Below are 105,114 nucleotides of genomic sequence, written 5' to 3' on the forward strand. Positions count from 1 at the left end.
GGGGGTGCGGGCCCCCCGCGACCCCCGCCGGGGGGGGCCCGGGGCCAGGCCCGGGGGGGGCCCTCCGGCGTTTCCCGCGCAGGTGTCGACGGCCGTTTCCCGCGCGGGTGTCGAAAGCCACAGAAAACCGCCGGGGCAGCCGGAACCGTGAAGTTCCGGCCACCCCGGCGGCACGTTTCTGCTGAGGCGCCCGGGACTCAGCTCTCCTCGTGGGCCGCGACGGCCCGCCGCGCGTCCGCGTCCAGCACGCCCCAGCTGATCAGCTGCTCGGTCAGGACCGACGGGGACTGGTCGTAGATGACGGCGAGTGTGCGCAGGTCGTCCTGGCGGATCGACAGCACCTTGCCGTTGTAGTCACCGCGCTGCGACTGGATCGTCGCCGCGTACCGCTGCAGGGGGCCCGCCTTCTCGGCCGGCACGGTGGCCAGCCGCTCCAGGTCCAGGACCAGCTTCGGCGGCGGCTCGGCGGCCCCGCCCGGAGTGGTGCCCGGCAGCAGCTCCTGCACGGGAACGCCATAGAAATCCGCCAGCTCGGCGAGGCGCTGCACGGTGACGGCGCGGTCGCCGCGCTCGTACGAACCGACCACGACCGCCTTCCAGCGGCCCTGGCTCTTCTCCTCGACACCGTGGAGGGAAAGGCCCTGCTGGGTGCGGATGGCCCGGAGCTTGGCCCCGAGCTGTTTGGCGTATTCGCTGGACATATGGCTCCCCGGACACTGTGTCGACGCGGCTGCGGTGGGTCCGCGCCGCGCGTCTGGTAACTCACTGTGAGGTTACGCAGCGTGACTCTCGCGCGTCAAGCCGAATGGTCCACCCCGACCCTTCCGTGGCGGCGGTGGCTGAATACGCCAGGGGGGTGATCAGGGATGTCACCTCCGCCTGCTACCGTGGATGGCGCAAATCCGACGTCCTTTAAGATCCGTCCCGTGAGGCGGAGAAGGAGGTCCGTTTCCCATGGACACCCAGGCATCCGATGCGCGGCCCGTTCTCGAGGCTCCCGACATCGCGCGGGTCCTGACCCGCATCGCCCACGAGATCGTCGAGCGCGCCAAGGGCGCCGACGACGTGGTGCTCCTCGGCATCCCGACCCGAGGCGTCTTCCTCGCCCGGCGGCTCGCCGCGAAGCTCGAGGAGATCACCGACCGCAAGATCCCGGTCGGGTCGCTGGACATCACCATGTACCGCGACGACCTGCGCATGCACCCGCCGCGTGCGCTGGCCCGCACCGAGATCCCCGGTGACGGCCTCGACGGCAGGCTGGTCGTCCTCGTCGACGACGTGCTCTTCTCCGGCCGCACCATCCGCGCCGCCCTCGACGCCCTGAACGACATCGGGCGCCCGCGCGCGGTGCAGCTCGCGGTCCTCGTCGACCGCGGCCACCGCGAACTGCCCATCCGCGCCGACTACGTCGGCAAGAACCTCCCCACGTCGTTGCGGGAGACGGTCAAGGTCCAGCTCGCCGAGGAGGACGGTCGCGACACCGTGCTGCTCGGCGCCAAGCGGACCGCTCCGGGCGCGCAGCAGTAGCGCACGCGCGTACGTCACCGCCGTACACGCGCGCAGTCGCGCCCCCGCCTGCCCGAAATCTCCTGAACTGCCTTACGGAGCCTGACAGATGCAGCGTCATCTCATCTCGGCCGCCGACCTCACCCGCGACGACGCCGTCCTGATCCTCGACACCGCCGAGGAGATGGCCCGGGTCGCCGACCGGCCGATCAAGAAACTGCCGACCCTGCGCGGCCGCACGGTCGTCAACCTCTTCTTCGAGGACTCCACCCGGACCCGGATCTCCTTCGAAGCCGCGGAGAAGCGCCTGTCCGCGGACGTCATCAACTTCTCCGCCAAGGGCTCCAGCGTGTCCAAGGGCGAGTCCCTGAAGGACACCGCCCAGACCCTGGAGGCCATGGGCGTCGACGCCGTGGTCATCCGGCACGGCGCCTCCGGAGCGCCCTACCGCCTCGCCAACTCCGGCTGGATCGACGCCGCCGTCATCAACGCCGGCGACGGCACCCACCAGCACCCCACCCAGGCGCTGCTCGACGCGTTCACCATGCGCCGCCGCCTGGTCGGCCGGGACGCCGGACTCGGCCAGGACCTGTCCGGCAAGCGGATCACCATCGTCGGCGACGTCCTGCACAGCCGGGTCGCCCGCTCCAACGTGGACCTGCTGCACACCCTCGGCGCCGAGGTCACCCTGGTCGCCCCGCCCACCCTGGTGCCGGTCGGCGTCGAGCACTGGCCGTGCGAGGTGTCGTACGACCTCGACTCCACGCTTCCCAAGTCCGACGCGGTGATGATGCTGCGCGTCCAGCGCGAGCGCATGAACGCCGCCTTCTTCCCGACCGAGCGCGAGTACTCCCGGCGCTACGGCCTCGACGGCGACCGCATGGCGCGGATGCCCGAGCACGCGATCGTGATGCACCCCGGGCCGATGGTCCGCGGCATGGAGATCACCGCCGAGGTCGCCGACTCCGGCCGCTGCACCGCCGTCGAGCAGGTCGCGAACGGAGTGTCCATCCGGATGGCCGTCCTGTACCTGCTGCTCGGAGGCAACGAGCCCGCCGTCACCCACACCCGTACCGAGGAGAAGTAAGACCCATGAGCAAGATCCTTATCCGTGGTGCGAAGGTGCTCGGCGGCGAGCCGCAGGACGTGCTGATCGACGGCGAGACGATCGCCGAGGTGGGCGTGGGACTGAGCGCGGACGGCGCGGAGGTCGTCGAGGCGGCCGGCAAGGTGCTGCTGCCGGGCCTGGTCGACCTGCACACGCATCTGCGCGAGCCCGGCCGCGAGGACTCCGAGACCGTGCTGACCGGCACGCGCGCCGCCGCGAGCGGCGGCTACACCGCCGTGTTCGCCATGGCCAACACCTTCCCGGTCGCCGACACCGCCGGCGTCGTCGAGCAGGTCTACCGGCTCGGGCGGGAGCACGGCTACTGCGACGTGCAGCCCATCGGCGCGGTCACCGTCGGCCTGGAGGGCAAGAAGCTCGCCGAGCTGGGCGCCATGCACGAGTCGGCCGCCGGCGTCACCGTCTTCTCCGACGACGGCAAGTGCGTCGACGACGCGGTGATCATGCGCCGGGCGCTGGAGTACGTGAAGGCCTTCGGCGGCGTCGTCGCCCAGCACGCGCAGGAGCCGCGGCTGACCGAGGGCGCGCAGATGAACGAGGGCGTCGTCTCCGCCGAACTGGGCCTCGGCGGCTGGCCCGCCGTCGCCGAGGAGTCGATCATCGCGCGGGACGTGCTGCTCGCCGAGCACGTCGGCTCCCGCGTCCACATCTGCCACCTGTCGACCGCGGGCAGCGTCGAGATCGTCCGCTGGGCCAAGTCCCGCGGCATCGACGTCACCGCCGAGGTCACCCCGCACCACCTGCTGCTCACCGACGAGCTGGTGCGCACCTACAACCCGGTCTACAAGGTCAACCCGCCGCTGCGCACCGAGCGCGACGTGCACGCGCTGCGCGAGGCGCTCGCCGACGGCACGATCGACATCGTCGCCACCGACCACGCCCCGCACCCGCACGAGGACAAGGACTGCGAGTGGGCCGCGGCCGCCATGGGCATGGTCGGGCTGGAGACCGCGCTGTCGGTGGTCCAGGAGACCATGGTGGAGACCGGCCTGCTGGACTGGGCGCAGGTCGCCGACCGCATGTCCTTCGCGCCCGCCAGGATCGGGCGGGCCGCCGGTCACGGGCGTCCCGTCTCGGCTGGTGAGCCCGCCAACCTCACCCTCGTCGACACGGCATACCGTGGGGCGGTGGACCCCACGGGCTTCGCCTCGCGCAGCCGCAACACCCCGTACGAGGGGCGTGAGCTGCCGGGCCGTGTGACGCACACGTGGCTGAGGGGCAAGGCCACCCTCGTCGACGGGAAGCTCACGTGACACCTGTAATCCTGCTCGCGGCCGAGAAGAAGTCGGCCGAGGTCACCGACTGGGCCGCCCGTATCGGCTGGCTCGTCGGCCTCGCCCTGTTCGTCGCGCTCGTCTACTGGCTGATGCGCGAGGGCTGGAAGTGGCGCGGCACGCTCCAGGGCGACCTGCCCGAGCTGCCCAGCGCGCCCGACGAGCCCGGCGAGCCGAAACTGACCATGACGGGCCGCTACCACGGCTCCACCACCGCCGGGCAGTGGCTCGACCGGATCGTGGCGCACGGCCTCGGCACCCGCAGCCTGGCCGAGCTCACGCTGACGGACGCGGGACTGGACGTCGTACGCCCCGGCGCGAGCGACTTCTTCGTCCCGGCCGCGCAGCTGCGCGGGGCCCGGCTCGACAAGGGCATCGCCGGCAAGGTCCTGACCGAGGGCGGCCTGCTCGTGGTGACCTGGGCGCACGGCGAGCGGCTGATCGACTCCGGGTTCCGCTCCGACCGGGCGGCCGAGCACACCGAGTGGGTCGACACCCTGAACGAGATGATCAACAAGACGGAAGGCGCACGATGACAACCTCCACCAGGGGAGCTGCCAGGGTTCCCGCCGTACTCGTCCTGGAGGACGGCCGGATGTTCCGCGGCCGTGCCTACGGGGCCGTGGGGGTGACCTTCGGCGAAGCCGTGTTCTCCACCGGCATGACCGGCTACCAGGAGACCCTCACCGACCCGTCGTACCACCGCCAGGTCGTCGTGATGACCGCCCCGCACGTCGGCAACACCGGCGTCAACGACGAGGACCCCGAGTCGAAGCGCATCTGGGTCGCCGGATACGTCGTGCGCGACCCCGCCCGCGTGCCGTCCAACTGGCGCTCCCGCCGCTCCCTCGACGAGGAACTGCGCCACCAGGGCGTCGTCGGCATCAGCGGCATCGACACCCGCGCGCTCACCCGCCACCTGCGCGAGCGCGGCGCCATGCGCGTCGGCATCTTCTCCGGCCAGGCGCTGCCCGACGAGGGCACCATGCTCGCCGAGGTCCGCCAGGTCCCCGAGATGCAGGGCGCGGACCTGTCCGCCGAGGTCGCCACCAAGGAGGCGTACGTCGTCCCGGCGATCGGGGAGAAGAGGTTCACCGTCGCCGCCGTCGACCTCGGCATCAAGGGCATGACCCCGCACCGCATGGCCGAGCGCGGCATCGAGGTGCACGTGCTCCCGGCGACCGCGACCGTCGAGGACGTCTACGCCGTGAACCCCGACGGCGTGTTCTTCTCCAACGGCCCCGGCGACCCCGCCACCGCCGACCACCCGGTCTCCGTCATGCGGGCGGTCCTGGAGCGCGGCACGCCGCTGTTCGGCATCTGCTTCGGCAACCAGATCCTGGGCCGCGCCCTCGGCTTCGGCACCTACAAGCTCAAGTACGGCCACCGCGGCATCAACCAGCCGGTGCAGGACCGCACCACCGGCAAGGTCGAGGTCACCGCGCACAACCACGGCTTCGCCGTCGACGCCCCGCTCGACCAGGTCTCCGACACCCCCTACGGCCGCGCCGAGGTCTCCCACGTCTGCCTCAACGACAACGTGGTCGAGGGCCTGCGGCTCCTCGACCGCCCGGCCTTCAGCGTCCAGTACCACCCCGAAGCGGCGGCCGGCCCGCACGACGCCGCCTACCTGTTCGACCGCTTCGTATCCCTGATGGAGGGCCAGCGTGCCTAAGCGCACCGATATCCAGTCCGTCCTGGTCATCGGCTCCGGCCCGATCGTCATCGGCCAGGCCGCCGAGTTCGACTACTCCGGCACCCAGGCGTGCCGCGTGCTCAAGGCCGAGGGCCTGCGCGTCATCCTCGTCAACTCCAACCCGGCGACGATCATGACCGACCCGGAGATCGCCGACGCCACCTACGTCGAGCCGATCACCCCGGAGTTCGTCGAGAAGATCATCGCCAAGGAGCGGCCCGACGCGCTGCTGCCCACCCTGGGCGGCCAGACGGCCCTGAACACCGCGATCTCCCTGCACGAGAACGGCGTCCTGGACAAGTACGGCGTCGAGCTGATCGGCGCCAACGTCGCGGCGATCCACAAGGGCGAGGACCGCGACCAGTTCAAGGAGGTCGTGGAGGAGGTCCGCAAGAAGATCGGGCACGGCGAGTCCGCCCGGTCGGTGATCTGCCACACCATGGACGAGGTCCTCGCCGGCGTGGAGCAGCTCGGCGGCTACCCGGTCGTCGTCCGCCCCTCCTTCACCATGGGCGGCGCCGGATCCGGCTTCGCCCACGACGAGGAGGAGCTGCGCCGCATCGCCGGGCAGGGCCTCACCCTCTCGCCGACCACCGAGGTGCTCCTGGAGGAGTCCATCCTCGGCTGGAAGGAGTACGAGCTGGAGCTGATGCGCGACAAGCACGACAACGTCGTGGTCGTCTGCTCCATCGAGAACTTCGACCCGATGGGCGTGCACACCGGCGACTCGATCACCGTCGCCCCGGCGATGACGCTGACCGACCGCGAGTACCAGATCCTGCGCGACATCGGCATCGCCGTCATCCGCGAGGTCGGCGTCGACACCGGCGGCTGCAACATCCAGTTCGCGGTGAACCCCGAGGACGGCCGGGTCATCGTCATCGAGATGAACCCGCGCGTGTCGCGATCCTCGGCCCTCGCCTCCAAGGCCACCGGCTTCCCGATCGCCAAGATCGCCGCCAAGCTCGCCGTCGGCTACACCCTCGACGAGATCCCGAACGACATCACGCGGGAGACCCCGGCCTCCTTCGAGCCGACCCTCGACTACGTCGTCGTCAAGGCACCGCGGTTCGCCTTCGAGAAGTTCCCGAGCGCCGACTCCACGCTGACCACCACCATGAAGTCGGTCGGCGAGGCCATGGCCATCGGCCGCAACTTCACCGAGGCGTTCCAGAAGGCGCTGCGCTCGCTGGAGAAGAAGGGCAGCCAGTTCACGTTCGTCGGCGAGCCCGGCTCCGCCGGAGACAAGGACGAGCTGCTGCGCGCGGCGGTACGGCCCACCGACGGCCGGATCAACACCGTCATGCAGGCGATCCGCGCGGGCGCCACCCCCGAGGAGGTCTTCGAGTACACGAAGATCGACCCCTGGTTCGTGGACCAGCTGTTCCTCATCAAGGAGATCGCCGACGAGCTGGCCGAGGCCCCGGAGCTCACCCCCGACCTGCTCGCCGAGGCCAAGCGGCACGGCTTCTCCGACCAGCAGATCGGCGAGATCCGCGGCCTGCGCGAGGACGTCGTCCGCGAGGTGCGGCACGCGCTGGGCATCCGCCCGGTGTACAAGACGGTCGACACCTGCGCCGCCGAGTTCGCCGCGAAGACGCCGTACTTCTACTCCTCCTACGACGAGGAGACCGAGGTCGCGCCCCGCGAGAAGCCGGCCGTGATCATCCTCGGCTCCGGGCCGAACCGCATCGGGCAGGGCATCGAGTTCGACTACTCCTGCGTGCACGCGTCCTTCGCGCTGAGTGACGCCGGGTACGAGACGGTCATGGTCAACTGCAACCCGGAGACCGTCTCCACGGACTACGACACCTCCGACCGCCTCTACTTCGAGCCGCTGACGCTGGAGGACGTGCTGGAGATCGTGCACGCCGAGCAGCAGGCCGGCCCGGTCGCGGGCGTGATCGTGCAGCTCGGCGGCCAGACCCCGCTGGGCCTGTCGCAGGCGCTGAAGGACAACGGCGTGCCGATCGTCGGCACCTCCCCGGAGGCCATCCACGCCGCCGAGGACCGCGGCGCCTTCGGCCGGGTGCTCGCCGAGGCGGGCCTGCCGGCCCCCAAGCACGGCACCGCCACCACCTTCGCCGAGGCCAAGGCCATCGCCGACGAGATCGGCTACCCGGTCCTGGTCCGGCCGTCGTACGTGCTGGGCGGCCGCGGCATGGAGATCGTCTACGACGAGTCCCGGCTGTCGTCCTACATCGCCGAGTCGACCGAGATCAGCCCCTCCCGGCCGGTCCTGGTCGACCGGTTCCTGGACGACGCGATCGAGATCGACGTGGACGCGCTCTACGACGGCGAGGAGCTGTACCTCGGCGGCGTCATGGAGCACATCGAGGAGGCCGGCATCCACTCCGGCGACTCGGCGTGCGCGCTGCCGCCGATCACGCTGGGCGGCTTCGACATCAAGCGCCTGCGCGCCTCCACCGAGGCCATCGCGCGCGGCGTCGGGGTGCGCGGCCTGATCAACATCCAGTTCGCGCTGGCCGGCGACATCCTGTACGTCCTCGAGGCCAACCCGCGCGCCTCCCGTACGGTCCCCTTCACCTCGAAGGCGACCGCGGTGCCGCTGGCGAAGGCCGCCGCCCGGATCTCCCTCGGCGCGACCGTCGCCGAGCTGCGTGAAGAGGGCCTGCTGCCGAAGAACGGCGACGGCGGCGAGCTGCCGCTGGACGCGCCGATCTCCGTCAAGGAGGCCGTGATGCCCTGGAGCCGCTTCCGCGACACCTCCGGACGCGGCGTCGACACCGTCCTCGGCCCGGAGATGCGCTCCACCGGCGAGGTCATGGGCATCGACTCCGTCTTCGGCACGGCGTACGCCAAGTCGCAGGCGGGCGCCTACGGGCCGCTGCCGACCAAGGGCCGCGCCTTCATCTCGGTCGCCAACCGCGACAAGCGCTCGATGATCTTCCCGGCGCGCGAGCTGGTCGGGCACGGCTTCGAGCTGCTCGCCACGTCCGGCACGGCCGAGGTGCTCAAGCGCAACGGCATCAACGCCACCGTCGTGCGCAAGCAGTCCGAGGGCACCGGCCCGAACGGCGAGAAGACCATCGTCCAGCTCATCCACGACGGCGAGGTCGACCTCATCGTCAACACCCCGTACGGCACCGGCGGCCGGCTCGACGGCTACGAGATCCGCACGGCGGCCGTGGCGCGGTCGGTCCCGTGCCTGACGACGGTCCAGGCGCTCGCCGCCGCCGTCCAGGGCATCGACGCGCTCAACCACGGCGACGTGGGCGTCCGCTCGCTCCAGGAACACGCCGAGCACCTGACCGCGGCCCGCGACTAGCAGCCGACGAGGGGGACACCGGAAACGGTGTCCCCCTCTTCATGAGGACACCGAGACATGTACAAGCTTTTCTTCCGACTGCTCTTCCGACGGATGGACCCGGAGCAGGCCCACCACCTCGCCTTCCGCTGGATCCGCCTGGCCGCCCGTATCCCGGTGCTGCGCACCTTCGTCGCCGCCGCCCTCGCGCCCCGCCACAAGGAGCTGCGCACCGAGGCGTTCGGCCTGCGGATGCACGGCCCGTTCGGGCTCGCGGCCGGCTTCGACAAGAACGCGGTCGGCATCGACGGCCTGGCGATGCTCGGCTTCGACCACGTCGAGATCGGCACCGTGACCGGAGAGGCCCAGCCCGGCAACCCCAGGAAGCGTCTGTTCCGCCTCGTGCCGGACCGCGCGCTGATCAACCGCATGGGTTTCAACAACGAGGGCTCGCTGGCCGTCGCCGCCCGCCTCGCCTCCCGCGACCCGGTCTTCCGGACCGTCGTGGGCGTCAACATCGGCAAGACCAAGGCGGTGCCGGAGGCCGAGGCGGCCGCCGACTACGTGAAGTCGGCCGAGCGGCTGGCGCCGTACGCCGACTACCTGGTCGTCAACGTGTCGTCCCCGAACACGCCCGGCCTGCGCGACCTCCAGGCGACCGAGGCGCTGCGCCCGCTGCTGACCGCCGTCCGCGAGGCCGCCGACCGCGCGGTGCCCGCCCGGCGCGTGCCGCTCCTGGTGAAGATCGCCCCCGACCTGGCCGACGAGGACATCGACGCGGTGGCCGACCTGGCCGTCGACCTCGGCCTGGACGGCATCATCGCCACGAACACCACCATCGCGCGCGAGGGACTCGGGCTGACGTCCCCGCCCTCGCTGGTGAAGGAGACCGGCGGTCTGTCCGGGGCGCCGCTGAAGGCGCGCTCCCTGGAGGTGCTGCGCCGCCTGTACGCCCGCGTGGGCGACCGCATCACGCTGGTCGGCGTCGGCGGCGTCGAGACGGCCGAGGACGCGTGGCAGCGCATCCTGGCCGGTGCCACGCTGGTACAGGGCTACAGCGCCTTCGTCTACGAGGGCCCCTTCTGGAGCCGCGCCGTCCACAAGGGGCTCGCCGCCCGGCTGCGGACGAGCCCGTACGCCACCCTCGCCGACGCGGTCGGCGCCGATGTGAGGAGGTCCGCATGACCCTGGAACCCTTCGGCGCCCGTCTGCGCCGCGCGATGGACGAGCGGGGCCCGCTGTGCGTCGGCATCGACCCGCACGCCTCCCTGCTCACCGAGTGGGGCCTGAACGACGACGTGGCCGGCCTGGAGCGGTTCAGCCGCACGGTGGTCGAGGCGATGGCCGACCGGATCGCCGTCCTGAAGCCGCAGAGCGCGTTCTTCGAGCGCTTCGGCTCCCGCGGCGTCGCCGTCCTGGAGAAGTCGGTCGAGGAGGCGCGGGCCGCGGGCGCGCTGGTCGTCATGGACGCCAAGCGCGGCGACATCGGCTCCACCATGGCCGCCTACGCCGAGTCCTTCCTGCGCAAGGACTCACCGCTGTTCTCCGACGCGCTGACCGTCTCCCCGTACCTCGGCTACGGCTCGCTCAGCCCGGCCGTCGCGCTGGCGCGGGAGAACGGCACGGGCCTGTTCGTGCTGGCGCTGACCTCGAACCCGGAGGGCGGCGAGGTGCAGCACGCGGTCCGCGCGGACGGGCGGGACGTCGGCGCGACGATGCTGGCCCACCTGGCCGCCGAGAACGTGGGGGAGGAGCCCCTGGGGTCCTTCGGGGCGGTCGTCGGCGCCACGCTGGGCGACCTGTCGCTGTACGACCTCGACATCAACGGTCCGCTGCTGGCGCCCGGCGTCGGCGCCCAGGGGGCCACGCCGGCCGATCTCCCCCGGGTCTTCGGGAGCGCGATCCGCAACGTCGTCCCGAACGTCAGCAGGGGCGTGCTGCGGCACGGTCCCGACGTCGGCTCGCTGCGCTCGGCGGCCGACCGCTTCGCGGAGGAGATCCGCGCCGCGCTGGCCGCCGCGTGAGGCTTCCGTGACGGGCGTCAGAGGCGTTCGAGCCGCTCGTCCGGGCCCTCCGGTCGCCGTCCGCGGGCTCGTTTGAGTCTGAATACATCCTCAAATCCAGGGCATTATGTCCTAAATGTCCGCCCTGGCGGAGGCTGACCAGGACTTTTCCGCTGTTCTCGCTGACTCTGGCGGACTTGCCCGCTAGTCTCCGACGAGTGAGGGCAGCTCCCACGCCCTCCAGTCAGTGGGGGAGAACGGGCAGCGTGTTGCTCGTGGCTCCCCAGGTGTGGGGCGACTAGGTTCCTCACCGGTCCGTATCCGACAGTTCGACATCCGAGGTGACGTAGGCGTGGCTCTTCCGCCCCTTACCCCTGAACAGCGCGCAGCCGCGCTCGAAAAGGCCGCCGCGGCTCGCCGGGAGCGGGCCGAGGTCAAGAATCGACTCAAGCACTCCGGCGCCTCCCTGCACGAGGTCATCAAGCAGGGCCAGGAGAACGACGTCATCGGCAAGATGAAGGTCTCCGCCCTGCTCGAGTCCCTCCCGGGCGTGGGCAAGGTCCGCGCCAAGCAGATCATGGAGCGACTCGGCATCTCCGAGAGCCGCCGCGTGCGGGGTCTCGGGTCCAACCAGATCGCCTCCCTGGAGCGCGAGTTCGGCAGCACCGGCTCCTGAGTCCGGGTGCTGCGTGCCTGGCGTCCCGGGCACCCCGGGAGTGCTGGAATAATCGCTGCATGAGCGAACGTCCGCGGCTGACCGTGCTCTCCGGCCCCTCAGGGGTCGGCAAGAGCACGGTCGTCGCCCATATGCGCAAGGAACACCCCGAGGTCTGGCTCTCGGTGTCGGCGACGACCCGCAAGCCCCGCCCCGGCGAGCAGCACGGCGTCCACTACTTCTTCGTCACCGACGAGGAGATGGACAAGCTGATCGCCAACGGCGAGCTGCTGGAGTGGGCCGAGTTCGCCGGCAACCGTTACGGCACGCCGCGCGCGGCCGTGCTGGAGCACCTGGAGTCCGGGGTTCCGGTCCTGCTGGAGATCGATCTCCAGGGCGCCCGGCAGGTCCGCGAGACCATGCCCGAGGGCCGGCTGGTGTTCCTGGCTCCTCCCTCCTGGGAGGAGCTGGTGCGCAGACTCACCGGGCGGGGCACCGAGCCGCCCGAGGTGATCGAGCGCCGGCTGTCCGCCGCGAAGATCGAGCTGGCGGCCGAGCCGGAGTTCGACACGACCCTGGTCAACACCTCCGTCGAGGACGTGGCGCGCGAGCTGCTAGCCTTGATGGATGTGGTCTGACCGGCACCGGTCACCGCACATTTCTTTCCCACCCATCGGAAGGTAGAGCGTGTCCTCTTCCATCTCCGCGCCCGAGGGCATCATCAACCCGCCGATCGACGAGCTCCTCGAGGCCACCGACTCGAAGTACAGCCTCGTGATCTACGCGGCCAAGCGGGCCCGCCAGATCAATGCGTACTACTCGCAGCTCGGCGAGGGCCTCCTCGAGTACGTCGGTCCGCTCGTCGACACCCACGTGCACGAGAAGCCGCTCTCGATCGCCCTGCGCGAGATCAACGCGGGTCTGCTGACGTCCGAGGCCATCGAGGGCCCGGCGCAGTAGTATCAGCAGCTTCGCGGTTGGCTTTTCCACAGGCCCGGCGGCACGTCCGCCGGGCCTGTGGTCTGCTCGGGGGTGCGGGGTCCGTTCCCGCGGTGATGCAGCATGTAAGGCGTACGTGAGACGTACGTTTCCGAGGCCGGGGAGAGACGGTGGACAAGCCGAAGGTCGTTCTGGGGGTCAGCGGCGGCATCGCCGCGTACAAGGCCTGTGAGCTGCTGCGGAGGCTGACGGAGTCGGGACACGACGTGCGCGTCGTGCCCACCGCCTCCGCGCTGCACTTCGTCGGCGCCGCGACCTGGTCCGCGCTGTCCGGACACCCCGTCGCCACCGAGGTCTGGGACGACGTCCACGAGGTGCCCCACGTGCGCATCGGCCAGCAGGCCGATCTGGTGGTCGTCGCCCCCGCCACCGCCGACACGCTCGCCCGGGCGGCCCACGGCCTCGCCGACGACCTGCTCACCAACACCCTCCTCACGGCCCGCTGCCCGGTCGTCTTCGCCCCGGCGATGCACACCGAGATGTGGGAGCACCCGGCCACCCAGGAGAACGTGGCGACACTGCGCCGCCGCGGCGCCGTCGTCATCGAGCCGGCCGTCGGCCGGCTGACCGGCGCCGACACCGGCAAGGGACGGCTGCCCGACCCGGCCGAGATCTTCGAGGTCTGCCGCCGCGTGCTCGCCAGGGGAGTGCGGGAGCCGGACCTCGCCGGCCGGCACGTGGTGGTCAGCGCGGGCGGCACCCGCGAGCCCCTCGACCCGGTCCGCTTCCTCGGCAACCGCTCCTCCGGCAAGCAGGGCTACGCCCTCGCCCGCACCGCCGCCGCGCGCGGCGCCCGGGTCACGCTCGTCGCGGCCAACACCGGCCTGCCCGACCCGGCGGGCGTGGACGTCGTCCGGGCCGGCACCGCGGTGCAGCTGCGCGAGGCGGTGCTGAAGGCGGCGGCGGACGCCGACGCCGTCGTCATGGCGGCCGCGGTCGCCGACTTCCGCCCGGCTGAGTACGCGGCCGGGAAGATAAAGAAGCAGGACGGCCGGGACCCCGAGCCCGTCGTCCTGGTACGAAATCCGGACATCCTCGCGGAGGTGTCCGCCGACCGGGTGCGGCCCGGACAGGTGATCGTCGGCTTCGCCGCGGAGACCGACGACGTGCTGGCCAACGGCCGCGCCAAGCTGGTCCGCAAGGGCTGCGACCTGCTCGTGGTGAACGAGGTGGGCGAGCGGAAGACCTTCGGTTCCGAGGAGAACGAGGCCGTGGTGCTCGGCGCCGACGGCAGCGAGACGCCCGTGCCGTACGGCCCCAAGGAGGCCCTGGCCGAAATCGTGTGGGACCTGGTGGCGCAGCGCCTGCACTGAGTGCTTGATTCACTTCCCGGCCCGTTCGAACCACGCACTCGGGGGACGCGGCGACCCTGGCCAAGCCCCCGGTGATTGGGCAGAATGCCCGTGCCGCAGGTCACAGCGCTCCCGAGAGGCGAGACAGGGGGGCCGGTGGCCAGGTGTGACCGATAAACTGTTCTCGGACGACGCCGGGCGCAGCCCCCGAGCCCGTCCGCCAATGATCAGCCAGCAGCCGCTGCAACCCCAGGGAGCGTTGTGTCCCGTCGCCTGTTCACCTCGGAGTCCGTGACCGAGGGTCACCCCGACAAGATCGCTGACCAGATCAGCGACACCATTCTCGACGCGCTCCTGCGCGAGGACCCGACCTCCCGGGTCGCCGTCGAGACGCTGATCACCACCGGCCTGGTGCACGTGGCCGGAGAAGTCACGACCAAGACCTACGCGGACATCGCGACCCTCGTCCGCAACAAGATCCTCGAGATCGGTTACGACTCTTCGAAGAAGGGCTTCGACGGAGCCTCCTGCGGCGTCTCGGTGTCCATCGGCGCCCAGTCCCCGGACATCGCGCAGGGCGTCGACACGGCGTACGAGACCCGTGTCGAGGGCGACGACGACGAGCTGGACCGCCAGGGCGCCGGCGACCAGGGCCTGATGTTCGGCTACGCGAGCGACGAGACGCCGACCCTGATGCCGCTGCCGATCTTCCTGGCGCACCGCCTGTCGAAGCGCCTGTCCGACGTCCGCAAGAACGGCACCATCCCCTACCTGCGCCCGGACGGCAAGACGCAGGTCACCATCGAGTACGACGGCGACAAGGCGGTCCGCCTGGACACGGTCGTGGTCTCCTCGCAGCACGCGAGCGACATCGACCTGGACTCCCTGCTGGCGCCCGACATCCGCGAGTTCGTCGTCGAGCCCGAGCTGAAGGCGCTGCTGGACGACGGCATCAAGCTCGACACCGAGAACTACCGCCTGCTGGTCAACCCGACCGGCCGCTTCGAGATCGGCGGCCCGATGGGCGACGCCGGCCTCACCGGCCGCAAGATCATCATCGACACGTACGGCGGCATGGCCCGCCACGGCGGCGGCGCCTTCTCGGGCAAGGACCCGTCCAAGGTGGACCGCTCGGCCGCGTACGCGATGCGCTGGGTGGCGAAGAACGTCGTGGCGGCCGGCCTGGCCTCCCGCTGCGAGGTCCAGGTCGCGTACGCGATCGGCAAGGCCGAGCCCGTCGGCCTGTTCGTAGAGACCTTCGGCACCGCCAAGGTCGACCACGAGAAGATCGAGAAGGCCATCGACGAGGTCTTCGACCTCCGTCCCGCCGCGATCATCCGCGACCTCGACCTGCTCCGCCCGATCTACGCCCAGACCGCGGCATACGGTCACTTCGGCCGTGAGCTGCCGGACTTCACCTGGGAGAAGACGGACCGCGTGGACGCGCTGCGGCAGGCCGCCGGCCTGTAAGAAGGGCCCACGCACACCTGGAGTGCCCCCGAGCTCCTGCGGAGCGCGGGGGCGTCTTCATGCCCCGGGGCGGGGTGCGACGCCGGCCCGCGGTGTCCTGGGCGGGCACGGCGCCGGCCCGCGGTGACGGTGTCCTGGGCGGACACGACCCCGGCCCGCGGTGACGGTGGCCGCCGGGCGTCCCGGGCGTCCCGGGCGCGCGGCGGATGTCAGTGCCGTTTGGTAAGAATGCAAGCGTGAGCAGCGAGAACGGGCAGGGCGACGAGGCGCGGTCGGCGCCGCCCGAGCAGCTCGCGCTCATCCGCGAGAGCGTGCGCCGGGCCAGGGAACCGCGGGCCAAGCCGCGGACGTGGCGGGGGGCCGCCCTGGCCGGGGAGCTGCCCGTCGCGCGGGTGCTGGTCGACAAGGGCGTGCTGCATCTCGACCGCTACTTCGACTACGCCGTGCCCGAGGAACTGGACGCCGACGCGCAGCCCGGGGTGCGGGTGCGGGTGCGGTTCGGGGCCGGGCGGCACCGGGTGCGGGAAGGCCGGCGCGAGGGAGGCGGGCTGATCGACGGGTTCCTCGTCGAGCGGCGCGCCGAGTCCGACTACTCCGGGCCGCTCGCCGCGCTGGCCCAGGTCGTCTCGCCGGAGCGGGTGCTCAGCGAGGAACTGCTCGGGCTCGCCCGGGCCGTCGCCGACCGGTACGCCGGGAGCCTCGCCGACGTGCTGCAGCTCGCCGTACCGCCGCGCAGCGCGCGGGCCGAGCAGCGGCCGTCGCCCGAGCCGCTGCCGCCGCCCGGCGCGCCGGAGGCGGGATCGTGGACTCGCTACGAGCGGGGGGCGGGGTTTCTCCGGTCGCTGGCCTCCGGGGGGTCACCGCGCGCCGTGTGGAACGCGTTGCCCGGGCCCGAGTGGAGCGAGGAGCTGGCGAGGGCCGTGGCGGCGACGCTGGCGTCCGGGCGGGGGGCGCTCGTCGTGCTGCCCGACGGGCGGGCGGTCGCACGGGTCGACGCGGCGCTGACCGCGCTGCTGGGTGCGGGGCGGCACGCGGTGCTCACCGCCGACGCCGGGCCCGAGAAGCGCTATCGGGAGTGGCTGGCCGTGCGGCGGGGCTCCGTGCGGGCCGTCGTGGGCACGCGGGCCGCGATGTTCGCGCCGGTGCGGGACCTCGGCCTGGTCGCCGTCTGGGACGACGGCGACGACAGCCACAGTGAGCCGCACGCGCCGCAGCCGCATGCGCGGGAGGTGCTGCTGCTGCGGGCCGCGCACGACAAGTGCGGCTTCCTGCTCGGTAGCCGGAGCTGCACCGTGGAGGCCGCGCAGCTCGTCGAGACGGGCTGGGCCCGGCCGCTGGTCGCCGCGCGCGAGCAGGTGCGGGCCGCCGCGCCGCTGGTGCGGACCGTCGGCGACGGGGACCTCGCCCGGGACGAGGCCGCGCGCGCCGCCCGGCTGCCCACGCTCGCCTGGCAGGCCGTCAGGGAGGGCCTGCGGCACGGGCCGGTGCTGGTGCAGGTGCCGAGGCGGGGATACGTGCCGCGGATGGCGTGCGCCCGATGCCGGGCGCCCGCGCGGTGCCGGCACTGCTCCGGACCGCTGGAGGGGCAGGAGTCGGGGGCGGCGCTGCGGTGCGGGTGGTGCGGGCGGGCGGAGGGCGCCTGGCACTGTCCGGAGTGCGGGTCGTTCCGGCTGCGGGCCCAGGTGGTGGGGGCGCGGCGGACCGCCGAGGAGCTGGGGCGGGCGTTCCCGGCGGTGCCGGTGCGCACCTCGGGCCGCGAGCAGGTGCTCGACACCGTCCCGGACACGCCCGCGCTGGTGGTGAGCACGCCGGGGGCCGAGCCGGTCGCCGAGGGCGGCTATGCGGCGGCGCTGCTGCTGGACGGCTGGGCGATGCTCGGGCGGCCCGATCTGCGGGCCGGCGAGGACGCGCTCCGGCGGTGGATCGGGGCGGCGGCGCTCGTCCGTCCGCACGGCGCCGGGGGGACGGTCGTGGTGGTCGCCGAGCCGACGCTCCGGCCCGTGCAGGCCCTGGTGCGCTGGGACCCGGTCGGGCACGCGGTGCGGGAGCTCGCCGAGCGGGCCGAGCTGGGCTTCCCGCCGGTGTCGCGGATGGCGGCCGTGTCGGGGCTGCCGGAGGCGGTCGCGGACTTCCTGGCCACGGTGCGACTGCCGCCCGAGGCGGAGGTGCTGGGGCCGGTGCCGCTGCCGGTCACGTCTCCCGGGGGTCCCCGCAGGACGGGGGCGCCGCCTCCCGGTGAGCACTGGGAGCGCGCGCTCGTCAGGGTGCCGCCGGGCAGCGGGTCCGCCCTGGCCTCCGCCCTGAAGGCCGCGCAGGCGGCACGGATGGCGCGGGGCGGCGCGGAGGCGCCGGTACGGGTCCGGATCGATCCGCCGGACATCGGGTGACGGTCGGGTCCGGGCGGGGCCCGGTCCGGCACCGGGCGGGGCCGGCCGGGGAGCCGGGGCGGGCAGAGGCGCCGCACGGCGCCGGCCGCCCTCCCGGGGTGCCGGGAGGGCCGGGGGAGAGGAGTGGACGGTGGCTCAGCCGTTGCGCGGGCCGGGGAACGCCGTCGGCCTGGCGTCGTCGCGCAGGCCGGGGCTGCCCGCCGTCGGCTGCGACGGCATGGAACGGGCGGCGGGGACCGTCGGGATGCCGGAGTTGACGCCGACCGTCCGGCTGCCCGACGGCTCGGTGGGCCGCTCGGCCTCGGGGGACGCCTGGGCCCCCGCGCGGCGCGCACCGTAACGGCGGTGCACCGCCTGCTTGGTGACGCCGAGCGCGGAGCCCACCGCGTCCCACGAGAAGCCGAGTGAGCGGTCGAAGTCCACCGCGGCCGTGACCAGCGTCTCGACGCTGTCGCGGAGTTCCTGCGCGAGGCGGACCGTCGGGGCGGGGGCACGCCCGTAGACGACGAAGCCCGTGGCGGGGCCGGAGCGGCGCGGGCGGTAGACGTTGCCCAACTGGGCGGTGAGCGTGCGCAGTGCGTCCACCTGCCGGCGGACCCGCTCGATGTCCCGCACCAGCAATTGCAGGCTGGCCCGAGCCTGGGCGTCGTGAGTTGCGTGGTCGGCCATGAACAAGCCTCTCGAACCGGCGTTGAAAGGGATCGGGCAGCGCGATGTGCGGCCCTTGGGGGTCAACTCTTCCTTGACCAACGCCGATCAGCGCCGCAGGTCACGCATCGGGGGCGTACGGGCATATGCGTACGCCCCCGTGACGGCGCCGTGGCCGGGGGCGGCGCGGCCGGGAGGCGGCTGCGTGCGGGCGGGCCTCCTCGGCGGCGGGTCGCGGTGGCGGGCCATAGACTTGGGGGCCGCCGTCGTCACCGCCCGGAGAGGCCCCAACCCACCCATGAAGCTCGTCTTCGCCGGTACCCCCGAGGTCGCCGTTCCCGCTCTGGACGCCCTGATCAACTCCGGGCGGCACGAGGTGGCCGCCGTCGTCACGCGGCCCGACGCGCCGGCCGGGCGGGGGCGCAGGCTGGTGGCGTCCCCGGTCGCCGAGCGGGCGGCGGAGGCAGGCATCGAGGTGCTGAAGCCGGCCAAGCCGAGGGATCCCGAATTCCTGGAGCGGCTGCGCGAGATCGGGCCGGACTGCTGCCCCGTCGTCGCCTACGGGGCCCTGCTGCCGCGCGTCGCGCTCGACATCCCCGTGCACGGCTGGGTCAACCTGCACTTCTCGCTGCTGCCCGCCTGGCGGGGCGCCGCGCCCGTGCAGCACGCCGTCATGGCCGGCGACGAGATCACCGGGGCCTCCACCTTCCTCATCGAGGAGGGCCTCGACTCCGGGCCCGTCTACGGGACGGTCACCGAGGAGGTCCGGCCCACCGACACCAGCGGCGACCTGCTGACCCGGCTCGCCCTCGCCGGGGCGGGACTGCTCACCGCGACCATGGACGGCATCGAGGACGGCACCCTGAAGGCCGTGCCGCAGCCCGCGGAGGGCGTCACCCTCGCCCCGAAGATCACCGTCGAGGACGCCCGGATCGACTGGGCCGCCCCGGCGCTCAGGGTCGACCGGGTCGTGCGCGGATGCACCCCCGCGCCCGGCGCCTGGACCACGTTCCGCGGCGAGCGGCTGAAGATCGTCCAGGTCACGCCGGTGCCGGAGCGCACCGACCTCGCTCCGGGACAGCCGGCCGTCGGCAAGAACAGCGTCCACGTCGGTACCGGTTCCTACGCCGTCGAGCTGCTGTGGGTGCAGGCCCAGGGCAAGAAGCCGATGCGGGCCGCGGACTGGGCGCGCGGCGTGCGCATCGCCGACGGCGAGACCCTCGGCGGCTAGGGCCTGTCCGGCGGATCATGCCGCAGACGCGGGGCCTGGCACGCCCCCTTCCGCAGGGGGTGCCCCCAGCGGCGTCGTCGTCGGTCCCCGACCCCCCACGCTCGGCTGCGCTCGCGCGGCGGACTCCGATCGGGTCTACTCCCCCCTTCTTCGCCTTGCAGCTGGACGCACCAGACCCCGCTCACCCGGGCTGCACGGCGCGGCCGGTTTCCCCCGACTCGGTCCGCCGGACAGGCCCTGGCACGAAGGCGGGGCGGCGAGGGGACAGGCCAGGGACCAGGGCAGGGAAGGGCCGGGGAAGGCGAGGGCCGGAGCGAGGCATGGAGGGCGGGGCCGACGTACCCTTGGCGGGTATCCCCGCCTGACATCCGGAGCACCTTTTTCGTGAGCGACCAGCCCCGCCGCCCCCGCAAGCCCTACCGCCGGCCCAAGAAGGACCCCGTCCGCATGCTCGCCTTCGAGGCGCTCAGGGCCGTGGACGAGCGGGACGCGTACGCCAACCTCGTCCTGCCGCCCCTGCTGCGCAAGGCGCGGGAGAAGGAGGGGCCCGACCGGTTCGACGGGCGGGACGCGGCGCTCGCGACCGAGCTGGTGTACGGCACGCTGCGCCGGCAGGGGACGTACGACGCGATCATCGCCGCCTGCGTGGACCGGCCGCTCCGGGAGGTCGACCCGCCGGTGCTCGACGTGCTCAGTCTCGGTGTGCACCAGCTGCTCGGGACCCGGATCCCCACCCACGCCGCCGTCTCCGCCTCCGTCGAGCTTGCCCGCGTGGTGCTCGGCGACGGTCGGGCCAAGTTCGTCAACGCCGTGCTGCGCAAGGTCGCCCAGGACGACCTCGCCGGGTGGATCGAGAAGGTCGCCCCGCCCTACGACGAGGACCCCGAGGACCACCTCGCCGTCGTGCACTCGCACCCGCGCTGGATCGTCTCCGCGCTCTGGGACTCGCTCGGCGGCGGCCGGGCCGGCATCGAGGAACTGCTGGAGGCCGACAACGAGCGGCCCGAGGTGACCCTGGTGGCGCGTCCCGGCCGGGCCACGACCGAGGAACTGCTCCGGGAGGAGGCCGCCGTGCCGGGGCGCTGGTCGCCGTACGCCGTGCGGCTGGCCGAGGGCGGCGAGCCCGGCGCGATCGAGGCCGTACGGGAGGGCCGTGCGGGCGTGCAGGACGAGGGCAGCCAGCTCGTCGCGCTCGCCCTGGCCAACGCGCCGCTGGAGGGGCGGGACGAGAAGTGGCTCGACGGGTGCGCCGGGCCCGGCGGCAAGGCCGCGCTGCTCGGAGCGCTCGCCGCCGAGCGCGGGGCCGTGCTGCTCGCCGCCGAGAAGCAGCCGCACCGGGCGGGGCTGGTGGCCAGGGCGCTGCGCGGCAACCCGGGGCCGTACCAGGTCATCGCCGCGGACGGGACCCGGCCGCCGTGGCGTTCCGGCTCCTTCGACCGCGTGCTGATGGACGTGCCCTGCACCGGTCTCGGCGCCCTCAGGCGGCGGCCCGAGGCGCGCTGGCGCCGCCGTCCCGAGGACCTGGACGGGTTCGCGCCGCTGCAGCGCGCCCTGCTGCACACCGCGCTGGACTCCGTGCGCGTCGGCGGGATCGTCGGCTACGCGACCTGCTCCCCGCACCTCGCGGAGACCAGGGCCGTCGTCGACGACGTGGTCAAGCAGCACCCCGACGCCGAACTCGTGGACGCCCGCCCGCTGCTGCCCGGCGTGCCGGACCTCGGCGCCGGTCCCGACGTGCAGCTGTGGCCGCACCGGCACGGGACCGACGCCATGTACCTGGCGCTCATCCGCAGGACCGGCTGACCCGCTCCGCTCCGCCCGCGGCCGGCGCCGGGCCGTCCCGGCGGGCGGCCGGTGCCCGCCAGGCGCCGAGGCGCTGCCGCACCCGGAGAAAGTCCCGGGTCAGCACCGGCGCGAACAAACGTGCCCGGGCATGGCAGGCTTGGGTCATGGCCGTGCAGATCAACCCCAGCATCCTGTCCGCCGACTTCGCCCGCCTCTCGGACGAGGCGAAGGCGGTCGAGGGAGCCGACTGGCTCCACGTCGACGTCATGGACAACCATTTCGTCCCGAACCTCACACTCGGCGTGCCGGTCGTGGAGTCCCTCGCCCGCGCGACGGACACCCCGCTGGACTGCCATCTGATGATCGAGGCCCCTGACCGGTGGGCGCCCCAGTACGTCGAGGCGGGAGCCGGTTCCGTCACCTTCCACGTCGAGGCGGCCACCGCTCCGGTGCGGCTCGCCCGCGAGATCCGGGCCAAGGGCGCCCGCGCCTCCATGGCGCTCAGGCCCGCGACGCCGATCGAGCCCTACGAGGACCTCCTGCCCGAACTCGACATGCTGTTGATCATGACCGTGGAGCCGGGCTTCGGTGGCCAGGCGTTCCTCGACATCATGCTGCCGAAGATCCGCCGCACCCGCGAGTTGATCAGCAAGCACGGTCTGGAGCTGTGGCTCCAGGTCGACGGCGGTGTCTCGGACGGCACCATCGAGCGCTGCGCCGAGGCCGGCGCGGACGTCTTCGTGGCGGGTTCCGCGGTGTACGGGGCGGCCGATCCGGCCGAGGCGGTCCGTGCGCTGCGCGACCGGGCCGAGGCGGTGACCGCGCAGGCGTCGTGGGCGTGCGGCCACTGAACCGACCACAGAACCAAGGGAACGTGAACGCCGTCCATCAGGGCGAATCAACCGCGCCGGATCTGACAGGATGAACGGCGAATCCAGAGTGTGAACAGCAGTGAGGAGATCGCCGTGTCGGGTATGTCGGCGGGCCGGTCAGCAGTGCGGATGGGACCCGCTGAGCTGGTGCAGGCGGCGGCCATGGCCCGCCGCTTCTACCTCGAGGGCAAGTCCAAGATCCAGATCGCGGAGGAGTTCGGCGTCAGCCGCTTCAAGGTGGCCCGGGTGCTGGAGACGGCCCTCGAACGGGATCTCGTACGCATCGAGATCCGCGTCCCGGCCGAGCTGGACGCCGAGCGCTCGGACGCGTTGCGCGCCCGCTACGGCCTCAGGCACGCCGTCGTGGTGGAGTCCCCGGCCGACGCCGAGGAGTCGCCGGACCCGGAGAACCTCGGCGAGGTGGCCGCCGACCTGCTCGGCGAACTGGTGAACGAGGGCGACGTCCTCGGGCTCGCCTGGGGCCGCTCCACCATCCACATGGCCGCGGCCCTGGACCGGCTGCCGCCGTGCACGGTGGTGCAGCTCACGGGGGTGTACGACGCCGGTACCGCCGAGCGCGGCTCGGTGGAGGCCGTGCGCCGTGCCGCCCAGGTCTCCGGCGGCGACGCGCACCCCATCTACGCGCCGATGCTGCTGCCGGACGCGGCGACCGCGGCGGCGCTGCGCCACCAGACGGGGATCGCGCGGGCCTTCGAGTACTTCGACAAGGTCACCGTAGCCTGCGTGTCCATCGGCTCCTGGGAGCCCGGCATCTCCACGGTGCACGACATGCTCAGCGACGAGGAGCGGGCGCACTACGCCTCGCTCGGCGTCGCCGCCGAGATGTCCGCGCACCTCTTCGACGCCGAGGGCCGCCGCATCGGACGCGACCTCGGCGAGCGGTGCATCACGGTCAAGGCGGACCAGCTCCGTCGCATCCCCGAGGTGGTGGCGATAGCGGGCGGGCAGCGCAAGGCGGCCGCGATCGACGCGGTGCTGCGCTCCGGGCTGGTCACCAGCCTGGTGACGGACACCTCGGCGGCGGACTACCTGATGACGGCCGGCTCCCCGCCGAAGCCCGCCCTCAACAGGGCCGACCCCGACGGCCCCTGACGGCCCGTCAGGCCCGAAGGACCGGCACACCTCGTCACGCGCCGGGCCCACGCGACCGCGGGGGCCCGGCGCGTTGTCATGGGGCGGGGCGGCGGGATCTACTACACGGTGATCACGACAACCCCCCACAGGACGGTGCTGAGATGACGGAACACGTCGTCACGCTGGACCTCGACGGCGTCACGGACAAGACGGGCCTGATGGACCGCTGCGCCCGCGCCCTCGACCTGCCCGACTGGTTCGGGCGCAACTGGGACGCCCTCGCCGACAGCCTCTCCGACCCCACCGTCTGGCCCCAGGGCGCACCGGAGCGGGGGCTGCTGGTCGTCGTGCGGAACTGGCGGCCGTACGCCGAGGCACGGCCCGCGGAGTGGCGGACCGCGCGGGAGGTGTTCGCGCAGGCGGTGGACCGCACGCCGGAGCTGTCCGTGGCGCTCGCCCTTGGAGGATCCTCCTGACCCCGCCCCCACCTGCTCGGACGATCCGACCGGGCAGCGCACCACGGCCGCCATGGGACAATGAAGTACGTGCTCTTCCCCCTGGCTGACCTGCCCGGGGGCCACCTCTGATCGACTGGGATGTGCAGCACGTGCGTTTCCTCAACGACGTCCAGCCCGCGTACGACCTGACCTACGACGACGTGTTCATGGTCCCGAGCCGCAGCGCGGTCGGTTCCCGGCAGGGCGTCGACCTCAGCTCCCCGGACGGCACGGGCACCACGATCCCGCTCGTCGTCGCCAACATGACCGCCATCGCCGGCCGCCGCATGGCGGAGACGGTCGCCCGGCGCGGCGGGCTCGTGGTCATCCCGCAGGACATCCCGATCGAGGTCGTCACCGACGTCGTCGGCTGGGTGAAGAGCCGTCACCTCGTACTGGACACCCCGATCGTGCTCACCCCGCACCAGACCGTCGCGGACGCGCTGTCGCTGCTGCCGAAGCGCGCGCACAACGCCGGTGTGGTCGTCGACGAGGGCGGCCGGCCCGTCGGCGTCGTCACCGACCGGGACCTGACCGGCGTCGACCGCTTCACCCAGCTCGAGGTCGTCATGTCCAAGGACCTGCTGCTCCTGGAGGACGGCATCGATCCGCGTGAGGCCTTCAACACCCTCGACGCGGCCAACCGCCGCTACGCCCCCGTGGTCGGTCCGGACGGCCGCCTCGCCGGCATCCTCACCCGCAAGGGCGCCCTGCGCGCCACGCTGTACACGCCGGCCACCGACGCGCGGGGCAAGCTGCGCATCGCGGCCGCGGTCGGCATCAACGGCGACGTGGCGGGCAAGGCCGGGCAACTGCTCGACGCGGGCGTCGACACGCTCGTCATCGACACCGCGCACGGCCACCAGGAGTCGATGATCAGCGCGATCAAGCTGGTGCGCGACCTCGCCCCGCGGGTGCCGGTCGTGGCCGGCAACGTCGTCGCCGCGGAGGGCGTGCGCGACCTGATCGAGGCCGGCGCGGACATCGTCAAGGTCGGCGTCGGCCCCGGCGCCATGTGCACCACCCGCATGATGACCGGCGTCGGCCGGCCGCAGTTCTCGGCGGTGCTGGAGTGCGCGGCCGAGGCGCGCAAGTACGGCAAGCACGTGTGGGCCGACGGCGGCGTCCGCCACCCGCGCGACGTGGCGATGGCGCTCGCGGCCGGGGCGTCCAACGTGATGATCGGCTCCTGGTTCGCGGGTACGTACGAGTCGCCGGGCGACCTCCAGCAGGACGCGGACGGCCGGCTCTACAAGGAGTCCTTCGGCATGGCGTCCTCCCGCGCGGTGCGCAACCGCACCTCCGAGGAGTCGGCGTACGACCGCGCCCGCAAGGCGCTGTTCGAGGAGGGCATCTCCACCTCCCGCATGTACCTCGACCCCGCCCGCCCGGGCGTCGAGGACCTGATCGACTCGATCATCGCGGGTCTCCGCTCCTCCTGCACCTACGCCGGCGCCGGCTCCCTGGAGGAGTTCGCCGAGAAGGCCGTGGTCGGCATCCAGAGCGCGGCCGGCTACGCGGAGGGCAAGCCGCTGCACGCCAGCTGGAACTGAACGGGATGCGGGCGGTCTCCGGGGTCCGACCGCCGTCGGGCTCGTGTTCTACTTCCGGTACGGCCACCGCCGCTCCCGTCCCGCCGCGCCAGAAGTGAAGTGAACCGCCCGCAGTGCTGAACGAACTCGACGAACGCATCGTGCACGCCCTCGCCGAGGACGCCCGCCGCTCCTACGCGGACATCGGGCAGTCGGTCGGCCTGTCCGCGCCCGCCGTGAAGCGGCGCGTGGACAGGCTGCGCGCCACCGGGGCCATCACCGGCTTCACCGTACGGGTGGACCCGTCGGCCCTCGGCTGGGAGACCGAGGGGTTCGTCGAGATCTACTGCCGGCACAACACCTCGCCGGAGACCATCCGGCGGGGCCTGGAGCGCTACCAGGAGGTCGTCGCCGCGTCGACCGTCACCGGCGACGCGGACGCGATCGTGCAGGTCTTCGCCTCCGACATGCGGCACTTCGAACGGGTCCTGGAGCGCATCGCCGGGGAGCCGTTCGTCGAGCGCACCAAGTCCGTGCTGGTGCTGTCGCCGCTGCTGCGCCGCTTCTCGTCGGGTTCGCCGACGTGACCGGCGGACGCGACGATCCGCGGACGAGCGATCCGCGGACGCGCTGTTCGCGGACGCGATGGGCTGCGGAAGGACGATCCGCGGACGCGACAATCGGCGGACGCGCGCGCCGGGTCCGTCTAGCATCGGTGACATGACCTGGCGACATTGATCCCACCGCCGTGCCTCCCGAGGGCCGCCTCGGACGCCGTACCCCCGGCATCCGATCCGTCCCTGCGGGAAGGCCTCATGACACTCACCCCTGTGCGTGCGCCCGCCGTCGGCGTCCGGCGGCTCACGGCCACGCTGTACGGCTACGCGTTCCTCGACGACTTCGTCCTGCTCTACCCGGTGTACGCGCTGCTGTTCAGCGACACCGGACTGTCCGTGTGGCAGATCTCCTCCCTCTTCGCCCTCTGGTCGGCCACCGGCGTGCTGCTGGAGGTGCCCTCCGGCGCCTGGGCCGACGCCGTCTCCCGGCGGCTGCTGCTGTGGCTCGGCCCGCTGCTGACCGCCGCAGGCTTCGCGCTGTGGGTGCTCGTCCCCTCGTACTGGGCCTTCGCGCTCGGCTTCGTCCTGTGGGGCGCCCGGGGAGCGCTCGGCTCCGGGGCGCTGGAGGCGCTGGTGTACGAGGAACTGGAGCGGCTCGGCGCGGCCGGCAGGTACGCCCGGGTCATGGGGCGGGCCCGGGCGGCGGGGCTGCTGGCCGTCATGGCCGCGATGGGCCTCGCCGGGCCCGTGTTCGCCCTCGGCGGCTACCCGGCCGTGGGGGCGGCGAGCGTGCTGTCCTGCCTGGCGGCCGCGGCGGTCGCGTCCCGGTTCCCGGAACACCGGGCCGCGTCGCCGGGCCGGGCCGGGAACTGGGCGGCCACCCTGCGGGCCGGGGTCGGCGAGGTCCGCCGCGACCGGTCCCTGCGCGGGGCGCTGCTCCTGGTGCCCGCCGTCGGCGCGGTGTGGGGGGCGCTCGACGAGTACACCCCGCTGCTGGTGCGGGAGACCGGCGTGCCGGAGGAGGCGGTGCCGTACCTGCTCCTGCTGGTCTGGGCGGGAGCCACGGCCGGCAGCCTGCTGGCGGGCGCCTGCGCACGCCTCGGCCGGGCCGGGTTCGCCGCGCTGCTCGCCGGCGCCGCACTCGCCCTGGCCGCGGGAGCGGCGACGCGGACACCGGCCGGGCTCGGCCTCGTCGCCGTGGCCTTCGCCGGCTTCCAGCTGGCGACCGTACTGGCGGACGTCCGGCTGCAGCAGCGCATCGACGACTCCGGCCGGGCCACCCTGACGTCGGTCGCGGGCCTGGGCACGGAACTCGCCACGATCGTCGTCTTCGCCGGCTACGCGGCCCTCGCCACGCGAACCACCCATGGCACCGCCTTCACGGTGTTCGCCGCGCCGTACCTGATGACGGCCGCCCTGCTGGCCGTCACCCAGTCCTCGCAGCGGGAGAAGGCTGGCCCGTAGCCAATGGTCTGCGCGGTATCCGGTGACGGCCGTCCTGTGGGTCGTCACCTGGTCCCCGCAGCGCGAGGAGGCCAGTCCGTAGCCATGGGTCTGCGCGGGCCGGTGCGGGGGTCTGCAGCGAATCGCCGCGGCACCGGGTACGCGGTGTGCGCCGCGCGGTATCCGGTGACGGCCGTCCTGCGGGTCGCCACCTGATCCCCGCAGCGCGAGAAGGCCCGCCCGTAGCCATGGGTCTGCGCGGCCGGTGCGGGGGGCTGGAACGACTCTCCGCCGGACCGGCTTCGCGGTGTTCGCCGCGCCGTCCCCGGCGACGGCCCTGCTTCTGACCGGTGCCCGCCCGTCGTAGCGCAGGAACGGCGCCCCGACGGGCGGGCCTTCCGCGGCCCGGAGGGAGGGCGTGCAACGAATCGCCGCCGCACCGCCGTTCCGCGCAACGATCAGCGCGGCGGTGCGCAACGGCTGCTTCTTGTCCGGCCGAGGACGCCGACCGTACGGTCTTCCTGGCCCCCCTACCCCCCTTCCGTACCGGTGAGGAACACCCATGCGCACCGCCCTGCTCCAGAGCTCCGGCCGTCCCGGATCGGTCGAGGCGAACCTCGAGGTCCTCGACGAGGCCGCGGGCCGCGCCGCCGCCGCGGGCGCCGGGCTGCTGGCGGCGCCGGAGATGTTCCTGACCGGGTACGCGATCGGCGATGACATCGCCCGCCTCGCCGAACCCGCCGACGGCGCCTCGGCGGCCGCGGTCGCCGGCATCGCCGCGCGGCACGGCGTGGCGGTTGTCTACGGCTACCCCGAGCGGGCCGGCGAGGCGGTCTTCAACTCCGCCCAGTTGGTCTCCGCCGACGGCGACCGCCTCGCCCACTACCGCAAGACCCACCTCTACGGCCCCTTCGAGCGCGCCCACTTCACGCCGGGCGAGCAGCCGGTGGTGCAGGCCGAGCTGAACGGCCTCCGCGTCGGCCTCATGATCTGCTACGACGTGGAGTTCCCGGAGAACGTCCGCGCCCACGCGCTCGCCGGCACCGACCTCCTCGTGGTGCCGACGGCGCAGATGCACCCGTACCAGTTCGTCCCCGAGTCGCTGATCCCGGTGCGCGCCTTCGAGAACCAGATGTACGTCGCGTACGTCAACCGGGTCGGCCGGGAAGGGGAGTTCGACTTCGTCGGCCTCTCCACGCTGGCCGGACCCGACGGAGTCGCCCGCACTCGCGCCGGCCGCGGCGAGGAACTCGTCCTCGCCGACGTCGACCCCGCCTTCCTGGACGCCTCCCGCGAGGCCAACCCGTATCTGACGGACCGCCGTCCAGGCCTGTACGGCGCCCTCGTCTGACGCGCCCCTGTTCCTTTCGTCCCTCCGTTCCTCTTTTCGCGCAAGGAGTCCGCACCCCATGACGTCCACGGTGCCCAACGCCGTCGAGCACGCAGACGAGCAGCAGCCGCCGATCACCATGTTCGGCCCGGACTTCCCGTACGCGTACGACGACTTCCTCGCCCACCCGGCGGGCCTGGGCCAGATACCCGCGACCGAGCACGGCACCGAGGTCGCGGTGATCGGCGGCGGCCTGTCCGGCATCGTGGCCGCGTACGAGCTGATGAAGATGGGCCTGAAGCCGGTCGTCTACGAGGCGGACCGGATCGGCGGGCGGCTGCGCACCGTCGGCTTCGAGGGCTGCGACCCCTCCCTCACCGCCGAGATGGGCGCGATGCGCTTCCCGCCGTCCTCCACGGCGCTGCAGCACTACATCGACCTGGTGGGCCTGGAGACCCGTCCCTTCCCCAACCCCCTCGCCGAGGCGACGCCTTCGACCGTCGTCGACCTCAAGGGCGAGTCGCACTACGCCGAGACGATCGACGACCTTCCCCAGGTGTACCGGGACGTCGCCGCGGCCTGGAACGCGTGCCTCGAAGAGGGCGCCGACTTCTCCGCGATGAACCGCGCCCTGCGCGAGCGTGACGTGCCCCGCATCCGCGAGATCTGGGCGAGGCTCGTGGAGAAGCTCGACAACCAGACCTTCTACGGCTTCCTCTGCGACTCCGCGGCGTTCAAGTCCTTCCGGCACCGCGAGATCTTCGGCCAGGTCGGCTTCGGGACGGGCGGCTGGGACACCGACTTCCCCAACTCCATCCTGGAGATCCTGCGCGTCGTCTACACCGAGGCCGACGACCACCACCGCGGCATCGTCGGCGGCTCCCAGCAGCTGCCGCTGCGCCTGTGGGAGCGCGAGCCGGAGAAGATCGTCCACTGGCCGTACGGCACCTCGCTGAAGTCCCTGCACGTGGACGGCGAGCCGCGGCCGGCCGTGACCCGGCTGCACCGCACCGCCGGCAACCACATCACCGTGACGGACGCGAGCGGCGCCATCCGCACCTACCGGGCGGCCATCTTCACCGCCCAGTCCTGGATGCTGCTGTCGAAGATCGCCTGCGACGACTCGCTGTTCCCGATCGACCACTGGACGGCGATCGAGCGCACCCACTACATGGAGTCCAGCAAGCTGTTCGTCCCGGTCGACCGGCCGTTCTGGCTCGACAAGGCCGTCGACGACAGGGGGAACCCGACCGGCCGGGACGTGATGTCGATGACGCTCACCGACCGCATGACCCGCGGCACCTACCTCCTCGACGACGGCCCGGACCGGCCCGCCGTCATCTGCCTCTCCTACACCTGGTGCGACGACAGCCTGAAGTGGCTGCCGCTGTCCGCGAACGAGCGGATGGAGGTCATGCTGAAGTCGCTCGGCGAGATCTACCCGAACGTCGACATCAGGAAGCACATCATCGGCGACCCGGTGACCGTCTCCTGGGAGAACGAGCCCTACTTCATGGGCGCGTTCAAGGCCAACCTGCCCGGCCACTACCGCTACCAGCGGCGGCTGTTCACCCACTTCATGCAGGACCGGCTGCCCGAGGACAAGCGGGGCATCTTCCTCGCCGGCGACGACATCTCCTGGACGGCCGGCTGGGCCGAGGGCGCGGTCCAGACCGCGCTGAACGCGGTCTGGGGCGTCATGCACCACCTCGGCGGCGCCACCGACGCGTCCAACCCGGGCCCCGGCGACGTCTACGACGAGATCGCCCCGGTGGAACTGCCCGAGGACTGACGGCAGTCCGCCAGCGGTGTCAGGAGGATGCGGCCCGCGAAGCCGACCGCCGCGTCGAGCTGTTCGGTGAACTCCTCGGCCACGTCGGGCACCCGGCGCAGCGCCCACAGGGCACGTGCCGCCGCCCAGGTGGCCTCCCGGGCGCGTTCCAGGCTCCACGAACCGAGCAGATGGGTGAGCGGGTCGGCGATCTGCAACAGGTCGGGGCCCGGCATCAGATCTTCGCGGACGCGCTCCTCCAGCGAGACGAGGAGATCGCCCACGCGGTCGAACTCGTCCTCCAGATCGGCCGGTTCGCAGCCGAGCGTACGGCAGCTGTCCACCACGGCGAGCGCCAGGTCGTGGCCGATGTGCGCGTTGATGCCCGCCAGCGCGAACTGCAGCGGTCGTACGCCGGGGTGCCGGCGGAGCTGGAACAGCGGCCGCCAGCAGGCCGGTGCCCGCCGTCCGTCGGTCACCGCGTCGACGGCGGCGAGGTAGCGCTCGGCGAACCGCACGTCCAGCGTGATCGCCGCCCGCCGGTCCGCGAACCGCCCGGCGTCGATGCTCCGGTCGACGGCCTCGGTGACGGTGAGGTAGACGCGGTTGAAGACCGCGACGCCGTCCCGCTCCGGCAGGGCCGCGTCCAGGGCGCGCATCCGGGAGACGACCGCGTCGACGGGAGTGGTGAACTGTTCGCGTTGCGCCATGCCGGAAGCGTCCCAGGCTCAGGGTGGCCCGAGTGGCGGCGGACCCGGCGCTTCCCCGGAACGGGGGAACGCGCCCGCCGCGGGGGAGGGGGGAGCAGCACCGTGCCAGGCGTACGTGCCCGCCACCGGGCGGCACGCAGGGCCGGACGCCGGCGTGCCGGCCCTGCACGGCGCCATGGCCGCGGCGGCCTCCGTCGTGGTCGCCGTCGGCGCGGCGACCGGGATGATCCCGGCGCTCGACGACGGACGCGTCGGCGGGGAAGCCAGGTCCCGGATCACCGGATCGCCGCGCCCGGAGCAGCTGCCCCTGCCGCCGTCGTCGTCCCCGCCCGCGGCCGGGGCGTCCGAGTCCGCCCCGCCCACCGAGAAGCCCACCGAGAAGCCCACCGAGAAGCCCATCGCCCGCCCGGCCCCCGCACCGCCGCCGACGGCGAAGGAGCGGCAGGCCGCGACCGCCGCCGGCCGGCTCTACCGGCATCCCGACTCCCAGGTTCTCGACTGGGTCCCCGCGCGCGCACCCCGGCGATCCCCGCGCCGCCGTCATGGAGTCCCGGATCGCCGGTCAGCCGGCGGACGTGTGGTTCGCCGACTTCACCCCCGGGACCATCGCCTCCCGGGGCCGCGCGGTCACCGCGGGCGCCGCCGCGCAGGGCAGGGTGCCGGTCGTGGTGCCGTACCCCGTACCGGACCACGACTGCGGCGGCGTGTCCGAGGGCGGGGCGCCCGGTCTCGCCGCCTACGACGACTGGATCGACGCCTTCGCCGAGGGGCCCGGCTCCGGCGAGGTCGTCGTCGTCCTGGAGCCCGATTCGATCGCGCAGTCCGACTGTCTCTCCGACAGCGGACGCGCCGCCCGCTTCGCCTCGCCGGCCCGCGCGGGCCGGGTGCTGAGGACGGCGAACCCGAGGGCCCGGGTCCACTACGACGCCGGGCACTCCGGCCGGCACCCGGCCGCGCGGCAGGCGGCCCTGCTCCGGCAGGCGGGCGCCGCCTCGGCCGCCTCCTCCGACGGCGTCTTCAGCAACGTCTCCGACTTCCGCACCACCGCCGCCGAGACCGCCTACGGCCGGCAGGTCCTCGACGCCCTCGGCGGGCCCGCCGGCCTGGGCGCCGTCATCGACACCAGGCGCAACGGCAACGGCGCGCCGGCCGACGACGAGTGGCGCGACCCGGCGGGCCGCAGGATCGGGCGGACGCCCACGCTCCGGCGGGCCGCAGGATCGGGCGGACGCCCACGCTCCGGCGGGCCGCAGGATCGGGCGGACGCCCACGCTCGGCACCGGCGAGGCCCGGATCGACGCCTGCCTGTGGGTGAAGCTGCCGGGGGAGTCGGACGGCTGCGAGGGGGCGCCGGGCACGTTCAGCCCGTCGTACGCCTACGAGCCGGCCTCGTCGTAGGAGGACGTGCCCTCGTCGAGCAGCGGCTCCTGCGGCTTGAGGTGGGCGGGCGCGAACGCGCGCAGCACGTGGTAGCCGGTGATGACGACCAGCGTGCCGAGCGCGATGCCGCTGAGCGAGAAGGTGTCGGTGAACTTCATGGTGACGTTGCCGACGCCGATGATGATGCCCGCCGCGGCCGGCACCAGGTTCAGCGGATTGCGCAGGTCCACCTTGGCGTTGAGCCAGATCTGCGCGCCGAGCAGGCCGATCATGCCGTACAGGATGACCGTGATGCCGCCGAGCACGCCGCCCGGGATCGCGGCCACCACCGCGCCGAACTTCGGGCACAGGCCGAACAGCAGCGCGAAGCTGGCGGCGGCCCAGTAGGCGGCGGTGGAGTAGACGCGGGTGGCGGCCATCACGCCGATGTTCTCGGAGTACGTGGTGTTGGGCGGGCCGCCGACCGCGGTGGACAGCATGGAGCCGATGCCGTCGGCGGAGATCGCCGTGCCCAGCTTGTCGTCCAGCGACTCGCCGGTCATCTCGCCGACCGCCTTGACGTGCCCGGCGTTCTCGGCGACGAGGGCGATGACGACCGGCAGGGCCACCAGGATCGCCGACCACTGGAAGGACGGGCCGTGGAAGGACGGCAGCCCGAACCAGTCGGCGCGGGAGACGCCGGAGAGGTCCAGGCGCCAGTGGTCGGTGATCTTCCCGCTCGCGTCGGCCGAGTGGATGCGGCCGAAGATCCGGTCGAACGCCCAGGAAGCGGCGTACCCGAAGACCAGGCCGAGGAAGATCGCGATGCGGGACCAGAAACCGCGCAGGCCGACCACCGCCAGACCGGTGAACAGCATCACCAGCAGGGCGGTCCACTGGTCCTGCGGCCAGTAGGTGGAGGCGGTGACGGGCGCGAGGTTGAAGCCGATCAGCATCACGACCGCGCCGGTGACGACCGGCGGCATCGCGATGTGGATGATCCGCGCCCCGAAGCGCTGCACGGCGAGCCCCACCAGGAACAGCGCGACGCCGACGACGAACACCGCGCCGGTGACGGTGGCGCTCGAACCGCCCTGTGCCCGGATGACGGCCGCCACGCCCACGAAGGACAGCGAGCAGCCCAGGTAGCTCGGGACCCGGCCGCGGGTGGCGAGCAGGAAGATCACGGTCGCGACGCCCGACATCATGATCGCGAGATTGGGGTCCAGGCCCATCAGGACCGGGGCCACGAAGGACGCGCCGAACATCGCCACCACGTGCTGGGCGCCGAGTCCGACCGTGCGGGGCCAGGAGAGCCGTTCGTCGGGGCGTACCACCGCTCCGGGCGCGGGCGTACGCCCGTCTCCGTGCAGCTTCCAGCGCACGCCGAGGTCCATGATGAGGTTTCGCTTTCTCTGTACTGTGCAGCTTGTTCCGGACCAATTGTCGGTGGTGCCCGTGGTCCGCCCGCACCCGCCCCGCCCCGACGCCCCTCGCCCGGCTGCCTGACCAGGCCCTTCCCGACGACGAGTGCTGAGCGTCCGCTTAGGATGGAGTGCACCCCGAGGGCGCCGCGGCGCCCCACCCGCAACGCTCAGGAGCCCCGCCCGTGACCGCCGAAGCCCCGACCGCCCCCGCCCTGTCCTACGGCCGGCTGATCCCCGTCACCGTCCACTTCGACGACCTGGACGCGCTCGGCCTGCTCCACAACGCCCGCTACCCGCTGAAGGTCGAGCAGGCGTGGACGGAGCTGTGGCAGGGGCACGGCATCCACTTCGAGGGCGACTGGGCGGCGGCCGGCGACGCCTGCAACGCGGTCAAGGAACTCCGCATCACCTACGAGGCGCCCGTCACCCGCCCCGGCACGTACGCCGTCCACCTCTGGCTGGAGCGGCTGGGCACCACGGGCCTGACCTACGGCTTCCGGTTCTGCTCGCGGGACGGCTCGACGACCTACGCGCGGGGCGCCCGCGTCCTGGTCCGGCTGGACGCGGAGACGCTGCGGCCCGCGCCGTGGAGCGAGACGTTCAGGGCCGCGGGCCGGGAACTGCTTCGCCCCGAGGACTGACCTCCGCCCGGTCGCGCTCGCCGGGGCGCAGCACCCCCGCGAAGGCCACGAGACCGAAGGCCAGCACCGTCACCAGCGCGAACGACACCGTCAGGCTGGTCGCCTCGGCGAGCCCGCCGATCGCGCTCGGCGCGATCAGCCCAGAGGTGTAGGTGATGGTCGCGACGCCCGCGATGGCCTGGCTGGGGTTCGGGCCGCTGCGCCCCGCCGCCGCGAAGCACAGCGGCACGACGACCGCGATACCCAGGCCCACCAGCGCGAACCCGCCGATCGCCACCGCCGGGTGACCGGCGACGACGATGAGCACCCCGCCGAGGACGGCGAGACCGCCGCCGGCCCGGACGGTGCGCTCGGCGCCGCAGCGGTCGACCACCGTGTCGCCCACCAGCCTGGCGAGCGCCATGGTGAGCATGAAGCCGGTCGTGCACGCGGCCGCCAGACCCGCCGAACTCTCCAGCCGGTCGCGCAGGTAGACCGCCGACCAGTCGAGGCTCGCGCCCTCCGCGAACACCGCGCAGAAGCCGACCGCTCCGATCAGCAGCGCCGACCGGGGCGGCAGGGTGAACCTCGGCGGCGGCTCCTCGTCCTCGGCGGGCTGCAGATCGAGCACCCAGCGGCAGACCAGCACGCCCAGCACGGTGAGCACCGCCGCCGCCAGCCCGTGGTGCAGCCGGGCGTCCGAGCCGAGGTGCGCGGCGAGCGTGCCGGCCGCCGAGCCGATCAGCGCGCCCACGCTCCACATGCCGTGCAGACCGGACATGATCGACTTGCCGAGCAGCCGCTCGACCTCGACGCCGAGCGCGTTCATGGCCACGTCGGCCATCCCGGCGGTGGCCCCGTACGTGAACATCGCCAGGCACAGGGTGGGCAGGTTCGGCGAGAGCGACGGCAGGACCAGCGACACCGTCCAGGCGGCGATCAGGGCGCGCAGGGTGTTCCGGCTCCCGAAGCGGTGCGTTACACGGCCGGCCAGCGGCATCGCGCAGGCGGCGCCGAGCGCCGTGAAGGCGAGGGCGAAACCGAGCAGGCCCGCGCTGACCGAGGCGTGGTCCTGGATCCACGGCACCCGGGTCGCGAACGAGCCCGTGACGGCGCCGTGCACCGCGAACACGGCCGCCATCGCGTACCGGGCACGCCTCACCTCGCGCTGGTCGTGGACCACGTCCTTCATTCTCCGGCCCTCCCGCACTCCCGTCCCATGGCTGTCCGCCCCGGCGCCGTAAACTATCAGGAACCCTGCCTGATAGATAGCCCGCAATCAGCCCCGTACGAACGACCGGGCCGCGTGCACCGAAGCACGACGACCGAAGGCGCCGCCCGCGTGCCGCGCGCCCCTGCGCATCTGGAAGGATCCCGGCATGCCCGCGTCCCCGAGCACCGCCCGGGCCATCAACGACCGGCTCGCCCTGCGCCTGCTCCAGCAGGAGGGCCCGTTGACGGCAGGGCAGTTGAAGCAGCTGACCGGCCTGTCCCGGCCCACCGTCGCCGACCTCGTCGAACGGCTCACCGCGTCCGGTCTGGTCACCGTGGTCGGGGAGGCGGGCGAGGCGCGCCGCGGCCCCAACGCGAAGCTGTACGGCATCGTCGCCGACCGTGCGCACCTCGCGGCGCTGGACGTGCGCACGGAGAGCGTCGCGGTGCTGGTGTCCGACCTGGTCGGCCGGGTGCTGGCCGAGGCGTCCGTGCCGATCGGCGGCGACACCGGGACGGGCACCGCCGTGGAACGCGCGGTCACCCTGGTCGAGCACGCGCTGAAGGAGGCCGGCGCCGACCGGCTGCACACCGTCGGGATCGGCGCGCCCGGCCTGATCGACCCCGCCAGCGGCGAACTCCGCGACACCACCGGCCTGCCCGCGTGGCACCGCAGCCTGGTCGCGGCCCTGCAGCAACGGCTGCCCGGGGCCCGCGTCAGCGTCGAGAACGAGACCAACCTCGCCGCGCTGGCGGAACAGCGCGACGGCGCGGCGCGGGACCGCGACACCTTCGTCCTGCTGTGGCTCGGCCACGGCACCGGCGCGGCCGTGGTCCTCGACGGCGTCCTGCGCCGCGGCGCCTCCGGCGGCACGGGGGAGATCGGCTTCCTGCCGGTGCCGGGCACGGCCGGCCTGCCGTCGGCCACGGACTGCGAGGGCGGCTTCCACTCCCTGGCGGGCGCGGCGGCGGTCGCGAGGCTGGCGGCGGAGTACGGTCTGACGGCCGGGGCGACGGGACACGAACCGCGGGCCGCCGGGGCGGTGCGGGAGGCGGCGCGCCTGGTGGCAACGCCGCCCGCCGGACCGGGGCCCGTCGCGCGGGAAGCCGCGGAATTCCTCGACGCCCTCGCCGACCGGCTCGCCGTCGGCGTCGCCTCCGTCGTGTCGATCCTCGACCCCGGTTGCGTGGTGCTGGGCGGCGAGATCGGGCAGGCCGGCGGCGAGGCACTGGCCGGCCGGGTCGCCCGGCGGCTGCACCGGATGTCGCCGCTGCCGACGGAGGTGCGGCCCGGCACCCTGGGCGGCGGTGCGGTGCTGCGCGGGGCGCTGCTGACGGCCCGGGACCGCGCGCAGGACGAACTGTTCCCGCCGGCACGCTGAGCGACCGCGGGCCTGCGCCACGGCGGGCCTGCGTGACTGCCGGCCTGCGCGACTGCCGGGCCTGCGTGACTGCCGGCCTGCGCGACCGCCGGGCCTGCGTGACTGCCGGGCATGCGTGACGGCGGGAATGTCACGTCTCGCGGGGGCCGTGTCACGTTTCGCGGGGCCCGGTCCGTCCCAGTCGGAGGAAGGGCGCTCCGTCCGGGGGCGTCCGACGTCCGAAGGGACTCGACAGCATGACCACGATCCTGGTGACCGGCGGTACCGGAACCCTCGGCCGGCTCGTCACCGAGCGGCTGCGGGCGGACGGCCACGAGGTACGGGTGCTCAGCCGGCACGCCGAGCCGTACGCCGTGGACCTGCGTGAGGGCGGCCCCGGCCTGGACCGGGCCGTCGACGGCGTGGACACGATCGTGCACTGCGCCACCTCCCAGACCGGCGGGGACGAGAAGGCGGCCGGGCACCTGATCGCCGCGGCACGGCGGGCCGGGGTGGGCCATCTGGTCTACATCTCGATCGTCGGCGTCGACCGGGTGCCGTTCGGCTACTACCGGACCAAGCTCGCCGTGGAGCGGCAGATCGAGCAGTCGGGGCTGGGCTGGACCGTGCTGCGCGCGACCCAGTTCCACGACCTGCTCGTGACCGTCCTCGGGTCCGTGGCCAGGCTGCCGGTGATGCTGCTGCCGGCCGGGGTGCGGGACCAGCCGGTGGAGGTGGCCGAGGTCGCGGACCGCCTCGCCGAGCTCGCCCTCGCCGCACCCGCCGGGCGGACCGCGGACATGGGCGGCCCCGAGGTGCGCACCCTGGAGTCGCTGGCCCGCGCGTACCTGCGGGCGACGGGCCGCCGGCGTGCGGTGGTGAACGTCCCCCTGTGGGGCAAGGCCTACCGTGCCTTCCGCTCCGGCGGCCACCTGGCCCCGCAGCAGGCCGTCGGGAAGGGCACCTTCGAGGACTTCCTGGCCCGGCGCTTCGGCGACGGCCGACGGGGCTGACGCGGGGGCTGCCGGGGCTGAAGGGGGCTGCCGGGTCCGGCGCGAGGCTGTGACGGGGCCGGCGCGGGATCCGGAGACCCGGCGGCGGGCAAGGGCCGTCGTCACCGCCGCCGGGCCGGTCCGCGGGCGTGCCTGCGCGAGACCCCGGAGAAAGGTCTAGACCATACCGGGTCTTGCGTCAATAGGTCTGGACCAGTCGGTGGTTCCGGGCCGGCCGACGGGCCGGATCGCCCGACGGTTCCGGGCCGGGCCGCGGGGAATCCGGCGGGCGCTCGTGTGAGCCACCCCACAGCCTTTCACCCATATGGACGCCGATCGGGCATGGCACACTGAGCCTGTACCTTTTAGCAGCAGCGCACTCCGGGGTCGGTGAAAGTCCGAACCGGCGGTTACAGTCCGCGACCCGGTCGCCTCCAGCGGCCGGTTGACCAGGTGAAATTCCTGGACCGACGGTTAAAGTCCGGATGGGAGGCAGTGCGCGGCGGGCGGGCATTCGTGCGCGCCGCCGTACCGGTTCGTCCAGTCGACGAACCCCGTCCGGCGTCGCCCCCGGTATCCCTGCTCGTACATCCTGTCGTCTCGACAGCCCCGGAGTCCGTGCCCGAATGAGGCAGGGAGGACCCGGGAAGTGTTCACCGGAATCGTCGAAGAGCTGGGTGAAGTCACCGCTGTCGAGAACCTCGGCGACGCCTCCCGTTTCCGGCTGCGCGGCCCCGTCGTCACGGAGGGCGCGAAGCACGGCGACTCCATCGCCGTCAACGGCGTGTGTCTCACGGTCGTCGAGCACGAGGGCGACGAGTTCACCGCCGACGTCATGGCCGAGACCCTGAACCGCTCCAGCCTGGGCGCCCTCACCGTCGGCTCCCGCGTCAACCTCGAACGTCCCACGGCCGTCGGCGCGCGCCTCGGCGGGCACATCGTGCAGGGCCACGTCGACGGCACCGGCGAGGTGCTGGAGCGCAAGCCGTCCGACAACTGGGAGATCGTCAAGATCTCGCTGCCCGCGGACCTCGCCCGCTACGTCGTCGAGAAGGGCTCCATCACCGTCGACGGCATCAGCCTCACCGTCGTCCACGCCGGGTCCGACCACTTCACCGTCAGCCTCATCCCCACCACCCTCGCCCTGACCACGCTCGGCCTCAAGCAGCCCGGCGACCCGGTCAACCTCGAGGTGGACGTCGTCGCCAAGTACGTCGAGCGGCTGCTCGCGGCCGGTCAGGGGGTGACCCGGTGAACTGGCTGAACTCCCAGGCCTTCACCCTGTTCGGCCAGCACATCATCTGGTCGGACACCATCGGCAACATCCTCGGCCTGATCACCCTCGCCCTCGGCTGGCGGCGCTCGCTGCTGACCTGGCCGGTGCAGTTCCTCTCCGGCCTGATCCTCTTCATCGCCTTCTACGGCCACCTCGCCGGCAGCGCCGGCAAGCAGGTCGTCGTCATGGTCGTCGCCCTGTACGGCTGGTGGCGGTGGAACCACGACAAGGGCCGGTCCGCGGACGGCCAGATCGTGCCGCGGTTCGCCACCTGGCGCGAGCGCGCCGCGATGGCCGGCGCCGCCGCCCTGGGCACCGTCGCCGTGGCCCTGCTCTTCAAGGCCTACCCGTCCCTGTCCTGGGACCCCTGGCCGGACGCCTACATCTTCGTCGGCACCGTCGTCGCCATGTACGCGCAGGCCCGCGGCATGGTCGAGTTCTGGTTCGCCTGGCTGCTCGTCGACGTGGTCGGCGTGCCGCTCAACTTCGCCAACGGCTACGCCTTCTCCGGCTTCGTCTACGTCATCTACGGCGCACTCGTCCTGTGGGGCATGCGCGACTGGTGGCTGCGCTCCCGCGAGGACGCGCGGCCCGTCCTGGAAGGAGCGCCGGCATGACCACGGCACCGATCCTGTACAGCGCCGACGGCGCCGACGGCACCGACGGCATCGAGGACTGGTCGCTCGACCCCGTCGAGCAGGCCATCGCCGACATCGCGGCCGGCCGCCCGATCGTCGTCGTCGACGACGAGGACCGCGAGAACGAGGGCGACCTCGTCGTCGCCGCCGAGAAGATCACCCCCGAGATCGTCGCCTTCATGATGAGCGAGTGCCGCGGGCTGATCTGCGCGCCCATGGAGGGCGAGGAACTGGACCGGCTGAAGCTGCCGCAGATGGTCGAGGACAACACCGAGTCGATGAAGACCGCCTTCACCGTCTCCGTCGACGCCTCCGCCGCCCACGGCGTGACCACCGGCATCTCCGCCGCCGACCGCGCCACCACACTGCGGCTGCTGGCGAGCGGCGAGGCCGAGCCCGCCGACCTCGTCCGCCCCGGCCACGTCTTCCCGCTGCGCGCCCGGCCCGGCGGCGTGCTCGTCCGCGACGGCCACACCGAGGCCGCCGTCGACCTCGCCCGCCTCGCCGGCCTGCGCCCGGCCGGCGCGATCGTGGAGATCGCCGGGGAGGACGGCCGCATGCTGCGCCTGCCCGAGCTGTTCCCCTTCGCCCGCAAGCACGGCCTGACGATCATCTCCATCGAGGACCTGATCGCCCACCGCCGCGCCACCGAACTGCGCCCGGGCGTTCCCGCGCAGCAGAAGCCCGCCGCCGAGCCCCTCGTCCGCCGCGAGGCCGAGACCAGCCTGCCCACCGTGCACGGCACCTTCACGGCGTACGGCTACCGCTCCACCGCCGACGGCGTCGAGCACGTCGCCCTCGTGCACGGCGACATCGGCGACGGCGAGGACGTCCTGGTGCGCGTCCACTCCGAGTGCCTGACCGGCGACGTCTTCGGCTCCCTGCGCTGCGACTGCGGCCCCCAGCTCGACGCCGCCCTGGACCGCGTCCACACCGAGGGCCGGGGGGTGGTGGTCTACCTGCGCGGCCACGAGGGCCGCGGCATCGGCCTGCTCTCCAAGCTGAGGGCGTACGAACTCCAGGAGCGCGGCCGCGACACCCTCGACGCCAACCTGGAACTCGGCCTGCCCGCCGACGCCCGGGACTACGGCGCCGGCGCCCGGATCCTCCAGGACCTCGGCGTGCGCAGCGTGCGCCTGATGACCAACAACCCCGAGAAGGCCGACGCGCTTCTGCGAGGCGGCCTGCGGGTCACCGGCCGCGAGCCGATGCCGGTGCAGGCCGGCGAGCACAACCTCCGCTACCTGCGCACCAAGCGGGACCGGATGGGCCACGACCTGCCCTGGCTGGAGACGGCCGGCGCGGGCACGGCGACGACCTGCGGCACCCAGTGAGAGCACACCCAGTGAGAGCACACCGAGGAGACACGAGAACGTGAGCGGCAAGGGCGCACCGGAACTGTCCGTACGCAACGTGGGCGACCTGCGGGTCGCCGTCGTCGCGGCCCAGTGGCACGAGAAGGTGATGGACGGTCTGGTGGACGGCGCCCTGCGCGCCCTGCACGACCTGGGGATCGACGAGCCGACCCTGCTGCGGGTCCCCGGCAGCTGGGAGCTCCCGGTGGTCGCCAAGGTCCTCGCCGGCCGCGGCTACGACGCGGTCGTCGCCCTCGGCGTCGTCATCCGCGGCGGCACCCCCCACTTCGACTACGTGTGCCAGGGCGTCACCCAGGGCCTCACCCAGGTCTCCGTCGACACCGGCGTGCCCGTCGGCTTCGGCCTGCTGACCTGTGACACCGAGGAGCAGGCGCTGGACCGGGCCGGCCTTCCCGGCTCCAACGAGGACAAGGGGCACGAAGCGGTGACGGCGGCGGTGGCCACCGCGGCCACCCTCCGCTCAGTATCCGAACCCTGGCGCTGAGACACCCGGGCTTGCGCGTAGGGTAAGGACCACCATGTCCAAGAAGACGTTCGAGGAGCTCTTCACCGAGCTCCAGCACAAGGCCGCCCACGGCGATCCCGCCACCTCCCGCACCGCAGAGCTGGTCGGCAAGGGCGTCCATGCCATCGGCAAGAAGGTCGTCGAAGAGGCCGCCGAGGTCTGGATGGCCGCCGAGTACGAGGGCAAGGAGGCGGCCGCCGAGGAGATCTCGCAGCTGCTGTACCACGTCCAGGTGATGATGGTCGCCCGCGGGATCTCCCTGGACGACGTCTACGCCCACCTGTGAGCCCCCGGGGCCCGTCGGGTCCCCTCAGCTCCGTAAGACACCCTCCACCCACCTCACCCCGTCACGCGAAGGAAGCCGACCTCATGCTGCGCATCGCCGTCCCCAACAAGGGTTCCCTGTCAGGCCCTGCGGCGGAGATGCTGCATGAGGCCGGCTACCAGCAGCGCCGCGAGTCCAAGGAGCTCCGCATCGTCGACCCGGCCAACGAGGTCGAGTTCTTCTACCTGCGCCCCCGCGACATCGCGATCTACGTCTCCTCCGGCCGCCTCGACATCGGCATCACCGGCCGCGACCTGCTGATCGACTCCGGAGCCAAGGCCGAGGAGATCCTCCCGCTGGGCTTCGCCCGCTCCACCTTCCGCTACGCCACCAAGCCCGGCACGGCGAGCGGCGTGCAGGACCTGACCGGCATGACGGTCGCCACCTCCTACGAGGGGATCGTCGAGGGGCACCTGGCCGAAAACGGCATCGACGCCTCCGTCGTCCACCTCGACGGCGCCGTCGAGACCGCCATCGAACTCGGCGTCGCCGAGGTCATCGCGGACGTCGTCGAGACCGGCACCTCCCTGCGCAACGCCGGCCTCGAGGTCATCGGCGAGCCGATCATGCAGTCCGAGGCGGTCGTCATCCGCCGCGTCGGCGCCGACGCCGAGGAGCCCAAGGTGCAGCAGTTCCTGCGCCGCCTGCAGGGCGTCCTGGTGGCCCGCACGTACGTGATGATGGACTACGACTGCCGGGTCGAGCAGCTGGAGAAGGCCGTCGACCTGACCCCCGGCCTGGAGTCCCCGACGATCTCCCCCCTGCACAACGAGGGGTGGGTCGCCGTCCGCGCCATGGTGCCCGCCAAAGACGCCCAGCGCATCATGGACGACCTGTACGCGATCGGCGCCCGGGCCATCCTGACCACGGCGATCCACGCCTGCCGTCTCTGAGAGGCCGCGCAGATGTCCGACCTGCCCGCTCTCCCCGTCACGTTCCGGCCCCGCCACACCCGGGTCGTCCTGCTCAGCGCCGGTGCCGCGATCTTCGCCGTCATCACCACGGTCGCGTTCCTGCTGGAGCCGCTGAGCCCCGGCGAACGCCTCAGCTTCGTCCTCACCGGGGCGATCCTGTTCGCGGTGCTCGCCCTGCTCGCCCGGGTGAAGGTCGTCGCGGACGAGTCCGGGGTGACCGTCGTCAACATCGTCAGCAGGCGGCGCCTGGACTGGGCGGAGATCGTCCAGGTCAACCTCCGCCCCGGCGACCCCTGGGTCTTCCTCAACCTCAGCGACGGCACCAGCCTGCCCGCGCTCGGCATCCAGCCGGGCATCGCCAGGCAGCACGCCATCGCCGACGCGCGGGCCCTGCGCGCGCTGGCCGACGCCCGCTGCGCCAGGGATCCCGAGCCGCCTCGGGGCTGACTCGGGGCTTCACCCGCGTTCACCCTGCCGTCCGGCCCCATGTCTTGATTAATCTGTTGGGGGAGACGTCGTTCGAGACGTCTCCGCCGCGACGGGCCCACCGGCCCGCCGGAGGCTTCCTGCTACCCGAGGAGTGACTCCCTCCAGCGATGGACGGATCGTCCTGTAGTACCCGCGCCGCCACCTCCCGGCCCTTCGAGGCGGCGGCATGACCATCCCCCTGATCCTCCTGTCCGCCGCCTTCCTGCTGATCCTCGCCAACGGCTTCTTCGTGGCCGCCGAGTTCGGCCTGGTCACGGTCGAGCCGACGGACGCCGAGAAGGCCGCCGCCGAGGGCGACCGACGGGCCCGCACCGTCGTCGAGTCGCTGAAGGAACTGTCCTTCCAGCTCTCCGGCACCCAGCTCGGCATCACCATCACCTCCCTCGTCGTCGGCATGCTCGCCGAACCGGCGCTCGCCGAGCTGCTGCACGGCCCGTTCACGGCCGTCGGCCTGCCCGGGGGCGCGGTGTCCGGCATCGCCGTGGTGGTCGGCATGCTGCTGGCCTCCGCCGTGCAGATGGTGATCGGCGAGCTCGTGCCCAAGAACTGGGCGGTGTCCCGGCCGCTGCAGGTCGCGCGCTTCGTCGCGGGTCCGCAGCACGTGTTCGCGCGCCTGTTCCGCCCGGTCATCGCCGTGCTGAACGCGGTCGCCAACCGGCTGGTCCGGGCACTCGGCGTCGAACCCACCGCCGAGCTGGCCTCCGCCCGCACCCCCGGCGAGCTGGTCTCCCTCGCCCGGCACTCCGCGCAGGCCGGCGCCCTGGAGCAGGACACCGCCGACCTCTTCGTACGGACCCTGTCCCTCGGCGAGCTGACCGCGCAGCACGTGATGACGCCGCGCGTGAAGGTCAGCGCGCTGCAGTCGTCGGCGACGGCCGAGGACGTGGTCAACCTCACCCGCGCCACCGGCCTGTCCCGCTTCCCCGTGTACCGGGAGAAGATCGACGAGGTCGTCGGCATGGTCCACCTCAAGGACGCGCTGGCCGTCCCGGCGCCGGACCGGCTGCGCACGCCCGTGGGCGACATCGCGCGCCCGGCGCTGCTCGTCCCCGAGACCCTGCCGGTGCAGCCCCTGCTGGGCCGGCTGCGCAGCGAGCAGCCCATCGCCGTCGTCGTCGACGAGTACGGCGGCACGGCGGGCGTCGTGACCCTGGAGGACATCGTCGAGGAGATCGTCGGCGAGGTCCGCGACGAGCACGACGGGCAGGACGTGCCCGAACTCGCCGCCGCACCGCCGGAGGACGGCCGCCCCACGTGGGACGCCGACGGCAGCTGCCGGGTCGACATCCTCCGGCGCATCGGCCTCGACGTGCCCGAGGGACCGTACGAGACCGTCGCCGGCCTGGTCGCCGACCTGCTGGGCCGGATCCCGGCCGTCGGCGACAGGGCCGAACTGCCGGGCTGGCGGCTGACGGTCCGCCGCGTGGGCCACTACCGCGCCGAGCGGGTCCGGCTGGTCAGGACCGGTCCGGTCATGGAGGTCGTCCGATGAGCGTGCTGCAACTGCTGTTCGCCGGGCTGCTCGTGCTCGCCAACGGCTTCTTCGTCGGCGCCGAGTTCGCGCTGGTCTCGGTGCGCCGCAGCCAGATCGAGCCACTGGGCACGGCCCGGGCCCGCCAGGTGCTGTACGGGCTGGAACGGCTGCCGCAGATGATGGCCGCCGCCCAGTTCGGCATCACGGTCTGCTCGCTGACCCTGGGCGCGGTCGCCGAGCCGACGGTGGCGCACCTGCTGGAACCGGTCTTCGCGTGGGTGCGCCTCCCCGAGGGGATGATCCACCCGCTCGGCTACGTCATCGCGCTCGTCGCCGTCGTCTTCTTCCACCTCGTGGTCGGCGAGATGGTCCCGAAGAACCTGGCGATGGCGGCCCCGGAGAAGGCGGCGCTGTGGCTCAGCCCCGGCCTGGTCGCGTTCGCCCGCCTGTGCAGGCCCATCACCGTCGCCCTCGGCGCCTGCGCCCAGGGCATCCTGCGGCTGTTCCGCGTCGAGCCGAAGGACGAGGTGGAGGCCGTCTTCACCAGTGAGCAGCTCAACCGGCTGGTGGAGGACTCCGGCCAGGCCGGCCTGCTGGACCCGGAGGAGCAGGAGCGCCTGGAGGACGCGCTGGAGCTGGGCTCCCGCCCGGTGACGGACGTGCTGCTGCGGCGGGAGTCGCTGATCACGGTCAGCCCCTCGGTCACGCCGGGGGAGATCGTGCGGCTCACCGCCCGCACCGGGTACTCCCGCTTCCCCGTCGCCGCGGACACCGGCGCCTTCATGGGCTACCTGCACGTCAAGGACGTCCTCGACCTGGAGGACTCGGAGCGGGCGGTGCCGCAGCAGCTGTGGCGTCCGATGACGACGCTCCGCTCGGACCTGCCCCTGGACGACGCCCTGACCGTGATGCGCCGCGCGGCGACCCACCTCGCTCAGGTGGCCGACGCCTCCGGCAGGGTGCTCGGCCTGGTCGCGCTGGAGGACGTGCTGGAGCTGCTGGTCGGCGAGGTCCGGGACCCGGCGCACCGGGACCTGCCCGAGGTGAGGGTGACGGAGCCGCGGGTGAGCGGAACCCCGGAACAGGCGCTGGCCGGCTGACCCGCGGGCGGGGCCGCGGGTGTCACGTCGCCGACGGATCCTGCGGCCCCCGCCCCGACAGCACCTCCCCGTACGCCTGCATCAGGTCCGGCAGCCGCAGCGTCGACAGATCGTCCCGCGACGGCGTGCCCGGGTACGTCGACAGCCGCAGGTCCCGGTAGGCGCAGCTCTTCTCGTACAGCGTGCGCAGGAACCGCCCGTTGCCCAGTTCGTCGATCCAGCCCTGGTCCACGACGTGCCCGGCGATCGAGCGCAGCTCGTCCAGGGCCTCCTCGTCCCACGCGTCGCCGTTCTCCGCCGCCAGCACCTCGCCGATCGCGGTCAGTTCGAGGGGGCGGTAGGACGGGAAGTCGACGCGGCTGGTGAAGCGGGAGGACAGGCCGGGGTTGGCGGCCAGCAGGCGGTCCATGCCCTCGGGGTAGCCGGCCAGGATCACCACCAGGTGGTCGCGGTTGTCCTCGGCCCGCTTCAGCAGCACCTGCAGCGCCTCGTCGCCGTAGGCGTCGCCCTTGCCGTAGCCGGAGTTGGACAGCGAGTACGCCTCGTCGACGAAGAGGACGCCGCCGATCGCGGAGTCGATCAGCTCGTTGGCCTTCACCGCCGTCTGCCCCAGGTACTCGCCGACCAGGTCGGCGCGCTGCGCCTCCACCAGGTGGTCGCCGCCGAGCAGGCCGAGGGCGTAGAAGACACGGCCCAGGATGCGGGCCACCGTGGTCTTGCCGGTGCCGGAAGGACCGGAGAAGACGAAGTGCCGCTTGGGCGGCTGGACCGGCAGGCCCTGCGCGGCCCGCAACCGCGCCATGTTCAACTGCGCGGACAGCGCCTTCACCTGGCGCTTCACCGGTTCGAGGCCCACCATCCGCTCGAGCTCGGCGAGCGCCTCCTCGAGCAGCACCGGATCGGTCGGTCCTGCGGGCAGCGTGGGCGCCGCCGCGTTCTTCTCGCGCACCGCCGGATCGGCCACCGTCGGCAGTGGGCCGGCCGGGGGCAGGTCGGCTTCGGAGAGGCGCAGGTCACGGCCCTCGATGCCGAAGAGGGGGTCGAGGGTGTCCGGTCCCTCCAGGGCGTCCTGGCCGCCGGAGAGCGTGATCGCGGCGAGGTCGGCCGACTCGTCGTAGCCGTCGCCCTCGGCGATCGCCGTGAGCCGGGCCGAGGTGTCCATGAAGGCCGGGTCGACGCGGTGCACGGCCCGGTACAGCGGGAGGGCGGCGGCGCTGCGGCCGGTGCCCTCGTGCGCCCGGGCCAGCCAGTAGCGCAGCTCCTTGCGCTGCGGCTGCTCGCTGCGGCAGCGCATCAGGGCCGCCGCCAGCAGGGGCTCGGCCTGCCCGTACATCTCCAGCCGGACCCGGGCCATGCCGCCGAACAGGCCCGCCTCGATGCCGAGCAGGGAGTCGTCGATCAGCGGATCGGTGTGGCGGACGAGCTGCTCCCAGTCCTTCACGAGGTAGGCGCGGCAGGCGTGCAGGAAGCGGACCTGGGGGTCGGTGTCCACGGGCGGCAGCCCGGCGAGGGCCCGGTCCAGCTCCGGGACGTGGCGGCCGTCGAGCCAGTGGGAGGCGTGCGCGAGCAGCAGGTCGCGTGGGCTCTCCAGCACCGGCTGCACCCACCAGCCCAGCCAGTACCAGGAGTTGAGGGCCCGGCGGTGCCGGGCGCGCTGCTCGCCGAAGCGTTCGCGGTGCCGGAACATCCGCAGCAGGGCGGTCGTCGTGTCGACGCGCAGCGCGTGCAGCCCGAGCCAGCCGTCGGCCATCCCGGGGTCCATCCGCACCGCGGCCCGGAACTCCTCCTCCGCCTGCGGGTAGGCCCCCATGGTGTAGGCGTCCACGCCTCGCAGCCAGGCGAGGTCGGCCGGGGCCTCGGGGCCCCGCGTGCCGAAGTCCATCACGTCCCCCACAAACCGTGCCCCCGTCGGTTCACCGCCGGGCCGTCGCCCGTCGGCCGCCTTGGTCCAACGGCGGTGCCGCGGACCGGAGTTGCAACGGTGCGCAGAGCAGCGTCCGCCGGTCGCACCGAGGGCATCGTACCTGCGGTGGTGTCGCCCGCCGTAGGGTGCCGCACAGGCCGTTCGGCGAGGTGGGAGCACTTGGGGCACATCTCGGACGGTGACGGAGGGTGAGCATATCGCGTCGCACAGCGTCCGGAGCGGGGCCGGAGGCAGAACGAAGCCCCCGGTCACGGGGGAACAACCGGGGGCTTCGTGTCTGCGGGCGGCCTCGGACGGCCGCTCATTGAGAACGTAAGACCTGTATGGCCCGCCGGTCAAGCCGAGTTGAAGCACTCCGGGAAGTTCGCCCGCAAGCCCTTTCACACGTTCACCACACTGCGGATGGTCCGTCACCCTGCGTGACCTGCCGGTCCGGCCCGACGGTGGTGACCGGCCCTGGAAGCACCTCATATCCGTCGGTCGACTGCCGTACCAGGAGGTCGGCGAAGGGTCTGGAGGGATCCTCGGCGAAGTGCCGGCGTTCCGCCCGGACCCACCCGTCCCAGAACTCCCGCTGCTCCTCCCCGTCCCGCGTCCTGCCGCGCGCCCACGACTCCTCCGCCGGCAGATCCATCCACAGCAGGTGCGCCAGCTGCGGCCGCAGCGCGCGGCGGCCGGCGCCGACGCCCTCGACGAGGACGACCGGGGCGGGAGGCAGCGCGCGGGGCGGTGCGAAGCCGCGGGCACGCCAGTCGTAGGGGGCGTAGTGCGCGGTCTCGCCGCGGCGGAGCGGTGCGACCACCTGGGTCAGCAGCCGCCCGGTCCACTCGAACAACTCGTCGTGCGTGGCGAGGTCGTCCAGGTGCAGCACCGGCGCGCCGCCCAGTTCCCGGGCCAACCGCCCGGCGAAGGTGGACTTTCCGGATCCGGCGTGCCCGTCGACGCCGACCAGACGGACCGGTCCGCAGGACGGGGGGAGACGGCGGAGCCGGGAGGCGAGAGGGCGGATGACGCTTCCTTGGGGGAGACGGGACACGGGCTCGGCACATTCTCTCGAGAACCCGCCGGAAAGGCACGGCCCGGCCGGCCACCCCGGACCGGACCGTGTCGACCGGGCGGGCGCAGGTCACGCCAGTGGTCCACACCAATATTGGTGGGCGCGGCATGACCGGAAGCGCTGGCACGACGTGCCGCCTCCGGCCATAGTTGGCGCACAACCGTGCAGCGCCACCGTGCAGCGCAACCGCGCAGCGCCACCGTGCATGGGGCCCGCACCGACTCGATCACCTGGGGGTCATTCCGCCCATGAGCAGAGCCGAACAGCCGTCCCGCAGAACAGTCCTGGCAGCCGCGATGGCGGCGGCGGTGACCGCACCCATGGCCGTCGCCGGCCCCGCGGCGGCCGTGGCCGCGGACACCACCCCGGACCGCGCGGTCGACAACCGGGCCTGGACCACGCACGCCGACTGGCGCGGCGGCACCGCGCAGGGCGTCCGCCCCGTCGCCGGCCCCCGTCCCGGCGTGGCCATCGCCGCACCCGTCGGCACGGCCGACTACACGGACCCGCACACCGGGACGACCGCCGCGTGGGAGTACGCGACCTGGACCTCCCCGGTCCACAGGCTCCGCGTCCCGTCCACGGAGGCGATCGCCTCCTGGAACGCGCACACCCCGGCCGGCACCTGGCTCCAGGTCGAACTGAAGGGGACGTACTCCGACGGCACCGACACCCCCTGGTACGTGATGGGCCGCTGGGCGGCCGGCGACCAGGACATCCGGCGGACCTCGGTGGACGACCAGACGGACGGCAAGAGCAGCATCTGGACCGACACCTTCGCCATCGACGACGCCGCCACCGGTCTGCGCCTGACGTCGTACCGGCTGCGGCTCACCCTCTACCGCAAGCCCGGCACCCGGCTCACCCCGACCGTCTGGCGGCTCGGCGCGATGGGCTCCGACATCCCCGACCGCTTCACCGTCCCGGCCTCCGCTCCCGGCCTCGCCCGGGAACTGGACGTCCCGCGCTACTCGCAGGAGATCCACAAGGGGCAGTACCCCGAGTACGACAACGGCGGCGAGGCCTGGTGCAGCCCCACCTCCTCGCAGATGATCATCGAGTACTGGGGCGGGCGGCTCACCCCGGAGCAACTGGCCTGGGTTGACCCGTCGTACGCCGATCCGCAGATCTGCCACGCGGCCCGGTTCACGTACGACCACCAGTACCAGGGCTGCGGCAACTGGCCGTTCAACGCGGCCTACGCGGGCACCTTCCACGGCATCCAGGGCGTGGTCACGCGGCTCGGCTCGCTCACCGACCTGGAGACGCTGATCGCGGCCGGCGTCCCGGCCATCACCTCCCAGTCCTTCCTCGCGACGGAGCTCACGGGCGCGGGCTACGGCACCTCCGGGCACCTGATGACGGTGATCGGCTTCACCGCCGACGGCGACGTGATCGCCAACGACCCGGCCTCGCCGAGCGACGAGGCGGTGCGCCGGGTGTACCGGCGCAGGGAGTTCGAGAACATCTGGCTGCGCACCAAGAGGTACGACGCGAACGGCCGGGTCAGAAGCGGCACCGGCGGCGTCTGCTACCTCTACTTCCCGGTCAGGCCGACCCCACGACAGCGCCGTGCCCTCGCGGCCGTCGGGGTCGCCTGACGGCCCGTCACGCCCGGAAGGGGTGACGCGACGGGTGACGCCGTCGGGAGGCGGTCCGGCTGCGCGGCCGAGGGCGTGTGACCAAGCTCTCGGCCGCCGAAGGCGGCGAGCGGTGGCAAGGTGGACGAAACGGTGGGGAACCGTCCGGTGCACCCCATCGGCGTGCCGGATCGGCGGGTCCGACCGGTACGTTCGAACGCCCGAGATCGGTGAGAGGTCATGACCGCACACTCAGCCACCGCAGCCCGCGTCCGCGCCCGCACCGGCGGCCCCGGGGGCGACGGGCCGAAGATCCTGGAACACGTCATGGGCTGGACCCTCGCCGTGGTGATCGCGATCCTCGTGGCCCGACTCGGTCTGCTGTGAGCTGATCCGTACCCCGACCTGCCATACTGCGGATGTCCCGCCGCCCCTCGGACATCAGGGTCGAAATTGAATATCAGCCAGCAGAGCGACACCGTACGCCCACCGGCCCGCGGCACCGAGCGGTCGGTCGCGCGCCGGGCCGAACTCATCTCCATCGGGCGGAAGCTGTTCGCGGACGCACCGTACGACGCGCTCTCCATGGACGACATCGCCCGGCAGGCGCGGGTCGCCAAGGGGCTGATCTACTACTACTTCCGGTCCAAGCGCGGTTACTACCTGGCGATCGTCCGGGACTCCGTGGCCGACCTGGTCGCCTTCGCGGCGAGCGGCCGCGAACTGCCGCCCGTGGACCGTGTGCACCGCACCATCGACGGCTACCTCCGCTACGCCGAGCACAACCACGCCGCCTACCGCACGATCGTCGGCGGCGGCGTCGGCTTCGACACCGAGGTGCACGCCATCCGGGACGGCGTGCGCGAGACGATCGTGGCGACCGTGGCCGAAGGGGCGTACGGCCGCGGTGACATCGCCCCGCTGGCGCGCATGGGCCTGCTCGCCTGGGTGTGCAGTGTGGAGGGAGCCACCCTCGACTGGATCGCCCGCCCCGAGCTGAGCCGTGAGGTGATGTGCGAACTGCTCGTCAAGACGCTGGGCGGTGCGATGCGCGCCATCGCGGAACTCGACCCCGCCTACCCGGCCCCGCGGCCCGCCCGCCGCGACGGATGACGAAAACCGGCCATGGACCGGCTCCGCGACGGCCGTGGGCGGATCAGATGTTGTCATGTATACAACAATCGGCGTGAACGTCCGGCCCGCGAGAGGCGCAGGCCATTTGCGAGCGATGGTGCCGCCCGGCCCCCGGCGGTACGATTTTCTTGAAGTAAGCGGTCGTTAACTGGTGACGCGGTGTCGCCGATCGGGCATACTCACAGCGCGCAGCCGCTGGTCAGCAGCTTCCGTGACCCGGAAGCGCGGGCACCGGCCGCGCCCGAAGTACGAGCCGGCGGCGCCGCCCCCACCCAAGGTGCACGTCCGCCCATGCGCCCGACAGGGAGGAGAGCGTCGCCATGCCCGACCGCGCCCCGCAGCCGGTGGACCGGCAACTGCCCACGGACGAGGCCCGGGACCTGGTCTCGCTCGTCCGCGACATCGCGCAGCGTGAGATCGCCCCCGAGGCGGCCGCGGAGGAGGACGCCGGGCGCTTCCCGCGCGAGGTCTTCTCCCTGCTGTCCGAGGCGGGCCTGCTCGGCCTGCCCTACGACTCCGAGTACGGAGGCGGCGACCAGCCGTACGAGGTCTACCTACAGGTCCTCGAGGAACTCGCCGCGGCCCGTCTCACCGTCGGTCTCGGGGTCAGCGTGCACACCCTCGCCTCCTACGCCCTCGCCGCCTACGGCACCAAGCAGCAGCAGGTCGAGCACCTGCCCGCGATGCTCGGCGGCGGGCTGCTCGGCGCCTACTGCCTGTCCGAACCCGCGTCCGGCTCGGACGCGGCGTCCCTGCGCACGAAGGCGGTCCGCGACGGCGACGAGTGGGTGATCACCGGCACCAAGGCGTGGATCACGCACGGTGGCATCGCCGACTTCTACACGGTCATGGCACGCACCGGTGAAGAGGGGCCGCGCGGGATCACCGCCTTCCTGGTCCCCGGCGACGCCGAGGGCCTCAGCGGGGCCGCGCCCGAGAAGAAGATGGGCCTGAAGGGCTCGCCCACCGCGCAGGTCCACTTCGACGGCGTGCGGGTCTCCGACGACCGGCGCATCGGCGAGGAGGGCCAGGGCTTCGCCATCGCGCTGGCCTCCCTCGACTCCGGCCGGCTCGGCATCGCGGCCTGCGCGATCGGCGTCGCCCAGGCCGCGCTCGACGAGGCGGTCGCCTACGCCGCCGGGCGGCGGCAGTTCGGCCGGCCCATCGCCGACTTCCAGGGGCTGCGCTTCATGCTCGCCGACATGGCGACCCAGATCGAGGCGGGCCGCGCGCTGTACCTGGCGGCTGCGCGGCTGCGCGACGCGGGGCTGCCGTTCGCCAAGCAGGCCGCCATGGCGAAACTGCACTGCACCGACACCGCCATGAAGGTGACGACCGACGCCGTGCAGATCCTCGGCGGGTACGGCTACACCGCCGACTTCCCCGCGGAGCGGTACATGCGCGAGGCCAAGGTCCTGCAGATCGTCGAGGGCACCAATCAGATCCAGCGGATGGTCATCGCCCGTCATCTCGCGGGTCCGGAGACGCGCTGAACTGACCCGGTCTGACCTGCGGCGCCGCGAGCCGGACCCACTCCGGGTCGTGGCGCCCCGGCAGAGTGCGGCCGCGGTCGGCCCAGGTACGCATCAGGTCCCGGTAGATGGGCGGGTCATGGGGCGCCGACGGTACAGGCGAAACCGTTCCCGCGGGCGGCGGCACGAACACCCGGCGCAGACGCCCGGTCGCTCGGTAGGTGGCGGTCATACCACACCAACGCGCCGGACGGCGTCGAGGTCACCGTCGGGGAATCGGCCGTTCGTCCACGAGTGCCCGGCGAACCACGTCACGGCCGCCGCTCCGGCGGATCCGGGCACGTCGGACCTGCACCGCGGCGCTCTGCGGGCCATGGTGCAGGACGATGACCGGGACGGCCGGAAAGACGCTGACCGGGACGGCCGGAAAGACCGGGAAAAGCGTGACGGCCCGTCGGGGGCGGACGCTCAGGCGGCGTGACGCCGCATCACGGGGACCCGGATCGGGCGCGAGCCCGGGCCGCCGACGTGCGAGAAGGGCTGCATCCGCCAGTCGAGTCCCTGGGGGAGCGTCAGCAGCAGGGCGGTCTCCTGCTCCTGCGCCTTCACCGACTCGTCCGCGGGGCGGGCGTCGGCGGCGTTGCGGCCCGTGCCGGCGCAGACCGTGAGGCCGAACGGGTTCCACGGCGAGGCGCACAGCGCGTGCTCGGGCAGGACTTCCTCGTCCGCCAGCAGGGCGATGGGCTGCGCGCAGTCCGGGCAGATCACCCGGTACATCTCGAAGGTGTCGTACGCGTCGAACTCGTCGTCGTAGGCGTCGGGTTCGACGCCCTCCGGCTCGGGTTCGACGACCGCCTGAAGACGCTTGGGTGCGGTACGACCAGGACGCTTAAGACTCTGCATGGGATTCTCCCCCTCGGGCTGGGCCGTGAAGGCGCTGCGGCCTCGACCACAGCAAGCATTTCCCCCTCGCCACCGGCGGTAATCACGAGAACATCACGGAGAGCGCCAGGTGGATGTGGTGTTCGTCACATGCCGACCCGAGGGTGCCCGTGGCGGACGTTTCTTGTCCCACAGGCGGCTCACATCCTCCTCCCGGCCACATCACGAACCGGGTATGACCTGGGCTGCTCAGGTATCGGAGGAGATCAAGCGCACTGTAGGTTCTTGCGCCATGGAGGAGCTGGACCGACAGATCGTGCAGCTGCTCGTCAAGGACGGGCGGATGAGCTACACAGACCTGGGCAAGGCCACGGGCCTGTCCACGTCGGCCGTGCACCAGCGGGTGCGCCGGCTGGAGCAGCGTGGCGTCATCCGCGGCTATGCCGCGGTCGTCGACCCCGAGGCCGTGGGGCTGCCCCTGACCGCCTTCATCTCGGTGAAACCGTTCGACCCCAGCGCCCCCGACGACATCGCGGACCGCCTGGCCGGCGTTCCCGAGATCGAGGCGTGCCACAGCGTGGCCGGCGACGAGAACTACATCCTCAAGGTCCGCGTGGCCACCCCGCACGAGCTGGAGGAACTGCTGGCCCGGCTGCGCTCCCTGGCCGGGGTGTCCACCCGGACCACCGTCGTCCTGTCCACCCCGTACGAGGCCCGGCCGCCGCGCATCTAGGTCTGGCCCTCCGGACCCGCCCCAGGTGCGGGCCGGGCGCCGCCGCGCGAGAAACTGTCGGTCATGAGTGAACGCACCGACCAGCCCCAGACCGTCCTGCTCCGCCGCGGCGAGATCCACAGCCCCGCCGACCCCTTCGCCACCGCGATGGTCGTCGAGCGCGGCCAGGTCGCCTGGGTCGGCTCCGAGGGCGCCGCCGACGCCTTCGCGGACGGCGTGGACGAGATCGTCGACCTGGACGGCGCCCTGGTCACCCCCGCGTTCACCGACGCCCACGTGCACACCACCGCCACCGGCCTCGCGCTCACCGGCCTCGACCTGTCCGACGCCCCGACCCTCGAGGCGGCCCTCGCCCGCGTGCGCGACTTCGCCGCCGCCCGCCCGGACGACCGCGTGCTGCTCGGCCACGGCTGGGACGCCGCCCGCTGGCCCGGGGGACGCCCGCCGACGCGCGCGGAACTCGACGAGGCCACCGGCGGACGCCCGCTGTACCTGTCCCGCATCGACGTGCACTCGGCCGTCGTCACGACGGCGCTGCTCGACCTGGTGGGCCGCGGCCTCGGTCCGGTGGACGGCCCGCTCACCGCCGACGCCCACCACGCCGTACGCGCCGCCGCCCTCGCCGCGATCACGCCGCGGCAGCGCACCGAGGCCCAGCGTGCCGCCCTCGCCCGTGCCGCCTCCCTGGGCATCGGGTCGGTCCACGAGTGCGCCGGCCCCGAGATCTCCTCGGAGGACGACCTCACCGGCCTGCTGCGGCTCGCCGCCGAGGAGCCCGCACCGCGGGTCGTCGGCTACTGGGCCCAGCAGGGCGAGGAGGGGGTCGCCAGGGCCCGGGAACTGGGCGCGGCCGGCGCCGCGGGTGACCTCTTCGTCGACGGAGCCCTCGGCTCGCACACCGCCTGCCTGCACCGGCCCTACGCCGACGCCGACCACACCGGCACCGCCTACCTGGACGCGGCCGCCGTGGCGGCCCACGTCACCGCCTGCACCGAGGCCGGTCTCCAGGCGGGCTTCCACGCCATCGGCGACGCGGCCGTGACCACGGTCGTCGAAGGGGTGCGCGCCGCCGCCGACAAGGTCGGCCTCGCCCGCGTCCGCGCCGCCCGCCACCGCGTCGAACACGCCGAGATGCTCACCCCCGAGACGGTCGCGGCCTTCGCCGAACTGGGCCTGACCGCCTCCGTGCAGCCCGCCTTCGACGCGCTGTGGGGCGGCGACGACGGCATGTACGCCCAGCGTCTGGGGGCGGAGCGGGCGCGCGCCCTCAACCCGTTCGCGGCGCTGCTGCGCGTCGGCGTCCCGCTCGCCTTCGGCTCCGACAGCCCGGTCACGCCCCTCGACCCGTGGGGCACGGTCCGCGCCGCCGCCTTCCACCGCACGCCCGAGCACCGCGTCTCCGTGCGGGCGGCGTTCACCGCCCACACGCGGGGCGGCTGGCGGGCGGTCGGACGGGACGACGCGGGCGTCCTGGTGCCCGGCGCGCCCGCGGACTACGCCGTGTGGCGCACCGGCGAACTGGTGGTCCAGGCCCCCGACGACCGGGTCGCCCGCTGGTCCACCGACCCCCGTTCCGGCACCCCCGGCCTGCCCGACCTGACCCCCGGCCGGGACCTCCCCGTATGCCTGCGCACCGTGGTCGCGGGGCGGACGGTGTTCGTACGGCCGGGCGAGTGATCTACGGCCGCGGTGCGGGCGCGGGAGGCCGCCGCCACGCGGTCGCACGACCTGCGCATCCTCCGCCCTGACCAGGGCTTTCTCCGAGAACCCGCAGGTCGAACGGCTGTTGACAGGCGACGGCAGGGGGCCGGTAGGTTCGGCCGGGTCCACCACCGGACGCCCGACCGGGGAACGTCCGCGCAGTCGCCGCGGCGCCGCTGGGTCAGGGACGGTGTGCCGCACCGGGGCACCGTCGCTGGCAGCCAGGCCCAGTGCCCGCGCCGCGACGAGGGACGGTTCCGGCCGGTCGGGAAGGTGTGACCCGGGTGGGGCCCGGGTGCTCAGTAGACAACGGCTTCAGGTCGACCCGCAGCCGGCGGGTCCCAGGTCGGCCCGAAGGGCGCCGGGCCCCCACTCCGCAGCGTGCGGGTCACCGAGGCGCGTTCTTACCCCGCTTTTGCGGAAACGACACCACCGTACGAACCTGTTGTCACGTCATCGCAGGCCGCGGCCACTATGGTGGACCTCTGCGTACGGAGATGAAGGGGCAGCAGTGAACGACGGCGACGGGACCCACGCGGCACGGGCCCAGGAGAGGCGCTTCGGCCCGCTCGGCACGACGTTGGTGATCATTCCGACCTACAACGAGGCGGAGAACATCAAGGCGATCGTCGGCCGGGTACGCAAGGCCGTCCCCGAGGCGCACGTCCTCGTGGCCGACGACAACAGTCCCGACGGCACCGGCAAGCTCGCCGACGAACTGGCCGTCGAGGACGACCACGTCCAGGTGCTGCACCGCAAGGGCAAGGAGGGGCTGGGCGCCGCCTACCTGGCGGGCTTCCGCTGGGGCCTGGAGAACGGGTACGGCGTCCTGGTGGAGATGGACGCCGACGGCTCCCACCAGCCCGAGGAACTGCCCCGCCTGCTGACCGCGCTCAAGACCGCCGACCTCGTCCTCGGCTCCCGCTGGGTGCCCGGCGGGAGGGTGGTGAACTGGCCGCGCAGCCGGGAGTTCATCTCCCGCGGCGGCAGCCTCTACTCGCGGCTCGCTCTCAACCTGCCGCTGCGCGACATCACCGGCGGCTACCGCGCCTTCCGCCGCGAGACCCTGGAAGGCCTCGGTCTCGACGAGGTCGCCTCCCAGGGCTACTGCTTCCAGGTCGACCTCGCCCGCCGCGCGGTCAAGGCCGGCTACCACGTGGTCGAGGTCCCCATCACCTTCGTCGAGCGCGAGCTCGGCGACTCCAAGATGAGCCGCGACATCCTGGTCGAGGCACTCTGGCGGGTCACCGCATGGGGCGCGACCGAACGGGTCGGCAAGGTCCTGGGACGCGACAAGAAGTCCTAGGACCGCCCCAGGGCCCGTGAGGCCGCGGTTTATCCCGTGCTGAGCCGGGCCCAGGCACACTGGAGGCATGACGACTGGCGCTCCGACCCCCACGTACCCCGCCCGGCCCCGGCCCCGGCGCTCCCGGCTGCGGACCTGGCTGCCGCTGGGCATCGCGGCCTGGCTGGTGCTGGAGATCTGGCTGCTGACGGTGGTGGCCGACGCGTCCAGCGGGGTCGTGGTGTTCCTGCTGCTCCTCGCGGGCGTCGTGCTCGGCTCCGCGGTGATCAAGAAGGCCGGCCGACGCGCCTTCCAGAACCTGAACGAGGCGCTGCAACGCGGCGGCAGCCCCTCGCGCGGCGGCGGCAACGGCCTGCTGATGCTGGGCGGCCTGCTCCTGATGGTCCCCGGTCTGATCTCGGACGCGGTGGGCCTGGTCCTGCTGGTCCCGCCGGTCCAGAAGGCCCTCGGCCGCTACACGGAACGCACCCTGGAGCGCAAGCTGCGCACGGCCTCCCCGGGCAGCCTCGGCGACGCCTTCCAGCAGGCCCGCATCCACCGCCCCGACGGCAAGGTCCTGCAGGGCGAGGTGATCCGGGACGACGAGCCGGGGGACGCGCAGCCGGGCCCGCGGCCGCCGTTGACGCGCTGAGCCGCGCTGAGCCCGTCACGCGGCACGCCAGCGGCCTGTCGCGCAGCACACGACCGAGGGACCCACGACCGAGGGACCACCGAGGGACCTACGACGACTGCGGGCGCTCACGTGGAACTCCACGTGAGCGCCCGCAGTCGCGTGCGTGTGCTGTCGTCGTCCGCCAGACCGTGAGGGTCCTACGCCGACTTGCGGCTGTCCCGCGGATGAACGGCGATGTTCATCGCGCCGGAGCGCAGTACCGCCAGACGCTCCTCGAGGACCTCTTCGAGTTCCTCGCGGGTGCGCCGCTCCATCAGCATGTCCCAATGCGTACGCGCAGGCTTGGCCTTCTTCTCTTCCGGGCCGTCGCCGTCGACCAGGAGCGCCTGGGCCCCGCAGACCTTGCACTCCCACTCCGGCGGGATCTCCGCCTCGACCGAGAAGGGCATCTCGAAACGGTGCCCCTTCTCACATGCGTACTCCACGGCCTGGCGCGGGGCCAGGTCGATGCCGCGGTCCGTCTCGTAGCTGGTCACCACGAGGCGCGTGCCGCGAAGAGCTCGCTCACTCATGAATCGTGCCTCCCGGGCTTGTCGCCCACAGGACAGGTGTCGCTGTCGTCGTCATCCGGTCAACGTCCGGTCGGCGGTAAAGATTCCCGTTCCGAGTCCCGTTCCGGGTCATGCGTCGCCGTCGTAGCCGCCCTTGTTCTACCCACCCGCGCCCGGTTTGTCACATCTGATGGCAGATGTGACCCAGTGCTTCGGCATCTTTGACGCGCAGTAACGGTACGCCTGGCAGGCCAAACGCGTACACTACCGCTCTTTCGCCCTGAGTGCTAAATCCTCTCGGGAACCGGATTGCCCGCGTCGCTGATCGCCCGGCGTACCGGAACCCGTGCGAGCAGCGTGAACCCGATCACGAAGAACGCCACCAGCGACAGGATCGCGTCCCGGTAACTCCCGGTGAGCTGGTAAGTGATGCCGAACAGCAGGGGACCCAGCCAGCTCATGCCGCGGTCGCTCAGTTCGTACGCCGAGAAGTACTCGGCCTCCTTGCCCGGCGGGACCAGGTGCGAGAACAGGGACCGGGACAGCGCCTGGCTGCCGCCCAGCACCAGGCCGATCCCGGCGGCGAGGACGAAGAACCACAACGGCGCCCCGGCCGGCAGGAAGAACCCGGCGCCCAGCGTCACCGTCCACGCCACCAGCGATCCGAGGATCGTGCGCTTGGCGCCGTAGGTCCGGGCCAGCCGTCCCATCGCCAGCGCTCCCGCCACCGCCAGCACCTGCACCAGGAGCACGGCCCCGATGAGGGTCGACTGGCCGAGGCCCAGTTCCTCGGATCCGTACACCGAGGCTTGCGAGATCACCGTCTGGATGCCGTCGTTGTAGACGAGGTACGCCAGCAGGAAGGCCAGCGTCAGCGGATGGCGGCGCATGTCGCGCACGGTCGCCGTGAGCTGCCGCAGGCCGGGGGCCGTCGCCTCCTCCGGCCGGGACCGGCGGTCGCGCAGCCGCCGCAGGGGCACGAGCGTGAACGCGCCCCACCACAGGCCCGCGGAGGCCAGGCAGACCCGCACGGCCGCGGACTCCGTCAGGCCGAAGGTGTCGTGCGCGGTGTAGAGGACGAGGTTCGCGACCAGCACCAGCGAGCCCGCCGCGTACCCGAAGGCCCAGCCCCGGGAGGACACGGCGTCGCGCTCCTCGGGCGGGGCGATCTGGGGCAGATAGGAGTTGTACAGCATCATCGCCACGGACTGCGCCGCGTTCGCGACCACCAGCAGCAGCCCGCCGAGCAGATAGCGGTCGCCGTCCAGGAAGAACATGCCCGCCGTCGCCGCGGCCCCCACGTAGGCGGCGGCGCCCAGCAGCGGCTTCTTCCGGCCGGTGCGGTCGGCCGCGGCGCCCACCACGGGCATCACCAGTACCGCCACGATCACCGACAGGGACACCGCGTACGCGAAGAACGACCCGGCGCGCACCGGTATCCCCAGCGGGTGCACGAACCCGTCCGCGTCCGCCGCCGACTCCGCGACCGACGTCAGGTACGGCCCGAGGAACACCGTGAGCACGCTCGTGGAATAGACGGAGCAGGCCCAGTCGTAGAAGTACCAGCCGCGCTGCTCGCGCCGCCGGTCGGTGGGCTCCCCCCGCACGGTGTCGATGGTCACCCGTGCCCTCGCTTCCCCGCTGAGAGTGCCGTGCGCAGGCACGGGACGGCGTTCCGGGTGCTCAGACCCAGACGCCGCGTTCCTCCATGACCTTGCGCAACGTGTCGATGTGATCGGTCATGATGCCATCCACGCCCAGGTCCAGCAGCCGGTGCATGCGCTCGGGCTCGTTGACGGTCCACACGTGCACCTGCAGCCCGCGCGCGTGGGCGGTGCGCACGAAGCGGCGGTCGACGACCTGGATGCCGGACTGCGCCTCGGGCACCTGCGCGGCGACGGCGGAGCGGCGCACCGCGGCCGGCACTCCCCAGGACCGCAGCCGCAGGCCGAGCACGCCCCGCGTCCCGTACGACGTCGCCAGGCGAGGCCCGGCGAGGCGCTGCGCCCGCACGACGCGCGCCTCGGAGAACGAGCCGACGCAGATCCGGTCCCAGGCGTCCATCCGCTCGACGAGGCCGAGGAAGGGGCGCAGCGCGGCTTCCGCCTTGAGGTCGACGTTCCAGCACACCTCGGGGAAGGTCTCCAGGAGTTCCTCGAACAGCGGCACCGGCTCGGCCCCCGCCACGCGCGCGCCCGCCACCTCCCGCCAGGGCAGGTCGGCGATGCGCCCCGCGCCGTCGGTGACCCGGTCGAGCGTCTCGTCGTGGAAGGCGACCAGCCTGCCGTCCGCCGTGACGTGGACGTCGGTCTCGATGTACCGGTAGCCCGTCCGCACCGCGCGCCGGAACTGGAGCACGGTGTTCTCCAGCCCGTCCGCCGCCCCGCCCCGGTGGGCGAAGGCGATCGGGCCGGGGTGGTCGAGATAGGGGTGGCGTATCCGCGTGGTCACGGTCGCAGTATCGCGCCCAGCGGTTGCCCCTCGGCAACGACCGTGCTGCCGCCGGATGCCGACGGGACGTCGAACACCCGCAGGAAGAGCTGGGCGAGCGGGCCGATCGACACCGCGTACAGGACGGTGCCGACGCCGACCGTGCCGCCGAGGGCGAAGCCGGTCGCGACGACGGCCACCTCGAGCGCCGTGCGGATCAGCCGGATCGAGCGTCCGGTGCGCCGGTGCAGCCCGGTCATCAGTCCGTCGCGCGGACCCGGGCCGAGGCGGGCGGCGATGTACAGGCCGGTGGCCACGCCGTTGAGCAGGACGCCGCCGAGCAGCAGGGGCACGCGGACGGCGAGGGAGTGCGCGTCCGGGAGCAGGGCGAGCGTGCCGTCCATCGCGATGCCGACCAGGAACACGTTGGACACCGTGCCGAGGCCGGGGCGCTGGCGCAGCGGAATCCACAGCAGCAGTACCGCGGCGCCGACGACGATCGACACGACCCCGATCGTCAGGCCGGTGAGCTCGGCCAGACCCTGGTGCAGCACGTTCCACGGCTCCAGCCCCAGCCCCGCCTCGACGAGGAGCGCGGAGCTGGCCCCGTACAGGACCAGTCCGGAGTACAGCTGGATCAATCGCCGCCCGAGACGGCTTCTTGCGGACAACGGTGCCCCCCGCGTGGTGGTAGTGGCCTGACGCATGACACCCTGTGGCCCGGGGAGAAACGCCATCCATGGCCAATTCGGGGAAGGTGGACTGATTTCTGTGGCGCAGTGGACTTCGGCGATGGGTGCGGCGCAGCTCGCCCGGCTGCTCAACTCCCAGCAGGAACGCCCGGCGGGCCCCGGTTCGCGACGCCCGCCCGCCTACCGGGCGCTGGCCGACGGCATCCGGCTGCTGGTCCTGGAGGGGCGGGTGCCGGTGGCCGCCCGGCTGCCCGCCGAGCGCGAGCTGGCGCTGGCGCTGTCGGTGAGCCGTACGACGGTGGCGGCCGCCTACGAGGCGCTGCGCACCGAGGGGTTCCTGGAGTCCCGGCGCGGCGCCGGAAGCTGGACGGCCGTACCCGCCGGCAACCCCTTCCCGGCACGCGGTCTGGAACCCCTGCCGCCCGAGGCCCTCGGCTCGATGATCGACCTGGGCTGCGCCGCGCTCCCCGCCCCGGAACCGTGGCTGACCCGCGCCGTCCAGGGCGCCCTCGAGGAACTGCCGCCGTACGCCCACACGCACGGCGACTATCCGGCCGGGCTGCCCGCGCTGCGCTCGATGATCGCCGAGCGCTACACCGCCCGCGGCATCCCCACCATGCCCGAGCAGATCATGGTGACCACGGGCGCCATGGGCGCGATGGACGCGATCTGCCACCTGTTCGCGGGCCGCGGCGAGCGCATCGCCGTCGAATCGCCGTCGTACGCCAACATCCTCCAGCTGATGCGGGAGGCGGGCGCGCGGCTCGTCCCCGTAGCGATGGCCGAGGGGCTGGCCGGCTGGGACATGGACCGCTGGCGGCAGGTGCTGCGCGACGCGGCGCCCCGGATCGCGTACGTGGTCGCCGACTTCCACAATCCCACCGGCGCCCTCGCCGACGAGGACCAGCGGCGGCGGCTCGTCGAGGCGTCCCGGTCGGCGGGGACGGTGCTCATCGCCGACGAGACGATGAGCGAACTGTGGCTGGACGAGGACGTCTCGATGCCCCGTCCGGTGTGCGCCTTCGACCCGGCCGGCTCCACGGTGATCACGGTCGGCTCGGCCAGCAAGGCCTTCTGGGCGGGGATGCGCATCGGATGGGTGCGGGCGGCGCCGGACGTGATCCGCAGCCTGGTCGCCGCGCGGGCGTACGCCGATCTCGGCACGCCGGTGCTGGAGCAGCTGGCCGTGAACTGGCTGTTCGGCACCGGAGGCTGGGAGCAGGCCGTGCAGGTGCGGCGCACCCAGGCCCGGGACAACCGGGACGCCCTGGTCGCCGCGGTGCGGCGGGAACTGCCGGACTGGGAGTTCGAGGTGCCCCGGGGCGGGCTCACACTGTGGGTGCGGACCGGGGGGCTGTCGGGATCGCGGCTCGCGGAGATGGGGGAGCGGGTCGGCGTCCGGGTGCCGTCGGGGCCGCGGTTCGGGGTGGACGGCGCCTTCGAGGGGTATGTGCGGCTGCCGTTCACGGTGGGCGGCGCGGTGGCCGAGGAGGCGGCGGTGCGGCTGGCCGCGGCGGCGCGCGCGGTGGAGACGGGCGCGTCGGGGTCGGGGGAGGCGCCGCGCACGTTCGTGGCTTAGCGGCGACGGCAGCGGGGTCACGGGGTCGGGCGGGCCCTGGGGCCGCGGGGGCCGCGCGGCGCACGAACCCTGGGGCCGCGGGGGCCGCGCGGCGCGCGGGCTGCGGGTCACGTCGGCCCCGGCGAGCGGCCTTGCGGTTCGGATTCCCCGGCTACGACCGCTCGGCCGCCCCGGCCTCCGCGGGTACCGGTGCCGCGTCCATGGGCACCGGCTCCGCCTCGGCTGCCGCCTCCGCCGCCTCCGCCTTCTCCGTCTTCTTCGTCAGCGCCGTCTTGTGCGCCACCTCCGCCTTCTCTCCGTTCTTCCCCTTGTCGGGCTTCTCCCTCTTCTCCAGCGACGGCACGGCAGCCCCGTCGGCCGGCGTCGTGCGCGGCGGCAGCAGCGCCAGTACGGCCTGCCGGTCCGCGTCGCTCGTCGCGTCGTCGTACGGGTCCGGCGTCGCCGGTACCTGGAGACGGTGGACCGGGCCCGTGCCGAGGCGGGCGTAGCCGCGGCCCGGCGGGGTCTGCGCGATCGGGGTGGTGTGCGGCGGGGCGCCGAGGAGCGTCCGCAGCTGCTCCGCCGTGGCGGCGCCCAGCACGACGCGCGCGCGGGTGTGCCGGCACACCACGTCGCTCAGGGCGTCCGCGCCGTCGAACTGCTCGGCCACCACCACGGTCACGTTCGCCGCGCGTCCGTGCCGGAGCGGGACCTGCAGCAGCGCCTGCGGGTCCTTGCGGCCGTCCGCGGCGGCCAGATGGGTGAAGGCGCTCGGGCGGTCCACGATGATCCACAGCGGCCGCCTGGTGTCGTCCGGCGGCGGATGGCCGGCCTGGCGGGCACGGTTGGCCTCGATCAGCCGGCGCTCGGTCTCGGCGGCGGCCCACTCCAGGCTGGCCACGGCCCCGGGCAGTGCGCACTCGACCGCCAGGACGCCGTCGCGGCCGGTCAGGCAGGCGTACTCGCCGGTGGCGCCGCCGTCGACGATCAGGATGTCGCCGTGCTGGAGCGCCTGCAGTGCGAGGGAACGCAGCAGGGTGGAGGTCCCGCTGCCCGGCTGGCCCATGGCCAGCAGATGCGGCTCGGTGGAGCGGATGCCGGTGCGCCAGACGACCGGCGGCATGTCGCGCTGTTCGTCACCGTAGGCGAGGGGGAGGGTGCGCTGGACCTCGGAAGGATCGGTGAAGCCGAGCACCGTCTCGCCGGGCGCCGTCACGAAGCGCTGGGCGGCGACACCGGTGGGCAGCGGGGGCAGCGCGCTGACCGTGAGCTGGTTCGCCTCCTCGTCCCAGGCGAAGCGGTACTCGCGGCTGCGGCCCGACTTGGCGTGCAGCAGGTGCTCGATCCGGGCGCGGGACTCGGCCTCCCCGTCAGGGAAGTAGGCCGGATACCGGACCACGAGGTACGAGACCCGGCCCGACGCGTCGAACTCGTACTCGGGGAACGCCTGTTCCCACTCGCCGCCGTGCGCGTACAGGGGCGTGGGATCCTCGGCGACCGAGAAGCAGGGGACCAGGGCCTCGTAGAGCGACCGCAGCCGTTGCGTCTGCGGCTCGTCGGGTCCCTCCGGGGCCGCCGGGGCGCGGTCGCGGCCGTGCCAGGCCGCCGCCGCCATCAGGGTGACGGCGGCGAGCAGCGGGCCGTACGGCATGAGCGCCACGACCAGGACCACCGACGCCACCAGGAACATCAGCGGTCCGCGTCTGTCCTTGGGGGTGCCGGTCCACTTGCGCCGCCCGGCCGAGGCCAGCCGGCGCAGTCCGCGCATGATCGTCAGCAGCGGATGGAGGACGTCGGTGGCGCTGTCGGCCGCCGTCCGGGCCAGCTCCCGGCTCCGGGCGAGGTGCGCGCTGCCTGTGCTCAGGATGCGGGGGAGGGGGCGCCGGGCCACTGCTGTCTCCTGTGGGTGCGTACGGACGTGAGGGACGGCGTCAGAACTTCATGCCGCCGAGCAGGCTCGCCAGACTCTCGCCGCCGGCCTTGATGCTCGGGGCGATGGCCGTGCTCGACAGGTAGAAGCCGAACAGGACCGAGACCATGGCGTGCGAGCCCTTGAGTCCGTCCTTGCGGAAGAAGAGGAAGACGATGACGCCGAGCAGGAACACGCCTGAGATGGACAGGATCATTTGGGTCTCCTGGTTCGTGGGGACAGTCACCATGAGTACTTCCAGGATCACAGCATGTATCCATACGATAAAAGGTGCAAATGGGTGAAATTCTCGCGATTTCCCCCAGCTGGCCGAGCCGCCGTGCGCCGGACGAGCCGGGCGCGCGCCGCACCGGGGTCCGCGGTGATCCGTACCCCGGCGGGTCCGGCCCCGGGCCGTACGAGCCAGTACCCTGACGATTCACCTGAACGGTTGTGAGGAGAGGCGCGATGACTGAAGCCCCCGACCCCGAGGTCGTGGAGCTGGCGACCAAGATCTTCGATCTGGCCCGGCGAGGGCAGACCGAGGCGCTCGTGGCGTACGTCGACGCGGGCGTTCCGGCCGACCTCACCAACGACCGCGGCGACTCGCTCGTCATGCTCGCCGCCTATCACGGGCACGCGGAGGCGGTGCGCGCGCTGCTCGCCCGGGGAGCCCAGGCCGACCGGGTCAACGACCGGGGCCAGACCCCGCTCGCCGGGGCGGTCTTCAAGGGCGAGACGGAAGTGATCGAGGTTCTGCTGGAAGGCGGCGCCGACCCCGCCGCCGGCACCCCGTCGGCCGTCGACACGGCCCGGATGTTCGGCAAGCGGGAACTGCTCGAGTTGTTCGGCGCGCACTGACCGGCACGGTCTGTCGCACGCTCTGACCAGCGAAGACACGGGAAACGGGGGAGGCGGTGCAGGGTCGCGGAAATTTCGGTCGCGGCAGGTCGGACCGCCGGGTCATCATGACGAAGTGATTCACGGACGCGAGGGCTGGGCAGGTGTTGCCGCACCGCGCGGACCGTGATGCGGTCCGCATGGGCCACCGACGAGAGGCAGAGGAAGATGGTCTACAGCAAGCAGGAAACGGCGGGCGCCCCGACGTGTTGTCACGCGGCCAGGTAGTGCACGTCCCCGGTTGCGTCGACGCTTGATGTGAGGCTGTTTCCCATGTTCGATCCGGTCATAGCGCCCAGCGGTACCCTGCTCGGCCTGCTCCAGCGGGGCCGCGGCGACGGGACGCTGCACGCACTCACCGCCCCCCGCGCGGAAGCGCTGGCGGCCCTGAACCACTGTGTGCTGCGCGACCCCCGCCACGACTGGCAGGTGGAGAACCGCTCCCTGTACTACGCCCGTCTCTTCCTCGACCTCAACGGCGAGCTGGACGAGATCGAGGCACACCTCTTCGACACCGAGGACGTCTTCGACACCGACGAGTCCCGCACCGGCCTCGCGCTGGCCGTGCTCGGTCACCTCGCCTCCTACGGCAGCCGGGACGCCCTCCTGCTGCTGCGCCGATACGCGGCCTCCGGCGCCAACTGGGCCTGGGCCCTGGACGAGCTGGCGCTGCGCGACGACGACGCGGGCCTGCGGGCCCTCGCGGCGCCCGTGCTGGCGCGCTTCGCCACCGACCCGGAGGGCGAGGCCGAACTGGCCGCCGCCGTGCGCGACGCCTTCGAGCCCCGGCCCTGGCGGCTGTGGGCCGAGGATCCCCGGGAATCCATCGCCACGCGCGTGCGTGCCGCCCAGGAGGCCGGCTGTTTCGACCGCTGGCAGCGGCAGCTGCGACCGACCGGGCCCCGACCCGGGTGGAGCGTGCAGGCCGTCCTCGACTGGGCTCAGCAGGGCACCGAACGCGGCGCCGCGCTGCACGTCCCGGCCGCCCGCTGCCTGATGGCCGTGGCGGGTCCCGAGGACCGGCCCGAGATCCTCCGGGCCGCCGTCGGCGGCGCCGACGGAGCCCGCTGCGCCGCCCTGCGCTACCTCGCCGACCGCAACGATCCGGCTGCCCTGGACCTGATCGAGGGCGCGGTGGTCACCGGCTCCGCGGCCGTCGCGGAGGCCGCCGTGGACGCCTTCGAGCGGATGAGCGGTGTCGCCGCCGTCGACCGGGCGCGCGGCTGGGCCCACCGGCCCGACCCGCTGGGCGCCGCCGCCGGCCGGGTGCTCGCCTGCCGGGGCGGGACCCGGGACAAGGACCTCGTCCTCGGGGCGCTGCGCGAGGCCGTACGCGGCGAGGGGCCCGACGCGCCCACCCTGTGGACCCTCGTCGACGGCGCCGGCCGGCTCGGCATCGCCTGCGCCGCCCCCGTGCTCCGCCATGTCTACCGCGAGACCGCCTCCTCCCATCTGCGCGGCCGGGCCGCACGCGCCCTGGCCGCCACCGACCCCTCCTTCCCGGCCGGCTTCGCCGTCGAGTGCCTGTGGGACTGCGAGGAGTCCACCCGCGAGATCGCCGCCCGGCATGCCGAGACCGGAGACGCCCGCGTCGTCGAACGACTCCGCCGGCTCGCCGCCGACCCGGCCGAGGAGGCCGAGGTCCAGACCGCCGTGCGCAGCCGCATCGGACCCGACGGAGCCGGCGTGTGAGCCGGGGCGTCTGCCGAGGCGTCTGCCGAGGCGTCTGCCGAGGCGTGTGCGCGCGGGCTGGTGAGCCGTGCCGGGTGAACCGGTCGCCCGGCCGCCGGCCGGGCGCCGGCGCGGCCCGCGGATGAACGACGGGTGACCCGCGGGTCAGGCGGTCGTGGACACGGCCTGACCCGCGGGGGCGCGGCTCGCAACGCTCATGGGACGTTCCTCGCCCGGAAAGATCCACGTTGACGCGGGCACGTCCGGTCCGGCGAGAACACCCGTATGCGTGTCGTCATCGTGACCGAATCCTTTCCCCCCGACGTGAACGGCGTGGCACACTGCGCGCTCCAGACCGCCCGGCACCTCGTAGATCGCGGTCACACCCCTGTCGTCGTCGCCCCCGCCCCTGCCCCCGCCCCCGGGAACAAGCCCGACGGGACCGAGTTCGACGCCCTCGCGCCGTGCCCCGTCGTCCGTGTCCCCTCCCTCCCGCTGCCCGGCTACCCCCAGGTGCGCGTCGCCCTTCCCAGCAGGCGTCTCGCTGCGGCCCTCGTCGAGCACCGTGCCGACGTCGTCCACCTGGCGAGCCCCTTCGTCCTCGGCGTCCGCGGCATGGCCGCCGCGGCCCGGTTCGGCGTGCCCGCCGTGGCCGTCTACCAGACCGACCTGGCCGGATACGCCCGCACCTACATGGGCGCCGGCGAGGCCGCGGCCTGGCGGCGGATCCGCTCCGTCCACTCCGCGGCCGACCTCACCCTCGCGCCCTCCAGCGCGGCCCTGCACGACCTGGAGGCGCACGGCGTGCCCCGGGTGCGGCTGTGGCCGCGCGGCGTGGACACCGTCCGCTTCCGCCCCGACCTGCGCGACGAGGCGCTGCGCCGCGAACTCGCCCCGGACGGTGAGCTGATCGTCGGCTACGTCGGACGGCTCGCCCCCGAGAAACAGGTCGAACTGCTGGCCGGTGTCTGCGGCCTGCCGGGCGTCCGCGTCGTCGTGACCGGCGACGGGCCGAGCCTGCCCGTCCTGCGGCAGCAACTGCCGGGCGCCGTCTTCCTGGGCCGTCGCACCGGCGACGACCTCGCCCGGATCTTCGCCTCGCTGGACGTCTTCGTCCACACAGGTCCCTTCGAGACCTTCTGCCAGACCGTGCAGGAGGCCATGGCGAGCGGCGTGCCCGTCGTCGCGCCCGCGGCCGGCGGGCCCCTCGACCTGGTCGCCCACGGGAGCACCGGGCTCCTGGTGCCGCCGCGCGACGCGGACGCGGTACGGGACGCCGTACGGGCCCTGGCCGCCGAACCCGGGACACGGGCCGCCTACGGCGCCGCCGCGCGCGCCACCGTCGAGGGGCGCACCTGGGTGGCCGTCGGCGACCAGCTGATCGAGCACTACCGGGCCGTGCTCGCCGCCCGCAGAACGGCGGTGGCGGTATGACCTCGCTGCGGATCGTGCGGCTGGCCAACTTCGTCGCACCCGCGTCCGGCGGGCTGCGTACCGCCCTGCGCGAGCTGGGCAAGGGCTTCCGGGCCGCCGGGCACGACCCCGTCCTCGTCGTGCCGGGCGAACGCGCCGACGACCGGGAGACCGAGCAGGGGCGGGTGATCACCCTGCCCGGGCCGCTGCTGCCGGGCACGGGCGGATACCGCGTGCTCACCGACAGGCGGCGCGTGGCGCGGCTGCTGGAGGAACTGGCGCCCGACCGCCTGGAGGTGTCCGACCGCACGACCCTCCGGTGGACCGGCAGGTGGGCCCGGCGCGCCCGGGTGCCCGCCGTGATGGTGTCCCACGAGACGGCGGACGGCGTGCTGCGCACCTGGGGCGTGCCGGAGGGCGCCGCCCGGCGCGCCGCCGACGCCCTCAACGTCCGCACGGCGCACACGTACGCACGCGTGGTGTGCACGACGGAGTTCGCCGAGCGGGAGTTCGTGCGGATCGGCGCGCGCAACGTCGTACGGGCCCCGCTGGGCGTCGACCTGGTGGAGCGGCACCCCGCGCTGTGGGACGCGGGGCTGCGGGCCCGGTACGCGCACGTGGCCGAGACGCTGCTCGTGACGTGCACCCGGCTGTCGGTCGAGAAGCGCCCCGGCACGGCGCTGGACACCCTGGAGGCGCTGCTGCGGCGGGGCAGGAAGGCGGTGCTCGTGGTGGCCGGGGACGGGCCGCTGCGCCCGCGCCTCGAACTCCGGGCTCGTGAGCGGGGGCTGCCGGTCACCTTCCTCGGTCACGTCGGCGACCGCGGGGCGCTCGGCGCCCTGCAGGCGGTCGCCGACGTGTGCCTGGCACCCGGGCCCGCCGAGACCTTCGGGCTCGCCGCGCTGGAGGCCATGGCGTGCGGGACGCCCGTGGTGGCCAGCGCATCCTCCGCGCTGCCCGAGGTCATCGGGCCCGCGGGAGCCGTCGCGGCCGACCGGGGCGACGCCTTCGCGGACGCCGTCGAGATGCTCCTGGACCTCCCCGAACGGGCACGGCGCGAGGCCGCACGCGCGCGTGCGGAGTGCTTCGGCTGGGACACGGCCGTCGACGCGTTCCTGGCCGCGCACGACGCGACGATGCCGGTGCGTCCTCACGTGCCGGGAGTGTGACATGGCACCCCTGCGTTTCGTCGCCCTCGGCGACTCGCTGACCGAGGGGGTGGGCGATCCCGTCGGCGGCGGGTGGCGCGGCTGGGCCGCGCTGCTGGCCGACGGGCTCGCCGAGGACGGCGTTGCGTTCACCAACCTCGCCGTCAGCGGCGCCCAGACCCGGGAGGTGCTTCAGCGGCAGACGCCGGCGGGCCTGGCCCTGCGGCCCGACGTCGTGTCGGTGGTCGTCGGGGTCAACGACACCCTGCGCCGCACCTTCGACATCCGCGCCGTGGCCGGACGGCTCGACGAGGTGTACGCCGCGTTCACCGGCCAGGGCGCGGTGCTGCTCACGGCCTGCCTGCCCGACCCCGGCGCGATGCTCGGGCTGCCGGGAGCGCTGGCCCGTCCGCTGGCCCGGCGGCAGCGCGCGGTCAACCGGGTCGTCCACGCCCTCTCCGACCGTTACGGCGCCGTGCATCTGCACGCGTGCGAGGGCGCCTGGCTCACCGACCGCGCGATGTGGAGCGTGGACCGGCTGCATCCCGGCGAGCGGGGTCACCGGGCACTGGCCGTGCGCTTTCACGCACTGCTCGCCGAGGCGGGCCTCGCCACGGGGGCCGCGCCCTCGGCCGAGCCGGAATCCCCGGCGCCCACCCGGTCGGCGAACCTGTGGTGGCTGGCCACCTCGGGCACCGGCTGGGTGGCCCGGCGGTGCACCGACCTGCTGCCGCAGCTGCTGCGGCTGGCCGCCGACGAGATGCGCCACCGCGCGCGGGGCACCGGCGCCCGCCTCGACACGCGGGCGTCGGCGGCGGTGTCGGCGGCACTGGCCGCGCTGTCGGCGACGGAGCGGGCGGACGCCGTGTGACCCGGGACGCGGTGTGACAGGGAGCGCGTCGTAGTACGACTCAGGCGCGGAGGCGCGGAGGCGCGGAGGCGCGGCGGTACGGGGACGCGGCGGTACGGCGGTACGGGGACGCGGCGGTACGGGGACGCGGCGGTACGGCGGTACGGGGACGCGGCGGTACGGCGGTACGGGGACGCGGCGGTACGGCGGTACGGGGACGCGGCGGTACGGGGACGCCTCAGCGCCGCCGTACCGCCACGAAACGCACCGGTGTGCCCGGCGCCGCCTGTGCCGTCCGCGGGAGATCGCCGACGCGGACGACCCCGATCACCGGGTAGCCCCCGGTGGTCGGGTGGTCGGCCAGGAAGACCACGGGCCTGCCGTCCGGCGGCACCTGGACCGCCCCCAGCACCATGCCCTCGCTGGGCAGTTCGCCGGGCACGGCACGTTCCAGGGCAGGCCCCTCCGTGCGCAGTCCGATGCGGTTGCTGGCGGCAGACACCCGGAACGTGCGGGAGGTGAAGGCGCGGACCGCCTCCGGCGTGAACCAGTCGTCGCGGGGTCCCGGCGTCACGCGCAGGACGACCTCGGTGGGTGGCGCCGGGCACGGGGCGAAGTCCACGCGCGCGGGCGGGCTCTCCGGCATCCCCAGGGGTAGCACCGCGCCGTCCGTGAGCGGCGCCGGGCCCAGCCCGGACAGCAGGTCCGTGGAGCGGCTGCCGAGCACCGGCTCGACGGCGACGCCGCCGGAGACGGCCACGTAGCCGCGTACGCCCGAAGTGACGGTTCCGACGTCCAGGACCGCGCCGGCGGGCACCCGCACGGGCGCGCCCCAGGACACCGGCCGGCCGTCCACCGTGACCGGGCAGGGTGCGCCCGCGACGGCCACCGTGACCGCCGAACGCGGCCGCAGCGCGCAGCCGGTGACGGTGGTCTCCAGGACGGCCGCCTCGGGCCGGTTGCCGACCAGCCGGTTGACGAGCGCCGCCGCGGGCCCGTCCAGCGCACCGGAGCGGGGCACGCCGAGGTGGGCGTGTCCGGGACGCCCCTGGTCCTGCACGGTGGTCAGCGCGCCGGCCCGGACGACGACGAGTGCGCGGTCCGTCATGGGCACCCCACCGGGACGAAGCGCACCCGGGTGCCCGGCGACAGCAGCGCGGCCGGCACCCGCGTGTGGTCCCACAGCACGGTGTCCGTCCGCCCGATCAGCTGCCAGCCGCCCGGCGACGAGCGCGGGTACACGCCCGTGTACGGGCCCGCCAGCGCCACCGAACCGGCCGGGACGGCCGTGCGCGGGGCGGCCCGGCGCGGGACGTCGTAGCGCGGCGGCAGGCCGGTGAGGTAGCCGAAGCCGGGCGCGAACCCGCAGAAGGCGACGCTGAACTCGGTCTCCGCGTGGATCCGGGCCGCCTCCCGCGCCGAGACGCCCCAGTGCTCGGCGACGTCGGCGAGGTCGGGGCCGTCGTAGCGCACCGGGATCTCGACGGCGGCACGCGTGCGCGGGGGAGCGGGAGGGACGTCGGCCGCGGCGAGTTCCCGGGCCAGCCGCTCCGGTTCGTCGAGTCCGTCGAGGAGCACGGTGCGGGCCGCGGGGACGATCTCGCGGGCCGACAGCGCGCCGTCGGCGCGGCGGCGCGACAGCTCCGCGTGCAGCGCCCGGGCCTCCTCGTCCGAGGACACCTCGACGAGCAGGGCGCTGTCGCCGACGGGCAGCACCCTCATGCGAAGGCCTCCACCCGCACGCCCGACTCCTGCAGACGCTGCCGCACCCGCCGGGCCAGCTCCACGGCGCCGGGCGTGTCCCCGTGCAGGCACAGGGAACGCGCGCGTACGTCGACGCGGGCGCCGGAGTGGGAGGTGACCGTCCCGAACCGGGCCAGCGCCAACGAGCGTTCCACGACGGCCTCCGGGTCGGTGACGACGGCGCCGTCCCGGCCGCGCGGCACGAGCGTGCCCTCCTCGGTGTACGCGCGGTCGGCGAACGCCTCCGTGACGGTCTCCAGCCCCGCCTTCCCGGCCAGCTCCAGCAGGCGCGAGCCGGGCAGGCCGAGCACCGGCAGCGTGGCGTCGGCCAGCAGCACGCCGTCCACGACGGCCTCCGCCTGCTCCTGGTCGTGCACGACGCGGTTGTAGAGCGCGCCGTGCGGCTTGACGTAGGACACGCGCGTGCCCGCCGCCCGCGCGAAGACCTCCAGGGCGCCGATCTGGTACGCCACCTCCGCCGCGAGCTCCTCGGGCGGCACGTCCATGGCGCGCCGCCCGAACCCGGCCAGGTCGCGGTAGGAGACCTGGGCGCCGATCCGGACGCCGCGGTCGGCCGCCAGCTCGCACACCCGCCGCATGGTGGCCGCGTCCCCGGCGTGGAAGCCGCAGGCCACGTTGGCGCTGGTGACGACCGACAGCAGCTGTTCGTCGTCGGTGAGCTGCCAGCGGCCGAAGCCCTCGCCGAGGTCGGCGTTCAGATCGATGGGTGTCATGGATCCTTCGTGTCTCCTTCTCAGGCCACGCGGCTTCTCAGGCCACGCGGTTTCCCGGACCACTCGGTTTTTCAGGCCACGCGGTACTGCTCGTCGCGGGCGTCGGTGAGGAACATCTGTCCCGGCGCGTGGGTGATGGCGAACGGCGGACGCGAGGCCATCACCGCCGCCTGCGGGGTCACACCGCAGGCCCAGAACACCGGTATGTCGTCCGGCTCGGCGTCCACCGGGTCGCCGAAGTCGGGCCGGCCGAGGTCGTCGATGCCGAGCCCGGCGGGATCGCCGCAGTGTACGGGGCTGCCGTGCACTGCCGGCAGCAGGCTGCTCTCCCGGATCGCCGCCGCCAGGTGCTCCGGCGGCACCGGGCGCATGGACACCACCATCGGGCCGTGCAGCCGCCCCGCCGGACGGCACGGACGGCCGGTCACGTACATCGGCACGTTGCGGCCCTGCTCGACATGGCGGATCGGGACGCCCGCCCCGGTCAGCGCCCACTCGAAGGTGAAGCTGCAGCCGATCAGGAACGACACCAGGTCCTCGCGCCAGTGCGCGCGCACGTCCGTGGGCTCCGCCACCAGCTCACCGTCCTGCCACACCCGGTAGCGCGGCAGGTCGGTGCGCAGGTCCGCGCCGTCCGCGAGGACGGTCGTGTACGAGCCGGCGTCCGTCACGTCGAGCACCGGGCAGGGCTTGGGGTTGCGCTGGCAGAACAACAGCATGTCGTACGCCCATTCGGCGGGCACCGAGATCAGGTTCGCCTGGGTGTGACCGGCGGCGACCCCGGCGGTGGGGCCCGTGAGCCCCTGGCGGAAGCGGGCCCGGGCGGTTTTCGGGCTCCACGCGTGCGCGTGCGCGTCGATCAGGGTCAGCGGTCGGTCCTCGGTCTGGTTCACGAGAGCTCCTTCCCGCGCGTCTCCGGCAGCCCGAGCAGCGCCAGCGCGGCGATGCCGTAGCCGGTCGCGCCGAACACCAGCGCGCCGCCCACGCCCCAGCTGTCGGCCAGGAAGCCGACGGTGGTGGGGAAGACCGCGCCCACCGCGCGTCCGGTGTTGTACGTGAAGCCCTGCCCCGTGCCGCGTACCGCCGTCGGGTACAGCTCGCTCAGGTAGGAGCCGAAGCCGCTGAAGATCGCCGACATGCAGAACCCGAGCGGGAAGCCGAGCACCAGCAGCAGGGCGTTCGCCCCGCTCGGGATGTTCGCGTACGCCAGGATGCAGACGGCCGACAACAGGGCGAACAGCCAGATGTTGCGCCGGCGGCCCAGCCGGTCGGTGAGGTAGCCGCCGGTCAGGTAGCCGAGGAAGGCGCCGGAGATCAGGAACGTCAGGTACCCGCCGGTGCCGACGACCGACAGGTCGCGCTCGGTCTTCAGGTACGTCGGCACCCAGGTGGCGAGCGTGTAGTAGCCGCCCTGGACGCCGGTGGACAGCAGGCCCGCGAAGACGGTGGTGCGCAGCAGACCGGGCTTGAAGATCGCCGCGAACGAGCCCTTCCGCGGGCTGTGTGCGCGTACGGCGACCGCCTGCGGGGCGTCGTGCACCCGCCGCCGCATCCAGATCACCAGCAGCGCGGGCAGCGCGCCCGTCCAGAACATGATGCGCCAGGCCAGGTCGTCGCCGGCGAACGAGAAGACCAGCGTGTACACGATCGCGGCCAGCGCCCAGCCGGCGGCCCAGGAACTCTGGACCGCGCCGAGCGTACGGCCGCGGTGCCTGGCGCTCGCGTACTCGGCGACCAGGATCGCGCCGACCGCCCACTCGCCGCCGAAGCCGAGGCCCTGCAGGGCCCGGAAGACCAGCAGTGTCTCGTAGTTCGGCGCGAAACCGCAGGCGACGGTGAAGACGGCGTACGTGATCACCGTGATCATCAGCGCCCTGACCCGGCCGACCCGGTCCGCCACCACGCCCGCGAGGGCGCCGCCGACCGCGGAGACCACGAGCGTGACGGTGGTGAACAGGCCGGTCTGACCGCTGTCCAGACCGAAGTACGCGGCCAGCGCGACCATGCTCAGCGGCAGCGTGAAGTAGTCGTAGGAGTCCAGGGCATAGCCGCCGAACGCGCCGGCGAAGGCGCGGCGGCCGCGCGGGCCGAGCGCGCGCAGCCAGCCCAGCGCGCCGTCGTCGCGGGTGAGTTCGGCGGCTCGCGGGCCGGTGGCCAGGGCCTGCGGTGGAGGGGTCGTGCTCATGGGCACCTCGCAGAGGGAGGACGAAGGGTGCGGAACTGAGCCGTGCCGTGCCGTGCCGTGCTGTGCCGTGCCGTGCGTGTGCGGGAAGCGGTGGCGCCGTACTGAGGAACGGCGCCACGCAGGAGCACCGTAGAGGATTGTTCAACGATCCCTCAATACTCATGTTGTTACGTTCTTGTTCTCTGCGATTGAATTCCGGCATGGCAGAGCAGCTGACCTCCCTGGCCGAGGACCGGGCCCTCCTGGGGCGCACCAGCACCGCGGAGCGGGTCTCGGACATCCTCAGAAGCCGCATCGCCGAGGGGTTCTTCCCGCCCGGGACCCGGCTGTCGGAAGACAGCATCGGCGGCGCGCTCGGGGTCTCCCGCAACACGCTGCGGGAGGCGTTCCGGCTGCTCACGCACGAACGCCTGCTCGTCCACGAGCTCAACCGGGGCGTCTTCGTGCGGGTGCTGACCGTCGAGGACGTGGAGGACATCTACCGCACCCGCGGCCTAGTCGAGTGCGCCGTCGTCCGCGGCCTCGGCGAGCCGCCCTACGCCCTGGACGGGCTCACCGAGGCGGTCGAGGAGGGCGAGCGGGCGGCGCGCGAAGGTGACTGGAAAGGCCTGGGCACCGCCAACATCCACTTCCACCGGGAACTCGTCGCCCTCGCCGGCAGCGCCCGCACCGACGAGCTGATGCGCAGTGTCTTCGCCGAACTGCGCCTCGCCTTCCACCTCGTGGACGAGCCGAGGCGGCTGCACGAGCCCTACCTCGCCCGCAACCGGCAGATCCTCCAGGCGTTGCGGGAGGGCGACCGGTGCGAGGCCGAGAGACTGCTCGCGGTGTACCTCACCGACTCGCTGGAGCGGGTGGTCGATGTGTACCGCCGGAGGGTCGGGGAGGGCGAAGCCCTCCCGTAGGGGCGCGGGGTACCGCGCGACGCTGCGCGGGGTACCGCGCGATGGGGCGCGGGGTACCGCGCGACCGGCCCCCGCCGGTTCGCGCACGACGCACGACCGGTGGCCGCCCGGCCCGCCGCGGGCGGCGATCCGCGCCGTTTGGGTCGTTGTCAGACCGAGGACCTAGTCTGTGCACCGTGACTTCGCCAGCATCGACGGACAGCGTTCCGCCCCAGCTCAGCGCGGGGCCGCGCCCCGCGCCGGGCCCGGCCGCCGACGAGGGGCTGGCGCGGCGGCTGCGCGCGCTCGCCTGCACCGCGCCGCTGCACGACCTCGACGCCCGCAAGGGCAGCCTCGCGGGCGAGTACTCGGTCTACGGCATGGCGGAGGTGGCCCTCGCCGCCATCGACCTGGTCACGCTGAACATGGACTTCGACACCGGCGCCGACCACGAGCAGATCGTCGCCCGCCTCGTCCCCCGCATCGCCGCGCAGGCCCCGCAGCGCCCGGTCGCCGAGCACGAGCGCGTGGCCCGCTGGGTGCTGGAGAACCTGATCAACGTCGGCAGCGTCGACCGCGGCTTCCGGGCCGTGTACGGCACCTTCGCGCCGGACGGCAGCTACGTCCGCCGCGACTACGACTTCAAGCTGGTCGAGGAGGTCCCGGGCCCCGGCGGCACCGTCTACCTGCGCACCACGGACGAGGCGGTCAACGTCCTGGTCGGCGCCCTGGACACCGATGTCACCAGCGCCCAGATCGCCGCCGAGGTCAAGCTCGAGATCCTGATCAGCCGCGGACGCCTCGCCGACGCCCAGCTCGCCGCCGAACAGGCCCGTTACCGCACGGTGCAGTACTCGGAGACCCTGCGCAGAGCCCTGGAGGCCACCCGGCGCAACGTCCGCGCGGTGGACTGGCTCAACTCCGTCCCGGACATGATCGCCGAGGCCCTGGACCACGTGGCCGACCGCTACCGCCACGAGAACGCGATCCTCACCAACATCCGCAAGGCCAGGGACGAGACGGAGGACCCCGGGCACAAGCGGCGCGCCGCCGAACTCGTCGACATCGTCAAGGACTGCATCCGGCGCCACACCCAGCTGCAGTCGCGCCTGCTGGAGGCCGGCCCGCTGTTCCGCGCCGAGCAGGACCGGCAGGCCTTCGCCGCACCCACCACGACGTCCGGGATAGACCTGTACGGCCAACTGGTCGCCCCGGTGCTGCCGTTGCCGCTGGAGCAGGCCGTCCGCGTCACGGACGCCTTCTTCGCGCGGGGGACCGGACTGCGCGCGCCGGCGTCGGTGCGGGTGGGTGACCTCGTCGACCTGCTGCTGACACCCCCGGTGGAGCGCGAGCACCTCGGCGCCGAGATGCCGGAGCCCGACCTCGTCGCCACCCCGGACGACAGCCGCTTCAGCGAGGAACAGCTCGCCGCCGCCATGGAACTGCTGGACCTGCCGGCCGACGCGCCGCGCCGGCTGTCGGGACTGCTGGCGCAGGCCCGGCGTCAGGACCCCGACCTGCCTTACCTGGTGGCGCTGCTGGCCGTCCACGCCGCCAGCCCGCCGGTGGGCACGGCCTACCGGCAGGGCGAGGAGAAGCTGCTGTTCGCCGTCGACGACGGGACCGAACTGGACGACCCGGAGTTCGGCGGAGCCGACCTCATAGTCGGCACGGCCCTGCTGGACGCGGCGGGGATGGCGGCCGACCGGACGGAAGCAGCATGACCGAGCACAAGCGCGACAAGGAGCCCCAGCCGTGACCGAGCACGCCGAGCGGAGCGATGCGGACGCCCCGGCCCCGGCCCCGTCGGCGAACGGCGCCGTCACGCCCGCCGACGCCGCCGACGCGGCGCGGCTCGTCGCCTTCGGCCTGCAGCCCAAACTGCAGCCCGCGCGCGATCAGGAGTACACGGAGCTGCTGCGCCGCTACCGCGACGACCCGCCGTTCGCACGGCTCGCGGACGCCGTGGCCGCCGGACTCGGGCTGGTCGTCCTCGAGGTGTCCCCGCGCGCGGGAATGGCCGTGACCGCCGCCGAGGACTCGGTGTTCGCCGTCCGCATGAGCGACTACGCCCGCCGCACCTCGGCCGACGGCGGGGACCGCTTCCTGCACGGGCTGGCCCATCTCGCCGTCGCCGCCCTGGCCTTCCCGCGCCCCGAGGACCTCGCCGACGACGGGTACATCGGACGCGTGACGGTCAACGGCGTCGACGCCTTCGTACGGCAGGCCTGCCGCCGGCTGGAGGAACGGGCCGAGGAGCAGGGCGAGAACACCGACCCGGCCACCGACACGCCCGGCCTGGAGGCCGCCTGGCGGGTCTGGGCCAGACGCAGCGCGACCGGCGCCACCAAGGACGCGCGCAGACTCGCCGGTTCCACGACCGGCATCGTGGGCAAGGCTGTCGCCTTCCTCACCGACTCCGGCTTCCTGCAGCGCACCGGCGACGACAACGGCGGCACCTACCGCACCACGGCCCGCTACCAGCTCCAGGTGCGGGACATGGCGGGCAGCGCCGCGATGGCCGAGCTGCTGGAGCTGGGCGTGGTCCCGGTGACCGACGGCACGCCGACCCTGCTGCCCGCCGAGCACACCGACGACCTGGAGCTGGTGGCCGACGCCGGGCTGCCGTTCCACTCCTGAAGCACCGCACCTCCCCCCAGACTTACGAGAGTCCGCCATGTACGAGCTGTCCCGGGTCCGCCTCTACTCCATCGGGCCCGCCGGTGCGCGCTACGCCGACACCGTGCTTGACCTGCGGGGCGTGGGCGCCGTCGTGCCCGACCCCGCGCCCACCCAGGCGGAGTTCTTCGAGGACGAGCCCGTCGGCCCGCCGCGCCGTCCCGCACCCGCCGGGGTGCTCTTCCTGGAGAACGGCGGCGGCAAGTCGGTCCTGCTGAAGCTGATCTTCTCGGTGATGCTGCCGGGCCACCGCAACACCCTCGGCGGCGCCAGCTCCGGCGTGCTGCGCAAGTTCCTCCTCGCCGACGACTGCGGGCACGTGGCCCTGGAGTGGCAGCACGTGCAGACCGGCGAGTGCGTCGTCGTCGGCAAGGTCAGCGAGTGGCGCGGACGCCAGGTCTCCAGCGACCCGCGGAAGTTCGCCGAGGCCTGGTACTCCTTCCGGCCCGGCCCCGGGCTGAGCCTCGACAACCTGCCCGTCGCCGAGTCCACCGCCGTACGGCCGCCCGTCGAGGGCAGCTCGGGCGCGCAGGGGCGGCGGCGCACCATGAAGGGTTTCCGGGACGCCCTCACCGAGGCGGGCAAGGCCTATCCGCACCTGGAGGTGCACTGGGAGGAGATCCACGACCGCTGGATCGAGCACCTCGGCGACCTCGGCCTGGACCCCGAACTCTTCCGCTACCAGCGGGAGATGAACGCCGACGAGGGCGAGGCGGCCGGCCTGTTCGCGGTGAAGAAGGACTCGGACTTCACCGACCTGCTGCTGCGCGCGGTGACCGACACCCGGGACACCGACGGGCTCGCCGACCTGGTCAGCGGCTTCGGCAACAAGCTGGGGCGCCGGGCCGAGCTGATCGCCGAACGCGACTTCACCGCCGGGTCGGTCGACCTGCTCGGGCGGATCGTGGAGGCCGCCGACGCCCGCGCCCGCGCGCGTGACGTCCACGCCGCCGCCGAGCGCCGCACGCGCACCCTGGCCCGCCGGCTGTCGGCGCGGGGCGTGCGGGAGCGCGTACGGGCCGCCGACCTCGCCCAGCGCGTCACCGCCGCCGCATACGCGGTCACGCACTCCGACGCCGCCCGCGGGCGCAGCGCCCTGATCGCCGCCGAACTGGCCTACCGCAACGCCTCCCTGGCGCTCGCCGCGGCCGAGAAGTCGGCCACCGCGCAGAAGCGCGAACTCGCCGACGCGCGCACCCTGCACGCCGCCTGGCAGGCCGCCGAGGCCGTGCTGCGGCACCGCGCGGCCGCCGACCGTGTCGCACGCGTGGCCGCCGCCATCCAGGAGGCCGAGCGGGACGCCGCCCCCGCCCTCGCCGCCCGCGCCAAGGCCGCCGTGGACCTCGTACGGGCCCTGCACGCGGCCGCGGAGCGGGCCGAGACCCTCGCCAACGAGGAGGAGGAGCGGTCCGCCGCCCTCCAGGAGGTCAGCGAGTCGGCGTACCGCGACTCGACCGCCGCCGCCACGGACGCGCAGCGGGCCCGCAGCGAGGCCGGGCACCTGCGGCAGCGCCTGTCCGAGGTCGAGCAGGAGACCGCCGAGGCGGTCCGCGCGGGCTGGCTCGACGACAGCGCGCCCGACGCCGACCCGGCCCGCGCCGCCCTCGCGGCCAGCGACGCGGAGAAGACGGCCGTCGCTGCCTGGGACACCGCCCGGGAAGCCGCTCGCAGGGCCACGGACCACGCGCGCGAGGCAGCCGCCGCGGAGTCCCGCGCGGAGCTGACGGCCGCCCGCGCGGCCGACGCCGCCACGGCCACCCAGCGGTCCTACGAGGCCGAGCGCCGCATCGCCGAGGCACTGGCCGCCGAGGAGCGGCTCGCGGAGCTGCTGAGCCTGTCCGGCAGCAGCGGCAGTGGCAGTGGCAGCGGCGCCGCACGGCCCGCGGTCCCGCACCCGCGCGCCGCGGCCGAGGACGACGAGGCGGCCCTCACCCCCGAGGAACTGGACCGCTTCGCCGACGAACTGCGCGAACTCCTCGACGACGCCGTCGCCTCCGCCGAACGGCAGTTGTTCGACCTGCGCACGGCAGCCGCCGACGACGCCCGCATCCTCGGGGCGCTCGGCGACGGCGGACTGCTACCGCCCGGCCCGGACGTGCTGGCCACCGTGGAATTCCTCGGTGAGCACGGCATCCCGGCCCTGCCCGGCTGGCGCTATCTCGCCCAGGCCGTCGACCCCGCCGACCACGCGCGCGTCCTCGCGGCGCGGCCGGAGCTGGTCGACGGCGTGATCATCACCGACCCCGGCACGCACGCGCGTGCCCGCGAGGCGCTCTCCGACGCCGCCCTGCTCCCGCGCTCCGCCGTGGCCGTCGGCACGGCCGCCGCGCTGCTCGCCCCGACGCCGGCGCCCGGCGCCGGTGAGGGGGACGTGTTCCTCGTACCGCCGAACCCGGCCATGCACGACGAGCACGCCGCCGACGAGGAGCGGCAGGCACTGCGCGCCCGGGCCACCGAGCGGGACGGGGAGATCCGCACTCTCGCCGCCCGCCTCGGCAAGGACCGGGAGCTGGCGGCGCGGCTCGCCTCCTGGCGGACGGGCTGCCCGGCCGGACGGCTCGCCGAGTTCGCGCGGGCCGCGCACGACGCGCGCGTGTTCGCCGAGGAGGCCGAGGCCGAGCTGGCGGAGGCGCGTACCGTCCGGGCCGAGGCCGACGAAGCCGCCGCCGAGGCCGCCCAGGTGCGCGACGAGCGGCAGGAGGCCGCACAGAAGGCCCGGCGCGCCGCCGACGCCCTCGCCGGGCTCGCCTTCCGGCTGCGCGAGCGCGCCGGCTGGCAGGCAGGGCTCCGCGAACTCGCCGACGAGGCCGCCGAGTCGGAGGCCCGCGCCCAGGCATGCCTGGAGCGGGCCCGAGCCGCCGACGAGGACCGGCGCGCCGCCCAGCGGGCCGCCGACGACGCCCGCCGCACCGCCCGCGCGCTGCGCGCCGAGCGCGCCGAGATCGCCGGCGCCCCCGACGACGTACCGGACACGGACGCCGACGCCCCCGAAACGTCCCTGCCCGCCCTGCGCGAGGCATACCGGGCCGCGTCGCAGGTGTACGAGAAAGTCGGTGTCGGCGCCGACCTGCGGGCCGAGCAGGCCCGCGCGGAGAGCGACGAGAGCGCGGCCCGGGCCGAGCTGGACCGGCTGAGCAACAAGGTCCGCACGCGTGCGGAGCAGTTGCTGCAGTCGCCCGACGGGTCCGACGGGCCGTCCCGGCAGGCCGCCGCGGCACGTGCCGAGGAACTCGTGCAGTTGCTGGAGACCCGCATGTCCACCGCCAGCGAGCAGCTCGGCCGGCTGCGCGGCGAGGCGGAGCGGCACGCCCCCGAGGACGGCGAGGCGCACACCGAACTGCCCGAGGAACTCGTCCCGCGCGACGCCGAGCACGCCCAGGCGCTGCTGCGCACGGCGACCGCCGAACTCGCCTCCCGCACCGAGGCGTTGACGCAGGCACGGGAGGCGCACGCCGAGCTGCTGGAGGCCCACCGCGCCGCCGAGGACGCGGCGAGCGGGTTCGACGAGACGGCGGCGATGCTCCGTGACCTGATGCGCGAGCACGCGAGCGAGGAGGAACAGGAGCAGCCCGAGCCGTATCCGGGCAGCCTGGAGGAGGCCCGGCAGTCCGCCGCCGAGGTGCGCCGTTCGCTGCGCGGCTGCGCCGCCGATCTGTCGGCCGCCGAGGCCGCGGTGCGCGAGGCGAGCGACGTCCTCGTCCGGCACGCCAACTCCACGCGCTACGAGCAGGTCCGCACCCCCGCCCGGCAGCAGATCCGTGAGCTGCCCGCCTCCGCGCTGCCCGAGCACGCGCAGCGCTGGGCGGACGCCTTCGCGCCCCGACTGCGCGTCCTCACCGACGAGTTGGCGCAGCTGGAGCGCAACCGGGACTCCATCGTGGACCGGCTGAGGGGCCTGGTCGAGTCGGCGCTCGCGACGCTGCGCTCCGCCCAGCGGCTGTCCCGGCTGCCCGAGGGGCTCGGCGAGTGGTCCGGGCAGGAATTCCTGCGCATCCGCTTCGAGGAGCCCGACCAGGCCACGCTCACCGAGCGGCTCGGCGAGGTCGTCGACGAGGCCACGCGGGCGGCCGTGAAGAAGAACTCCGACCTGCGGCGCGACGGCATGTCCCTGCTGCTGCGCGGGGTCGCGGCCGCGCTCCAGCCCAAGGGCGTCGCGGTGGAGATCCTCAAGCCGGACGCCGTGCTGCGGGCCGAGCGCGTCCCCGTCGGGCAAATGGGCGACGTGTTCTCCGGCGGCCAGTTGCTGACCGCTGCCATCGCCCTGTACTGCACGATGGCGGCACTCAGGAGCAACGACCGGGGCCGCGACCGGCACCGGCACGCCGGCACCCTGTTCCTGGACAACCCCATCGGCCGCGCCAACGCCACCTACCTGCTGGAGCTCCAGCGGGCGGTGTCCGACGCGCTGGGCGTCCAGCTCCTTTACACCACCGGTCTGTTCGACACGACCGCGCTCGCCGAGTTCCCGCTGGTCATCCGGCTGCGCAACGACGCCGACCTCAGGGCGGGCCTGAAGTACATCAGGGTGGAGGAACATCTGCGCCCCGGCCTTCCGCAACCGGCCCCGGCCGGAGAAGGGGAAGCGGTGCACAGCGAGATCACGGCGACCCGGATGTTCAAACGGCCGGCGCCCAGCGCCCCGTAGCCACGGGACGGCGCGGTGGGGCGGGCCCGGCGCGGCTGGCCGCCCCTCCCTGTCCTGACGTCCTGGCGGACGCCTCTCCGGGAATTCAGTCGCCTCTCAGGCATTCAGGAAGTCAGGAACGCCGGGCTTCAGGGGTGGGACAGCTGTCCGGTACCGCCCCGCCTGCGTATCCGCGCCTGGGCGCGCTCCGCGGCCCTGGCCTGGCGCCGGGCGCGGCGCCGCTCGCGCCGCAGGGCGCGGGCCGTGCTGCTCGGCGTCGACACCACGCCGTTGCGCTGGTTCCACACCTGACGCGTCACCCAGACGTCGAGCGCGCCCCACGTGGCCGCGACGGTGCTGACCACGCTGCTGATGACCATCGGGAAGGCCAGCCACGAGCCCGCCATGGTGCACAGGAACGCCACCATCGCCTGTATCAGCGTCACGGCGATGAACAGCACCGCCCGCACCGCCGCGGTCCGCACCGGATCGGGCAGCCTGCGCCGCCGGGCCGGCTCCTCGACCCACAACGGCCGGGCCCGCGGCGGCACGGCCGCCGCCATGTCGTACTCCGGTGCTCCGGGGCCCCGCAGCTTCGCCCCCTGCGCCGCCACACCGCCCCGGTGCGCCTGATGCCGCTCCGCCGTGCCCATCAACGTGTCACTCCCCATCCCCAGCAGACCGCCTGCCCCGTGCCCGGATCGCACGGCTCCCCTGTGATTGCCCGGCTTGCACTGTTTCACTCAGCTCGGGTGCGGGATGCGGCTCATGTGGCCGATTCCGCCCCGTCTCCCATGGAACAAGGACGAACGGCACGTCCGGAAGATTCCCAAGGACCGGAAAGTTTCGGCCAACTGGCCTGTGATCCGCTTGGAGTGGTTTCGTCGCCCGGCACAGGGATCGCGGGAGGCAATCTCCCGCAATGGCCGGACAACTCCGCATCTCTTGCCACGCGAGCGGAAGTTCAGCCTCCGGATGGCTCTTCGAGTTCGCTCTGCGTCGGTAGTAGGCTCGCGCCGTTTATTGACGCACGTCCGTGCCCCCGGCCGATGGGGGTCGAGCTGGGGGAGGCCATGCGCTTTCGCGGGAAGTCGATCCGCCGGAAGATCGTGGCGCTGCTCCTCGTGCCGCTGGTGTCCCTGACCGCCATCTGGGGCTTCGCCACGGTCCTGACGGGACGCGAGGCCCAGCGGCTCTTCAACGTGTCCGACGTGGTGGAGAAGATCGGCTACCCCATCGAGGACACCGTCCGCGTCCTGCAGCAGGAGCGCCGGCAGACCCTCGTCTACCTCGCCGACCCCCGCGCCTCCGCCGGGCTCGCCGACCTCCGGCGCAGCCGCGGCGTCACCGACGACGCCGTCTCCGAGATCCGCAAGAACGCCCGCGACTCCGACGTCCGCGACGCCCTGGGGGACGCCACCGGCGAGCGGCTGACGGCCGTACTGGACGCCTTCGACGGCATCGACTCCCTGCGCCGCAGCGTCGAGGACGGCACCGTCGGCCGGGCCCAGGCCCTCGATCTGTACAACCGCCTCGTCGACCCCTGCTACGTCCTGCTCGCCAATCTCCACGTCGTCGACAACGTCGAGTTGGACAAGCAGTACCGCGCGCTCGTCAACCTCGCCCGCGCCCGCGAACTGCTCTCCCGCGAGGACGCCCTCCTCGGCTCGGCCCTGATCGTCGGCAAGCTCTCCCGCGGCGAGATCCGCGACGTCTCCGACCTCGTGGCGCAACGCACCCTGCTCTACGACGTCAGCCTGCCGCTGCTGCCCTCCACGGAACGCGAGCGGTACGAGGGGTTCTGGAAGAACGCCGCCACCGCCCCGCTGCGCGTCGCCGAGGAGGCGGCCGTCTCCTCCGGGCCCGGCGTCCCGCACGACGTGAGCGCCAAGAGCTGGGACACCACCGCCGGAGACGTCCTCGACGAACTCGGCACCCTCAACGACCAGGCCGGCGACCGCTACCAGGACCGCGTCCGTCCGGTCGCCATGGGCGTCATCGCCAAGGCAGCCGTCGCCGGCGTACTCGGACTGGTGGCCCTGCTCCTGTCGCTCTTCCTGTCCGTGCGCGTCGGCCGGGGCCTCATCCGCGACCTGCGGCAACTGCGTCTGGACGCGCACGAGGCGGCAGGCGTCCGGCTGCCCAGCGTCATGCGCCGGCTGTCCGCGGGCGAACAGGTCGACGTGGAGACCGAGGTCCCGCGCCTCGAGTACGACAAGAACGAGATCGGCGAGGTCGGCCAGGCCCTCAACACCCTTCAGCGTGCCGCCGTCGAGGCCGCGGTCAAACAGGCCGAGCTGCGCGCCGGCGTCTCCGAGGTGTTCGTCAACCTCGCGCGCCGCAGCCAGGTCCTGCTGCACAAGCAGCTCACCCTGCTCGACACCATGGAGCGCCGCACCGAGGACACCGAGGAACTCGCCGACCTGTTCCGCCTCGACCACCTGACCACCCGCATGCGCCGGCACGCCGAGGGCCTGGTGATCCTCTCCGGCGCCGCCCCCTCCCGGCAGTGGCGCAAGCCCGTCCAGCTCATGGACGTGGTACGGGCCGCCGTAGCCGAGGTCGAGGACTACGAACGCATCGAGGTCCGGCGTCTGCCACGGGTCGCCGTCACCGGACCGGCCGTCGCCGACCTCACCCACCTCGTCGCCGAACTCCTGGAGAACGCCACGGTGTTCTCCCCGCCGCACACCGCCGTCCAGGTCGTGGGCGAGCGGGTCGCCAACGGATTCACCCTGGAGATCCACGACCGCGGCCTCGGCATGGCGGCCGACGCGCTGCTGGACGCCAACCTCCGGCTCGCCGAGACGCCGGAGTTCGAGCTGTCCGACACCGACCGGCTCGGCCTGTTCGTGGTCAGCCGCCTCGCCCAGCGGCAGAACGTCCGGGTCTCCCTGCAGCCGTCGCCGTACGGCGGCACCACCGCCGTCGTCTTCATTCCCGACGCGCTGCTGACGGACGACGTCCCGGACACCAACGGCATCGGCTTCCGGCTCGACCGCCCGCGCCGCACCAAGGAGACCGAACCGGAGGAGGGCCGCCGAGGCGCGCTCTCCCCGGCACCCGTCCAACTGCCCGGCCTGGCCGCCTCGCTGCTGGACGGTCCCGTCGAGCTGGAGGCCCCCGTCGACCTGGACGCCATCGGGGACTTCCCCGGGGCCCTCGACGACGAGGACGGCGAACGCGGCGGGCTGTTCCGCCCCCGCCGCTCCCTCACCCTCGCGGACCAGCAGCCCGCAGGCCCGCACGGCGACCCGCTGCACGAGGCGGCCGACGCCCGCGGCCCGGGCCAGGACGCCTCCGACGGCGACGTGGGTGCCGGCGCCCCGGTCCAGCTGCCCCGCCGCCGCGCTCCCAAGCTGGTCAGCTCGCACGGACGCCCGGTCGTCGAGCAGTGGGCGCGCCGCGAGGACGCCGACGACCGGCGCACCACCGGCCCGGCCAGATCCCAGGCGCAGGCCGCCGGACCGACCCGCCGACCGGTCGAGGAGCTGCCGGCCGGCGGTGGAACGGTCCGGCCGGAGCAGGACGGCACGCCACCGCTGCCGACCCGGCGGCGCGGCGCCTCGCCGCTGCGCCCGGGCGTGGGCGGAGCCGACCGGCCCGGTGAGCACACCGCACCCGCGGCGCCGTCGGGCCGCGGCCCCCGCGAGACGGGGGACACCCCCGCACTCCCCGGGCGTGGCCGCAGTGCCGCGGCCGCCTCCGGCGACGCCTCCGCGGACGCGCGGGAACCCGGTTCCGGCGCGGGGGCGCTGCCCCGGCGCGTCCGGCAGGCCAGCCTGGCCCCGCAGCTGAAGCAGGGCCCCGCCCGGCGGACGCCGGAGACCACCGAGCTCGCGGACCGGGACGCCGACGAGGTACGCAGCCGTATGGCCGCACTCCAGCGCGGCTGGCAGCGCGGCCGCGAGGAGAACGCCGCGGGCGACGACGCCCACGGCAGCACAGCACAAGGAACGAACAAGGGGGACGGTCGATGACCGCACCGAAGGCGACCGGCCACACCGCGACCGACAGGAACGGGGAGCTCAACTGGCTCCTGGACGAACTCGTGGACCGCGTCGCGAGCATCCGCAAAGCCGTCGTCCTGTCCAGCGACGGCCTGGCGACCGGCGTGTCCAAGGACCTGACCCGGGAGGACAGCGAGCACCTCGCCGCCGTGGCCTCCGGTTTCCACAGCCTGGCCAAGGGCGTGGGCCGCCACTTCGACGCCGGCAGCGTCCGCCAGACGGTCGTCGAACTCGACGACGCCTTCCTGTTCGTCACGGCCGCCGGCGACGGCAGCTGCCTCGCCGTGCTCTCCGACGCCGACTCGGACGTCGGCCAGGTCGCCTACGAGATGACGCTGCTGGTCAAGCGGGTGGGAGTGCATCTGGGCGCGGCTCCGCGCACCGATCTGCCCGCGGGCGGGTAGTGGAATGTCATGAGTGCTGACGGTCAGGGAAGAAGCCACTGGTTCGACGACGAGGCCGGACCGGTCGTCCGTCCGTACGCGATGACGCGCGGCCGCACCTCCAGTCCCGGCCAGCACCGCCTCGACCTGATCGCGGTCGTCGTCACCGAACCCCATGCCGACGACCCGGAAGCGGACCCGACGCTGTCCCCGGAACACGTGGACATCGTCGGGCTGTGCCGCGACGCCCCGCAGTCCGTCGCGGAGCTCGCGGCGGAGCTCGACCTCCCCATCGGCGTGGTACGGGTCCTCATCGGGGACCTCGTGGACGCGGAACTCGTCCACGTGAACCGGCCCGTGCCCCCGGCCGAGCTGGTGGACGAGAGTATTCTGCGCGACGTGATCAACGGCCTGCGGGCGCTGTGAGCGGCGCGGAAGCGGGGTACTGACGTGACCGGCTGGCAGTTCTGGGTCGACCGAGGCGGCACCTTCACCGACATCGTCGCGCGTCGCCCGGACGGCCGCCTGCTGACGCACAAGCTGCTGTCGGAGAACCCCGCCCGGTACTCCGACGCGGCCGTCGCGGGCGTGCGCGAACTCCTCGACGGCTCCGAGGACCCCGTCGAGGCCGTCCGCATGGGGACGACGGTCGCCACCAACGCCCTCCTGGAACGCAAGGGCGAGCGCACCCTCCTGGTCGTCACCCGGGGCTTCCGCGACGCCCTGCGCATCGGCTACCAGAACCGGCCGCACATCTTCGCGCGCCGCATCGAACTGCCCGAGCTGCTGAACGAGCGGGTCGTCGAGGCCGACGAGCGCATCGCCGCCGACGGAACCGTCCTGCGCGCGCTCGACCCGGACTCCCTCGTAGGCCCGCTCCAGCAGGCCTACGACGACGGGATCCGCGCCGTCGCCGTCGTCTGCATGCACAGCCACCTCCACCCCGCCCACGAACAGGCCGTCGGACGGCTCGCCGCCCGTATCGGCTTCCCGCAGATCTCGCTGTCCAGCGAGGTCAGTCCGCTGATGAAGCTCGTCCCCCGCGGGGACACCGCCGTCGTCGACGCCTACCTGTCGCCCGTGCTGCGCCGCTACGTCCAGCACGTCGCCGACCAACTCGCGGGCGTCCGCCTGATGTTCATGCAGTCCAACGGCGGCCTCGCCGAGGCCGGGCAGTTCCGCGGCAAGGACGCCATCCTCTCCGGCCCGGCCGGCGGCATCGTCGGCATGGCCCGCATGTCGCAGCTCGCCGGGTTCGACCGGGTCATCGGCTTCGACATGGGCGGCACCTCCACCGACGTCTCGCACTTCGCCGGCGAGTACGAGCGCGTCTTCACCGCGCGGATCGCCGGGGTCCGGCTGCGCGCCCCCATGCTGGACATCCACACCGTCGCGGCCGGCGGCGGCTCCGTCCTGCACTTCGACGGCTCCCGCTACCGGGTCGGACCGGACTCGGCGGGAGCGGACCCGGGACCCGCCTGCTACCGCGGCGGCGGCCCGCTCGCCGTCACCGACGCAGGCGTCATGCTCGGCCGCATCCAGCCCGCCCACTTCCCCAGGGTCTTCGGGCCCGACGGCGACCAGCCACTCGACGACGCGCTCGTCCGTGAACGCTTCACCGCCCTGGCGCACGAGATCCGCGAGCAGACCGGCGACGACCGCACCCCCGAGCAGGTCGCCGAGGGCTTCCTGCAGATCGCCGTCGCCAACATCGCCAACGCCGTCAAGCGGATCTCCGTCCAGAAGGGCCACGACGTCACCCGCTACGCGCTCACCACCTTCGGCGGCGCGGGCGGCCAGCACGCGTGCATGGTCGCCGACTCGCTCGGCATCCGCACCGTCCTCGTACCGCCCATGGCGGGCGTCCTGTCCGCGCTCGGCATCGGTCTCGCCGACACCACCGCCATGCGTGAGCAGTCCGTCGAGGCGCCGCTGCGGCCCGCCTCGATGCCCGCCGTCCGGAAGACGGCCGACGACCTCGAAGCGGCGGCCCGCGCCGAACTCCTCGCCGAGGACGTACCCGACGACCGTATCCAGGTCACCCGCCGCGCCCAGCTCCGCTACGACGGCACCGACACCACCCTCACCGTCGAGCTGACCGAGCCCGACGCGATGGAGCACGCCTTCGAAGAACGTCATCGCGCCACCTACTCCTTCACCCTCGACCGGCCGATCGTCGTCGAAGCCCTCTCCGTGGAAGCCACCGGCATCACCGAACCCCCCGATCTGTCCGCCCTCGCCCCGTACGAGGGCCGCCCCGCCGCCCCGGACACCGCGCGCCTGCACACCCGCGGCGCCTGGCGCGACGTACCGCTGCACCGCCGCGAGGCCCTGCCCCCCGGCCACACCGTCACCGGGCCCGCGATCATCACCGAGGCCGGTGCGACGACCGTCGTCGACGACGGCTGGCGAGCCGTGACGCGGGACGACGGGCATCTGGTCATGGAACGCGTGGCGGTCACGCAGAGTTCCGATCTCGACACGAAGGCGGACCCGGTCCTGCTCGAGGTCTTCAACAACCTCTTCATGTCGATCGCCGAGCAGATGGGCGCCCGCCTGGAGTCCACCGCCCAGTCCGTCAACATCAAGGAGCGCCTGGACTTCTCCTGCGCCCTCTTCGACCCCGAGGGGAACCTGGTGGCCAACGCCCCGCACATCCCCGTGCACCTGGGGTCGATGGGCACCAGCGTCAAGGAGGTCGTACGGCGCCGGGGCGCCTCGATGCGGCCCGGCGACACCTACGCCGTCAACGACCCGTACCACGGCGGCACGCACCTGCCGGACGTCACCGTCATCACCCCGGTCTTCGACACGCAGGGTGACCGGATCCTGTTCCACGTCGCCTCCCGCGGCCACCACGCGGAGATCGGCGGCATCGCCCCGGGGTCCATGCCCGCCGACAGCCGCGCCATCGAGGAGGAGGGCGTCCTCTTCGACAACTGGCTGCTCGCCGAGAACGGCCGCTTCCGCGAGGAGGAGACGCTGCGCCTGCTCACCGAGGCGCCGTACCCCTCCCGCAACCCCAGGACCAACCTCGCCGACCTGCGCGCCCAGATCGCCGCCAACCAGAAGGGCGTCGACGAGGTCGCCCGCATGATCGACGAATTCGGCCTGGACGTCGTGCAGGCGTACATGAAGCACGTCCAGGACAACGCCGAGGAAGCGGTCCGCCGGGTCGTCGACGCGCTCGACGACGGCGAGTACGCCTACGAGACCGACGCGGGCGCCGTCATCCGCGTACGCGTGCGCGTGGACCGCGGCGACCGGTCCGCCACCATCGACTTCAGCGGCACCTCGCCGCAGCTGGCCGGCAACTTCAACGCCCCCTTCTCGGTCGTCAACGCGGCCGTCCTGTACGTCTTCCGCACCCTGGTCGCCGACGACATCCCCCTCAACGACGGCTGCCTGCGCCCCCTGAACATCGTCGTGCCGCCCGGTTCCATGCTCGCGCCCGACCCCCCGGCCGCCGTCGTCGCGGGCAACGTCGAGACGTCCCAGGCCATCACCGGCGCCCTCTACGCGGCGCTCGGCGTCCAGGCGGAGGGCTCCGGCACCATGAACAACGTCACCTTCGGCAACGAACGCCACCAGTACTACGAGACCGTCGCCTCCGGATCCGGCGCCGGCGACGGCTTCCCCGGCGCGCCGGTCGTCCAGACGCACATGACCAACTCGCGGCTCACCGACCCCGAGGTGCTGGAATGGCGGCTGCCGGTGCTGCTGGAGGAGTTCGCCGTCCGGCGCGGCAGCGGCGGAGCCGGACGGTGGCGCGGCGGTGACGGCGCCGTACGCCGCATCCGCTTCCTGGAGCCGATGACCGTCTCCACGCTGTCCCAGCACCGCCGGGTGCCGCCGTACGGCATGGCGGGCGGCGAGCCGGGCGCGCTGGGCGCCAACCGTGTGGAGCGCGCGGACGGGACCGTCACCGTTCTGGCCGGAAGCGACTCGGCGGACGTCGGCCCCGGCGACGTACTCGTCATCGAGACACCCGGCGGCGGAGGCTACGGGCCGCCGTCGTCCCACCCCCATCGAGCAGGAGAAGAAATCGATGATCTTCGGGCGTTCTGAGCGCGGCAAGCCTCCGGTCGAGCCCGTCACGCTCAAGATCCTGGTGGCGGGCGGCTTCGGCGTGGGCAAGACCACTCTCGTCGGGGCGGTCAGCGAGATCAGGCCGCTGCGCACCGAGGAACTGCTCACCGAGGCCGGACGGCCCTTCGACGACACGAGCGGCGTGGAAGGCAAGCACACCACCACCGTGGCCATGGACTTCGGCCGCATCACGCTGCGCGAGGACCTCGTCCTGTACCTCTTCGGCACCCCCGGCCAGCAGCGCTTCTGGTTCATGTGGGACGAGCTGTCCGAGGGCGCGCTGGGCGCCGTCGTGCTCGCCGACACCCGCCGCCTGGAGGACTGCTTCGCCGCCGTCGACTATTTCGAGCGGCGCTCCATCCCCTTCGTGGTCGGCGTCAACTGCTTCGAGGACGCCGCCCGTTACCCCGCGGAAGAGGTGCGCCAGGCGCTCGACCTGGACGAGGGCGTGCCGCTGCTGCTGTGCGACGCCCGCGACCGCGAGTCGGTCAAGGAGCTCCTCGTCGGGGTCGTCCAGCACGCGATGGCGTACGGCGCCCGACGCCGGCAGGCCGTCACCACCTGAGGCGCCGCGAGCGGCCCGTACCCCCGCCGACCGGGGCACGGGCCGCCGCCGAGACAGCTCGCCTCACCGCACCGCGATCACCGCCGACCCGTGCCCGAACAGCCCCTGGTTCGCCGTGATCCCCACGCGTGCGCCCGCCACCTGCCGGTCACCCGCCTGCCGCCTCAACTGCCAGGTCAGCTCGCAGACCTGGGCGATGGCCTGCGCCGGAACCGCCTCCCCGAACGATGCCAGCCCACCGCTGGCGTTGACGGGTATGCGACCGCCCAGAGCCGTCGCGCCCTCCCGCAGGAGCTTCGCGCCCTCGCCCTCCCCGCACAGCCCCAGATCCTCGTACCACTGCAACTCCAGTGCCGTGGACAGGTCGTAGACCTCGGCGAGGGACAGGTCCTCGGGGCCGACGCCGGCCTCCTCGTACGCCGCCCGCGCGATCGACGCCCGGAACGTGCCGGCCGGGGGCGCCACCGCGGCCGCGGAGTCCGTCGCGATGTCCGGCAGGTCCAGCACGGTGGCGGGATAGCGCGGCGTCACCGTCGACACCGCCCGGATCCGCACCGGTTCGGCCCGTCCGTGCCGACGGGCGAACTCCATGCTGGACAGCACCAGCGCCGCCCCTCCGTCCGACGTCGCGCAGATGTCGAGCAGGCGCAGCGGATCGGCGACCACGGCGGAGGCGGCGACCTCCCGCGCGGTCACCCGCTTGCGGTAGCGCGCGTACGGATTCAGCGCGCCCGCGGCCGCGTTCTTCACCTTGACCTGCGCGAAGTCCTCCGGCGTGTCCCCGTGCACGGCCATCCGGCGGCGCGCCCAGAGCGCGAAGTACACCGGGTTCGTGGCCCCGAGGATCCGGAAGCGCAGCCAGTCCGGATCGTCCGGCCGGTCCCCGCCGGCCGGACGGAAGAACCCCTTGGGCGCCGCGTCGGCCCCCACCACGAGCACCACGTCCGCGAGACCCGACAGGATCTGCGCCCGCGCGGCGTCGACGGCCTGCGCCCCGGACGCGCACGCCGCGTACACGCTCGCCACCCGGGCCCCCTGCCAGCCCAGCGCCCTGGCGAACGTCGCACCCGCCACGTACCCCGGATAGCCCCCGCGCACGGTGTCCGCGCCGACGACCGAGCCCACCTCCCGCCACTGAAGCCCGGCGTCGGCGAGCGCCGCGCGGGCCGCCGCCACCCCGTACTCGACGAAGCCGCGCCCCCACTTGCCCCAGGGGTGCATGCCCGCGCCGAGCACCGCTACCTCGCCCGTCATGCCCTCACCCCCGTCGGCCGCCAGTGCCACGTCGTCCAGACCGTCTCCGCGTCCTCGCTCAGCACGCCGGGGACGACCTCGACCTCCATGCCCACCGTCAGGCCGGCGACGGTGACGCCGGGAGCCGCCTGCCCCAGCACCACGATCCGCTCGGCCTCCAGCTCCACAGCGATCAACGTGTACGGCTCCCACGGAAGTTCCGGATCGGTCACATACGGTGACGGAGGCCGGTACCGGCTGTCCGTGTACGACCAGACGCGCCCGCGCCGCGACAGCGGCACCTCGAGCAGCTCGCCGCCGGCGCAGTCGGGGTTGCGGCAGTGGACGTCCTCGCGCGGGAAGAAGACCGAGGCGCAGACGGCGCAGCGGGTGCCGAGGAGACGGAAGCCGTCGCCGTCACCGGCGAACCAGCCCGCCACCACGGGTGTGTGCGTACGCGTCACGATTCCTCCCGCAGGATCAGATCTGACGGAACGTCAGAAGTGTGTCACGGCAGACCGGAGATGGGCAGGGGCAGAGACATGACACGACTCTCCACCGCCTCGCGCGGCCTGGTCACCGTGCTCGCGGCGCTGTTCTGCCTGACCGCCGCCGGCGCCACCGCCCGCGCGGACACCGAGTCCCGGGCCCCACAGGACTTCGTCGCGCTCAGAACCGTCGACCCGACGATCCTCCAGGAGATGCGCTACTTCACCCCGCACAACTTCGTGGGGGAACGCATCGACGGCTACCGGCAGCCGGTCTGCATCCTCACCCGGCCCGCGGCCGAGGCCCTTCACCGGGCCCAGACCGAGCTCCTGCGCAAGGGCTACACCCTCAAGGTCTACGACTGCTACCGGCCGCAGCGTGCCGTGAACCACTTCGTGCGCTGGGCGGAGGACCTCGACGACCAGGCGATGAAGGGCGAGTTCTACCCGGACGTCGACAAGACCCGCCTGTTCGAGGACGGGTACATCGCGGAGAAATCCGGCCACAGCCGCGGCTCGACCATGGACCTCACGATCGTGCGGCTCCCCGCCCGGCCGACCAGGCCGTACCACCCCTCAGAGCCCCTGGTGCCCTGCTACGCGCCCAAGGACGAGCGCTTCCCCGACAATTCCGTCGACATGGGCACCGGTTTCGACTGCTTCGACACCCTCGCCCACACCCTCGACCCGCGCGTCCAGGGCGCACAGCGGGCCCACCGCATGCTGCTCAGGAACACCCTGGAGGGCCTCGGATTCGTGAACCTCGCCGAGGAATGGTGGCACTACACCTTCAAGCCCGAGCCCTACCCGGACACCTATTTCGACTTCCCGGTCTCCTCGAAGTCGCTCGCCGGCACCCGCTGAGCCGCCCCCCGGAGACTCCCTCCCCGTGATCGGATACAGTCCGCCGCGTGTCCGAAACTCAGCACTCCAACCCCAACTCCGCGCCCGGCTCCCACTGTTCGAGCTGCGGAGCGCCCTACGGAGAGGGCGTCACCGGCTGGCCCCGCACCTGCCCGGCCTGCCACGCCGTGGCCTACCGCAACCCGCTGCCGGTCGCGGTCGCGCTCCAGCCCGTGTACGACACGCAGGGCACCGCCCTCGTCGTCATCACCCGAACCGTCGCCCCCGCGCGCGGAGGCGTCGCGCTGCCCGGCGGCTACATCGACGACCGCGAGGACTGGCGGCAGGCCGTCGTCCGCGAGCTCAAGGAGGAGACCGGCATCGACGCGGCGAGCCGCGACGTACGGCTCATCGACGCCATGAGCTCGCCCGACGGGCACTTGCTGCTGTTCGGTCTCCTCCCCGAACGCCCGGCCGAGGGCCTGCCGCAGCCGGCCGCCACGGACGAGACGGAGGGCTGGCACCTCCTGCGCAGGCCCGAGGAACTCGCCTTCCCCCTGCACACACTGGCCGTACGGGCCTGGTTCGAAGGCCGGTACATCTGACTCAGGTCCCCTGAAGCCCGCGTACACGCACCGGGTAGGGCGGTTCGCTCACGCCGTTCTCGCCCTCCCGCTCCACCACCACCCGTCCGCCCTCCCAGCGGGAGACGTACCGCTCCAGCTCCGGCTCCGCCCATCCGTCGCCCGCGTCGGGCACCACCAGGCAGCCCCCGGCCTGACCCCGGTCCGGCGCCCACACCTCCAGCTCCAGCCCGCCCCCGGCCCCGCGCACGGGTATCACGGCACCCGCCCGCGCGAGCACCGGAATCCGCGACAACGGCGCGTCCACCAGCACCTGCCCCGGCCCCTCGTACGCCCGCTCCGTCACCGTGTCGTACCACCGGCCCCGGGGCAGCCGCACCGCACGGCGCTCCGTGCCCGGCCCGAGGACCGGCGCCACCAACAGGCAGTCGCCCAGCAGGAACGCGTCCTCGCAGTCGCGCAGCGCGCGGTCCTCCGGGGACCCCCACCACAGCGGCCGCACATACGGGGCACCGGTGCGCCGGGCCAGATGCGCCAACGTCATGAAGTACGGCAGCAGCCGCCGGCGCTCCACGAGCGCCGCACGCGCGTGCTCCAGCACCTCGGCACCGAACTCCCAGGGCTCCCGGCGCCCCGCGCGCATGCTCGCGTGGGTGCGGAACAGCGGCATGAAGGCGCCCAGCTGGAACCAGCGCAGATACAGCTCGGGCGACGGATTCCCGTCGAAACCGCCCACGTCCGGCCCCGAGTACGGCACTCCGCACAGCCCCAGCCCCAGGACCAGGGACAGCGACGCCCGCAGCCCCGGCCAGCCGGTCGCCACGTCGCCCGACCAGGCCCCGCCGTAGCGCTGCATGCCCGCCCACCCGGAGCGCGAGAACACGAACGGCCGCTCCTGCGGCAGCAGCTCGCGCAGCCCCTCGTAGGCCGCCCTGGCCATGCACAGGGCGTAGACGTTGTGCGCCTCACGGTGGTCGCCGTCGCGTCCCTCCAGGGAGTGCCCGGCCGACCGCGGGAGCGTCCTCTCGCCGAAGGCGGCGAAGGAGGTGGGCTCGTTCATGTCGTGCCAGAACCCGGCGAACCCCTGCGCCAGCCGCTCCTCGTACAGCCCGCCCCACCACTCACGCACGCGCGCGTGCGTGAAGTCCGGGAACACCGCATCCCCGGGCCACACCACACCGCGCACCACCCGCCCCGAGGCCTCCCGCACGAACGCGTCCACGGCCGCCCCGGCGTCGTACACGGCGTTGCCCGGCGCGGCCTTCACCGCCGGGTCGATCACGGACACCAGCCGTATCCCGTCCCGGCGCAGCTCGTCGGCGAGCACCGGCAGCTTGGGGAAGCGGTCCTCGTCGACCGTGAACACCTGGTGCCCGTCGTAGTGGTCGATGTCCAGATGGACGGCGTCCAGCGGCAGGTCGCGCTCCTGGTAACCCGCGACGATCCGGCGCACCTCCTGCTCGCTGCCGAAGCCCCAGCGCGCGTGGTGATGGCCGAGCGCCCACGCGGGCGGCAGCGCCGGCGCACCCGTCAGCGAGGCCCAGGCGAGCAGCACGCGCGCGGGAGTGCCCACCATCACCCAGCAGCGCAGCGGCCCGCCGTCCATCCGCAGTTCGCACGACCCCGCCCGGTCGTGACCGGAGCCGGCGCCCTCCTCCCCCTCGCGCAGGGTCACCGTCCCGTCCCACGACGTGTCGTGGAACACCAGGTGCGTCGCCGCGTCGGCCACCACCAGCTGCACCGGCATCGTGATGTACAGCGGATCGTCGCCGGGACCGAACGGCCGGCCCGGATCGGTGTTCCACAACCGGTACGCGCCGTCGCGCAGCCGTGGCCCCGACGCCCGCCCGCCGAGCCCGAAGAACCGCGCGTCGGCGGGCACCTCGGTCCGCTGCATCCAGCGCGCGACGCCGCCCCCGGCAGGTTCCCACCAGCGGGGCGGCAGATCACGGCGCACGCTCACGCCACCCGGCGTGAGCACCTCGACCGCGCCGTGCCGTGAGACGGCCACCGTCGCGCGCTCGGCCACGACCCGCCAGCCGCCGTCCTTGTCGGGCTCCAGCACCGCCCGCGGATCCGGCTCCGGGCAGCGGCCGGCGAGCGCGTACGAGGGATCGGGGCCCGCCCCGTCCCAGCCCCAGAAGACCGCCCCGTTCACGGCCACGAGGATCCGCAGCTCGGAGCGGGCGAACCGGATGACACCACCCCCCGGGCCCGGCTCCACCTCCCGCACCGGGCCGGGCACCCGTGCGCGCTCGGCACCCCGCGGCGGCAGCGCACCGGCGTCGGCACGCCGCCTCCGCCACGCGGCCCGCACGGTGCGCAGCCACTGCGCCGCCCCCGCCGAACCGACCGTTTTCACCGAACGCACCAGGTCACGACCGTCCATGCTGCTCAGCCTGCCATTGCCGACGCCACGCGTGCGGCTCGTTCAACTGCCGTTCACCCGTGGCTGGGCCACATCTTCATGACAGCGACTATGTGGGGCGCGCCCTGGTGCGGAAGTCGATCACATGGCATCGTCCGTGTCAGCCGCGTCACGCGCACACCCCAGCCCGTGCGCGGAGGACGCACACGACGCGCACAGCCCGGGAGCCGCCCCATGTCGACCGAGAACCCCCAGCCCCTCTGGCAGCCCGATCCGGAGCGTATCGCGCGTGCACAGGTCACGAAGTTCCAGGCCTGGGCCGCCGAACGTCACGGCGCCCCGTCCGAGGGCGGCTACGCGGCACTCCACCGCTGGTCCGTCGACGAGCTGGAGACCTTCTGGAAAGCCGTCACCGAGTGGTTCGACGTACGGTTCTCCACGCCCTGCGCGCGGGTGCTCGGCGACCGCTCCATGCCGGGCGCCGAATGGTTCCCCGGGGCGACACTGAACTACGCCGAGCACGCCCTGCGCGCGGCCGCCACCCGCCCGGACGAACCGGCCCTCCTGCACGTCGACGAGACCCACGAGCCGACCCCGGTGAGCTGGTCCGAGCTGCGCCGCCAGGTCGGCTCACTGGCCGCCGAACTGCGCGCCCTGGGCGTACGGCCGGGGGACCGCGTCAGCGGCTACCTGCCGAACATCCCGCAGGCCGTGGTCGCCCTGCTCGCCACGGCCGCCGTGGGCGGCGTCTGGACGTCCTGCGCCCCCGACTTCGGCGCGCGCAGCGTCCTCGACCGCTTCCAGCAGGTCGAACCGGTCGTCCTGTTCACCGTCGACGGCTACCGCTACGGCGGCAAGGAGCACGACCGCCGCGACATCGTCGCCGAACTGCGCCGCGAACTGCCCACCCTGCGGGCCGTGGTCCACATCCCCCTCCTCGGCACCCAGGCCCCCGAGGGCGCCCTGGAGTGGTCCGCCCTGACGGGCGCGGACGTCGAGCCCGTCTTCGAGCAGGTCCCCTTCGCCCACCCCCTGTGGGTGCTGTACTCCTCCGGCACGACCGGCCTGCCCAAGGCCATCGTCCAGTCCCAGGGCGGCATCCTGGTCGAGCACCTCAAGCAGCTGGGCCTGCACTGCGACCTCGGCCCCGAGGACCGCTTCTTCTGGTACACGTCCACCGGCTGGATGATGTGGAACTTCCTCGTCTCCGGCCTCCTGACGGGCACCACGATCGTCCTGTACGACGGCAGCCCGGGCTACCCGGACACGGCCGCCCAGTGGCGGATCGCCGAACGCACGCGGGCCACCGTCTACGGCACCTCGGCCGCGTACGTCATGGCGTGCCGCAAGGCCGACGTGCACCCCTGGCGCGACTTCGACCTGTCCGCGGTGCAGTGCGTCGCCACCACCGGTTCACCGCTGCCGCCCGACGGCTTCCGCTGGCTGCACGACGAGTCCGCCGAGAACGGCGCCGGCCTGTGGATCGCGTCCGTCAGCGGCGGCACCGACGTGTGCTCCTGTTTCGCCGGAGCCGTGCCGACGCTCCCGGTCCACATCGGCGAGCTCCAGGCCCCCGGCCTGGGGACCGACCTGCAGTCCTGGGACCCCAGCGGCGAACCCCTGGTCGACGAGGTCGGCGAACTCGTCGTCACCAACCCCATGCCGTCGATGCCGATCTACTTCTGGAACGACCCCGACGGCAGCCGCTACCGGGACAGCTACTTCGAGACCTACCCCGGCGTGTGGCGCCACGGTGACTGGATCACCATCACCTCCCGCGGCTCCGTCGTCATCCACGGCCGCTCCGACTCGACGCTCAACCGCCAGGGCGTCCGCATGGGCTCGGCCGACATCTACGAGGCCGTCGAGCGCCTGCCCGAGATCAGGGAGTCCCTCGTCGTCGGCATCGAACAGCCCGACGGCGGCTACTGGATGCCCCTGTTCGTGCATCTGGCCCCCGGCGCCGTCCTGGACGAGGCCCTGCTGAACCGCATCAAGCAGACGATCCGGGAGCAGCTCTCGCCACGCCACGTCCCCGACGAGATCATCGAGGTGCCGGGCGTCCCGCACACCCTCACCGGCAAGCGCATCGAGGTCCCGGTCAAGCGCCTGCTCCAGGGCACTCCGCTGGAGAAGGCGGTGAACCCGGGCTCGATCGACAACCTCGACCTGCTGCACCACTACGAGCAGCTCGCCCGCAAACGCGACTGAGAACCGCGAGCCGACCGCCGCAGACGCCTCGGCCCCCCGGACAGGGGGATCAGGAGCCTGCGGAAGGTCGTCGCGGTCCGCGACCGTTCCGCCCGGACGCCGTTGTCAGTGCCCCCGGTTACTGTGAGTGAGCATTGATCGACTGCGCACAGGGGGACACATGTCAGCGCACACCGACCACCGGACCATGCGACGCGTCCTGCACCGCGAGATCGCGGGCACGATCGGGCTGCTCACCGACGAGCACGACTTCCGCGCCATGCGGCGCTACCGCAGCTTCGCCTTCCACGACCACACGGCCTACCTCCAGCAGGTGGAGGCGCTGCTCAGGACGCGAGCCTCCCAGGGCAGCCACACCGCGGTCGCCCTCTTCGACCCGCAGGAGTACGCCGACTTCTGCGCCGACACCGGCCTCGACCCGGACAAGGCGTCGAGTCGCACCCGCTTCACGGCCGAACTGGCGGCCGCGGGACCCACCCTGCCCTACGAAGGCCAGCCACTGGCCGACCTCCTCCCCGCCCTCGTCGACGAGGCCGTCCGCCAGGCCACCTGGGAGTACGCCTCCACGCTCCTGACCCGGCTCGGCGCCTGCGCCTCCTGCGGCGAGGACATCGGCCGCGCCGCCTTCACCCGCGCCTCGCATCTCGTCGTCCGCATCCTCGACACGGCGGGGCCGGGAGACCGGCACCTCGTATGCAGCGTCACCGGAACCCCGGAGACTCTGGTCGCCGTCCTCCACGCCGACCAGGACACGAACGGCGACACCCGGCTCGACGAGGCCGAGGCCCTCGAATTCGCCACCGTCCTCGCGCTGGGCATCGCCACCCAGAACCCCGCGGGCCTCGTCATGCGCACCAGCGCGCCGGGCACCGCGGACCGCGTCTACGGCTGGCGCGTCCGCGGAGAGGGCCTCGAGCCCCTGACCGCGGGCGAGGTCTTCGACGCCTACTGCACCGACATCGAATCCGGAGACATCATCTCCCCTGAATCGGACGTCGACTACTGCGTACCGCCCGACCTGGGCGAGGAGGGCCCGGCGCCGGGCCACCACCACTGAAACGACGGCGGGGCGCCCCGGAAGGGGCGCCCCGCCACAAAGCCGGCAGGTCACGCGGGCCGGCGAACCGGCCGGACGGCTACTCGCCGGACAGCACCGCCTGAGCCGCGTTCCGCGCGTCCTCGGCACTGTCCGTGGCCCGCGCCGCCGCGGCCGCACGCTCGCACTGGGCCAGCGTGTACTTGCTCAGCGCCGCCCGGACGTACGGAATCGACGCCGCACCCATGGACAGGGAGGTGACGCCCAGACCGGTCAGCACACATGCGAGCAGCGGGTCGGACGCGGCCTCACCGCACACGCCACAGCTCTTGCCCTCGGCCTTGGCCGCCTCGGCGGCCAGCGCCACCAGGTCGAGCAGTGCGGGCTGCCAGGGATCCTGCAGCCGGGACACGGCGCCCACCTGACGGTCAGCGGCGAACGTGTACTGCGCGAGGTCGTTGGTGCCCAGCGACAGGAACTCGACCTCCCGCAGGATCGAGCGTGCCCGCAGCGCCGCCGACGGGATCTCGACCATCGCACCGAACTTCGCGTGCAGCCCCGCTTCACGGCACGCGTCCGCGAACGCCTTGGCGTCGGCACGGTCCGCCACCATGGGGGCCATGACCTCGAGGTGCACCGGAAGCCCCTCGGCGGCCTTCGCCAGGGCGGTCAGCTGCGTGCGCAGCACCTCGGGGTGGTCGAGCAGGGTCCGCAGACCGCGCACGCCCAGTGCCGGGTTCGGTTCGTCGGCCGGGGTGAGGAAGTCCAGCGGCTTGTCCGCGCCCGCGTCGAGGACCCGGACGACGACCCGCCCCTCGGGAAAGGCCTCCAGCACCTGCCGGTAGGCCTCGACCTGCTTGTCCTGCGACGGCGCCTTCTTGCTGTCGTCGAGGAAGAGGAACTCGGTGCGGAACAGACCGACACCCTCGGCCCCGGCCTCCACGGCGGCCGGCACGTCGGCGGGACCGCCCACGTTGGCCAGCAGCGGCACCTTGTGACCGTCCGAGGTCGCACCCGGCCCGGTGGAGGCGGCCAGCGCGGCCTTGCGCTCGGCGGCCGCGGCCTCCAGCTCGGCCCTCTTCTCGGCGCTCGGGTTCACGAAGATCTCGCCGGTGCTGCCGTCCACGGCGATCACCGTGCCCTCGGCCAGCTCACCGGCGCCCGGCAGCGCGACCACGGCCGGAACGCCGAGCGCCCGCGCGAGGATCGCGCTGTGGCTGGTCGGGCCGCCCTCCTCGGTGACGAAACCGAGCACCAGCGTCGGGTCCAGCAGCGCCGTGTCCGCGGGCGCGAGGTCCCGCGCGATCAGGACGTACGGCTCGTCACTGTCCGGAACCCCGGGCATCGGAACCCCCAGCAGCCGGGCGACTATACGATTCCGCACGTCGTCCAGGTCGGCCACCCGCCCGGCCAGGTACTCACCGGCACCGGCCAGCAGGGTGCGGTAGGCCGCGAAGGCGTCGTACACCGCGCGCTCGGCCGTGCTGCCGACGGCGATACGCCGCTCCACATCCGCCATCAACTCGGGGTCCTGGGCCATCATGGCCTGCGCCTCGAGTACTCCCTGGGCCTCTCCGCCGGCCAGATTGCCGCGCGCGATCAGGTCGGCCGCCACAGCGTCCACGGCCTTGCGGGCGCGCCCCTGCTCGCGCTCCGCCTCCTCCGCCGGGATCTGCTTGGCAGGCGGTTCGAGGACCGCCGTTCCCATGTGCCGAACCTCGCCGACCGCCACACCGTGGCTCACACCGACGCCTCGCAGCGTTGTCTCCATCTCACCCTTCTCCGGTAGTGCGGCGGGTCCCGCCGCCGCGGTGGTTGTCCTGCCCGCCGTCGCACGGCGGCGCCGGCGTCACTCCCATACGAAGAGGCTGTCGCCGGCCTTCACGTCACCGTCTTCGCGGAGTTCGGAGAGAGCGTCGGCCGTGGCCTCGAGCGCCACGACCGGGCAGACGGAGGACTTGCCGGCGGCCTCGACGGCAGCCGGGTTCCAGCGCACGATGCCCTGGCCACGGGTCACGGTGTCGCCCTTGTTCACCAGCAGTTCGAAGCCCTCGCCGTTGAGCTGCACGGTGTCGATGCCGAGGTGGGTGAGCACCCCATGCCCCTGCTCGTCCACGACCACGAAGGCGTGCGGGTGCAGAGAGACGACGACTCCGTCCACCGGGGCGACGGCCTCGGAAGGCTCGCGCACGGGCTCGATCGCGGTGCCCGGGCCGACCATGGCCCCGGAGAAGACCGGATCAGGCACTGAGGTGAGTCCGATGGCGCGTCCTGCCAGCGGGGACGTCACGGTGGTCATGGGAAGCCTCCCAGGGGTGGAGATGCATGTACGGGCCGTCACCGCATGTCCCTGACGGCGCACTGTGCAGCAGGGTATGTCATACGAAGTGCCGGTTCGGAGGGAAGATACCGCTTAGAGGTCTAGACCACCAGCCCAATCGATTTGCACCCGATCGGCGGCCCCGTGTACAGTCGTATCCCTGCTTGAGGACGAGCGACGCGAGCAAGCGTCCTCGCTCGGCAGGCACCCATACTCATCAGATCCTATCCCGGGTCATGTTCTGCGTGTCCGCAGAACGGTGGTCAGGGAGACGGAAAAACACTGATAGAGTCTGGAACAGCGAAGGGAAGCGCCCGGAGGAAAGCCCGAGAGGGTGAGTACAAAGGAAGCGACCGTTCCTTGAGAACTCAACAGCGTGCCAAAAATCAACGCCAG

Annotated in this window: 88 protein-coding genes, 1 pseudogene and 1 riboswitch; of the genes and pseudogenes, 64 read left to right on the forward strand and 25 right to left on the reverse strand. The window is 73.2% G+C overall.

Annotated features, from left to right (window positions below; translation table 11 throughout):
• Positions 1–197: 197 nt before the first annotated feature.
• Positions 198–701, reverse strand: a complete 504-nt coding sequence (bldD, locus tag AB0G63_RS17860) for a transcriptional regulator BldD (protein ID WP_043498969.1) — start codon at positions 699–701, stop codon at positions 198–200.
• Between the two features lie 253 nt (positions 702–954).
• Between bldD and pyrR the strand changes: the two genes are divergently transcribed.
• From pyrR to AB0G63_RS17930, 14 genes are all read left to right on the forward strand, one after another.
• Positions 955–1,527, forward strand: coding sequence for a bifunctional pyr operon transcriptional regulator/uracil phosphoribosyltransferase PyrR (gene pyrR / locus AB0G63_RS17865; RefSeq protein ID WP_324788613.1), 573 nt, complete (start codon positions 955–957; stop codon positions 1,525–1,527).
• Positions 1,528–1,615: 88 nt separating this feature from the next.
• A complete protein-coding gene (locus AB0G63_RS17870) occupies positions 1,616–2,593 on the forward strand; it encodes an aspartate carbamoyltransferase catalytic subunit (RefSeq protein ID WP_351884414.1) in 978 nt (325 codons plus the stop codon).
• Positions 2,594–2,598: 5 nt separating this feature from the next.
• On the forward strand, positions 2,599–3,885 hold the full coding sequence (locus tag AB0G63_RS17875; protein ID WP_360750896.1) for a dihydroorotase: 1,287 nt from the start codon (positions 2,599–2,601) through the stop codon (positions 3,883–3,885).
• Positions 3,882–4,442 carry a hypothetical protein gene (locus AB0G63_RS17880; protein ID WP_360750898.1) on the forward strand — a complete coding sequence of 187 codons (561 nt, stop codon included), beginning with the start codon at positions 3,882–3,884 and terminating at the stop codon, positions 4,440–4,442. The genes AB0G63_RS17875 and AB0G63_RS17880 overlap by 4 nt, the downstream gene beginning before the upstream one ends.
• Positions 4,439–5,581 (forward strand): glutamine-hydrolyzing carbamoyl-phosphate synthase small subunit, encoded by a 1,143-nt coding sequence (gene carA / locus AB0G63_RS17885; protein WP_360750901.1) that lies wholly within the window; start codon positions 4,439–4,441, stop codon positions 5,579–5,581. The genes AB0G63_RS17880 and carA overlap by 4 nt, the downstream gene beginning before the upstream one ends.
• Complete coding sequence (carB, locus tag AB0G63_RS17890) at positions 5,574–8,891, forward strand: carbamoyl-phosphate synthase large subunit (RefSeq protein WP_360750903.1); 3,318 nt, start codon at positions 5,574–5,576, stop codon at positions 8,889–8,891. Before carA ends, carB begins: the two co-directional genes overlap by 8 nt.
• A 57-nt stretch (positions 8,892–8,948) precedes the next feature.
• Positions 8,949–10,055, forward strand: coding sequence for a quinone-dependent dihydroorotate dehydrogenase (locus tag AB0G63_RS17895; RefSeq protein ID WP_360750905.1), 1,107 nt, complete (start codon positions 8,949–8,951; stop codon positions 10,053–10,055).
• The gene (pyrF, locus tag AB0G63_RS17900) at positions 10,052–10,894 is read left to right on the forward strand and encodes an orotidine-5'-phosphate decarboxylase (protein ID WP_360750907.1); all 843 of its coding nucleotides are present in this window, start codon (positions 10,052–10,054) and stop codon (positions 10,892–10,894) included. The genes AB0G63_RS17895 and pyrF overlap by 4 nt, the downstream gene beginning before the upstream one ends.
• A 331-nt stretch (positions 10,895–11,225) precedes the next feature.
• The gene (locus tag AB0G63_RS17905; protein WP_003977346.1) at positions 11,226–11,549 is read left to right on the forward strand and encodes an integration host factor; all 324 of its coding nucleotides are present in this window, start codon (positions 11,226–11,228) and stop codon (positions 11,547–11,549) included.
• A 59-nt stretch (positions 11,550–11,608) separates the two neighbouring features.
• Entirely contained in the window at positions 11,609–12,166 is a 558-nt protein-coding gene (gmk, locus tag AB0G63_RS17910) for a guanylate kinase (protein ID WP_324788604.1), read from the forward strand.
• 49 nt (positions 12,167–12,215) lie between these two features.
• Complete coding sequence (gene rpoZ / locus AB0G63_RS17915; RefSeq protein WP_003977348.1) at positions 12,216–12,488, forward strand: DNA-directed RNA polymerase subunit omega; 273 nt, start codon at positions 12,216–12,218, stop codon at positions 12,486–12,488.
• 149 nt (positions 12,489–12,637) lie between these two features.
• Positions 12,638–13,840: a bifunctional phosphopantothenoylcysteine decarboxylase/phosphopantothenate--cysteine ligase CoaBC gene (coaBC, locus tag AB0G63_RS17920; RefSeq protein WP_360750910.1), complete on the forward strand. Its 1,203-nt coding sequence runs from the start codon at positions 12,638–12,640 to the stop codon at positions 13,838–13,840.
• A gap of 240 nt (positions 13,841–14,080) precedes the next feature.
• Positions 14,081–15,289: a methionine adenosyltransferase gene (metK, locus tag AB0G63_RS17925; protein ID WP_360750912.1), complete on the forward strand. Its 1,209-nt coding sequence runs from the start codon at positions 14,081–14,083 to the stop codon at positions 15,287–15,289.
• 236 nt (positions 15,290–15,525) lie between these two features.
• Positions 15,526–17,676 (forward strand): primosomal protein N', encoded by a 2,151-nt coding sequence (locus AB0G63_RS17930; protein ID WP_360750914.1) that lies wholly within the window; start codon positions 15,526–15,528, stop codon positions 17,674–17,676.
• Between the two features lie 135 nt (positions 17,677–17,811).
• On the opposite strand, the gene AB0G63_RS17935 is transcribed toward AB0G63_RS17930, so the two are convergent.
• Entirely contained in the window at positions 17,812–18,345 is a 534-nt protein-coding gene (locus AB0G63_RS17935) for a hypothetical protein (protein WP_324788600.1), read from the reverse strand.
• Between the two features lie 277 nt (positions 18,346–18,622).
• On the opposite strand from AB0G63_RS17935, the gene fmt reads away from it, so the two are divergent.
• The 10 genes from fmt (at position 18,623) to AB0G63_RS17985 (ending at position 30,458) form a co-directional block, all read left to right on the forward strand.
• Positions 18,623–19,555 (forward strand): methionyl-tRNA formyltransferase, encoded by a 933-nt coding sequence (gene fmt / locus AB0G63_RS17940; RefSeq protein ID WP_360750916.1) that lies wholly within the window; start codon positions 18,623–18,625, stop codon positions 19,553–19,555.
• Positions 19,556–19,939: 384 nt separating this feature from the next.
• A complete protein-coding gene (locus AB0G63_RS17945) occupies positions 19,940–21,358 on the forward strand; it encodes a transcription antitermination factor NusB (RefSeq protein ID WP_360750918.1) in 1,419 nt (472 codons plus the stop codon).
• Between the two features lie 146 nt (positions 21,359–21,504).
• The gene (rpe, locus tag AB0G63_RS17950; protein ID WP_360750920.1) at positions 21,505–22,191 is read left to right on the forward strand and encodes a ribulose-phosphate 3-epimerase; all 687 of its coding nucleotides are present in this window, start codon (positions 21,505–21,507) and stop codon (positions 22,189–22,191) included.
• 90 nt (positions 22,192–22,281) lie between these two features.
• Positions 22,282–23,325 carry a sugar-binding domain-containing protein gene (locus AB0G63_RS17955; protein WP_360750922.1) on the forward strand — a complete coding sequence of 348 codons (1,044 nt, stop codon included), beginning with the start codon at positions 22,282–22,284 and terminating at the stop codon, positions 23,323–23,325.
• Positions 23,326–23,468: 143 nt separating this feature from the next.
• A complete protein-coding gene (locus AB0G63_RS17960; protein WP_360750924.1) occupies positions 23,469–23,783 on the forward strand; it encodes a barstar family protein in 315 nt (104 codons plus the stop codon).
• Positions 23,784–23,914: 131 nt separating this feature from the next.
• Positions 23,915–25,357, forward strand: coding sequence for a GuaB1 family IMP dehydrogenase-related protein (locus AB0G63_RS17965; RefSeq protein ID WP_360751043.1), 1,443 nt, complete (start codon positions 23,915–23,917; stop codon positions 25,355–25,357).
• Between the two features lie 113 nt (positions 25,358–25,470).
• The gene (locus AB0G63_RS17970) at positions 25,471–25,923 is read left to right on the forward strand and encodes an Lrp/AsnC family transcriptional regulator (RefSeq protein WP_351884364.1); all 453 of its coding nucleotides are present in this window, start codon (positions 25,471–25,473) and stop codon (positions 25,921–25,923) included.
• A 228-nt stretch (positions 25,924–26,151) separates the two neighbouring features.
• Positions 26,152–27,357, forward strand: a complete 1,206-nt coding sequence (locus AB0G63_RS17975; protein WP_360750926.1) for an MFS transporter — start codon at positions 26,152–26,154, stop codon at positions 27,355–27,357.
• Positions 27,358–27,898: 541 nt separating this feature from the next.
• Positions 27,899–28,687 carry a carbon-nitrogen hydrolase family protein gene (locus AB0G63_RS17980; RefSeq protein ID WP_360750928.1) on the forward strand — a complete coding sequence of 263 codons (789 nt, stop codon included), beginning with the start codon at positions 27,899–27,901 and terminating at the stop codon, positions 28,685–28,687.
• Between the two features lie 58 nt (positions 28,688–28,745).
• On the forward strand, positions 28,746–30,458 hold the full coding sequence (locus AB0G63_RS17985; RefSeq protein WP_360750930.1) for an NAD(P)/FAD-dependent oxidoreductase: 1,713 nt from the start codon (positions 28,746–28,748) through the stop codon (positions 30,456–30,458).
• Here AB0G63_RS17985 and AB0G63_RS17990 read toward each other — a convergent pair.
• The gene (locus AB0G63_RS17990) at positions 30,419–31,147 is read right to left on the reverse strand and encodes a DUF5995 family protein (RefSeq protein ID WP_360750932.1); all 729 of its coding nucleotides are present in this window, start codon (positions 31,145–31,147) and stop codon (positions 30,419–30,421) included. The genes AB0G63_RS17985 and AB0G63_RS17990 overlap by 40 nt on opposite strands.
• Before the next feature lie 175 nt (positions 31,148–31,322).
• Here AB0G63_RS17990 and AB0G63_RS17995 point away from each other — a divergent pair.
• Positions 31,323–32,545, forward strand: a pseudogene (locus AB0G63_RS17995) (glycoside hydrolase family 6 protein).
• Here AB0G63_RS17995 and AB0G63_RS18000 read toward each other — a convergent pair.
• Complete coding sequence (locus AB0G63_RS18000; RefSeq protein ID WP_360750934.1) at positions 32,524–33,903, reverse strand: solute carrier family 23 protein; 1,380 nt, start codon at positions 33,901–33,903, stop codon at positions 32,524–32,526. The pseudogene AB0G63_RS17995 and the gene AB0G63_RS18000 sit on opposite strands and share 22 nt — an antisense overlap.
• A 212-nt stretch (positions 33,904–34,115) precedes the next feature.
• Between AB0G63_RS18000 and AB0G63_RS18005 the strand changes: the two genes are divergently transcribed.
• Entirely contained in the window at positions 34,116–34,574 is a 459-nt protein-coding gene (locus AB0G63_RS18005) for a thioesterase family protein (RefSeq protein WP_360750936.1), read from the forward strand.
• On the opposite strand, the gene AB0G63_RS18010 is transcribed toward AB0G63_RS18005, so the two are convergent.
• Positions 34,534–35,745 (reverse strand): MFS transporter, encoded by a 1,212-nt coding sequence (locus AB0G63_RS18010; RefSeq protein WP_360750938.1) that lies wholly within the window; start codon positions 35,743–35,745, stop codon positions 34,534–34,536. The two genes, AB0G63_RS18005 and AB0G63_RS18010, sit on opposite strands and share 41 nt — an antisense overlap.
• 187 nt (positions 35,746–35,932) lie before the next feature.
• On the opposite strand from AB0G63_RS18010, the gene AB0G63_RS18015 reads away from it, so the two are divergent.
• The 11 genes from AB0G63_RS18015 to AB0G63_RS18065 all read left to right on the forward strand — a co-directional run bounded on the left by AB0G63_RS18015 (position 35,933) and on the right by AB0G63_RS18065 (position 46,215).
• A complete protein-coding gene (locus tag AB0G63_RS18015) occupies positions 35,933–37,147 on the forward strand; it encodes an ROK family transcriptional regulator (protein ID WP_360750940.1) in 1,215 nt (404 codons plus the stop codon).
• Between the two features lie 236 nt (positions 37,148–37,383).
• A complete protein-coding gene (locus AB0G63_RS18020; RefSeq protein WP_360750942.1) occupies positions 37,384–38,139 on the forward strand; it encodes an NAD(P)H-binding protein in 756 nt (251 codons plus the stop codon).
• Positions 38,140–38,490: 351 nt separating this feature from the next.
• Positions 38,491–38,621, forward strand: a riboswitch (FMN riboswitch).
• A gap of 146 nt (positions 38,622–38,767) precedes the next feature.
• Positions 38,768–39,373, forward strand: coding sequence for a riboflavin synthase (locus AB0G63_RS18025; RefSeq protein ID WP_360750944.1), 606 nt, complete (start codon positions 38,768–38,770; stop codon positions 39,371–39,373).
• Positions 39,370–40,011 carry a nicotinamide riboside transporter PnuC gene (gene pnuC, locus AB0G63_RS18030; RefSeq protein ID WP_360750946.1) on the forward strand — a complete coding sequence of 214 codons (642 nt, stop codon included), beginning with the start codon at positions 39,370–39,372 and terminating at the stop codon, positions 40,009–40,011. The genes AB0G63_RS18025 and pnuC overlap by 4 nt, the downstream gene beginning before the upstream one ends.
• On the forward strand, positions 40,008–41,366 hold the full coding sequence (locus tag AB0G63_RS18035; protein ID WP_360750948.1) for a bifunctional 3,4-dihydroxy-2-butanone-4-phosphate synthase/GTP cyclohydrolase II: 1,359 nt from the start codon (positions 40,008–40,010) through the stop codon (positions 41,364–41,366). Before pnuC ends, AB0G63_RS18035 begins: the two co-directional genes overlap by 4 nt.
• A gap of 40 nt (positions 41,367–41,406) precedes the next feature.
• A complete protein-coding gene (gene ribH / locus AB0G63_RS18040) occupies positions 41,407–41,892 on the forward strand; it encodes a 6,7-dimethyl-8-ribityllumazine synthase (RefSeq protein ID WP_360750950.1) in 486 nt (161 codons plus the stop codon).
• A gap of 34 nt (positions 41,893–41,926) precedes the next feature.
• Positions 41,927–42,199 carry a phosphoribosyl-ATP diphosphatase gene (locus AB0G63_RS18045; RefSeq protein ID WP_007491392.1) on the forward strand — a complete coding sequence of 91 codons (273 nt, stop codon included), beginning with the start codon at positions 41,927–41,929 and terminating at the stop codon, positions 42,197–42,199.
• 83 nt (positions 42,200–42,282) lie between these two features.
• Positions 42,283–43,131, forward strand: a complete 849-nt coding sequence (gene hisG / locus AB0G63_RS18050; protein WP_360750952.1) for an ATP phosphoribosyltransferase — start codon at positions 42,283–42,285, stop codon at positions 43,129–43,131.
• A 12-nt stretch (positions 43,132–43,143) separates the two neighbouring features.
• Entirely contained in the window at positions 43,144–43,599 is a 456-nt protein-coding gene (locus AB0G63_RS18055) for a PH domain-containing protein (protein ID WP_360750954.1), read from the forward strand.
• Between the two features lie 208 nt (positions 43,600–43,807).
• Positions 43,808–45,133 (forward strand): hemolysin family protein, encoded by a 1,326-nt coding sequence (locus tag AB0G63_RS18060; protein ID WP_360750956.1) that lies wholly within the window; start codon positions 43,808–43,810, stop codon positions 45,131–45,133.
• Positions 45,130–46,215 (forward strand): hemolysin family protein, encoded by a 1,086-nt coding sequence (locus tag AB0G63_RS18065; RefSeq protein ID WP_360750958.1) that lies wholly within the window; start codon positions 45,130–45,132, stop codon positions 46,213–46,215. The genes AB0G63_RS18060 and AB0G63_RS18065 overlap by 4 nt, the downstream gene beginning before the upstream one ends.
• 22 nt (positions 46,216–46,237) lie before the next feature.
• On the opposite strand, the gene AB0G63_RS18070 is transcribed toward AB0G63_RS18065, so the two are convergent.
• Together AB0G63_RS18070 and AB0G63_RS18075 are read right to left on the reverse strand one after the other, a co-directional pair.
• Positions 46,238–48,097 carry an AAA family ATPase gene (locus tag AB0G63_RS18070; RefSeq protein ID WP_360750960.1) on the reverse strand — a complete coding sequence of 620 codons (1,860 nt, stop codon included), beginning with the start codon at positions 48,095–48,097 and terminating at the stop codon, positions 46,238–46,240.
• A 430-nt stretch (positions 48,098–48,527) separates the two neighbouring features.
• On the reverse strand, positions 48,528–49,175 hold the full coding sequence (locus AB0G63_RS18075) for a hypothetical protein (protein WP_360750962.1): 648 nt from the start codon (positions 49,173–49,175) through the stop codon (positions 48,528–48,530).
• A gap of 269 nt (positions 49,176–49,444) precedes the next feature.
• Between AB0G63_RS18075 and AB0G63_RS18080 the strand changes: the two genes are divergently transcribed.
• The 4 genes from AB0G63_RS18080 to AB0G63_RS18095 all read left to right on the forward strand — a co-directional run bounded on the left by AB0G63_RS18080 (position 49,445) and on the right by AB0G63_RS18095 (position 53,403).
• Positions 49,445–50,797, forward strand: coding sequence for a peptidase C39 family protein (locus AB0G63_RS18080; RefSeq protein WP_360750964.1), 1,353 nt, complete (start codon positions 49,445–49,447; stop codon positions 50,795–50,797).
• Positions 50,798–51,016: 219 nt separating this feature from the next.
• Positions 51,017–51,163: an SCO1431 family membrane protein gene (locus tag AB0G63_RS18085; RefSeq protein WP_360750966.1), complete on the forward strand. Its 147-nt coding sequence runs from the start codon at positions 51,017–51,019 to the stop codon at positions 51,161–51,163.
• Between the two features lie 66 nt (positions 51,164–51,229).
• A complete protein-coding gene (locus AB0G63_RS18090) occupies positions 51,230–51,889 on the forward strand; it encodes a TetR/AcrR family transcriptional regulator (protein WP_360750968.1) in 660 nt (219 codons plus the stop codon).
• A gap of 341 nt (positions 51,890–52,230) precedes the next feature.
• A complete protein-coding gene (locus AB0G63_RS18095; RefSeq protein ID WP_360750970.1) occupies positions 52,231–53,403 on the forward strand; it encodes an acyl-CoA dehydrogenase family protein in 1,173 nt (390 codons plus the stop codon).
• Positions 53,404–53,850: 447 nt separating this feature from the next.
• On the opposite strand, the gene AB0G63_RS18100 is transcribed toward AB0G63_RS18095, so the two are convergent.
• Positions 53,851–54,285 carry a hypothetical protein gene (locus tag AB0G63_RS18100; protein ID WP_360750972.1) on the reverse strand — a complete coding sequence of 145 codons (435 nt, stop codon included), beginning with the start codon at positions 54,283–54,285 and terminating at the stop codon, positions 53,851–53,853.
• 271 nt (positions 54,286–54,556) lie between these two features.
• On the opposite strand from AB0G63_RS18100, the gene AB0G63_RS18105 reads away from it, so the two are divergent.
• The 4 genes from AB0G63_RS18105 (at position 54,557) to fxsA (ending at position 58,635) form a co-directional block, all read left to right on the forward strand.
• Positions 54,557–54,997, forward strand: coding sequence for an Lrp/AsnC family transcriptional regulator (locus tag AB0G63_RS18105; RefSeq protein ID WP_018548954.1), 441 nt, complete (start codon positions 54,557–54,559; stop codon positions 54,995–54,997).
• Between the two features lie 63 nt (positions 54,998–55,060).
• Complete coding sequence (locus AB0G63_RS18110; protein WP_360750974.1) at positions 55,061–56,674, forward strand: amidohydrolase; 1,614 nt, start codon at positions 55,061–55,063, stop codon at positions 56,672–56,674.
• 535 nt (positions 56,675–57,209) lie between these two features.
• The gene (locus AB0G63_RS18115; RefSeq protein ID WP_360750976.1) at positions 57,210–58,004 is read left to right on the forward strand and encodes a polyprenol monophosphomannose synthase; all 795 of its coding nucleotides are present in this window, start codon (positions 57,210–57,212) and stop codon (positions 58,002–58,004) included.
• A gap of 67 nt (positions 58,005–58,071) precedes the next feature.
• Positions 58,072–58,635, forward strand: coding sequence for an FxsA family membrane protein (fxsA, locus tag AB0G63_RS18120; protein WP_360750978.1), 564 nt, complete (start codon positions 58,072–58,074; stop codon positions 58,633–58,635).
• Between the two features lie 179 nt (positions 58,636–58,814).
• On the opposite strand, the gene AB0G63_RS18125 is transcribed toward fxsA, so the two are convergent.
• The 4 genes from AB0G63_RS18125 to AB0G63_RS18140 form a co-directional block, all read right to left on the reverse strand.
• Positions 58,815–59,189: an RNA polymerase-binding protein RbpA gene (locus AB0G63_RS18125; protein ID WP_003977404.1), complete on the reverse strand. Its 375-nt coding sequence runs from the start codon at positions 59,187–59,189 to the stop codon at positions 58,815–58,817.
• A 266-nt stretch (positions 59,190–59,455) separates the two neighbouring features.
• Entirely contained in the window at positions 59,456–60,790 is a 1,335-nt protein-coding gene (locus AB0G63_RS18130; protein WP_360750980.1) for an MFS transporter, read from the reverse strand.
• A gap of 61 nt (positions 60,791–60,851) precedes the next feature.
• Positions 60,852–61,619, reverse strand: coding sequence for a glycerophosphodiester phosphodiesterase (locus tag AB0G63_RS18135; RefSeq protein WP_360750982.1), 768 nt, complete (start codon positions 61,617–61,619; stop codon positions 60,852–60,854).
• On the reverse strand, positions 61,616–62,305 hold the full coding sequence (locus AB0G63_RS18140; protein ID WP_360750984.1) for a hypothetical protein: 690 nt from the start codon (positions 62,303–62,305) through the stop codon (positions 61,616–61,618). The genes AB0G63_RS18135 and AB0G63_RS18140 overlap by 4 nt, the downstream gene beginning before the upstream one ends.
• A 64-nt stretch (positions 62,306–62,369) precedes the next feature.
• On the opposite strand from AB0G63_RS18140, the gene AB0G63_RS18145 reads away from it, so the two are divergent.
• Positions 62,370–63,869, forward strand: coding sequence for a PLP-dependent aminotransferase family protein (locus AB0G63_RS18145; RefSeq protein ID WP_360750986.1), 1,500 nt, complete (start codon positions 62,370–62,372; stop codon positions 63,867–63,869).
• Between the two features lie 151 nt (positions 63,870–64,020).
• On the opposite strand, the gene AB0G63_RS18150 is transcribed toward AB0G63_RS18145, so the two are convergent.
• Both AB0G63_RS18150 and AB0G63_RS18155 read right to left on the reverse strand, forming a co-directional pair.
• Positions 64,021–65,739 (reverse strand): hypothetical protein, encoded by a 1,719-nt coding sequence (locus AB0G63_RS18150; RefSeq protein ID WP_360750988.1) that lies wholly within the window; start codon positions 65,737–65,739, stop codon positions 64,021–64,023.
• Between the two features lie 40 nt (positions 65,740–65,779).
• Positions 65,780–65,974: a hypothetical protein gene (locus AB0G63_RS18155; protein ID WP_360750990.1), complete on the reverse strand. Its 195-nt coding sequence runs from the start codon at positions 65,972–65,974 to the stop codon at positions 65,780–65,782.
• Positions 65,975–66,225: 251 nt separating this feature from the next.
• On the opposite strand from AB0G63_RS18155, the gene AB0G63_RS18160 reads away from it, so the two are divergent.
• The 5 genes from AB0G63_RS18160 to AB0G63_RS18180 all read left to right on the forward strand — a co-directional run bounded on the left by AB0G63_RS18160 (position 66,226) and on the right by AB0G63_RS18180 (position 71,760).
• Positions 66,226–66,618 carry an ankyrin repeat domain-containing protein gene (locus tag AB0G63_RS18160; protein ID WP_324788562.1) on the forward strand — a complete coding sequence of 131 codons (393 nt, stop codon included), beginning with the start codon at positions 66,226–66,228 and terminating at the stop codon, positions 66,616–66,618.
• A 312-nt stretch (positions 66,619–66,930) separates the two neighbouring features.
• On the forward strand, positions 66,931–68,349 hold the full coding sequence (locus AB0G63_RS18165; RefSeq protein ID WP_360750992.1) for a HEAT repeat domain-containing protein: 1,419 nt from the start codon (positions 66,931–66,933) through the stop codon (positions 68,347–68,349).
• A gap of 264 nt (positions 68,350–68,613) precedes the next feature.
• Complete coding sequence (locus tag AB0G63_RS18170; RefSeq protein ID WP_360750994.1) at positions 68,614–69,762, forward strand: glycosyltransferase family 1 protein; 1,149 nt, start codon at positions 68,614–68,616, stop codon at positions 69,760–69,762.
• Positions 69,759–70,910 (forward strand): glycosyltransferase, encoded by a 1,152-nt coding sequence (locus AB0G63_RS18175; protein ID WP_360750995.1) that lies wholly within the window; start codon positions 69,759–69,761, stop codon positions 70,908–70,910. The genes AB0G63_RS18170 and AB0G63_RS18175 overlap by 4 nt, the downstream gene beginning before the upstream one ends.
• A gap of 1 nt (position 70,911) precedes the next feature.
• A complete protein-coding gene (locus tag AB0G63_RS18180) occupies positions 70,912–71,760 on the forward strand; it encodes an SGNH/GDSL hydrolase family protein (RefSeq protein WP_360750997.1) in 849 nt (282 codons plus the stop codon).
• Positions 71,761–71,977: 217 nt separating this feature from the next.
• Here the strand turns inward: AB0G63_RS18180 and AB0G63_RS18185 are convergent, their stop codons facing one another.
• From AB0G63_RS18185 to AB0G63_RS18205, 5 genes are all read right to left on the reverse strand, one after another.
• Positions 71,978–72,847 (reverse strand): biotin-dependent carboxyltransferase family protein, encoded by an 870-nt coding sequence (locus tag AB0G63_RS18185; RefSeq protein ID WP_360750999.1) that lies wholly within the window; start codon positions 72,845–72,847, stop codon positions 71,978–71,980.
• On the reverse strand, positions 72,844–73,461 hold the full coding sequence (locus AB0G63_RS18190; protein ID WP_360751001.1) for an allophanate hydrolase subunit 1: 618 nt from the start codon (positions 73,459–73,461) through the stop codon (positions 72,844–72,846). The genes AB0G63_RS18185 and AB0G63_RS18190 overlap by 4 nt, the downstream gene beginning before the upstream one ends.
• Positions 73,458–74,216, reverse strand: coding sequence for a 5-oxoprolinase subunit PxpA (locus AB0G63_RS18195; RefSeq protein ID WP_360751003.1), 759 nt, complete (start codon positions 74,214–74,216; stop codon positions 73,458–73,460). The genes AB0G63_RS18190 and AB0G63_RS18195 overlap by 4 nt, the downstream gene beginning before the upstream one ends.
• Positions 74,217–74,287: 71 nt before the next feature.
• A complete protein-coding gene (locus tag AB0G63_RS18200; protein ID WP_360751005.1) occupies positions 74,288–75,109 on the reverse strand; it encodes a putative hydro-lyase in 822 nt (273 codons plus the stop codon).
• Positions 75,106–76,401 carry an MFS transporter gene (locus tag AB0G63_RS18205; RefSeq protein WP_360751007.1) on the reverse strand — a complete coding sequence of 432 codons (1,296 nt, stop codon included), beginning with the start codon at positions 76,399–76,401 and terminating at the stop codon, positions 75,106–75,108. The genes AB0G63_RS18200 and AB0G63_RS18205 overlap by 4 nt, the downstream gene beginning before the upstream one ends.
• A gap of 200 nt (positions 76,402–76,601) precedes the next feature.
• Here AB0G63_RS18205 and AB0G63_RS18210 point away from each other — a divergent pair, with 200 nt between their 5' ends.
• From AB0G63_RS18210 to AB0G63_RS18225, 4 genes are all read left to right on the forward strand, one after another.
• On the forward strand, positions 76,602–77,306 hold the full coding sequence (locus tag AB0G63_RS18210; RefSeq protein WP_360751009.1) for a GntR family transcriptional regulator: 705 nt from the start codon (positions 76,602–76,604) through the stop codon (positions 77,304–77,306).
• A 176-nt stretch (positions 77,307–77,482) separates the two neighbouring features.
• The gene (locus AB0G63_RS18215; RefSeq protein ID WP_360751011.1) at positions 77,483–79,009 is read left to right on the forward strand and encodes a hypothetical protein; all 1,527 of its coding nucleotides are present in this window, start codon (positions 77,483–77,485) and stop codon (positions 79,007–79,009) included.
• A gap of 31 nt (positions 79,010–79,040) precedes the next feature.
• Entirely contained in the window at positions 79,041–79,925 is an 885-nt protein-coding gene (locus AB0G63_RS18220; protein WP_360751013.1) for a hypothetical protein, read from the forward strand.
• Between the two features lie 37 nt (positions 79,926–79,962).
• The gene (locus AB0G63_RS18225) at positions 79,963–84,609 is read left to right on the forward strand and encodes a hypothetical protein (RefSeq protein ID WP_360751015.1); all 4,647 of its coding nucleotides are present in this window, start codon (positions 79,963–79,965) and stop codon (positions 84,607–84,609) included.
• A 128-nt stretch (positions 84,610–84,737) separates the two neighbouring features.
• Here the strand turns inward: AB0G63_RS18225 and AB0G63_RS18230 are convergent, their stop codons facing one another.
• Positions 84,738–85,259 (reverse strand): hypothetical protein, encoded by a 522-nt coding sequence (locus AB0G63_RS18230; RefSeq protein ID WP_360751017.1) that lies wholly within the window; start codon positions 85,257–85,259, stop codon positions 84,738–84,740.
• Positions 85,260–85,661: 402 nt separating this feature from the next.
• On the opposite strand from AB0G63_RS18230, the gene AB0G63_RS18235 reads away from it, so the two are divergent.
• From AB0G63_RS18235 to AB0G63_RS18255, 5 genes are read left to right on the forward strand one after another with little or no spacing between them, the layout of a single operon-like run.
• Complete coding sequence (locus tag AB0G63_RS18235) at positions 85,662–88,568, forward strand: nitrate- and nitrite sensing domain-containing protein (RefSeq protein ID WP_360751019.1); 2,907 nt, start codon at positions 85,662–85,664, stop codon at positions 88,566–88,568.
• Positions 88,565–89,002, forward strand: a complete 438-nt coding sequence (locus AB0G63_RS18240) for a roadblock/LC7 domain-containing protein (RefSeq protein WP_360751021.1) — start codon at positions 88,565–88,567, stop codon at positions 89,000–89,002. The genes AB0G63_RS18235 and AB0G63_RS18240 overlap by 4 nt, the downstream gene beginning before the upstream one ends.
• Positions 89,003–89,011: 9 nt before the next feature.
• The gene (locus AB0G63_RS18245; RefSeq protein WP_360751023.1) at positions 89,012–89,407 is read left to right on the forward strand and encodes a DUF742 domain-containing protein; all 396 of its coding nucleotides are present in this window, start codon (positions 89,012–89,014) and stop codon (positions 89,405–89,407) included.
• A 24-nt stretch (positions 89,408–89,431) separates the two neighbouring features.
• The gene (locus AB0G63_RS18250) at positions 89,432–93,049 is read left to right on the forward strand and encodes a hydantoinase B/oxoprolinase family protein (RefSeq protein ID WP_360751025.1); all 3,618 of its coding nucleotides are present in this window, start codon (positions 89,432–89,434) and stop codon (positions 93,047–93,049) included.
• Entirely contained in the window at positions 93,030–93,635 is a 606-nt protein-coding gene (locus AB0G63_RS18255; RefSeq protein ID WP_360751027.1) for an ATP/GTP-binding protein, read from the forward strand. Before AB0G63_RS18250 ends, AB0G63_RS18255 begins: the two co-directional genes overlap by 20 nt.
• Positions 93,636–93,698: 63 nt before the next feature.
• On the opposite strand, the gene AB0G63_RS18260 is transcribed toward AB0G63_RS18255, so the two are convergent.
• Positions 93,699–94,889, reverse strand: a complete 1,191-nt coding sequence (locus tag AB0G63_RS18260) for a lipid-transfer protein (RefSeq protein ID WP_360751028.1) — start codon at positions 94,887–94,889, stop codon at positions 93,699–93,701.
• Positions 94,886–95,311, reverse strand: coding sequence for a benzoylsuccinyl-CoA thiolase (locus AB0G63_RS18265; protein WP_360751045.1), 426 nt, complete (start codon positions 95,309–95,311; stop codon positions 94,886–94,888). The genes AB0G63_RS18260 and AB0G63_RS18265 overlap by 4 nt, the downstream gene beginning before the upstream one ends.
• A gap of 99 nt (positions 95,312–95,410) precedes the next feature.
• Between AB0G63_RS18265 and AB0G63_RS18270 the strand changes: the two genes are divergently transcribed.
• Positions 95,411–96,220, forward strand: coding sequence for a M15 family metallopeptidase (locus AB0G63_RS18270; RefSeq protein ID WP_360751030.1), 810 nt, complete (start codon positions 95,411–95,413; stop codon positions 96,218–96,220).
• Between the two features lie 47 nt (positions 96,221–96,267).
• Positions 96,268–96,804, forward strand: a complete 537-nt coding sequence (locus AB0G63_RS18275) for an NUDIX domain-containing protein (RefSeq protein ID WP_360751032.1) — start codon at positions 96,268–96,270, stop codon at positions 96,802–96,804.
• Position 96,805: 1 nt separating this feature from the next.
• Here AB0G63_RS18275 and AB0G63_RS18280 read toward each other — a convergent pair whose 3' ends face one another.
• Positions 96,806–99,172 (reverse strand): TIM-barrel domain-containing protein, encoded by a 2,367-nt coding sequence (locus AB0G63_RS18280; protein ID WP_360751034.1) that lies wholly within the window; start codon positions 99,170–99,172, stop codon positions 96,806–96,808.
• 213 nt (positions 99,173–99,385) lie between these two features.
• Here AB0G63_RS18280 and AB0G63_RS18285 point away from each other — a divergent pair, with 213 nt between their 5' ends.
• On the forward strand, positions 99,386–101,362 hold the full coding sequence (locus tag AB0G63_RS18285) for an acetoacetate--CoA ligase (RefSeq protein WP_360751036.1): 1,977 nt from the start codon (positions 99,386–99,388) through the stop codon (positions 101,360–101,362).
• Positions 101,363–101,522: 160 nt separating this feature from the next.
• On the forward strand, positions 101,523–102,419 hold the full coding sequence (locus AB0G63_RS18290; RefSeq protein ID WP_360751038.1) for a hypothetical protein: 897 nt from the start codon (positions 101,523–101,525) through the stop codon (positions 102,417–102,419).
• Positions 102,420–102,498: 79 nt separating this feature from the next.
• Here AB0G63_RS18290 and ptsP read toward each other — a convergent pair whose 3' ends face one another.
• Together ptsP and AB0G63_RS18300 are read right to left on the reverse strand one after the other, a co-directional pair.
• On the reverse strand, positions 102,499–104,169 hold the full coding sequence (gene ptsP / locus AB0G63_RS18295; RefSeq protein ID WP_360751039.1) for a phosphoenolpyruvate--protein phosphotransferase: 1,671 nt from the start codon (positions 104,167–104,169) through the stop codon (positions 102,499–102,501).
• A gap of 78 nt (positions 104,170–104,247) precedes the next feature.
• Positions 104,248–104,697, reverse strand: coding sequence for a PTS glucose transporter subunit IIA (locus AB0G63_RS18300; protein ID WP_360751041.1), 450 nt, complete (start codon positions 104,695–104,697; stop codon positions 104,248–104,250).
• Between the last annotated feature and the right edge of the window lie 417 nt (positions 104,698–105,114).

The sequence above is a fragment of the Streptomyces sp. NPDC020996 genome (assembly GCF_040641355.1).
Taxonomy (GTDB): Bacteria; Actinomycetota; Actinomycetes; order Streptomycetales; family Streptomycetaceae; genus Streptomyces.

Excerpts from the sequence above, each read along its gene's own strand:
- AB0G63_RS17935 (WP_324788600.1), bottom strand. The coding sequence starts at position 18,345 with ATGGCCGACCACGCAACTCACGACGCCCAGGCTCGGGCCAGCCTGCAA.
- AB0G63_RS17990 (WP_360750932.1), bottom strand. The coding sequence starts at position 31,147 with ATGGCGCAACGCGAACAGTTCACCACTCCCGTCGACGCGGTCGTCTCC.
- hisG (WP_360750952.1), top strand. The coding sequence starts at position 42,283 with ATGCTGCGCATCGCCGTCCCCAACAAGGGTTCCCTGTCAGGCCCTGCG.
- AB0G63_RS18210 (WP_360751009.1), top strand. The coding sequence starts at position 76,602 with ATGGCAGAGCAGCTGACCTCCCTGGCCGAGGACCGGGCCCTCCTGGGG.
- AB0G63_RS18245 (WP_360751023.1), top strand. The coding sequence starts at position 89,012 with ATGAGTGCTGACGGTCAGGGAAGAAGCCACTGGTTCGACGACGAGGCC.
- AB0G63_RS17875 (WP_360750896.1), top strand. The coding sequence starts at position 2,599 with ATGAGCAAGATCCTTATCCGTGGTGCGAAGGTGCTCGGCGGCGAGCCG.
- AB0G63_RS18190 (WP_360751001.1), bottom strand. The coding sequence starts at position 73,461 with ATGAGGGTGCTGCCCGTCGGCGACAGCGCCCTGCTCGTCGAGGTGTCC.
- AB0G63_RS18180 (WP_360750997.1), top strand. The coding sequence starts at position 70,912 with ATGGCACCCCTGCGTTTCGTCGCCCTCGGCGACTCGCTGACCGAGGGG.
- AB0G63_RS18280 (WP_360751034.1), bottom strand. The coding sequence starts at position 99,172 with ATGGACGGTCGTGACCTGGTGCGTTCGGTGAAAACGGTCGGTTCGGCG.
- AB0G63_RS18255 (WP_360751027.1), top strand. The coding sequence starts at position 93,030 with ATGATCTTCGGGCGTTCTGAGCGCGGCAAGCCTCCGGTCGAGCCCGTC.
- AB0G63_RS18080 (WP_360750964.1), top strand. The coding sequence starts at position 49,445 with ATGAGCAGAGCCGAACAGCCGTCCCGCAGAACAGTCCTGGCAGCCGCG.
- AB0G63_RS18035 (WP_360750948.1), top strand. The coding sequence starts at position 40,008 with ATGACCACGGCACCGATCCTGTACAGCGCCGACGGCGCCGACGGCACC.
- AB0G63_RS18300 (WP_360751041.1), bottom strand. The coding sequence starts at position 104,697 with ATGACCACCGTGACGTCCCCGCTGGCAGGACGCGCCATCGGACTCACC.
- AB0G63_RS18140 (WP_360750984.1), bottom strand. The coding sequence starts at position 62,305 with ATGCGTCAGGCCACTACCACCACGCGGGGGGCACCGTTGTCCGCAAGA.
- carA (WP_360750901.1), top strand. The coding sequence starts at position 4,439 with ATGACAACCTCCACCAGGGGAGCTGCCAGGGTTCCCGCCGTACTCGTC.
- AB0G63_RS18240 (WP_360751021.1), top strand. The coding sequence starts at position 88,565 with ATGACCGCACCGAAGGCGACCGGCCACACCGCGACCGACAGGAACGGG.
- AB0G63_RS18230 (WP_360751017.1), bottom strand. The coding sequence starts at position 85,259 with ATGGGGAGTGACACGTTGATGGGCACGGCGGAGCGGCATCAGGCGCAC.
- AB0G63_RS18070 (WP_360750960.1), bottom strand. The coding sequence starts at position 48,097 with ATGGACTTCGGCACGCGGGGCCCCGAGGCCCCGGCCGACCTCGCCTGG.
- AB0G63_RS18160 (WP_324788562.1), top strand. The coding sequence starts at position 66,226 with ATGACTGAAGCCCCCGACCCCGAGGTCGTGGAGCTGGCGACCAAGATC.
- pyrF (WP_360750907.1), top strand. The coding sequence starts at position 10,052 with ATGACCCTGGAACCCTTCGGCGCCCGTCTGCGCCGCGCGATGGACGAG.
- AB0G63_RS18010 (WP_360750938.1), bottom strand. The coding sequence starts at position 35,745 with ATGAAGGACGTGGTCCACGACCAGCGCGAGGTGAGGCGTGCCCGGTAC.
- AB0G63_RS18175 (WP_360750995.1), top strand. The coding sequence starts at position 69,759 with ATGACCTCGCTGCGGATCGTGCGGCTGGCCAACTTCGTCGCACCCGCG.
- AB0G63_RS18285 (WP_360751036.1), top strand. The coding sequence starts at position 99,386 with ATGTCGACCGAGAACCCCCAGCCCCTCTGGCAGCCCGATCCGGAGCGT.
- AB0G63_RS18015 (WP_360750940.1), top strand. The coding sequence starts at position 35,933 with ATGCCCGCGTCCCCGAGCACCGCCCGGGCCATCAACGACCGGCTCGCC.
- AB0G63_RS17895 (WP_360750905.1), top strand. The coding sequence starts at position 8,949 with ATGTACAAGCTTTTCTTCCGACTGCTCTTCCGACGGATGGACCCGGAG.
- AB0G63_RS18055 (WP_360750954.1), top strand. The coding sequence starts at position 43,144 with ATGTCCGACCTGCCCGCTCTCCCCGTCACGTTCCGGCCCCGCCACACC.
- AB0G63_RS18195 (WP_360751003.1), bottom strand. The coding sequence starts at position 74,216 with ATGACACCCATCGATCTGAACGCCGACCTCGGCGAGGGCTTCGGCCGC.
- AB0G63_RS18155 (WP_360750990.1), bottom strand. The coding sequence starts at position 65,974 with ATGATCCTGTCCATCTCAGGCGTGTTCCTGCTCGGCGTCATCGTCTTC.
- AB0G63_RS18205 (WP_360751007.1), bottom strand. The coding sequence starts at position 76,401 with ATGAGCACGACCCCTCCACCGCAGGCCCTGGCCACCGGCCCGCGAGCC.
- pyrR (WP_324788613.1), top strand. The coding sequence starts at position 955 with ATGGACACCCAGGCATCCGATGCGCGGCCCGTTCTCGAGGCTCCCGAC.
- ptsP (WP_360751039.1), bottom strand. The coding sequence starts at position 104,169 with ATGGAGACAACGCTGCGAGGCGTCGGTGTGAGCCACGGTGTGGCGGTC.
- AB0G63_RS18065 (WP_360750958.1), top strand. The coding sequence starts at position 45,130 with ATGAGCGTGCTGCAACTGCTGTTCGCCGGGCTGCTCGTGCTCGCCAAC.
- AB0G63_RS18185 (WP_360750999.1), bottom strand. The coding sequence starts at position 72,847 with ATGACGGACCGCGCACTCGTCGTCGTCCGGGCCGGCGCGCTGACCACC.
- AB0G63_RS18110 (WP_360750974.1), top strand. The coding sequence starts at position 55,061 with ATGAGTGAACGCACCGACCAGCCCCAGACCGTCCTGCTCCGCCGCGGC.
- AB0G63_RS18165 (WP_360750992.1), top strand. The coding sequence starts at position 66,931 with ATGTTCGATCCGGTCATAGCGCCCAGCGGTACCCTGCTCGGCCTGCTC.
- fmt (WP_360750916.1), top strand. The coding sequence starts at position 18,623 with ATGAAGCTCGTCTTCGCCGGTACCCCCGAGGTCGCCGTTCCCGCTCTG.
- gmk (WP_324788604.1), top strand. The coding sequence starts at position 11,609 with ATGAGCGAACGTCCGCGGCTGACCGTGCTCTCCGGCCCCTCAGGGGTC.
- bldD (WP_043498969.1), bottom strand. The coding sequence starts at position 701 with ATGTCCAGCGAATACGCCAAACAGCTCGGGGCCAAGCTCCGGGCCATC.
- AB0G63_RS18125 (WP_003977404.1), bottom strand. The coding sequence starts at position 59,189 with ATGAGTGAGCGAGCTCTTCGCGGCACGCGCCTCGTGGTGACCAGCTAC.
- AB0G63_RS18020 (WP_360750942.1), top strand. The coding sequence starts at position 37,384 with ATGACCACGATCCTGGTGACCGGCGGTACCGGAACCCTCGGCCGGCTC.
- AB0G63_RS17975 (WP_360750926.1), top strand. The coding sequence starts at position 26,152 with ATGACACTCACCCCTGTGCGTGCGCCCGCCGTCGGCGTCCGGCGGCTC.
- AB0G63_RS17870 (WP_351884414.1), top strand. The coding sequence starts at position 1,616 with ATGCAGCGTCATCTCATCTCGGCCGCCGACCTCACCCGCGACGACGCC.
- AB0G63_RS18225 (WP_360751015.1), top strand. The coding sequence starts at position 79,963 with ATGTACGAGCTGTCCCGGGTCCGCCTCTACTCCATCGGGCCCGCCGGT.
- AB0G63_RS18085 (WP_360750966.1), top strand. The coding sequence starts at position 51,017 with ATGACCGCACACTCAGCCACCGCAGCCCGCGTCCGCGCCCGCACCGGC.
- AB0G63_RS17960 (WP_360750924.1), top strand. The coding sequence starts at position 23,469 with ATGACGGAACACGTCGTCACGCTGGACCTCGACGGCGTCACGGACAAG.
- AB0G63_RS17980 (WP_360750928.1), top strand. The coding sequence starts at position 27,899 with ATGCGCACCGCCCTGCTCCAGAGCTCCGGCCGTCCCGGATCGGTCGAG.
- AB0G63_RS18100 (WP_360750972.1), bottom strand. The coding sequence starts at position 54,285 with ATGCAGAGTCTTAAGCGTCCTGGTCGTACCGCACCCAAGCGTCTTCAG.
- AB0G63_RS18260 (WP_360751028.1), bottom strand. The coding sequence starts at position 94,889 with ATGACGGGCGAGGTAGCGGTGCTCGGCGCGGGCATGCACCCCTGGGGC.
- fxsA (WP_360750978.1), top strand. The coding sequence starts at position 58,072 with ATGACGACTGGCGCTCCGACCCCCACGTACCCCGCCCGGCCCCGGCCC.
- AB0G63_RS18170 (WP_360750994.1), top strand. The coding sequence starts at position 68,614 with ATGCGTGTCGTCATCGTGACCGAATCCTTTCCCCCCGACGTGAACGGC.
- AB0G63_RS18000 (WP_360750934.1), bottom strand. The coding sequence starts at position 33,903 with ATGGACCTCGGCGTGCGCTGGAAGCTGCACGGAGACGGGCGTACGCCC.
- AB0G63_RS18095 (WP_360750970.1), top strand. The coding sequence starts at position 52,231 with ATGCCCGACCGCGCCCCGCAGCCGGTGGACCGGCAACTGCCCACGGAC.
- AB0G63_RS18290 (WP_360751038.1), top strand. The coding sequence starts at position 101,523 with ATGTCAGCGCACACCGACCACCGGACCATGCGACGCGTCCTGCACCGC.
- AB0G63_RS18270 (WP_360751030.1), top strand. The coding sequence starts at position 95,411 with ATGACACGACTCTCCACCGCCTCGCGCGGCCTGGTCACCGTGCTCGCG.
- AB0G63_RS18235 (WP_360751019.1), top strand. The coding sequence starts at position 85,662 with ATGCGCTTTCGCGGGAAGTCGATCCGCCGGAAGATCGTGGCGCTGCTC.
- AB0G63_RS18045 (WP_007491392.1), top strand. The coding sequence starts at position 41,927 with ATGTCCAAGAAGACGTTCGAGGAGCTCTTCACCGAGCTCCAGCACAAG.
- rpe (WP_360750920.1), top strand. The coding sequence starts at position 21,505 with ATGGCCGTGCAGATCAACCCCAGCATCCTGTCCGCCGACTTCGCCCGC.
- AB0G63_RS18060 (WP_360750956.1), top strand. The coding sequence starts at position 43,808 with ATGACCATCCCCCTGATCCTCCTGTCCGCCGCCTTCCTGCTGATCCTC.
- AB0G63_RS17985 (WP_360750930.1), top strand. The coding sequence starts at position 28,746 with ATGACGTCCACGGTGCCCAACGCCGTCGAGCACGCAGACGAGCAGCAG.
- AB0G63_RS18105 (WP_018548954.1), top strand. The coding sequence starts at position 54,557 with ATGGAGGAGCTGGACCGACAGATCGTGCAGCTGCTCGTCAAGGACGGG.